Origin of the sequence: Nocardiopsis sp. CNS-639 (assembly GCF_000381685.1) — a bacterium.
Taxonomy (GTDB): domain Bacteria; phylum Actinomycetota; class Actinomycetes; order Streptosporangiales; family Streptosporangiaceae; genus Nocardiopsis; species Nocardiopsis dassonvillei.
In genome coordinates this window covers 114,650-229,992 of sequence record NZ_KB906861.1, presented here as the reverse complement: position 1 = coordinate 229,992, position 115,343 = coordinate 114,650, and the positions used below count along the sequence as shown (strand labels likewise).

The window sequence follows — 115,343 nt, the reverse complement described above, 5'->3', positions numbered from 1 at the left end:
GAGCCCTGCTGGAGCGCTTCGACCTCGTCGAGGCCGCCGACCGCCGCGCCGACGGTTACTCCGGCGGGATGCGCCGCCGCCTGGACCTGGCCGTCAGCCTCATCCAGGAGCCCGGCGTCCTGTTCCTGGACGAGCCCACCACCGGGCTGGACCCCCGCAGCCGCCTCCAGGTCTGGGAGTCGGTGCGCGCCCTGACCGCCTCCGGAACGACCGTGCTGCTCACCACCCAGTACCTGGAGGAGGCCGACCAGCTCGCCGACGCCGTCGCCGTCATCGACCACGGCCGCGTCATCGCCGAGGGCACCCCCGACTCCCTCAAGTCTCAGGTGGGCGGCGACCGCCTCGACGTGGTCGTGCGCGACCCCGCCGACCTGGACGCCGCCGCGCGGCTCCTGGGCGCGGCCGTGTCCGCGCGGGCCAGCGTGCACCGCGACGAGCAGCGCGTCAGCGTTCCGGCCGAGGACCGCATGGAGGCGCTGACCCGGGCCGTGCGCGCCCTGGACGGCTCCGGCCTGCGGGTGGAGGACGTCGGCGTCCGCCGCCCGAGCCTGGACGAGGTCTTCCTCGGCCTGACCGGAACGACCGCCGCCGGCCACGACGGCGCCTGCCAAGCCCCTCAGGAGGCGTCCCGATGACCGCCGCCACCGCCCCCTCGGCCGCCCCGCGCCCGCTGACCCACGGGAGCCTGCCCCCGCGCCGGCTCACCCGGGCCCAGCGCCTGCGCAAGGCGGGGGCCGACACCCTGGTGCTGACCCGCCGCAACTTCCGGCACATGGTCCGCGACCCCTTCGAACCGGCCATCGCGATCACCATGCCGGTGGTGGTGGTGCTCCTGTTCGGCTACGTGTTCGGTGACGTGATGGCGCCCCCGGGCACGGAGAACTACCGCGAGTTCCTGGTCCCGGCGATGCTGGCGATGGTCATGCTCTACGGCATCGGCGGCACCGCCTCCGGGATCGCCCGCGACACCGCCCGCGACGTGATGAGCCGCTTCCGGTCCATGCCCATGTCCCCCGCGGCCCTGCTCGGCGCCCGCGCCCTGGCGGACATGGCGCGCGCCTGCCTGGAGGTGGCCCTGCTGCTCCTGGTCGGGGTCGCGATGGGCTGGCGCGCCGGGGAGGGGCTCTCCGGAGCCCTGGCCGCCGTCGGCGTGCTGCTGCTCTTCAGGCTGGCCCTGGTGTGGCTCGGGGTGCTGCTGGGTCTGGTGCTGCCCACGGCCGACTCCGTGAGCATGATCGTCTACCCGCTGACGTTCCCGCTCAGCATGCTCTCGACGAGTTTCATCCCGTCCGAGGCCATGCCCTCCTGGCTGGCCCCGGTCGCCGAGTGGAACCCGCTGTCGGCGGTGGTCACCGCCACCCGCGACCTGTTCGGCAACCCGTCCCTGCCCTCGGACGCCTGGCCCGCGGAGAACGCGCTGCTCGTGGCCGTGGCCCTGCCGGTGGCCGTCATGCTCCTGGTCACCCCGCTGGCCGTGCGCCGCTTCCGGCGGCTCAGCCGCTGACCCGAACGGCCCGGCCCGGCCGCGAGCCCGGCCCCGGCCCGGTGGCCCGGACGCTCCGACCGGACGCTCCAAACCCACCCGGCCGACACTCGGCCCCGGCCCGATGGCCCGGCACCCACGGCCCCGGGCGGCTCCCACGGAGGCGGAGCCGCCCGCAAGGCGCACACGACACACGGCCCCGCCCCCTCACCCGCGAGCCCGGCCCCGCACCGCGGTCCCCTCCCCGTAACCCGTCTCCCGCAGAGGAACGACCGACATGACCGCGACCGCCGCCCCTCCGGAGCGGACCGCCCAGCGCCCCGGCCCCCGCTGGTGGCAGCGCCCCTGGATCCTGCCCCTGGCCCTGTTCAGCGCGACCTTCCTGGTCTACGCCCTACCGCCCTACCTCGGCCTGGACCCCGCCCAGGCGCGCGTGGGCGTCCCCGAGGAGGTCGCCTGGTACTACCCGGTGCTGGTCACCCACGTCTTCGGCGGCTCCCTGCTGACGCTGCTGGTGATCCTCCAGGTATGGCCGTGGCTGCGCGCCCGCCACCCGGCCGTCCACCGCTGGAGCGGCCGTGTCTACGTCCTGGCCGGAATCCCGCTCGTGGGCGTCCCCGGCCTGCTCATCGCCCCGCTCAGCCACTTCGGCACCAGCGTCCAGATCAGCAACGTCATCTGGGCCCTCCTGTGGCTGTCCTTCACCGTCATCGGGTACCGGATGGCGCGTCGGCGCCGCTTCGCCCCGCACCGCGAGTGGATGCTGCGCAGCTTCGCCCTCGTCTACGGCATCGCGTTCAGCCGGGTGCTCACCGTCGTGCTGGTCATGGCGCACCTGCCCCGGCTGGAGAGCGATTACGGCGGCGACGCCGAGGCGCTGGGGCTGGCCATCGCCCCGGCCAACGCCTTCCTGTCCTGGATCGTGCCGCTGCTGCTGGTGGAGTGGTGGCTCAAGTACCGCCGCCCGCGCGGACGGCGCCCGCGCGCCGCGGCCTGAACCCTCCACAGGGGCCCTTCCCCGCGACCCGACCGCGGGAAGGGCCCCTTCCGTGTGTCCGCCTCCGACGGCCCCGGCGCCTCCCCGTGCCCGCGGCGTGTGCGACCGGTCCAGGCCCGCGACCGGCCCAGGCCCGCGCCCCGCTCGGCCGCGCCCGGGCGGTGTGCGCGGCCCCGGGCGTCCGCGTTCGGCACCGTCCCCGCGTGGGACTGGAGGGACGTGTGAGTCTGTCTCTGCCGTCCCTTCAGGCACCTGCGTCACACCACAGAGCCAGCGGAAACGGCACCGGTGACCTACACCACCCCCGGCCCGTATCCGGAGAAAACCGCCCGGACCTGCATCTTTTGCCCGCGTTTCGGTTAGGGGATAATCCGATGATCATTGCGGCACACACGTTCGTTAGGGTAGCCTCACTTAAGAGGCGCAGATGTACTCGTCCCCCGAAGGTCACTGCACTCACACGACCCCCGGACATGACGACATCGTGCGACGAAGGGCAGGTACAGCGGTGACACCAGACCCGCTCGACGCGTTCCGCGACGCCTGCGCGCCGCTGAAGTTCGCGCCCCTGCCCGACCTGCTCTCCTTCGAGGAGCTCTCCGCCGTTCCCCGCGGCCGCGTGCACTGGCACCAGGCGGGCGCCATGGCCGAGGACGGCTGGCTGCCGGTCCTGTACGACCGCCTCCGCAGCGAGCACGGCCCCGGCCACCGCCTCCCCGCCGCCACGAACTTCCTGCGGGTGACCCTGCGCGAGCCCATCTTCCTGGTCTCGGCCTCGCTGTACCTGACCGGGCGCGCCCCGCTGCTGAGCCCGGACACCCTCTACCTGCCCTGGGACTCCGGGCTGGCGCGCTTCGGCACACCCGCCTCGGTCGGCACGCGGACCGCGGTCCTGCCGGACGATCCCGCCGTCGGCCACCCCGACACCGTGGTCGCCGAGGACGAGGACGCCCAGCTGCGGATGGCCGCCGAGGCCCTGTTCGCCACGTTCGAGCCGATCATCGACGCCCTGCACGGGCACACGCGCTCGGGCAAGCGCACGCTGTGGGGCTGGGTGCTCGACACCCTGCACTTCTACATGCTCAACCCGGCCCGCTACCTGGGCCGCGATCCCCGACAGGCCTGGGAGCTGGCCACCCGCCTGGGCGACGCGGTGGTCGCGGCGGGCGCGGTGACCCGCAGGCGTCCGCGCCTGTTCCCGTTCGCCCCCGACCACCCCCGCGGGACCTGGGCGGTGCGGGGCACCTGCTGCTTCGACTACAAGGGCGACCCGGAGCACGGGTACTGCACCACGTGCCCGCTCAAGTGCGACGGCGAGCGCCAGCAGGACCTGTCGGAGTGGCTGCGCGACCCGGCGCTGGCCCCCTGAGCCCCTCCCCCGGCGCCGCCGGTCAGCTGACCGGCACCTCCACCGGTTCGCCGAAGAACGGGGAGAAGACCACCGTCTCGGGGTCCACGTCGCCCTCCACCGTGATGACCCCCGAGACGCTCTGCCCGGGGGCGAGCGTGCGCGCACCGATCTCGTCGGCGTCCATGCCGACGGCCTCGGAGGTGCTGTGCTGGCCGCCCCGGGCGTCCACGACCCGGAAGTAGAGCGGGTTGACCTCGATGTCCTCCTGGCCGGTGTTCGTCACCGACACGTCCACGCTGGTGTAGTCGCCCTCGGTGTAGAGCGGCCCGGGGTCGAAGTCGGCGGGTGAGGCGGTGAGCTCGACCCGGGGCCCGGCCGCCTCGCCGCCCTCCTGCCGGGACTCGGTCTCCTGCGCCGGGGGCTGCCTGTGGGCCGCCGCGAACAGGGCGACGGTCGTGCACCCGGCGATGACGAACATCAGCAGCAGCAGGACCCCGCAGCCGATGCCGAGGATCTTCCCCCACGGGGTGGGGCTGGTCTCCGGCGGCCCGTAGCCGCCCTGGGGCGGGTAGCCCTGGCCCGCGCCGGGCCCCGGCCCGTAACCGTAGGCCTGCCCGTAACCGCCGGTCCGCCCCGGCGCGTACCCCGGCCCCTGACCCGAGGGGTAGCCGCCCGCCGCGGCGTAGCCCGGCCCCTGACCGGAGCTGAAGTCGCCCGGAGGCCCGCCGGGGGGCTGACCGCCCGCGCCGGGCGCGGGCCCGTCCGACTCCCCGTATCCGGGGGCGTAGCCCGCGTGTTCGTATCCTGCCTGGCCGGGACCGTTGGGCCCCTCGGAGAGCTCACCGGTCACCGGTTCGGGCGGCGCGCCCGTCGGGTGCCCGCCCGGGGGGACGTCTCCGGGGGCGCGCCCGGCCGGGGGTTCCCCGTAGGCGTGGGCTCCCGTCGGGGGAGGGCTCTCGTGACGGCCGCGCGGGGACTGGTCCTCCCCGGGCGGCGCGAGCGGGTCCCGGGGACCTCCGTCGGCTCCGGCAGGAGGCGGCGCGTCCTGGGGGCCGTGCGGGGACCCGTCTTCTCCGCCTCTCGCGGGCTGGTCCTCCCCGGGCGGCGTCTCCCGGTGGGGGAAGCGGTGCGGCGGCTCCCCCGGCGGCTGCGGCCCGCCCTCGATCGGGTCACCGGCGTCGCCGGGACGCCACTCCTCCGGCGGACGGTGGTTCACCGGGTCCGGGCGCTGTCCCGACTGCTCCGGCGGCACACCCTCGGACTCCCGATCGGACACTGAGAACACCCCTCATGTCAGCGCGGTCCACCCGCCGGCTCACCGCCGTCGGGCGCCTCACGCCTGCACGGTAACCGCGGGGGCGGGCCCGCGCGGGGAGGTCACGGGGCGTTTTCGGTAAGGCCCGGGCAAAGGGCGCACGACAGGGGCCGTGGAGCCCGGTCACCGCACTCGGCGGCGACAGGCCGACCGGCGGTCAGCGCGCTTGCCCGGTCCGCTCCCGCCGGTCCGCCCTGGCCAGCCGGGCGCGCACGGCGAGCACGAACACCGGCACGGTGAACACGGCCGCGAACAGGTTGAGGCCGCCGAAGCCCGCCTGGGCCAGCACCACACCCGACAGGGCGCCCGCCGCCGCGCCGCCCAGGTTCATCACCAGGTCGCTCACACCCTGCACGCGGGGGCGCACGTCCGCCGCCAGGGACTCCGCCAGCAGCGCCGTCCCGGACACCAGCCCGAACGACCACCCCAGCCCCAGCAGCACCAGACCGACCGTCACCCTGGCCTCGTCGTGCCCGGCCGTGCCCGCCACCACCGCGGCGGCGACCAGGATCCCCTGACCGGCCAGCAGCACGGGCACCCGCCCGAACCGGTCGGTGAGCCATCCCACCACCGGCGACAGGGCGTACATGCCGGCGATGTGCAGGGAGATCGTCAGGCCGATCACGGTCAGCGCCGCGCCGTGGTGCGACATGTGCACCGGCGTCATGGTCATGACCGCGACCATCACGGTGTGGCTGGCCACGATGCCGACCACCGCGAGCAGCGCCCCCGGGCTGGCCGCGACCACCCGCAGCGCCCCGGCCACGGACAGCCGGGCTCCGGAGGGGGCCGCGCCGCCGGAGGGGCGGTTCGCGGTGGCCGCGCGCAGCGGGTCCGGGCGCAGCAGGGCGAGGATCAGCAGTCCGCCCAGGACGAACCCGGTGGTGGTGAACAGCACCGGGCCCAGCAGGGCGGGCAGGCCGAACAGGTCGGCCACGCGCGCGCCGGGGCCGGTGAGGTTGGGGCCCGCCACCGAACCGACGGTGGTCGCCCAGACCACGATCGACAGGTCCCGGCCGCGGCTGCGCTCGGAGGCCAGGTCGGCGGCGGCGTGCCGCGCCTGGAGGTTGGTGGCGGTCCCGGCGCCGACCAGGACCATGCCGACGAGGAAGAGCGCGAACGCCTCCAGCACCGTGGCGGCGATGACGACGGTGCCGCCGAGCGCGCCGAGCATCCAGCCCAGCGCGAGGCCGGGTCGGCGGCCGCGCCGGGCTGCCAGCGAGGCCAGGGGCAGGGCGAACACCGCGGCGCCCAGGGTGATCATGGTGGTGGCCATGCCGGACCAGGTGTCGGAGCCGGTGAGTTCGAGGGCGATGAGCGCGCCCACCGCGATCATCGCGCCCATGCCCACGCCCCCGACCACCTGGGCGAGCATGAGGACCAGGACGGTACGCCGCTGGAGCCGGGCCCGTTCGGACTCGGTGAGGGCGTCCCCTGGCTGAGCGGTGTGTGTCGACACGCGTGCGTCCTCTGTTTGGTCCTACTAACGGAGGAATCCTAGTCAGAAGCGTGTTATGTCTGCCATGTCATAAACACCGCTCCTGGCGGACGCCGCTCAGTGACGTCCGTAGCGCCACCGCAGGTAGTCGTGCTCACGCTCGACGTAGCGCATCTCCGAGTACAGGGTGTGCGGGTCGCGCGCGCTGATGACGACACCGCCCGCGGGGATCACCGGCCAGCACGCGAACGCCCAGAAACAGCGGGTGTAGGGACCCCACAGGACCACCCACGCACCCTGCTTCTGCCACTCGATGTGTTCGGCGATCCGGCGCTGTTCCTGCTCCCCAGTCCTGTCCATGCCGATGGAGGACATACCCGGCACGGGCGGGGGTGATCAGGCCGGAACCGGCCACGGCACCAGTGACCTGCGACCCTTGCCGAACACGGGATTCGGTCCCCCGCTTCGGAGGTTTCGGCCGCACGAAAGCGGGTCCGGGAACCGCGCGGGCGCCGCACCGCCGCCCCGGAGGCCCGTACCGCCTGCGAGGACACCCCCGTACGGAGACGGTGCCCGCCCCGACGCGGGGGGCGTCGGCGCGGGCACCGTGGGAGTCCGGCGGGCGGGGCCGGGTCCGGCGCTCCGGGTGGGGAGAACCGGGTTCGGTCGGCCCGGGTTCAGCGCCCGGAGACCAGCGCGCTGCCCGGCACCGGCTCGGCCGGGTCCTCGCCCAGGGAGATGATCCTGTTGTCGCGGTCCACGTGCACGATGTGCTGGACGTGCTCGGCACGCTCGGCCTCGGTGAGCTGGGCGTAGGAGATGATGATGACCAGGTCGCCCGGGCTGACCAGCCGGGCGGCGGCGCCGTTGATGCCGATGACGCCGGTACCGCGTTCGCCGGTGATCGCGTAGGTGACCAGCCGGGCGCCGTTGTCGATGTCGACGATGTGGACCTGCTCGCCGTCGACGATGTCGGCGGCGTCCATCAGGTCGGCGTCGATCGTGACCGACCCGACGTAGTGCAGGTCGGCCTGCGTGACCGTGGCGCGGTGGATCTTGCCGTTGATGAGGGTGCGCAGCACTGCTCAAGCCTCGTTTCAGGTGTCTTGCGAACTACAGGCCCAGGGGTCCCGTGTCCCTCCATGATGACCCCCTCCGGGTGCCGCTCCGGCCACCGGGGTCCGCCATCGCGTCCAACATCGCCCGCGACCGGGGTGTTCCGCGTGTGGCGTGCGCCACCCGGGCGCCTTCCTCCGTCCGCACGCCCCCGATCCCCCTTCGCTGACGGGGAGGCGTCTGCGGCGTTCCCGCTCGCAGGCCGGGGTCCCTGGGGCACAATGGGACCGCGCGTGCCCGGACCTCCCTGAGCCCCCGGGCGGTTGCCGCGCGCGGCGCCCCGCCCCCGTGCCGGGGAGGCCGCGGACGGTGTCGGGACGAGGGGTTGGTAGCGGTGGACCACAACGGCGGTCGGCCCGCGGCGGACCCGGTGCGCCGGGCCACCATGCGCGACGTCGCGGCCCTGTCCGGAGTGAGCGTCAAGACGGTCTCGCGCGTGGTCAACGACGTCTCCACCGTCTCCGAGGAGCTGCGCGACCGTGTCATGCGGGCCGTCGCGCAGCTGGACTTCCGGCCGAACCTGGCCGCCTCCAGCCTGCGCCGCACCGACGGCGCCACCCGCCAGATCGCCCTGCTGCTGGAGAACGTGGCCAACCCCTTCTCCGCCACGCTGAGCCGGGCGGTGGAGAACGTGGCCCGCGAGCACGGCACCCTGGTCCTGTCCGGGAGCCTGGACGAGGATCCCCGACGCGAGCTGGAGCTGGTGCGGGCGGCCACCCTGCACCGGGTGGACGGCATCCTGCTGGTCCCGGCCGCGCCCGACCACGCCTACCTGCACCGCGAGATCCGCACCGGCACCCCGGTGGTGTTCGCCGACCGCCCGCCGCGCGGCCTGGACGCCGACGCGGTCATGGCCGCCAACGCCGAGGGGGCCCGCGAGGCGGTGCTGCACCTGGCCGACCACGGGCACACCGAGATCGCCTTCCTGGGCCACGAGCGCGGCGTCAGCACGGCGGGCGAGCGCCTGGCCGGCTACCGGACCGCCCTGGACGAGCGGGGCCTGCCCGAGCGCCCCGGGCGCGTGGTGTGCGGCCTGGGCGGCTCCGCCGCGGCGGCGCGGGCGACCGGTGCGCTGCTGGACTCCGCGCACCCGCCCACGGCCCTGTTCACCGCCCAGAACCTGGTGACCATCGGCGCCATCCAGGCCCTCCAGGAACGCGGCCTGCACGAGCGCGTCGCGGTGGTGGGCTTCGACGACTTCCCCATGGCCGACCTGCTCACGCCCCGGGTGACCGTGATCGCCCAGGACGTGATGGGCATCGGCGCCCTGGCGGTGCGGCGGCTCTTCGCGCGCATCGCGGGCGACGACGGCCCGCCCCGCGAGGAGCGGGTGCCCACCGCGCTCGTCGTGCGCGGGTCCGGGGAGATCCCCCCGCCGGGCCCGCGTTGACGGCCCTCCCGGGCCCGTGCCCAGGCCCGGGAGGAGCGGACCCGGACGTGCCCGGCGCGGCGACCGGACGGGGCCGTCGGGGGCGAGGCCACCGCAGGCCGGAACCCCGGGCACACCGGCGGCGGTCCCGGTCGGCGCGCTAGGTGAGCGAGGAGTAGGCCACCACTCCGCGCCGCACCAGGTCACCGGCCTTGCGCGCGGTGGTGCGCACCTCGGCGTCGCCGCTGGCCCCGGCGATCTGGCCGAGCATGTCCACAAGCATCTTGGCGGTGCGCACGAAGTCACCGGCGGGCATGTCGGCCTGGCGCAGGATGGCGTCCAGCCGGTCGCCGCCCGCCCACCGGTGGGCCGTCCACACGAAGCCCAGGTCGGGCTGGCGCAGGAACGACACCCGGTGCCGGGACTCGACCTCGGACAGCTCGCCCCACAGGCGCACCATCTCCGCGAGCGTCTCGTCCACCCGCCCGCCGGGCAGGCGCGGGTAGGCGTCGTCGCCCCGGCGCGCCTCGTAGACCAGAGAGGCGGCGCAGGCGGCCAGCTCGACCGGGGTCAGCCCCTTCCACAGGCCGCGGCGCAGGCACTCGGCCACGAGCAGGTCCAGTTCGGAGTAGACCTTGGCCAGCCGCGACCCGTCGTCGGAGACGCTGTCCTCCTCCAGGTACCCCAGGTCGTCCAGCACCCCGCACACGCGGTCGAAGGTGCGGGAGATGACGTGCGAGCGCCCCTCCACCCGGCGGCGCAGGCCGTCGGTCTCCCGGCGCAGGCGGAAGTAGCGTTCGGCCCAGCGGGCGTGGTCCTCGCGGTCGGCGCACCCGTGGCAGGGGTGCTGGCGCATCTCCCCGCGCAGGCGCAGCACCTCGGAGTCCTCCCCCGCGTCGCGCGAGCCCCGCTCGTAGACGGGGTCGGTGCCGCGCTCCTTGAGCTTGTTGCGCAGCGTGGAGGCCAGGTCCTGGCGCGAGCGCGGCGACTTGGCCGAGAACGACTTGGGCACGCGGATGCGCCCGGAGGGGTGTACCGGCACGGTGAAGTCGCTGGCGTTGACCCGCTTGACCTGCTTGTCCACGGTGAGCACCAGGGGCGCGGGCAGGTCGTGGCGCAGCCCCGGGTCCAGCACGACCGCGTGTCCGGAGTAGCGGCCCGAGGGGATGCGGATGATGTCGCCGGTGCGCAGCTTCTCCAGGCTCTCCAGGGCCTCGTCGCGGCGCCGGGCCGAACGGTTCTTGGAGAGCATGGACTCGCGGTCGCTCAGGGCGCGGCGCAGCGCGGCGTACTCCATGAAGTCGCCCAGGTGGCACTCGGCCGCCTGGGCGTAGCCCTCCAGTGCCTCCTCGCTCTTGCGCAGCTGTTTGACCAGGCCCACGACGGCGCGGTCGGCCTGGAACTGGGCGAAGGACGCCTCCAGCATGTTGCGGCTGCGCTGGCGGCCGACCTGGCCGACCAGGTTCACCGCCATGTTGTAGGAGGGCTGGAAGCTGGAGTTGAGGGGGTAGGTGCGGGTGCCCGCGAGGCTGGCCACCGACTCGGGGTCGGTCCCGGCCTGCCACACGACCACCGCGTGGCCCTCCACGTCGATGCCGCGCCGCCCGGCGCGTCCGGTGAGCTGCGTGTACTCGCCGGGGGTGAGCTGGGCGTGGGTCTCGCCGTTCCACTTGTCGAGTTTTTCGATGACCACCGTGCGCGCGGGCATGTTGATGCCCAGGGCCAGGGTCTCGGTGGCGAACACCGCGCGGATGAGGCCGCGCGAGAACAGGTGCTCGACGATCTCCTTGAAGGTGGGCAGCATCCCGGCGTGGTGGGAGGAGATGCCCGCCTCCAGGGCGCGCAGCCACTGCTCGAAGCCGAGCACGGCCAGGTCGGCGGGCGGGATGTCGGCGCACCGCGTCTCGGCGTACTCGCGGATCTCGTCGGCCTCCTCCGGGGTGGTGAGCACCAGCCCGGCCGCCAGGCACTGGCGGACGGCGTCGTCGCACCCCGCCCGGCTGAAGATGAAGGTGATCGCGGGCAGCAGGCCGTCGTCGTCCAGCTCCTCGATGATGGTGGGCCGCGAGGGCGGCGCGAACCGCGAGCGCGGCCGCACGTTGCCGCGGGCCCGCGACTGCGGGTGGCGGCGCCGGTTGGCCAGCTGGGTGACGCGCGAGTCCTCCTCGGCGAAACGGGTCAGCCGGGGGTTGATCCGCAGCTTCTGCCCGCCGACCTCGATCTCGCGGGGCTGCCAGCCCTGGCGGCGGCGCTCGCGCCTGCGCTTCTTGGCGCGCCCGGTGGAGCCCTCCCGCTCCTCCCCGTCCCCGGACCCGGGGTCGGCGTCCTCCTCCATGCCCACGAACAGGTCGTGGACGCGGTTGCCGACCATCACGTGCTGCCACAGCGGCACGGGCCGCTTCTCGTCCACGATGACGGTGGTGTCGCCGCGCACCTGCTGGAGCCACTCGCCGAACTCCTCGGCGTTGCTGACGGTGGCCGAGAGGGCGACCATGCGCACCGACTCGGGCAGGTGGATGATCACCTCCTCCCAGACCGCGCCGCGGAAGCGGTCGGCGAGGTAGTGCACCTCGTCCATCACCACGTAGGCCAGTCCACCGAGGGTGGACGAGCCCTCGTAGAGCATGTTGCGCAGCACCTCGGTGGTCATGACCACCACGGGCGCCTCGCCGTTGACGCTGTTGTCACCGGTCAGCAGGCCGACCTGGTCGGCGCCGTAGCGCTTGACGAGGTCGTTGTACTTCTGGTTGGACAGCGCCTTGATGGGCGTGGTGTAGAAGCACTTGGTGCCCTCGCCCAGGGCCAGGTGTACGGCGAACTCGCCGACCACGGTCTTGCCGGAGCCGGTCGGCGCGGCCACCAGCACCCCGTGGCCGTTCTCCAGCGCCTTGCAGGCCCGGATCTGGAAGGGGTCGAACTCGAACCCGTAGAGGCCCTGGAAGGCCTCGATTGCGGCGCTGGAGGACCCCTGGCGCCGACGGAAGGCGGCGTACCGCTCAGCGTGACTACTCATATGGCCTCCAGCCTATGAGGTCAGCTCCAACATCTCGACCGCTTTGGGGGCCACCTCGCAGACCAGTGGCGGTTCCCCGACGCGTTCGCCGTCCGCGTAGGCGACGCCCGCCGCGCCGCGGATGGTGACGGTGCGCCCGCGTTCGACCACCACCTCGTCGAGGCCGGTGTGGCTGCCGTTGAAGACGCGGGGGAACACGCTCAGGAATCGGCCGATCGGGGCCTGGCGGACGAAGACCACGTCGAGGAGGCCGTCGTCGGGGACGGCGTCGGGGCACACGTGCATGCCGCCGCCGTAGGCGCTGGTGTTGCCGACCGCGACGAGCATCCCGGGTTCGGCGATGCGGCGCCCGTCCACCTCGATGTCGTAGTCGATGGGCTGGAAGGAGCGCAGCTCGGCCAGGATTCCGGCCACGTACCCCGCGCGGCCGATCCGGTGGCGGAACCCGTTGACGCGCTCGTTGACCCGGGCGTCGAAGCCGCAGGCCAGGACGCTGAGGAAGTAGCGCTGCGTGCCGTCGGCCAGGGTCAGGCGCACGGCGTCCGCGGGGCGGGTGCGCCCCCGCAGGACCGCCTCGGCCACGTCCCCGGCCGACCCTCTCGGGCGGCCGAAGGCGCGGGCGATGTCGTTGCCGGTCCCGGTGGGGACCACCGCCAGGGGGACCCCGGTGCCCACCACCGCCTGCAGGGCCTGGTGGACGAGCCCGTCCCCGCCCACGGCCACGAGCGCGTCGGGCCGGTCGGAGGCGGCCAGGCGGGCCATGCGGCGGCTGTCGGCGGCCGAGCGGCCGGTGTAGACGTGCACTCTGGCTCCCGCCTCGCGCAGCGCCTCCTTGAGGCGTACCGCGACGACGGCCGCGCGGCGCCGCCCGGAGTTGGGGTTGACCAGGAGGGCGATGTGTGGGGGCATGGGAGTCCTAGCGGGAACGGGGGCGCGGGGTGCGCCGGAGCGCGCCGTGCCCGGTGCGCTCGTCTCCCGTCGGCCACGGGGGCGGGAACGGCGCACGGCGGTGTGGCTACGGGCTTCCCGGACCGGACCGCGGGCCCGGCCGGGGTACCTGATGGGTCACACTACCCACACCGGCCCCGCCGCCGCACCAGCCGGCCACCAGGTTTCTGACGGCCCCGTGCGGCGCCCCGCCGCTCCCGCCGAAGGCCCCGGATTTCGGTCATGCCGGATCGCGCACCCGCGCACCCCGGAGGAAGGGCCCGCCCCCGGGCCCGCGAGACGGCCTCAGCTCCCGGCGGTGTGGGGCCGCGCGGCGCCGTACTCCTCGGCGGTCATGATCCTGCCCTCCAGCGTCGGCTGCGCGACCGGCTGCTGGGGCTGGGGCTGGGGCTGCGCGGCGGCCCGCTCCGGCTCGGCGGGCCGCGCGCCGTCGGCGTCGTCGTGCATGCCCTTGGTCTCGGCCTTGAGGATGCGGGCACTGCGGCCCAGGGAGCGCGCCAGGTCCGGGAGCTTCTTGGCTCCGAACAGCAGTAGCGCGATGACCAGGAGGATCAGGATCTCACGTGCCCCGAAACCCATCGTTCTCACTTCCTTCTTCCGCGGCGTGCCCCGTGGCACGGCCTCCTCGGCTCGGGTGCCCGGTCCTCCGGGTCCACGGCCGCTCAACACAACGATGAACCACGCGTGCGGCGTTTGTCATCCGGGGGGCTGGAAACGGTACCCCATACCGGGCTCGGTGATGAGGAACCGCGGCGCCTTGGGATCGGGTTCGAGCTTCTTGCGCAACTGGGAGACGTACAGGCGCAGGTAACCGGTGTCGGTGACGTGCTCGGACCCCCACACGTCCGCCAGCAGCCTCTGGCGTGTGACGAGCTTCCCGGCGTGGCGCATGAGGATCTCCAGGATGCGCCACTCGGTGGGGGTCAGCCGCACGCCCTCCGCGCCCGAACCGCCCTCGCGGGTCACGGTCCTGGCCGACAGGTCCACGGTCAGCTCCCCCAGCCCGACGAGCGGTTCGGCGTCGCCGCCCGCGCCGCGGCGGGTCAGGGCCCGCACCCGCGCCAGGAACTCGTCGATGGCGAAGGGCTTGGTGACGTAGTCGTCGGCGCCCGCGTCGAGCGCCTGGACCTTGTCCACGGAGTCGGTGCGCCCGGAGACGACGAGGATCGGGGCGCTGGTCCAGCCGCGCAGCCCCCCGATGACCTCCACCCCGTCCAGGTGCGGCATGCCCAGGTCGATCACGTACAGGTCCGGGCGCTGGTCGACGGCGGCGTTGAGGGCGTCGGCGCCGTTGGTGGCGACCACGATGTCGTATCCGCGGGCGCGCAGGGTCACCCTGAGGGCGCGCAGGATCTGCGGGTCGTCGTCGGCGACGAGGATCTTCACGCGTCCTCCCCCGGGGCGGGGCGCTCGGCCAGGGGCAGGGAGATGACCATGGTCAGCCCGCCTCCGGGGGTGTCCTCGGCGGTGAGCCGCCCGCCCATCCCCTCCACGAACCCCCGGGACAGCGCCAGCCCCAGGCCCAGGCCCGTGGTGTTGTCGGTGTCGCCCAGCCTCTGGAAGGGGACGAAGAGCTGGTCGAGGCGGTCCGGGGAGACGCCCGGACCGTGGTCGATCACCCGGATCTGGGCGGCTGCGCCGAAGGCGCTGGTGGCCACGCGGGCCCGGCGCCCCGGCGGGGAGAAGCGCACGGCGTTGGCCAGGAGGTTGACGATGGCCCGCTGGAGCAGTCCGGCGTCGGCGCGCACGGCTGGCAGGTCGGGGTCCAGTTCCAGGTCCACGTCGGCCGGGCCCAGGCCCAGCTCGTCCAGGGCGGGCAGGATCACCTCGTCCACGTCGGTGTCGTGGGCGGAGACCGCCAGCACGCCCGCCTGGAGCCTGCTGACGTCCAGCAGGTCGGTGACCAGGGCGGTGAGCGTGGCCAGGCTCTCCTCGGCCGTGGCGAGCAGTTCGTCGCGGTCGCCGGGCGACCAGTCCACCCCGGACAGGCGCAGGCTGCTGACCGCGGTGGTCACGGCGGCCAGCGGACGGCGCAGGTCGTGGCTGACCGCGGAGAGCAGGGCGCTCCTGACCTGGTCGTTCTCGGCGAGCGGGCCCACCTCGCTGGCGGTGGCGCGCAGGTCCTGGTGTTCGAGGGCCGCGTCGATCTGGGTGGCGATCACCTCCAGGAGCCGCCGCTCGGAGGCGCCGAGGTCGGCGCCGTGGAGTTCGAGGCTGGCGCGCTCGCCCACGGCCACGACCGTGGGTTCGGCGCCGGGCGGGGCCTCGCCCGCGGAGCTGAGGACCGCACCGTCCGAGCACAGCCGCACCGCGTCCAGGGCGAAGGCCTCGCGGGTGCGGCCGACCAGGGCCCTGAGGGCGTCCTGGCCGCGCAGGACGCTGCCCGCGACGGTGGCGAGCAGCTCGAACTCGGCCCCGGCCCGCTGGGCGGCGCGGGTGCGGCGCGCGGCCTGGTCGACGACGTAGCTGACCAGGACCGCGTTGAGGGCGTACAGGAGCAGGGCGCCCAGGTGCACGGGGTGGTCGATCCTGATCTGCAGCACCGGTTCGATGAACAGCAGGTCCAGCGTCACGGCCGACATCACGGCGGTGTAGAGCGCGGGCCAGATGCCGCCGACCAGCGCCACGACCACCACCAGCAGCTGGTAGGTCAGCACGTCCGCGACCAGCGCCTCCGGGCTGCGCTCGGCCGCCAGCATCCAGGTCAGGAGCGGTCCCGCCACGAGCGAGAGCGCGAACCCGGCCAGGCGGCGCCGCAGGCTGAGCGCCCCGCCCAGGCGCGGCAGGGCCAGCCCCCTGGCGGCCGCGGCGTGGTTGACCATGTGCACGTCGATGGGGCCCGACTCGCGGATGACGGTCGCACCGACCCCGGGCCCGGTGAGCGCGGTGAGGAGGCGGCCGCGGCGGCTGATGCCGATGACCAGCTGCGTGGCGTTGACCGCGCGGGCGAACTCCACCAGCGAGCGGGGGATGTCGTCGCCGACCACCTGGTGGAAGGTTCCCCCCAGCCGCTCGGTCAGGACGCGCTGGGCGGCGAGCGCCTCGGGACGGGCGTCGCGCAGGCCCTCCTGGCCGCTGACGTGCAGGGCCAGGAGTTCGCCGCTGCCCGAACGGGCGGCGATGCGCGCGCCCCGGCGCAGCAGCGTCTCCCCCTCGGGGCCGCCGGTGAGGGCGACCACGACGCGCTCGCGCGCCTCCCAGGTGCTGTCGATGCGGTGTTCGGCCCGGTAGTCCATCAGCGCGCTGTCGACCTCGTCGGCCAGCCAGAGCAGGGCCAGTTCGCGCAGCGCGGTGAGGTTACCCAGGCGGAAGTAGTTCGACAGGGCGGCGTCGATGCGCTCGGCCGGGTAGACCCGGCCCGCCGCGAGCCGGTCGCGCAGGGCCTGGGGCGCGAGGTCGACCAGCTCGATCTGGTCGGCCGCGCGCAGCACCCGGTCCGGGACGGTCTCGCGCTGGGGCGCCCCGGTGATGCGCTGGACCACGTCGTTGAGGGACTCGATGTGCTGGATGTTGACGGTGGTGATGACGTCCACGCCCGCGGCGCACAGCCGCGCCACGTCCTCCCAGCGCTTGCCGTGGCGCGCGCCGGGGGCGTTGGTGTGGGCGAACTCGTCGACCAGGGCGACCTGCGGCCGCCTGGCCAGGACGGCGTCCAGATCCATCTCCGTCAGGCCCACGCCCCGGTGGGAGACCGCCGTGCGGGGGACGGTCTCCATCCCGTCGAGCAGGGCGGCGACCGCCTCGCGTCCGTGTGTCTCCACGATGGCGACCACCACGTCGCGGCCCTCGTCGCGCAGGCGCCTGCCCTCCTCCAGCATGGTGTGGGTCTTGCCCACTCCCGGGGCCGCCCCGAGGAAGACCCGCAGCCGTCCCCGCCCCATCAGCTTCCCCACCGGTCGAGCGCGATGTTCAACTCCAGGACGTTGACCCTCTCCTCGCCGAGGAAGCCCAGGTCCCGGCCTTCGATACTACGCCCGACCAGGGCCCGCAGCTCCCCCTCGGGAAGGCCGCGCGCCTCGGCCACCCGCGGCACCTGGAACAGGGCGTACTCGGGGCTGATGTGGGGGTCCAGACCCGAGGCGGACGCGGTCAGGGCGTCCACCGGGACGCGGTCGGGATCCACTCCCTCGAAGGCGGCGACCGCCTCCCGGCGCTCCTCGACCGCCGCGACGAGCTCGGGGTTCTCCGGGCCCAGGTTGCCGCCGCCGGAGGCCCCGGCGTCGTGGCCGTCCCCGGCGGCCGAGGGCCGGGACTGGAACCACTCGGGCAGGGGACGGCCGTCGGCGCCGGTGAAGGACTGGCCGATCAGCGCGGACCCCACGACCGTCCCGTCCGGCGCGCGCAGCAGCGAGCCGTCGGCGCGGGCGGGCATGAGGGTCTGGGCCAGGAGCGTGACAGCCAGCGGGTAGGCCAGGCCGAGCACGAGGGTCAGGACCAGCACCGCACGGAGGGCGGCGCCGAACTGGCGCAGGATGGCGCGTGTGGAGCTCATGGTGGGTGTTGCCTCCCGTGGGAGCGCGTCAGAATCCGGGGAGGAGGCTGACGACGCGGTCGATCAGTGCGATGCCGGCGAAGGGGGCGACCACGCCGCCCAGGCCGTAGAGGAGCAGGTTGCGGCTCAGGACGCGGGACGCGCTCAGCGGCCGGTGGCGCACGCCGCGCAGGGCGAGCGGGATCAGGACGACGATGACGAGCGCGTTGAACACGACCGCGGACATGATGGCCGAGGCCGGAGAACCCAGCCCCATGACGTTGAGCGCGGCCAGGCCGGGGAAGGCGCCCGCGAACAGCGCGGGGATGACGGCGAAGTACTTGGCGACGTCGTTGGCGATGGAGAAGGTGGTCAGGGCGCCGCGGGTCATGAGCAGCTGCTTGCCGATCCGCACGACGTCGATGAGCTTGGTCGGGTCCGAGTCCAGGTCGACCATGTTCCCGGCCTCCTTGGCGGCGGAGGTACCGGTGTTCATCGCCACGCCCACGTCCGCCTGGGCCAGGGCCGGGGCGTCGTTGGTGCCGTCGCCGGTCATCGCGACGAGGGCGCCGCCCTCCTGCTCGCGGCGGATGAGGGCGAGCTTGTCCTCGGGGGCGGCCTCGGCGAGGAAGTCGTCCACCCCGGCCTCTGCGGCGATCGCCCGGGCCGTCAGCGGGTTGTCGCCGGTGACCATGACGGTGCGGATGCCCATCGCCCTGAGTTCGGCGAACCGTTCGGCGATGCCCTCCTTGACCACGTCCTTGAGGTGGACCACCCCGAGGACGCGGGCCCCTCCCCCGGGTTCGCGCACGGCGACGGCCAACGGGGTGCCCCCGCCCTGCGAGACGTCGGCGACCAGCGCCTCCAGGTCGGTGCGCACCACGGCGCCGACCGGACCCTCCTCATCGACCCACGCGGTGACCGCCGAGGCGGCCCCCTTGCGGATGCGGGTGCCGTCGGGCAGGTCAAGGCCGCTCATCCGCGTCTGGGCGGTGAAGGGCACGACCTCGCCCCGGACCGCCGGGCCGACGTCGGCCCCCCGCGCGGCGGCCAGCTCCACGACGGAGGTTCCCTCGGGCGTGGGGTCGGCCAGGGAGGACAGGGCGGCGGCGCGGACCAGGTCCGCCTCGGGCACGCCCTCCAGGGGCAGGAACGCGCTCGCCCTGCGGTTGCCGTGGGTGATGGTGCCGGTCTTGTCGAGCAGCAGGGTGCTCACGTCCCCGGCGGCCTCCACCGCCCGGCCGGACACGGCCAGGACGTTGCGGCGCACGAGCCGGTCCATTCCGGCGATGCCCACGGCCGAGAGCAGGGCGCCGATGGTGGTGGGGATGAGGCACACCAGGAGGGCGACCAGGACGGGCACACTCACCGGCGCGCCGACGTGGGCGGCGATCGGGCTCAGGGTGAGAGCGACGACCACGAAGACGACCGACAGGCTCGCCAGCAGGATGTTGAGCGCGATCTCGTTGGGGGTGCGCTGGCGCGAGGCGCCCTCGACCAGGGAGATCATCCGGTCCACGAAGGTCTCCCCCGGCCGGGAGGTGACGCGCACCACGATCCGGTCCGAGAGCACCCGGGTGCCGCCGGTCACGGCGCTGCGGTCGCCGCCGGACTCGCGGACCACGGGGGCCGACTCGCCGGTGATCGCCGACTCGTCCACCGAGGCGATACCCCAGACGACGTCGCCGTCGCCGGGGACGAGTTCACCGGCCGAGACCACCACGACGTCGCCGAGGGCCAGCTCGGAGGAGGCGACCGGGTCCGTCACCGCGTGCTCGGCGGAGGGGCCGGCCGCGGGGTCGTAGTCGCGGACCCGGTTGGCCGTGGTGCTGGTGCGCGTGCGGCGCAGGCTGTCGGCCTGGGCCTTGCCACGCCCCTCGGCCACCGACTCGGCCACGTTCGCGAACAGGACCGTCAGCCACAGCCAGACGGCGATGGCGGCGGTGAACCCGGCCGGGACCGGGGAGCCGCCGGAGGGCTCGGGGCCGCCGAGGAAGGGCTCGGCGACCGCCAGGACGGTGGTGAGCGCCGCACCCGCCTCGACGACGAACATGACGGGGTTGTGCCGCATCGACCCGGGGTCGAGCTTGCGCAGCGCGCCGGGCAGGGCCGCGGCGAGCTGACGGGGGCCGAAGGCCCGCCGGGCGTTCCTCGTGGCGGGACCGTCGTCGGTCGGCCGGTCGGTGTCGGGGGCGTGCGTTGTCAGGGACACGGTGCTCACAGTCCTTCCGCCAGGGGGCCCAGCGCGAGAACGGGGAAGTAGGTCAGGGCGGTCACCAGGACGGTGACGCCCACGAGCAGGCCGACGAACTGCGGCCGGTGGGTGGGCAGGGTCCCCGGTGTGGCGGGCACCCTGTCCTGGGCGGCGAGGGAACCCGCCAGGGCCAGGACGAACACGACCGGCACGAACCGGCCCAACAGCATGGCCACGCCCAGGGCGGTGTTGAACCAGGGGGTGTCGGCGGTCAGCCCCGCGAAGGCGGAGCCGTTGTTGTTGGAGGCCGACGTGAACGCGTACAGCACCTCCGAGAGCCCGTGCGGGCCGGTGTTGAGGAGGGAGGTGGCCACGACGTCGGCGCGCACGGCGGGGACGGCGAAGCTCAGCGCCGTACCGGCCAGCACCAGGGTCGGGGTGACCAGGATGTACAGGCTGGCGAGCTTGATCTCCCGCGGCCCGAGCTTCTTGCCCAGGTACTCGGGGGTGCGCCCGACCAGCAGGCCGCCGACGAACACCGCCAGGACGGCCAGCACGAGCATCCCGTACAGGCCCGAGCCCACACCGCCCGGCGCGACCTCGCCGAGCATCATGTTGACCATGGGCATCATGCCGCCCAGCGCGGTGTAGGAGTCGAACATCGAGTTCACCGCGCCGGTCGAGGTCAGCGTGCTCGCCGAACCGAACAGGGTGGAGGCGTACACGCCGAACCGCTGCTCCTTGCCCTCCCAGGCGCCCCCGGCCGCCTCGGGCGCCGTGCCCGCGCCGTGGGCCTCCAGGAGGGTGAGCGCGGTCAGGGAGGCGGTGAACAGGACGGCCATGGCGGCGAGGATCGCGTAGCCCTGCCGGTGGCTGCCCACCATCCGCCCGAAGGCGCGCGGAAGGGAGAACGGGATGATCAGCATGAGCAGGACCTGGAACAGGCTGGTCCAGGGCGCCGGGTTCTCGAAGGGGTGCGCCGAGTTGGCGTTGAAGAACCCGCCGCCGTTCGTGCCCAGGATCTTGATGGCCTCCTGGGAGGCGACCGGGCCGCCGGGGACGGTCTGGGTGGCGCCGGTGAGGGTGGTGGCCTCGGTGAAGCCGTTGAGGTTCTGCACCACGCCGCCCGCGACGAGCACCAGTGCGGCCAGCAGGGAGACGGGGAGCAGGATGCGCAGCGTGCCGCGGGTCAGGTCCACCCAGAAGTTGCCGATCGTGCCCGAGCGGCGGCGGGCGAAGCCGCGGACAAGTGCGACGGCGACGGCGATCCCCGTGCTCGCCGACACGAAGTTCTGGACGGCGAGCCCGGCGAACTGGACGGTGTAGCCCAGGGTCATCTCCGGCGAGTAGGACTGCCAGTTGGTGTTGGTCACGAACGAGGCGGCCGTGTTGAAGGCCAGCCCCTCGGGGACCGGCGGCAGGCCCAGCGCGTGGGGCAGGACGTGTTGGAGGCGCTGGAGCAGGTAGAGCAGGACCAGGCCCACCGCCGAGAAGGCGAGCACGGCGCGCAGGTAGGCGGGCCAGGACTGCTCGGAGCGGGGGTCCACGCCGACCAGTCGGTAGAACCCGCGCTCGACCCGCAGGTCCTCGGGCGAGGTGAAGACCCGGGCCGTGTAGTCGCCCACGGGGCGGTACAGCAGGGCCAGGATCAGGGCGAGGGCGACGACGGGCAGGGCCGCGAGGAGCACCGTCATCAGAACCACTCCGGTCTGACGAGGGCGCACACGAGGTAGGCGATCGCGGCCACCGCGAGCGCGGCGGCCAGGAGGTCGAGGACGATCACAGCTTCTCGACCCCCCGGCCGATCACGCCCACGAGCGCGAACACGGCGAGGGCGCCGAGGAGGTAGACGGCGTCGAGCACGGTGGAACTCCAGGGAAGGCGGGGACGGGTGCGTCCTCCAGGGCGGAGGACGCGGGTCCCGAAGGACCCCGAACCCATGCAAGCCCCCGCGAAAGCGGACGGAGCGCGTCCTAACGGTTTCCATGCGGGCGGGGCGCGAACGCTAACGGAGTCCCTACGCCTCGGTGTCCCGGGGTGGTGAATGCCGGGGCGGGGTGGGTCGGGAGAGGCGGGGTGGGGTGGGTCGGGAGAGGCGGGGTGGGGTGGAGTGCGGCGGGATGGACCGGAGCGGATCGGATCAGGAGGAGGCCGGGACGGGATAGGTCGGGGTGGGTCGGGAGGGGATGGGCCGGAGCGGATCGGGGCGGGATAGGTCGGGGTGTGTCGGTGACGCCCGGGTTTTCCGGAGGTGGCTGGGTTTTCCACAGGTGGGGGTTGGGGGTGTCCCGGGGTGGGGTGGAGATGGTTTCCTGGAAATAGGGGGGATCCCACCCTCGGAGGTTTTGGCATGCACTTAAACACTCCACATCCCGAACCCCACACCCTACGCTCAATGGGAATAATGAATTGAGGGGTAGGGAGGGGCCGCCCGCAGGTCTCTCCCCTACGCCGTTCTTGTCGGGGGTTGTTGGCGGCAACGAAAGCGCGCCAGCTGCCGCGAAAGGGTGCGGACGGCGGAAAGCGGCCGGGGCCGGTGAGGGTTAGGCATCCGACGAACAGCGGCACCAAAGGCGGGAGCGACCACCGGAGGGCGACCAACGCCCGGGGTGTAGGGGTGGTCGGGCTCTGCTGCGTCGGCACCAATGGCAAGCGGACCCTCCGGCCTCGGGCAACGACCCCGGCCCCTGCAGTTGGGGTGGGCACCGGCATCACCAATGCCAGCCGTCATTCTGGGTTCGCATTTTCGGACACCTTTTGAGCCCGCCTTAAATGTGGACACCCAACGAGGATCAAGATCCAGAAAGAAAGGCTTCATATTCGCACTGTGAATAGTGGAGAAATGGCTAACGCTGGCCTATAATAAGAAGTATGGAGATGATGATCGCAGCGCCCAAGGCGGCCCCCGGGGAGTGTTCCCCGGCCGTGGCCGCGCTGGCCGGTGCGCGCGAGATCATCCACCAAGCGTTGAATACCGAGGTGCCGCCCGGGGCCGATGAGGCCGCCGCTGAGGAGATCGCGGCGCTGTGGGCCCAGCTGGAGAAGATCCGCTACCAGGCGTTGACGCGGATGGCGCGTTTGTACGCGCGCGGTGAGGTCGCCCGCTACAGCGGTTACTCCACCCTGGACAAGTGGATCACCCACCGCTGCAAAGTCCCCACCGCCCAGGCCAAGGACCTGGCCCGTCTGGCCCAGCACGTGCACGAAGAAACACTGCCCGCCACTGCCCAAGCAGTAGCCGAGGGCAGGGTGGTGTTGGGTGAGGCGGTCGCGATCGCCAAGGCCACCGACAAGGCCGTCCAGACCCGCGACGCTGAGCATTTCCCTGACCAGGCGCAGTACCGGCACGGGTTCGAAACGGCCCTGGTAGCAGCCAAGCAGGAGCGGCCTGCCTTGTCGGTCAACCACCTCCAGTCGGTGGCCCGCCAGGTCGCCTACCGTTTGGACCCCCACCGCCTGGACCGCGACCACGAGGCCGCCCACGCCGCCCGCGGCCTGACGGTCCACGACACGTTCCAGGGCAGCTACCAACTCCAGGCCTGGGGCGGGTCTGGGGATGCGTTGATCGTGCGCGCGGCCATCGACACCTTCACCACCCCACCCGGAGAAGGTGACACCCGGCCCCGGTCCCAGCGCGAGCACGACGCGCTCATCGCCGCGCTGCGTTTCGCCACCACCCACACCGGATGCACTAACACTCCGGCCCCGTTGGCGCAGATCCGCATCGTCGTGCCTGTACAGACCTACCTGGACGCTCAGGGACAGGAAAGGCCCGCGCTGGATGAGCACGGTCGGGTGATTCCGGTCGGGCTGGTCCACGAACTGGCCGCCGACTCTGAGGTGGTGCGGATGCTCACCGCCCCACCCACCGGCCAGGTCCTGGACGTGGGCCACAGCCGCCGCCTGGCCTCAACCCGCCAACGCACCGCCGCCTTCCACGGACACACCACCTGCGCCCACCCGGGCGGATGCGAAGTACCGGTGGCGTTGTGCCAAGCCGACCACGTCACCTCCTTCTCCCGAGGAGGGCGCACGGTGGTGGCCAACCTGCAACCGTTGTGCGGGCCGCACAACCGGGCCAAATACCAACGCGAACTGCGCACACACCGACAGCGAGAACGGCATCATCCGCCCGACAGGATTCCGGTTCCACCGCCCCGGGAATGACCCCCGGCCGTGCCGGTCCCCGGCATGCCCGCGCCCGACAGGTAGCCCGTGCTCCGCGCCCACCGTGGTCACTGCCACCGTCGCCCACCCCCACCCCAGGGGCCAGGACCGCTGCCCAAGGCCGGAGGACCCGCTCGCCTTTGGTGCCAACGCAGCAAACCTCACCACCCCCGAGGGCCAACCGTTGGACACTCTCCCAGGCCACTTCGCGGCAGCTGACGCCGCTGCCTCCGGTCACTACCCGCAACCGGGTCGTTGATCGGAGCCCCCAGACACCCGCCGCCGTCGCTGCCAACGCAGCAGAGGCCGATCAGCCTCCGACCTCAGGCGTTGGTCACCCTCCCACGCCACTTCGCGGCAGCTGACGCCGCCGCCACCGGCCACCACCCGCAGGTGGAGCGTTAAACGGAGCCCCCAAACACCCGCCGCCTTCGCTGCCAACGCAGCAAACCCCCACCGCCCCCGAAGGCCAACCGTTGGTCACCTTCCCGCACCACTTCGCGGCAGCTGGTGCCACCGCCGGAGCGAGCAACCACGCGCGAACAACAAGCGTTGACCGCCCGCCTCATTCCCGCGATCGCCTCGGGGCGTTCCCCTCAGCGACCTAGTAACCGTTCTCCTCGCACCAGTCCGCGATCAGCGACACCGCCTCCTGCGGCTGGTCGTAGTTGTCGTTGTAGATCTGGAGCACCTCCTCGTCGATCGCGGGCGCCGCCGCCACCGCCATCAGGGCAAGCCGCTCCCCGCTCTCCGCGATCTGGACGGCGCCGTCCTCCCGGGCCTGGGCCGCTTCGACGGCTCTGCCGCAGACGTCAGCCGTGGCGTCCTCCTCGGAACCGGCCGCGGCGGACGCGGAGGGCGAAGGAGAAGAGGAAGGAGACGGGGACGGCGTCACCGCCTCCACAGCCGAGGGAGACGAGGGAGAGGAAGGATCGGCGCCGTCGTCAGCGCCTCCGTCGGCACCCGCGCACGCCGTCACTGCCGCGAGCAGGAGGACCGCGGTAAGGAATCGCACCATCACGCACCTTCGGGGTCGGGAGAACCGCCCGGGCACGGCTCACCGAGTGCCGTGACCGTGCGCGTCGGGTCGGCCACAGGGTGGGGACAAGGTTAGGCCCGCCCCACCGTCGGCGCGCCCCCTGGCCGGTTCCGGCCAAGGGATACCGCAGCGAAGCGGGGGGCGGGGGAGGCGGGGCAACGCTGCGGCGAGGTGGCGCTACCGCGGAGCAGCCGTGTTGCGGCCCGCCCCAAACGACATCGGCCGGGCCACACCGCTCAGTCCTGCCACGGACCTGCCACAGCCCGACCACGGCGTGACCCACCGTGGACCTGCGGGGCCCACCGGTCTCACCGGCGCCATCACCGGGCACCGTTCGCACGCTCCCGGCCACACTGCGCACGGGCGAGTTTGCGGACGCCCCCAAAGCCCTCCCCCGGAATCCGGCCCCGCCCAACGCGGAACCGGCGCGCACCGCGTCCGCGTTGGGCGGGCGACACCAGCGCACCGGCCATCCGCGCGCCGGGGCGCACACGACGCCTCCCGGAAGGAAACCATGGTCTTCAAACGCCTGCTCGCCGCCTTCGGTGACGACGGACCCACCGTCGACACCGTCCTGCCGCACCCCCACACCCGCCCCGGGGACCTGTTGGAGGGCAGCGTCGAGCTCACGGGCGGCGGAAGCCGTACCGAGATCGCCGAGATCGTCCTCGTACTGGTCGCCCGGACCGAGGACGAGGAGGGGGAGGCCACCGGCGGCGCGGAGTGCACCCGCGTCCCCGTGGCGGCGGGCGTGATCCTGGACGCCGGGGAGCACCTGTCGATCCCCTTCAGCCACCCCGTCCCCTGGCAGGCGCCCGTCACCGAGGCCGGGGGCTCGCCGCTGCCCGGCGTCCTGGCGGGGCTGCGCACCGAGGTGATCGTCGACGGGGACGCGGACAAGGGCGATCTCGACCACGTCCACATCCACCCGCTGCCGGTCCAGGACCGCGTGCTGGAGGCGATGCTGCGGCTGGGGGCCGTGTTCGCCGGAGTGCGGGTGGAGGGCTGGCCGGCGCCCGGGCCCCACGAGGAGGCCGGATTCCTCCAGACCCTGGTGTTCCACCCCGCCGAGCAGCACGCGCACGAGGTGGGCGAGGTGGAGGTCCTCTTCGCCGCCGACCCGGCGGGCGTCGGGGTGGGCTTCGTCTTCGACCGCCACGCCGAGGGGTTCTCGGAGGGCGGCGCCCCCAGCTGGTTCCGGGCCGAGCACTCCGAGGCCGACCACACCGACTGGACGCGGGCGGTGGACGAGTGGATCGGGCAGGCGCTGTACCGGCGCCGCGGGTTCTCCGGGCACGAGGGGGAGTACGGGGAGCAGGAGGGCGGCGGCATGCTCGGCGCCGTCGGCGGGGTCGCGCTCGGTGTCGCGGGCGGCCTCGCGGCGGGCTACGTGGCGGCCGAGGTCGTGGACGAGATCGGCGACGCGTTCGAGGGCGAGGAGGAGCCCGAGGAGGTGGAAGAGGAGGAGTAGCAACCGGAGAGGGACCGGAGGAGGGGCGGACCTTCGGGGCGCAAGCCGCCGGGCGGGACACCGCTTCGAGGCCTGGTCCGACTCCGGCCGGGTGCCCCCACTCCGCGCCCGTCCCACTCCGCGCGCCGGGCGCCGCCAGCACGGCGGCGCCCGGCGCGCTGGCGGGCGTTCCTACTCGGAGGCCCCCGCGTCGCCCTGCTCGGCCTCCTCGCGCTGGCGGCGGTGGTACTCCTCCATCGCCTTGGGGGTGTTCAGCGGCGAGGGGACCCAGGCCACCTCGGTGTCGACCTCGCCGCGCTGGATGCGGCGCTCCTCCTCGGTGAGGTACTCCTCGGGGATGTCGAACTCGCCGTCACGGGCGCCCAGGACGAAGGCCTCCCACTCGGCGGGGGTGAAGAACAGGGTGCCCTTCTCGGGGGACTTGCCGTCGCGCACCGCGCGGAAGCCGTCGTCGAAGGTGGCGACCTCGACCACGGCCTCGGACTCCTCCTTGGACAGGGAGGACCGCATCCAGACCGCGTCGGTGGTGTCGTGCCACTTCTCGTTGCCCATGGCCTCGGGCGGGAGCTCCCGCTCGGTCCCGGTCCGCTCGCTCATCGCACTTCCTCTTCCCAGCAACCGGCGTCGGCCGGGGTGCCCGGGCCGACAGGACAGGCCGCGGCCTGTCCCACCGCCCGACCCTAGCGTGTGCCGGAGGGGCTCAGGAGCGCCTTCCGCTCTCCTCGCCCACGTCGGGACCGTCGAGCGGCGAGGGGGTCTCGTCCAGCTCGGAGGGCGTCTCGTCGAGTTCGGAGATCTGGTCGTCGTCCAGGTCGGCGTAGGGGTCGTCGCGCTTCTTGCGCCGGTCGTTGAGGAAGGCGAACAGCTCGGCCACCTCGAAGAGGACGACGAGCGGAACGGCCAGCGCGAGCATGGAGATCGGCTCGGCCGGGGTGATGACGGCCGCGATCACGAACACCGTGAAGATGATGACGCGGCGCCACTTGGCGATGGCCGCGTGCGGCAGGATCCCGATGATGTTGAGCAGCGCCACCAGCAGCGGCAGCACGAAGCCCAGGCCGAACATGCCCATCATGATGAGCATGTAGTTGAGGTACTCGCTGATGGTGAGGAAGGGATCGGCGTCCTCGGGCAGGAACCCGAAGAGCATCGTCAGCGCGTACGAGGTGATGAAGTACGCCAGGGTCGCGCCCGCCGCGAACAGGACCGCGGCCAGGGGCGCGAAGATGTAGGCGTAGCGCTTCTCGCGCCCGTGCAGGGCGGGGGCGACGAAGGCCCACAGCTGGTACAGCCAGAACGGCGCGGAGACGAGCGCGCCGACGAAGATCCAGACCTTGAAGGCGACGAAGAAGGCGTCGAAGGGCCCGGTGACGATGAGGGAGCAGTCGTCGGGACCGGTCACCTGGGACACGGGCAGGGAGCAGTAGGGCTCCACCAGGAAGGCCCACACCCAGTCGTAGACCAGGAAGCCGACCACCGTGCCCAGGGCGAGGGCGATCATCGCCTTCGCCAGGCGGTTGCGCAGCTCGCGCAGGTGGTCCATGAGCGGCATCCGGGCCTCGGGGTTGGTGGCCCGGCTTCGTGCCCTCATCGTGCGGTCACTCTCTCGTCGTCTGCTCCGGCCCCGTACCGCTCGGCGTCGGGGCCCTGGACTCCGGGGCGGGGCGGAGCCCGCGGGCGCGTCGCTCCACGGCCTCCGGGAGGCTAGTTGCCGTAGGTGCGGTGCGTGGTCTCACCGGACTCGTCGACGATGCGCTGGCCGGGAGGCAGCTGCGGGTAGCCCTGCTGCTGGGGCTGCTGCGGCTGCTGGTAGCCCTGCTGCTGGTAGCCCTGCTGGGGCTGGCCCGGCGCGTTCTGCTGGGGGGCCTGCTGCTGGTGGGTCTGGGGGCGGGTGTCCGCGTTGTCCTCGGACTCGTTGTTGTCGTCGTCGACCAGGCCCTTGCTCTCGGCCTTGAGGATGCGCGCGCTGCGCCCCAGGGAACGGGCGAGGTCCGGAAGCTTCTTGGCTCCGAAGAGCAGGATCGCCAGGACGATGAGGATGGCGATGGTAGGTCCGTTGAACGGTCCCATGGTTCTACCTCTCTGTGGGGCGCGACCAAGCGCTTTCGATGGTACGCGCATTCGGTCGCGGGGCCATCACGGCCCCGCGACGCCGCGGCCGACGCGCTCACGCAGGTCAGCGTTGCTCGCCCGGTACTCGTCCGACGCCCGTGCCACCGCCAGGGACAGCACCCCCGCCGCGCGGCGTGCGCGCAGCACCAGGGCGCCGATGGCGACGAGTCCGGCCGCGACCACACCGAACAGGACAGCGAGGACTATCACGTTGCAACCTTATCCTTTCCGGACCGACCTGTCCCTTGCCCCGGGGTGAACGTCTGGGCCTCACTCGGACGACGAAGTGGTCTCGACCGGTCTCGCGGAGGTTTGGGGCGTCCGGTAGTGCTCCAGCGCACGGCGGGCCTCGGCCCGGGCCTCCTCGGCAAGAGCCACAGGAGACACCACGCGCCCCTGCTGCCCCAGACGCAGCGCCAGCCGCACCACCCAGGCCGGAGCGGGGGTGCGCAGGGTGGCGCGGACCCCTCCCCCGGGCAGCTCGGTCACCGACTCGCACACGTAGTCCTCGGTCACCCAGCGGGCCGCGGGCTCCAGGTCCAGGACGACCAGGGCGTCGCGCTCCGAGCGCTGGAGGACGCCCCCGGACAGGTCGCGGCGGCCCACCCCCGCGGGCACCTCGGCGGCGAAGGGCAGCACCGTCAGTTCCAGGACCCGGTCCAGGCGGAACAGGCGCACGTCCCGGCGCAGGTGGCAGTAGCCCTCCAGGAAGGGGTAGCCGTCCTGGACCACCAGCCCCATGGGGTCCACGTCGCGCTCGGTGACCTGGTCCAGGTAACCCGACAGGTAGCGCAGGTGCAGGCGCTGGCCCGCCTCCAGCGCGTCGGCGCAGCGGCGCTGGGTCTGGGCGACCTGTTCGTCGCCCTCCACGCGCACCTGGACCGAGTCGGCCAGCGAGCCCACGGCGGCCCCCGCGGCGGCGCGCAGCTTCTCGCCCACCCGCTTGAGGGCGCCGGTCTCCAGGCCCTCGGTCTCGGGCAGCGCCTCCAGCAGGGACAGCCCCACGACCAGGCTGGCCGCCTCGTCGGCGGTCAGGCGCAGCGGCTGGGCGAGGGTGTCGGCGTTGGCGATGATGATCTCGCCGGTCTCCCTGGCCGCGTCGAGGTCGACGTCGATGAGGTCGCCGGGGGTGTAGCCGGGCAGGCCGCACATCCACAGCAGGCTGAGGTCGGCGACCACCTGCTTCTCGCTGAGCCCGAAGTGGCGGGCCACCTCGGGCACGCGCACGTCGCGGCCCAGGGCGTAGGGGACGAGCATCAGCAGGCGGCGCAGCTGGTCGGCGGAGCGGGGACCGCGGGCGGGGGCTTCGGTCTCCTCCACCGTGCCGGGACCGTCCGCGGCCTCGGCGGCGGGGGCGGTCTCGGCGGTGGCCGCCAGGTGCGCGGCCATGGCCTCACAGGCGCCCGCGGGTTCGACGACGACCGCGTTGGAACCGAAGTAGGCCACGCGCCGCACCAGGTCGGGGGTGTCGGTGTAGGGCAGGGTGAGCGTGTCCCAGCCGACGCCGGAGCTGTCGCGCTCGCCGGGCACCACGCGCAGGGCGCTGCGGCGCAGGGCGTGCGAGGAGTCGGTGCGCACCCGCAGGACGGCGGTGCGCTCGGACTCGGCGCTGTGGCCCGCGACCACCGACCGCAGGTCCACGCCCTCGGGGACGACGACGTCGGGGCCGCCGCGCAGGATGGTCACCTCGCCGCGGATGCGGCCCAGGCGGAAGACGCGGCGGGCGTCGCGCAGGCGGTCGTGGCCGACCACGTACCAGTGTCCGCGCAGGTTGACGATGCCCCAGGGTTCGATCTCGCGGGTCTCGGCCTCGGTCTGGCCGGGCTTGCGGTAGGCGAAGGAGACGGGGCGCCGGTCGCGCACGGCCTGCCAGACCGGGCCGAAGGAGGGCTCGTCGGTGCGCATGGCGGGCGTGAGTCCGGGGGCGGCCTCGCTGTCGACCGGGACCCCGGCGGAGCGCAGCTTGAACAGGGCGTTGGCGGCGGCCTCGCCGAGGGAGGCGTGCCGCCAGGCACGGGCGGCCAGGCCCAGGACGAGGGCCTCGTCGGGCAGGAGTTCGATCTCGGGCAGCTCGTAGTCGGAGCGGGAGATGCGGTAGCCCTCCTCGCCGCTGATGGCGTCGCCGGTGCCCACCTGGATGGGGATGCCGCTGTCGCGAAGTTCGCGCTTGTCGCGCTCGAACATGCGCTTGAAGGCGGACTCGGTCTCGGCCTCGGCGTAGCCGTGCACCGTCTTCCTGATCTCCTGAGCGGTCAGGTGGCGGCGCGTGGACAACAGACAGATGACCAGGTTCAGCTGTCGTTCCGTCTTCCTGCGCGACATCGTCCGCACCCTTCTCGCCCGTGGTGGATGGACCGGCGGCGGCTGACGCTGGCGCGTCGCCCGGGCACCGGTTCAGCAACGACGGTACCGTGCCTTGCATGATCCGGTGGCGCCGTGGTGAAGTCCGTCAGATCCTCCCCTCCTGGCCGGGGGTCGTGCTGTGCGCGGTGGCGCTGGAGCCCCCGGCCGAAGCAGATCGCAGAGGCCGCGGGGCCGCGGGAGCGGGCGGAGGGGTGACGTGCCGCGCGCTGGCCTACACCGACCTGGTGGGCGCGCCCGAGGCGGGCGACACCGTGCTGCTCAACACCGGCGCCCTGGACCTGGGGCTGGGGACGGGCGGGTACGCGCTGGTGGTGGCCGTGCCCGACCGGCTGCCCCCCGACCCCCGCGGGCCCGGCCACCTGGTCAAGGCCCGTTACACGCCGTTGCAGGCCACCGTGCTGGGCGCCGACGAGCAGGGCTCGCCCCACCACGAGGTGCTGCGCTCGGCCGAGGGCGTGGAGGGCATGCCGGTGGTGGTGGCCGACCTGCACTCGGCGCTGCCCGCCGTGGTGGCGGGGGTGCGCGCGCACCGGCCGGGGGCGCGGATCGTCCACGTGATGCTGGACGGGGGCGCGCTGCCCGCGGCGTTCTCGCGGCTGGTGGGCGCGCTGCGCGAGGAGGGGCTGCTGGCGGGGTGCGTGACCACGGGGCAGTCCTTCGGCGGCGACCTGGAGGCGGTGACCGTGCATTCGGGGCTGCTGGCGGCCCGGCACGTGCTGGGCGCGGACGTGGCGGTGGTGTGCCAGGGGCCGGGCAACCTGGGCACCGGGACGCCGTGGGGGTTCTCGGGAGTCTCGTGCGGTGAGGCGGTGAACGCGGCGGCGGTGCTGGGCGGGCGTCCGGTGGCGTCGCTGCGGGTGAGCGAGGCCGACGCGCGCGAGCGGCACCGGGGGGTGTCGCACCACAGCCTGACCGCCTACGGGCGGGTGGCGCTGGCGCGGGCGGAGGTGGTGGTGCCGCTGCTGCCGGGGGTGTTCGGCGAGCGCGTGCGCGTCCAGGCCGGGGCTCTGGGCGAACGGCACACCCTGGTGGAGGTGGGTGTGGACGGACTGGAGGAGGCGGTGCGGACGCTTCCGGTGAAGGTGTCGACGATGGGCCGGGGCCTGGAGGAGGACCGCGCGGCCTTCCTGAGCGCCGCGGCGGCGGGCCGCCACGCGGCCGCGCTGCTGTAGGCGCGGGCCAGGGGCGGCGCGGGCGGGTTGTCCACAGGCTCCGGAACGGTCTGGTCCGAGCTGGGACCGGACTCCTACCCTGGTTAAAGGGGGCGCTCGCGCCCCGCCCGCCTCGTGCTGCCCGGCCTTCGACAGATCCGGCCCGACCCGGCCCAACGCGCCGGGCTCCGGGGCCTCGCCGCGCCCCTCCGAAGCGCCGGGTTCCGCACCCCCGGCTTCCGCGCCTCCCGCCCCGGGTCACGGGTTACGGGTTACGGGTTACAGTGCGTCCCGCCCCGAACTCCGGCTTCCGGGCCTCCCGCCTCAGGCGCCGGGTCCCGGCGCGCCCCGCCCCCAGCCGCGGGCTCCAGGCTCCGGGTTACGGGCACCGCGCCTCCTCCGAACTCCGGGCTCCTGGTTCCGGCACGTCCCGCCCCGGGTTATGGGCTCCGGGCTCCGGCGCGCCCCGCCCCCAGCCGCGGGCTCCAGGCTTCAGGTCCCGGGCTCCGGCGCGTCCCACCCAGAACCGCGGGCTCCGAGGCACGGCGGGCCCCACCCCAAGTCACGGGTTCCCGGCCTCCCCGCTCCTCAGCGCTGGTCGGCCGGACCGGGGTCGCCCGCCATGATCCCGGGCGCGAGGTCCGTACCGTCCCCCGCCTGCGCCTCCGGGGCCTGGGGCTCCGGCCCCCGCGTGTCGGGAACCCGTGCCTGCGGCGCCTGCGCCTCCGGGACGCGCCCCTCGAAAACCCGCCGCTCGGGTCCCCGGGCCTCCGGAACCTCCGCCCCGGCCTCCCCGGCCGCACCCGAAGTCCCCGACGCGTCCGGTGCCCCCGACACGTCCGCCCCGGAAGCCCCCTCCTCCGGGGCCGGGGTCCGCGACCGCGCGTCCCCCTCCCCCATCCCCGGGACGCCGGGCTCCGCGGCCCGTGCCTCCGGCGCGGTCCGGGCCGCGGGCACGACCCTGTTCGGTCCGCTCGGCGCCTGTCCGGGCAGGGGCGCCCGCCGGGTGCCCTCCAGCATGTGCTGGGAGGGGGCCTCGAAGAAGGTCCCGGGCCGGAACATCGCCAACGAGGTCGGCCGGGCGCGCACCCCCTCGTCCACCCGCAGCACCTCGGGCACGAACACGGCCCCGTCCCCGCAGGTGATCCCCCACTCCCGCCCCCGGCCGGTCGCGACCACCTGCCCGGGCGCCCCGCCGGCGACCCCGCCCACCAGGCGTCCCGAGCACAGCGTGATCCGGGCGCTGCCGAACATCGCGAACGCCCCCGGGTAGGGCTCGGCCAGCGCGCGCACCATCCGGTCCACGTCGCTTCCGGAGGCGGTGAGGTCGAGGTGGCCGTCGCTGGGGCGCCGGCGCGGCCACACCGACGCGTGGCCGCTCTGCGGCCGCCGGGGCGCGGTTCCCTCCAGCAGGTCCTCCATGTGGCGCACGAGCAGTTCCGCCTGGAGGAGCCCCACGCGTTCGTACAGACCGGCGGCGGTGGCGTCGGGGGCCACGTCGAACCAGGCCTGGTCGACGATGTCGCCGCTGTGCTCCTCCCCTTCGATGTGGAAGAGGGTCACGGCGCTGGAGCGCATGTCGCGCAGGATCGTCCACGGGATGGGCGCCCGGCCCCGGCCGACGGGCAGCGGCGCCGGGTGCAGCCCGACCCCGCCCAGGGCCAGGGAGGACAGGACCTCCTCCGGGACGGCTCCCGACCAGCCCGCGACGACCATCAGGTCGATGCCGTGGGCGGTGAGGGCCTCGCGCACCTCGCCCGAGTCGAGGGCGGCGCGCAGGTGCGGCAGACCGAGCCGGTCGGCGAGGGCCCCGTAGTCGTGGTAGCCGGAGCAGTGGGCCAACTCGGCGGGGTGGGACACCACCAGACCGGGCGGGAAGCCTCGGGCGCACAGCTCCTCCAGCGCCGGAACACCGAGGCCCAGCCCGGAGGCGTAGCAGTAGCGCCGACGGTCTGACATGAGCTTCCCCCTCGCCCGTCCACCGATGGATTCGACTCTACGCACCAGTCGGGGAAGGGCAGTGGAACGCGGTACCCGGGCGTGTCCGCCCAGGTGACACCGGGCCGGGCACGCGGACGCCCCCGCGGGTTCCCTCCCCGCGGGGGCGTCCGGTGTCGGCTGTCCGGGTGTACGCGCCCGGCTGCGCCGGGGACCGCTCCCCGGCCCCGGGCGTGCACGGGGCCGCGCCGGGAGGGCTACTCCCCGCCCTCCTCGGGCGCGGGGGACTCCTCCGGTGCGGCCTCCTCGCCGCCGGCGCCCTCTCCCTCGGCGGGCTCGGGGGCCGGGGGGTTGTCGTAGGCGCCCAGGATGTCGATGACGAAGACCAGCGTCCCGGCGGGGGCTCCCCCGGACTCCTCCTCGGTCTCGCCGTAGGCCATGTCGCCGGGCACGACCAGCATCAGGCGGCTGCCGACCGGCTGGCCGACGATGCCCTCGTCCCAGCCCTCGATGACCGCGCCCGCGCCGATCGTGGTGTCGAAGGGGTCGCCGCCGCGGCTCCAGGTGGAGTCGAACACCGGGTGTTCGCCGTTGTCGTCGGCCTCCCAGCGCACACCGCTGTACTGGACGATGACCTGCTGGCCCTCCTCGACCTCGGCGCCGTCGCCCTCGATGAGCGGGACGACCTCCAGGTTCTCGGGGGGATCGGTGTCGGGGACCTCGATGGTGGGCTCGCTGTGGCCCTCCTGGGTCACCGTGGGCAGGCCGTCGCCGCCGTCGGTGACCTGCTCGCCCTCCACGACCGAACCCTTGTTGAAGCGGTCCATCAGGTCGATGACCAGGACGCTCGCGCCCTCCTGGACGGGCTGTCCCGACATCTCGGCCTGCTGGCGCTCCTGCTCGGTCAGGGGCGGGAAGACGTACACGGCCCGGCTGCCGACCGGCTGGCTGACCAGCACGTCGCTGATCTCCGCGGGCATCTGCTCCATGCGGATCAGGTCCGGGGCGCCGGTCTCGTAGCTGGACTGCCCCTCGACGGGCGCGCCCTCGCCGGGGCCGGTCCACTGGAACTGGACGACGTTGGCGATCAGGAGGTCGTCGGCGCGCACCAGCTCGTTCTCGCCCGGGCCCTCGTCGACGACGCCCGAGAGCTGCTCGGTCGGGGGCTCCTCGTCGGGGAAGGCGACCTCCGGTTCCTCACCGACCTCGCCGGTGACTTCGGGAAGCCGCGGGTCGAGCTGATCCTCCCCCATACGCATGAAGGCGGGAGTACGCCACTCTTCGGGGATGTTTCCGCAGCTTGAGACCGCCAGGGCGATCGCGGTCAGCGGCACCGCGAGGGCGGCAGCACGTCGGTGCATGGGTCACAACCTCTGATTTCCGGCTTGGGACAGAGTCACACTACCGAAAAGAAGGGCCGTAACCATCCCCTGGAACGCCACGAACGCCGGAGCCCCGCCGCGGACGGTCTTCGACCGCCGGACGGGGCTCCGGGAGCAGGGGACCGGAAGTCCTACATACCGGCGATGAGCTTCTCCACCCGCTCGTCCACCGACTTGAAGGGGTCCTTGCACAGCACCGTGCGCTGGGCCTGGTCGTTGAGCTTGAGGTGCACCCAGTCCACCGTGAAGTCGCGGCGCTGCTCCTGGGCGCGCCGGATGAACTCGCCGCGCAGCCGGGCTCGCGTGGTCTGCGGCGGCACCGACTTGGCCTCGAAGATCTTGAGGTCGCCGACCACCCGTTCCATCTGGCCGCGGCTCTGGAGCAGGTAGAACAGTCCCCGGTCGCGGTGGATGTCGTGGTAGGTCAGGTCGAGCTGGGCCACCCGCGGCGAGGACAGGGACAGGTCGTGCTTGTCGCGGTAGCGCTCCAGCAGCAGGTACTTGGCCACCCAGTCGATCTCGCGGGAGACGGTCTCCAGGTTCTGGGTCTCGACCGCCTCCAGGGTGCGCTGCCACAGCTCCAGGACGCGTTTGCCGGTGGCGTCGGTGCCGTGCCGGTCGACGTAGCTCTGCACCTTGTCCAGGTACTCGCGCTGGATCTCCAGCGCGCTGGCCTCGCGCCCGTTGGCCAGGCGCACCTTGCGGCGGCCGGTCATGTCGTGGCTGACCTCGCGGATGGCCCGGATCGGGTTCTCCAGCGTGTAGTCGCGCATGACCACCCCGGCCTCGATCATGCGCAGCACCAGGTCGGTGGAGCCCAGCTTGAGCAGGGTGGTGGTCTCGCTCATGTTGGAGTCGCCGACGATGACGTGCAGGCGCCGGAAGCGCTCGGCGTCCGCGTGCGGCTCGTCGCGGGTGTTGATGATGGGGCGCGAGCGGGTGGTGGCCGAGGAGACGCCCTCCCAGATGTGCTCGGCGCGCTGGCTGACGCAGAACAGGGCGCCGCGGGGGGTCTGGAGCACCTTTCCGGCGCCGCAGATGATCTGGCGGGTGACCAGGAAGGGGATGAGCACGTCGGCCAGGCGTCCGAACTCGCCGTGCCGTCCCACGAGGTAGTTCTCGTGGCAGCCGTAGGAGTTGCCCGCCGAGTCGGTGTTGTTCTTGAACAGGTAGATGTCCCCGGCGATGCCCTCCTCGTGCAGGCGCTGCTCGGCGTCGACCTGCAGCCCCTCCAGGATGCGCTCGCCGGCCTTGTCGTGGGCCACCAGGTCCACGAGACTGTCGCACTCGGGGGTGGCGTACTCGGGGTGGCTGCCCACGTCCAGGTACAGGCGGGCGCCGTTGCGCAGGAACACGTTGCTGCTGCGCCCCCAGGAGACCACCCTGCGGAAGAGGTAGCGGGCGACCTCGTCCGGGGACAGGCGGCGCTGTCCACGGAAGGTGCACGTGACCCCGTACTCGTTCTCCAGCCCGAAGATCCGTCGTTCCACGCGGCCTCACCAACTTCCCGTCACCGGGGTGTGGACGACGGGGCCGCGCCGTCCACACCCGCCCGGCCGGTGCGGCGCCTCGGGAGCGCCGCACCGTGAATCATCGTTTCCAGGTCACTCGTCGGTCCCGCCCGTGGTGGTGCTTCCGGTGGTTCCGGTGCTTGCGGTGCCGCCTCCGGCCGCCCTGCCCTCCGCGATGAGGTCGGTCAGGCGCTGGCCGTGGATGCGGCGGAACTTGCGGTGCTCCCTGGAGCGCTCCAGGACCGCGACCTCCAGGTTGGCGGCCTCCAGCTCGCGCTCCTCGCCGTTCTCCCTGGCCAGGGCGTGGGTGGCCGCGTTGAGGGCGGCGCTGAGGGGGGCGTCGGCGGCGAAGCGGTCCTTGAGCACGCCGGACACGTGCTCGGAGGAGCCTCCCACGGCCACGAAGCCCTGCTCGTCCACGATGGAGCCGTCGAAGGTGATGCGGTAGATCTCGTCGTCGGCCGCGGTGTCGCCGACCTCGGCGACGACGATCTCCACCTCCCAGGGCTTGAGGCTCTCGCTGAACACGGTGCCCAGGGTCTGGGCGTAGATGTTGGCGAGCTGGCGCCCGCTGACGTCGCGGCGGTCGTACTGGTACCCGCGCACGTCGGCGAAGCGCACGCCCATCAGGCGCAGGTTCTCGAACTCGGGGTAGCGGCCGACGGCGGCGAAGCCGATCCGGTCGTAGAGTTCGCTGATCTTGTGCAGGGTGCGGGACATGTTGTCCGCCACCAGGAGGATCCCGCCCTCGTACTGCAGGACGACGGCGCTGCGGCCGCGCGCGATGCCCTTGCGCGCGTAGTCCGCCTTGTCCTTCATCTGCTGTTCGGGGGCGACGTAGAACGGCATCGACACCGCGGATCGTTTCCTTACCTAGTCGGGAGATGTCTGGTGTGGGACGGGGCCGGTTCAGCCCAGCGTGGCCGTGGGGCCGTCGGGGTCGGCCGCGCGTCCCTGGACCACCTCGGTCGCCAGGCGGGCCACCTCCTCGGCGGGCAGACGGCGGTGGCCGTCCTCGGTGACGACGTCGACGAGGGGGAAGATCTTGCGGTGCAGGTCGGGGCCGCCGGTTGCGGAGTCGTCGTCGGCGGCGTCGTAGAGGGCCTCCAGCGCGACCCTGGCGGCGCCGGTCTGGTCGAGGTCCTCGCGGTAGAGCTTCTTGATCGCGCCCCTGGCGAAGACCGATCCGGAGCCGATGGAGTGGTAGCGCTGCTCCTCGTAGCGGCCGCCGGTGGCGTCGTAGCTGAACACGCGGCCCTGTCCGGTGTTCTCGTCGTAGCCGACCAGCAGCGGGACGACGACGAAGCCCTGCATGGCCAGACCGAGGTTGCCGCGCACCATCTGCGCGAGCTTGTTGGCCTTACCTTCGAGGGAGAGCGAGCGGCCCTCCATCTTCTCGTAGTGCTCCAGCTCGACCTGGTAGAGGCGGGCCAGCTCGATGCCGAACCCCGCCGAACCCGCGAAGGCGACCGCGGAGAACTCGTCGGAGCGGTAGACCTTCTCCACGTCGCGGCTGGCGATGACGTTGCCCTGCGTGGCCCTGCGGTCGCCCGCGATCAGCACGCCGCCGGGGAAGGTCAGCGCGACGATGGTCGTGGCGTCGGGGGTGAGGTGCTCGGTCCCGCCGCCCGGGGGCAGCTTGTGTCCGGGCAGCATCTCGGGGCGGACCGAACTGAGAAACTCGGTGAAGGACGAGGTTCCCGCACTCATGAAAGCGGCGGGCAACCGTCCGCCCTCGAACCCTTCGAACACGCGACTCCCTCCACGCGCGCCCCACCCCGTCATGGGGGCGGGTGGGGCGCCTGTTGTCCTTGTTGTCTGCGGTGGCTGTGCGCCGACCGTTGGAACTGACCCTAGTCCTGTGCGCGGCGGGGCTGGCGGCGCTGGAGTGCGCTGTCAGCGAACCGCCGCGGGGCGGCTACTGGCCGCCCTTCTGCACGAACTGTCGGACGAAGTCCTCGGCGTTGCTCTCCAGCACGTCGTCGATCTCGTCGAGGATGTCGTCGACGTCCTCGTCCAGTTGGTCCTTGCGCTCCTGAACGTCCGCCGAGGCCTCGGTCTCCTCGACCTCCTCGTCGCGGCGCGAGGCGTGCTTCTGGCCGCCCGTGTCCTTCGTCGCCATAGCCTGTTACCTCCCGTTCGGGCTCCCCGTTCGGGGCTCTTGCCCTTATCTTGGCCCAACACCGGGCGCCTCAACCCCCTTCCCGGGGCCCGATACTCGCTAGTTACCTCGGATCGTCCCATGTGCGCGCGCACGTGCTCGTACGCGTGTGCGCCGCGTCCCGGGCGTGTCACGGCGGACGCCGCACGGGGTCGGCGGGGCCGCCGGGCCCGCGCCCCCTCCGGCCCGGAGCGGAGCGGATCGGTCGGCGCGGAGGGCGCGGCAGAACCCGCTCCCGCCCTCCACCCGCCCCCGGGATCCCGCGCCGAGCCGCCCGAGAAGGGCCGCCACAGGTACGGCTGTTCGCTCCGCGCACGGGAGTTACCCGCGGGTCACCGCCCTGACCTTCGGGGTTACTCCTACGTGTCCGCGCGGTCACTAATGGCACTCGGTTCCGATGGCCGCATCCGGCCACGAGACACCCCTTGCCAACACCGCGTTTCCATGTTGTGGAAGCGATACGACAGAGAAGCACAAGGTCAGACACACCATCACCATGCGCCACATATTGCAATTCATAAGATCATCCGACGACCCAATTATCCCTTGAAAGGCGGACCCCCGCATCCGCCCTTCCACTATCCAGGTTGCGCACTTATGGTGTGGGTTCGCTTACCGAGTGTCTTGGCGACATGGTTCTCGGTAGGCGCATCGTGGGGCCGGGCCCCCTGCACGGCCCCACCGGAGTCCGACGTCCCCGCCGGCGGGCGTCGGGCCCCGGACCCCCGTCAATTCCCCGAGGAGAGTAGGGATCTATGCGACCCTCCCCCGCTATCTCCGCTATCGGCACCGGCGCACTCGCGTTCGGTCTGGCGTTCTCCGTGACGCCGGGCGCCAGTGCGGCGACCGTACCGGCCGAGCCAGCGAGCGAGGCCCAGACGATGATGGAAGCGCTGCAGAGAGACCTCGGCCTCACCCCGCTCGGGGCCGAGGAGCTGCTCTCGGCGCAGGAAGAGGCGATCGAGACCGACGCCGAGGCCACCGAGGCCGCGGGAGCGTCCTACGGCGGCTCCCTGTTCGACACCGAGACCCTCCAGCTCACCGTGCTGGTGACCGACGCCTCGGCCGTCGAGGCGGTGGAGGCCACCGGCGCCGAGGCCACCGTGGTCTCACACGGCGCAGAGGGCCTGGCCGAGGTGGTCGACGCGCTCGACGAGACCGGCGGCCGGGAAGGGGTCGTCGGCTGGTACCCGGACGTGGAGAGCGACACCGTCGTGGTCCAGGTCGCCGAGGGCGCCAGCGCCGACGGCCTCATCGAGGCCGCGGGCGTGGACCCCTCCGCCGTCCGGGTGGAGGAGACCAGTGAGACTCCGCGCCTGTACGCCGACATCGTCGGCGGCGAGGCGTACTACATGGGCGGCGGACGCTGCTCGGTCGGGTTCGCCGTGACCGACGGCTCCGGCGCGGGCGGCTTCGTGACGGCGGGCCACTGCGGCACCGTCGGCACCGGCGCCGAGAGCTCCGACGGCAGCGGCTCCGGAACCTTCCAGGAGTCCGTCTTCCCGGGCAGCGACGGCGCCTTCGTCGCGGCCACCTCCAACTGGAACGTGACCAACCTGGTCAGCCGGTACGACTCCGGCAGCCCCCAGGCGGTGTCGGGTTCCAGCCAGGTCCCGGAGGGCTCGGCGGTGTGCCGCTCCGGCTCCACCACCGGCTGGCACTGCGGGACCGTCGAGGCCCGCGGCCAGACGGTGAGCTACCCGGAGGGCACGGTCCAGGACCTGACCCGGACGGACGTGTGCGCCGAGCCCGGTGACTCCGGCGGCTCGTTCATCGCCGGTTCGCAGGCCCAGGGCGTCACCTCCGGCGGCTCGGGCAACTGCACCTCCGGCGGCACGACCTACTACCAGGAGGTCACTCCCCTGCTGAGCAGCTGGGGGCTGTCCCTGGTGACCGGTTAGCGCTCCGGTAGCGCCCACGGCGCCCCCGTCCACGGCAGTGGACGGGGGCGCCTTTTCTCGTGAAGGCACCTCTCGTGAAGGCACCTCCCGTGGGGGCACCTCTCATGGGGCACCTCGTATTCGTGCGCGCGCGTCCACGGCCGCCCTTTCCCGGATTCGCGAGTCCTTGGGGAGTGCCGCACGAGCGCGGACCCGCCCTTCTCCGGGGGCACGCGCGAGGGCCCTCACACCATCGCGGCGGCGCGGCGCGGACGCCACTCCGGGGGCACGCGCGGGAGCCTCAGGCGTCCCGCAAGCCCCTTGCGTGTCCGGGTCCGGCCACGGGCACGTCCACCCTCCACCGGGGCCACACCTGCCCGAAAGGCTCCCGAGGGCCACCCCTGACCTTTGGAGTTACACCCCTGTAGCCGTGGTGTTACGGATGGCACCCGGTACCGGTGTCCGCATCCGGCCACGAAGCGGCTCTTGACATGACGACTCCGCTTCACTCCGTCACCGGACGAACGCGAGGATCACAAGGTCGCACGCAGAGCGACTACGCGTAGCCATCGCGAAACGAAGGGTCATGGGACAATCCCTCATCCTTCTGAATGAATACACACCACACGGGTCTTTGCAGCGTCAAAGTGTGCACTTATGTTGGTGATCGTTTACCGGACGTCTCGGTGAATTTCGGGAATCGGATCAACTTCGATCCCCGAAAGGGGCTTTTCGCTCCTACAGGAACGCGAAGCCCTGAATCCCCCGTCTATCCCCCTTGGAGAGTAGGGACCCCCATGAGACCCTCCAGCATCATCTCCGCCGTGGGCACAGGAGCCCTGGCCTTCGGCATGGCACTGGCCATGGCCCCCGGAGCCCTCGCGGCGCCGGCCCCCGTCCCCCAGACCCCCGTCGCCGACGACAGCGCCGCCAGCATGACCGAGGCGCTCAAGCGCGACCTCGACCTCACCTCGGCCGAGGCCGAGGAGCTGCTCACGGCTCAGGAAGCCGCCATCGAGACCGACGCCGAGGCCACCGAGGCCGCGGGCGAGGCCTACGGCGGCTCACTGTTCGACACCGAGACCCTCGAACTCACCGTGCTGGTCACCGACGCCTCCGCCGTCGAGGCGGTCGAGGCCACCGGAGCCCAGGCCACCGTCGTCTCCCACGGCACCGAGGGCCTGACCGAGGTCGTGGAGGACCTCAACGGCGCCGAGGTTCCCGAGAGCGTCCTCGGCTGGTACCCGGACGTGGAGAGCGACACCGTCGTGGTCGAGGTGCTGGAGGGCTCCGACGCCGACGTCGCCGCCCTGCTCGCCGACGCCGGTGTGGACTCCTCCTCGGTCCGGGTGGAGGAGGCCGAGGAGGCCCCGCAGGTCTACGCCGACATCATCGGCGGCCTCGCCTACTACATCAACGGCAGCAGCCGCTGCTCCGTCGGCTTCGCCGCGACCAACAGCGCCGGTCAGCCCGGGTTCGTCACGGCGGGCCACTGCGGCAGCGTGGGCTCCAGTGTCAGCATCGGCAACGGCACCGGCACCTTCCAGAACTCGGTCTTCCCCGGCAATGACGCCGCCTTCGTCCGCGGTACCTCCAACTTCACCCTGACCAACCTGGTCTCGCGCTACAACTCCGGCGGCTACCAGTCGGTGACCGGTACCAGCCAGGCCCCGGCTGGCTCGGCCGTGTGCCGCTCCGGCTCCACCACCGGCTGGCACTGCGGCACCATCCAGGCCCGCAACCAGACCGTGCGCTACCCGCAGGGCACCGTCTACTCGCTCACCCGTACCAACGTGTGCGCCGAGCCCGGTGACTCCGGCGGTTCGTTCATCTCCGGCTCGCAGGCCCAGGGCGTCACCTCCGGCGGCTCCGGCAACTGCTCCGTCGGCGGCACGACCTACTACCAGGAGGTCACCCCGATGATCAACTCCTGGGGCGTCAGCATCCGCACCAGCTGACACACCCTCCAGCACGTCCCCCGTCCGCGCGCAGGCGCGGGCGGGGGACGCCCGTGTCCGGCGGCCACGGGCGGCCGGAAACCGTGGGGGCTCGCGCGGACGGCGGGCGCGAGCCGGCTGGAGGCGCGACCGGGCACGGTCCCGGCCGGGACTTCAGGGGGCGCGGTGGACGACGCGGCCGTCGAGCACCGTCATCCACGCGTCCACCTCGCGCAGCCGCTCGGCGGGCAGGGACTCCACGTCGCGGTCCAGCACCACCAGGTCGGCCAGGTGTCCGGGGCGCAGCGCCCCCAGACGGTCCTCCACGCCCAGCGCGTGCGCGGCGTCCAGGGTGTGGGCGCGCAGGGCCTCGTGCAGGGTGACGGCCTGCTCGACGCCGATCTCCCGGCCCTCGCGGGTGGTGCGGCACACCGCGTTGGCCACGGTGTCCATCGGGCGCAGGCTGGAGACGAAGGAGTCGCTGGAGAGCACCGGGCGCAGCCCCAGGTCCAGTTCCTCGCGCATGGGCTGGAGCCGGTGGGCCCGCTCCCCCAGGCGGCGCAGGAAGTCACCGCCGCTGTCGTACAGGAAGTTGGGCTGGTTGACGGGGATGACGCCGTAGTCGGTGAAGCGCTTGGCCTGCTCCGGGGTGGGGTAACCGCAGTGCTCCACGCGCGGGCGCGGGTCGGGGCCCGACACCCGCGCGGCCGAGGCGATGGCGGCCAGGGTGTTGTCCATGGCCGCGTCGCCCTGGGTGTGGACGGCCACCTGCCAGCCCTCCGCGGCGGCCCGCGTGACCAGGTCCACGAGCTGGTCGGGGTGGTGGTAGAGGCTTCCCGCGAACTCGCCGTGCTCGCCGTAGGGGACGCTGAACTTGGCGGTGCCGCCCAGCAGGGTGCCGTCGGAGTAGAACTTCATGCCGGTCAGCCGCAGCCAGTCGTCGCCGAAGGGGCTGGCCAGCCCGGCGGAGGTGAGCGCGTCCAGCTGGTGGGACAGCGGCATGCCGAACGTGCGCAGCGGCAGGGTCCCGGCCGCGCGGGCGGCCCGGTACACGCGCAGCTCGCGTGCCGAGACCTGCGGGTCGCACACGGTGGTGACCCCGGCCGACAGGTAGGGGTCGGCCGCGGCGGCCAACCAGCCCAGGAGCTGTTCGGCGGGCAGGTCGGTGTGGAAGTTGGGGCCGTGGCAGCCGATGTCCACGGCCAGGGGCAGCAGCAGCTCCATGGCCGAGTCCAGGACCATGCCCGTCAGGCGCCCGCCCTCGTCGCGCACGAAGGAGCCGCCCGCCGGGTCGGGGACGTCCTCGCCGATACCGCTCCAGGCCAGGGCGGCGGAGTTGACCACGGCTTGGTGGCCCGAGACGTGGTAGACGATGACCGGGTGCTCCCCGGTGGCCCCGTCCAGGTCGCGGCGGGTGGGCCGCCCTCCCGGGAACTTGGCGTCGTCCATGTGGAAGGCGCGGATCCACTGGCCGGGCGGGGTGCGCTCGGCCTCGGCCCCGATGACGGCGACCAGGTCGGCGGCGCTGCCCACCCGGGGGTACCCGGCGTCGACGGCGGCCAGCGACTCGGCGGTGGAGAGCAGGTGGTTGTGCGGGTCGATGAACCCGGGCAGGACGGTCCGTCCGCCCGCGTCCACCTCCACCGCGCCCGGGCCCGCGGCGGCGCGGGCGGCCTCGGTGTCCCCGGCCAGGCGGACCCGGCCCTCGCGCACGGCCACGGCGCGGGCCCGGGGGTTGGCGTCGTCCATGGTCAGGACGTTGGCGTTGTGGATGAGCAGACCGGACACGGGTGGGATTCCTCCTCGGTGGGCTGGCGCCGGGCCGGTCGGCCCGGCGACGGTGCGGGGGGACGCGCGGCGCCCGGAGGGGCCGCGCGGCGGTCGGGTCACCGCTCGCGGGCGCGGCGGCCCGGGCCGCGGCGGTGCGGGCCGCGGGGCCCGCGGTCACAGGGGCGTGAGGTCGCTTCCCCCGGCCCCCCGCGGGCACGAAACGGGGGCCTCAGGCGGTGGCGAGGTCGCTGTCGCGGTGGCGCGGCGCCCGGGTCAGGCACAGGATGCTCACCACGGCCATGGCCATGAGCAGGCCCGCCACCGGCAGGATGCTGCCGGTGGCGGCGAGCAGAGCGGTGCACACGATCGGCGACAGGCCGCCGAAGATCGCCCCCGCGACCTGGTAGGCGATGGAGATGCTGGTGTAGCGGGTGCGCGGCGGGAACATCTGGGCGAGCACGCGGGCGATGGGCCCGTAGACCGCGGCCATGGCCAGGCGCATCACGCACAGCACCACGAAGATCAGCACGGTGCTGCCGGTCTCCAGCACCAGGAACTGGGGAAGCGCCAGCACGATGACGCCGACCAGTCCGATCGTGACGACGCGGACGGTACCGAAGCGGTCGCCCAGCCAGGACACGCCCAGGGTCGCGACGAGTTCGACGAACGCGGCCAGGCTCAGGCCGCTGAGGATGACCTGCTCGCTGATGCCGACCTCGGTGACGCCGTAGGCCTGGAGGAAGGTGGTGACGACGTAGTAGCCGCCGACGGCCACCGGCAGGACGCCGATGCCCAGCAGCAGCGGGCGCCAGGAACCGCGCACGGCCTCGCGCAGCGGCAGCTCCCGCGGCTGGTCGGTGTCCTCGCGCATGGCCTCGAAGACCGGCGACTCCTCCACCTTCAGGCGGATGAACAGGCCCACCAGGACCAGCAGGACCGAGGCGAGGAAGGGCAGGCGCCAGCCCCAGGTGTGGAGCAGCTCGGCGTCCCAGGCGGCGATGAGCCCGAACGAGCCCGTGGCCAGCAGCGCACCGGCCGGGTTGCCGAGCTGGGCGAAGGAGCCGTAGAAGGTCTTGCGGTCCTCGGGGGCGTGCTCGACCGCCATCAGGACGGCGCCGCCCCACTCCCCGCCCACGGCGATGCCCTGGACGAAGCGCAGCAGGACCAGCAGCGCCGGGGCGAGGAACCCCGCCTGCTCGTAGGTGGGCAGCAGACCCACGCAGAACGTGGCCGTGCCCATCATCAACAGGGTGATGACCAGCGCGGACTTGCGGCCCAGGCGGTCGCCGAAGTGGCCGAAGACCAGGCCGCCCAGCGGTCGGGCGAAGAAGCCCACCGAGAAGGTGGCGAAGGAGGCCATCAGGCCGATCACCGGGTCGGTGCCGGACGGGAAGAACAGTGTGCCGAACACCAGGCTGGCGGCCGTGGCGTAGACGTAGAAGTCGAACCACTCGATGGTGGTGCCGACGAAGGCCGCCACGGCCGCACGCGCGGGGTGCGAGGACGTGGGGGCGGTCCGCTCTGACATGTGTACTCCGTTGCGCGTTCGGTGCGGCCCCGGGCCGGGTCGGCCGGTCGGCGGGCGCCACCGCAGGCGGGGCCCGCCCGCGGTCGGCGGCCTTCGCCGCCGACACGTCGCGGACGGGCCCCACCGCGGGTCACGACCGATGGTTCGGGTGTTGTTGTGACCGTAGACACTCCCCGGCCATCCGCGCTGGGACGGTGTGCACCGCGCCAGCTGTTACACATGTGCACAGTGCACAACCCGCGAGGCAGGAGGTAGGGGCGTTGGCGATCACGGTCCGCGACATCACGGCCGACCCGGACCTGGAGGTGCGGGCGGCGGCGGGCCACTCCGGCCTGGACCGGGCGATCCGCTGGGCGCACGTGATCGAGCTGCACGACCCGGTGCGCTGGCTGCGCGGCGGGGAGCTGGTGCTCACGGTCGGGCTGGGGCTGGGCGCCGACGAGCGGGCGCGCCGCGCCTACGTGCGCCGGCTGCACGGGGCCGGGTGCGTCGGCCTGGGGTTGGCCGTGGACGTGTGGCGGCGCGAGGTCCCGCCCGAGGTTCTGGAGGAGGGCGACGCCCTGGGCCTGCCGATCCTGCGTGTGGAGGGCGAGACCCCCTTCGTCGCGGTGGTGGAGGCGGTGGCCGACCACTACGCGGCCGAGCGCACGCGCGAACAGCACCGGGTGCTCACCGCGCAGGACGCGATGGCGCGCGCGTCGCTGCGTTCAGGCCCGGCCGGGGTGATGGGCGAGCTGTCCTCGGCCACCTCGGGGGCGTCGCTGCTGTTGGACCGCAACGGGATGACGAGCGCGGCCGTGCCCGACACCGAACCCCCCTGGCACGCGCTGGTGCGCTCGGCCCTGGCGGGGCGCCCGCGCGGGATGACGGTGCTGGCCGACGGGGAGGCGAGCGTCCTCCTCCAGACGCTGGGGCCCACCGGCCGGACCCTGGGCTGGCTGGCTCTGCGCTGCACGTCCCCGGTGACGCCGCACGTGCGCATGCTGGCCAACCACGCGGCCTCACTGCTGGCGGTGGACCTGCTGCACTCGCGCGATGCCCGGAGGACGTTGTACCGCGAACGCGCCCCGGTCCTGCTCGCCGCGGTGACGGGGCGGCCCCGGGCGCCCCTGCCCCTGCCCGTCCCGCCCTGGGAGGTGGTGTGCCTGCGGACCCCCTCGCCCGACCGGCTGCTGGACCACGCGGCGGACGCGCTGACCGACGTGCTCGGCGACACCGGTGCCGCGCGCGACAGCGCTCTGTGCGCCCTGGAGGACGTTCTGGTGGCCGTCCTGCCCGACAGCGGGGGCGCGCCCCGCCCGGGCAGGCGCCTGTTCGAGGCGCTGTCCGCCCCGGACGGGGGCCCGGTCGCGGCCGGGGCCTGCACCGCCCGGGGACCCGAGGACCTGTCCTCGGCCGTGGACCGGGCGCGCCAGGCCGCGACGGAGGGGTACCGGCACGTGGACGAGACCGACGCCTGGGCGCTGCTGCGCTCGGCGGTCCCGGCCGAGGGGGCGCGAGCCTTCGACCAGGCGGTCCTGGGCAGGCTGCGCGCCCACGACGTCCGCAACGGCACGGAACTGGCGCACACCCTGCGCCACTACCTGGACAACAGCGCCCAGGTGGAGGCGACCGCCCGGGACCTGGGCGTGCACCGCAACACCCTGCGTTCGCGGCTGCGCGCCGCCGAGCGGGTGATGGGACGCCGCCTGGACGAGCCCCGCACCCGCCTGGAGCTGTGGACCGCCCTGAGCCTGGAGCCCGTCCGCTGCCACGACGGCACCTGGCACACCTGAGACGCCCCTGCGACGGCCGCGGACGCGGGCGGGCGTCCGCCCCGGGGGGGCGGACGCCCGCCGGTCAGCGGCCTCCGGTGAGCACCGCCACCAGGTCGGCCGCCGTCGGGGAGGCGTCCAGCAGCTTCCCCACGTGTTCCTTGGTGCCCCGGCGCGGCTCCAGGGTCGGCACCCGCTGGAGCGAGTCGTAGCCCGGCAGGTCGAAGATCACCGAGTCCCAGGAGGCGGCGGCCACCTCGTCGGCGTACTTGGCCAGGCAGCGCCCGCGGAAGTAGGCTCGGGTGTCCTCCGGCGGCTCGGTGACCGCCCGGTCCACCTGGGCCTCCTCCAGCAGGCGCTTCATGCGCCCGCGCGCCACCAGCCGGTTGTAGATGCCCTTGTCCGCCCGCACGTCGGAGTACTGCAGGTCCACCAGTTGCAGGCGCGGGTGCGACCACTCCAGGGAGTCACGGGAGCGGTAGCCCTCCAGCACCTTGAGCTTGGCCACCCAGTCCAGCTCGTCGGCCAGGCTCATCGGGTCGGCGCCCAGCCGGTTGAGCACCGACTCCCAGCGGTCCAGGACGTCGGCGGTGTCGGGGTCCACGTCGGTGCCGAAGCGGTCCTCCACGTACTTGCGGGCCTGGTCCAGGTACTCGCGCTGGAGTTCCAGCGCGGTCATCCGCCGCCCGTCGCGCAGCCGCACCCGGTGGGTGAGGCCGGGGTCGTGCGAGACCTCCCGCAGGTCGGCCACCGGGGTCTCCAGGGACAGGTCCGCGCTCAGGAACCCGTCCTCGATCATCGACAGCACCAGCGCCGTCGTCCCCAGCTTGAGGTAGGTGGAGATCTCGCTCATGTTGGCGTCGCCGATGATGACGTGCAGCCGCCGGTACTGGTCGGGGTCGGCGTGCGGCTCGTCCCTGGTGTTGATGATGGGGCGCTTGAGGGTGGTCTCCAGCCCCACCTCGACCTCGAAGAAGTCGGCGCGCTGGGAGATCTGGAACCCGCTGCCCTGCCCGTCGGAGCCGATGCCGACCTTGCCCGCCCCGCACACCACCTGGCGGGAGACGAAGAACGGGATCAGGTGCCGGACGATGTCGCCGAACGGCGTCGACCGGTGCATCAGGTAGTTCTCGTGGCAGCCGTAGGAGGCGCCCTTGTTGTCGGTGTTGTTCTTGTACAGCTGGATCGGCTCGATGCCCGGGGTGGCGCCCGCCCGCGCGGCGGCGTCGGCCATCACCCGCTCCCCCGCCTTGTCCCACAGCACCGCGTCACGCGGGTTGGTGACCTCGGGCGCCGAGTACTCGGGGTGGGCGTGGTCCACGTACAGGCGGGCGCCGTTGGTGAGGATGACGTTGGCCAGGCCCAGGTCCTCGTCGGTGAGCTGCGTGGGATCGGCGACCTCACGCGCCAGGTCGAAGCCGCGCGCGTCGCGCAGGGGGTTCTCCTCCTCGAAGTCCCAGCGGGCGCGCCGCGCCCGGGCCGCCGAGGCGGCCAGATAGGCGTTGACCACCTGGGTGGAGGTGACCATCGCGTTGGCCCCGGGGTTGCCTGGTACGGAGATCCCGTACTCGGTCTCGATACCCATAATCCGCCGCACACTCATGGTGAGAGGTTATCCACCGAGGCGTGGTCTTGAACGCTTCCGCGCCAATTGTGGCCCAAGTGCCGTGTTCTGGGGCGTTGAGCGGTACCGCGGCGTGCCGTTCCCTCGCAGGTCACGACGCAGAAGGCCCCACACCCGGTCGGCGCCGATTCGCTCCCGCCGGGCGGGGGCGGCGTCCCGGTCAGCGGGACGCGGAGCCGGGGGCCGCCGCCCCCCGGCGGCCGCTCACCCGATGTGTCCGGAGCGCCTGGCCCGTGCCGCGCCCCACCCGGCCAGGGCGGCGCCGAGGAGCGTCATCGCCGCGTAGCAGGCGAGCCACACCGCGAAGCCTCCGGGTACCTGGTGGAGGATGCCCGCCTCACCGTGGTCGACCAGCAGCCGGATCCCTCCCTGCGCCCCCAGGACCAGCATCACCAGGCCCGCGACCAGACACGCCACATACGCCATCGTTACGTCCTTCCTCTGGCCCGCGCGGAGCCGGGACCGGGGCCTCCGACGCGCTCCTCTTTGTGGTTCGATCGAACCATAACACGGTCTTGGTACGATCGCACCACGAAAATGCGCCCGCCGTGGCACGCGACCGAAGGAGACCCACCATGCCCCGACAGGTGGACCACGACCTGCGCCGCCGCCAGATCGCCCAGGCGGTGTGGCGCCTGGCCACCCGGGGCGGGCTCGAACACGTCACCCTGCGCCAGGTCGCCGCGGAGGCCCGGGTCTCCGCGCGCCTGCTGCAGTACTACTTCGGCACCCGCGACCGCCTGCTGCTGGGCGCGCTGGAGATCCTCAACGCCGACGCCGAGCGGCGGGCCGCGCAACGCCTGGCCGAGCTGGGCGAGGCCCCCGGCATGCGCGCGCTCGTGCGCGGGGTGCTGTGGGAGCTGCTCCCGCTGGACGAGGAGCGCCGCAACCGGCACCTGGTCTACGCCGCCTACTTCATCCCCTTCGTCACCGACCCCGCGCTGACGGCCGCGGCCCGCGACGCGCCCCGCGCCCTGGAGGACCTCGTGGCCGGTCTGCTCGACCGGGGCCGGCAGTCCGGTGAGGTGCCGCCGGAGGTCGACGTCGGGGCCGAGAGCGCGTTCCTGGTGGCGGGGGCCACGGGCCTGCAGACCAGCGTCCTGCTCGGTCGGCACAGCCCCGAGCAGGCCGTGGAGCTGATCGAGCACCAGCTCGACGGCGTGTTCGCGCCCGCACCCGGCTGAGAAAGCACGCGCAACCGACCGGGCGCGGCCGACCGGTCGGGCGTTCAGCGGTCGGGTGAGGTCGAGTCGGCCGCGCCCGACCAACCAGCGCGGGGACCCAAAGCACCATCGCCCCGCCGTCACGGGGCCCGGAGGCGACCGGCACGGGAAGGGGCCGACCGGTAGTCCGGTCGGCCCCTCCAGGCGCTCTCAGAGTGCGTCTACACAGGTACTGGTCGGCACCAGGGCAGCGGTACAGCGCGTCCGGGCGGGCCGCGCGGTGTTACGCCGCGGGGGACATCGTCACCTGGGTGACGGTGCGCCCGTTGGCCTGGTCGATCCTGGCCTTCCAGGAGTCCAGCACCACCTCTTCCCCCGGCTCCTGGGGGATGTGGCCCAGCACCGCGATGACCAGCCCGGCGACGGTGACGTAGTCCCCTTCGGGCAGGTCGTCCAGATGAATGTCGATGTCGGGCAGGTCGTGCACGGGATAGGTCCCGGGCAGGGTGAAGGACCCGTCGGCGTTGCGGGTCACGGTGCGTATGTCGGAATCGGTCTCGTCGTAGATCTCCCCGACGATCTCCTCCAGCAGGTCCTCCAGGCTCACGATGCCGTCGACACCACCGACCTCGTTGATGACCACGCCCAACTGCTGGTGTTCGGCGATCATGCGGCGCAGGGCCAACGACACCACCAGGGAATCGGGCAGGAGCAGCGGTTCGCGGGCCAGTTCTCCGGCGTCGGCCCCACCGCGCACCAGGTCGGACCAGTGCACGACACCGACCACGTCGTCCAGGTCGTCGTCGTTGACCACGGGTGCCCGGGAGTGCCCGTGTTCGGCGAGCATCTGCGCCGCCTGGGCCGCGGGCGTGCGGGCGGGGATGGTGAACACCTCACCACGGGGAACGACGACCTGGCGCAGGCGCCGGTCGTCGATCTCGAAGGCTCCGGAGATGATGGTGCGCTGCTCCCGGGTCATGCCCCGCTGGGTGGCGAGCATGTCGCGCAGCTCCTCCTCGCTGACCTCCTCCTTGGCCGCGGAGGGGTCACCGCCCGTCAGGCGCACCACGAGGTTGGTGGAGACGCTCAACAGCCACACCACGGGGCGGGAGAGCATGGCGAGCAGGTCCAACGGTCGGGAGACCAGCACCGCCCACGTCTCGGCCCGCTGCATGGCGATGCGCTTGGGCGCCAGCTCTCCGAAGACCAGCGTGACGAAGGACAGGAGCACGGTCACCAGGACGATCGCCACCGGGCTGGCGGCCGAGCCCAGGAAGCCCAGGGGTTCGATGAGGGGCTGCGCCAGGGACACGGCCGCGGTGGCCGAGGCCAGGAAGCCCGCGAGGGTGATGCCGATCTGGATGGTGGCCAGGAAACGGTTGGGATCCCGTGCCAGGCGAGCCACCGCCCGGCCGCCGGGACCCCGTGCCGCCAACTGTTTGATCTGCCCCTCCCGGAGGGTGATCAGGGCGATCTCGCTCCCCGCGAACAGGGCGTTGACAAGAACGAGGACAAGGACGAGGCCGAGTTGAACCCCGTAGCTTTCCATAACTGCTGTCGTCTCCGATGCTGTAGTGCTCTGGCACGGAACCCGTTCGGGCCGTGGCACCAGAGCCTCTCACAACCCCGCCCGGGAACCGCCCTCGACTGCCGGCCGGATTCGAACGGGCGTCGGCAAGGGCACTCCTCGGCCCGCTCCGCCTCCGGGAGAGTGTCATCACCCTGCCATCACGGGGACCGGAAACGACCGGCACGGGAAGGGGCCGACCGGTGGTCCGGTCGGCCCCTCAGAGCGCTCTCGCAGCCGTGTTCCTACAGGTACTGGCCGGTGTTGGGCACCGTGTCGATGCTCCGCCCGGAGTCCGCGCCCTTCTTGCCCGTGACCAGGGTCCGGATGTAGACGATGCGCTCGCCCTTCTTACCGGAGATGCGCGCCCAGTCGTCGGGGTTGGTGGTGTTGGGCAGGTCCTCGTTCTCGCTGAACTCGTCGACGCAGGCCTGCATCAGGTGCGAGACCCGGATGCCCTTGGACTGCTGGTCGATGAAGTCCTTGATGGCCATCTTCTTGGCCCGGGAGACGATGTTCTCGATCATCGCGCCGGAGTTGAAGTCCTTGAAGTACAGGACCTCCTTGTCACCGTTGGCGTAGGTGACCTCCAGGAAGCGGTTCTCCTCGCCCTCGGTGTACATGCGCTCCACGACCCGCTGGATCATGGCGTCCACCGTGGCCCTGGCCGAACCGCCGTGCTCGACGAGGTCCTCGTCGTGCAGCGGCAGGTCAGTGGTGATGTACTTGCCGAAGATGTCGCGGGCCGCCTCGGCGTCGGGCCGCTCGATCTTGATCTTGACGTCCAGGCGGCCGGGCCGCAGGATCGCCGGGTCGATCATGTCCTCGCGGTTGGAGGCGCCGATGACGATGACGTTCTCCAGGCCCTCCACACCGTCGATCTCGCTCAGGAGCTGGGGCACGATCGTGTTCTCCACGTCGGAGGACACGCCCGAGCCTCGGGTGCGGAAGATCGAGTCCATCTCGTCGAAGAAGACGATGACCGGGGTGCCCTCGGAGGCCTTCTCCCGTGCGCGTTGGAAGACCAGGCGGATGTGCCGCTCGGTCTCTCCCACGTACTTGTTGAGCAGCTCGGGGCCCTTGATGTTGAGGAAGAAGCTCTTGCCGACGTCGCGGCCGGTGCGCTCGGCGACCTGCTTGGCCAGCGAGTTGGCGACCGCCTTGGCGATGAGCGTCTTACCGCACCCGGGAGGGCCGTAGAGCAGCACGCCCTTGGGCGGGCGCAGCTTGTGCTCGTAGAAGAGCTCCTTGTACAGGTAGGGCAGCTCGACCGCGTCGCGGATCATCTCGATCTGCCCGGAGAGGCCGCCGATGTCGGTGTAGGCGATGTCGGGGACCTCTTCGAGGATGAGCTCCTCGACCTCGGACTTGGGGATGCGCTCGTAGACGTAGCCCGAGCGCGGCTCCAGCAGCAGCGAGTCGCCGGGGCGGATCGCCTCGTCGCGCAGCGGCTCGGCCAGGCGGACGATCCGCTCCTCGTCGTGGTGGGAGATCACCAGGGCGCGCTCGCCGTCCTCAAGGATCTCCTTGAGCATGACGACCTCGCCGACGGTCTCGAAGGACTCCACCTCGACGACGTTGAAGGCCTCGTTGAGCATGACCTCCTGGCCGGGGCGCAGGTTGTCCAGGTCCACCGAGGGACTGACGTTGACCCGCATCTTGCGGCCGTTGGTGAAGATCTCGACGGTCTCGTCCTCGCGCGAACCGAGGTAGACGCCGAAGCCCGACGGCGGCTGGGCCAGCCGGTCGACCTCCTCCTTGAGCGCCACGATCTGCTCGCGCGCCTCCTTCAAAGTGGAGACGAGCCGTTCGTTCTGGCCGTTGGCGGCGGCGAGGTTGGCCTGTGCCTCCCTCAGCCGCTCCTCCAGCAGGCGTACATGCCGGGGCGAATCGGCGAGCTTGCGCCGAACAACGCTGAGTTCCTTTTCCATGTAGGAGACCTGGGCCGTGAGTTCTTCGACTTCACGGTCCCGGTCGCTCTGACGCTCGTCGTCGCGCTCAGCCACGTCCGCCACCTCCCTATGAGGAACTACATCGGAGCCTACCTACCCTCGCCCTATTCCTAACCTCCCAAGGCCACAGAGTGTCGTAGGCCTCATTTCCAGGTCTTGCGTCAGCACAGGTCAGAGTGCTACTGGACGACCCGACGTAATGAGAACGTAACCTCTGGGTCCGGCCACGGGCAAGGAGTCCGCCCCTCCGGGCGATCCCTCCCCGCCCATGTCAGCGGACCCGCCCGCACACGCCGGAGCCCGCCCGGGCGGGTCCCCGTGGGGACCGCGCCGAGGACGCACGGTGAGGAGCGGTGTGCGTCCCGCGCGGGCGGGCTCAGTCGGCGGGCTCGGGTGAGGGGCCGGGAGTTCAGCCGCGGGCGCCGTCCTCCGGGGCCTGAGGGTCGACAGTGCCCTCCGGGGCCTGCGGGCCGGAGGCGTCGGCCCCTCCACCGGACTCCTCGGCGCCCCGGGGCGCCTCGGGGACCGCCGCGTCGGTGGCCAGCGCCCGGACCTCCTCGGCCGGGGTCGCCTCCCGCGCTCCGTCCGCGCGCCGGTCCTGCTCGCGCGCGGCGGTGAAGTCCTTGCCGTAGGCGCCCTTGGCCGGACGGCGGCGGCGCTCGGGGGCCTCGGCCCCGTCGGCCAGGCGGCGCGCGACCACCAGAAAACCGGTGTGCCCGATCATGCGGTGGTCGGGGCGCACCGCCAGACCCTCCACGTGCCAGGTGCGCAGCATGGTCTCCCACGAGCGCGGCTCGTAGAAGCGGGGGTCCTCGCGCAGCTGCTCCACGACGCGCGAGAGCTGGGTGGTGGTGGCGACGTAGCAGCACACCAGCCCGCCCGGGATGAGGGCGTCGGCGACCGCGTCCAGGCACTCCCAGGGCGCGAGCATGTCCAGGAAGACGCGGTCGACGTCGGTCTCGTCCAGCTCCTCCACCAGGTCGCCGACGGTGAGCTTCCAGGCCGGGTGCGGACCGCCGTGGAACCTCTCCACGTTCTTGCGGGCGATCTCGGCGAAGTCGGCGCGGCGCTCGTAGGAGTGCACCATGCCGCTCTCACCGACCGCGCGCAGCAGCCAGTTGGACATGGCCCCCGAGCCCGCCCCGGCCTCCACCACGCGCGCGCCGGGGAAGATGTCGGCCTCCACGAGCACCTGGGCGGCGTCCTTGGGGTAGACGATGGTCGCGCCCCGCTTCATCGACAGCGTGTAGTCGATCAGCAGGGGGCGCAGCGCCACGTAGGCCGTGCCGGTGTTGGAGCGCACCACACTGCCCTCGGGCTGTCCGATGAGGTCGTCGTGGTCGACCTTGCCCTTGTGGGAGTGGAAGGCGGCGCCCTCTCGCAGGGTGATGGTGTGCATGCGACCCTTGGGGTCGGTCAACTGCACGGTGTCGCCGTCGGTGAAGGGGCCGCGGCGGCCATGGATACCGGTCAACGTCGCTCTCGTCTTCCCACGTCGCTATTGGTTGGCAGGGCGATCGCCCAGGGTATCGGCCCCCCGGTACCGCGGCGAACGGGCACGGGGCGCCCCCGCGTGCGAAATCCCCGCTCCCAGGGCAGTATTCAGCCTGTCGGGCCCTGACCGAGCCCGACCACCACACGAGGACCACGGGAGAAGACAACCCATGTCACAGCTGACCACGGGGCTGGGAATCGACATCGGCGGCAGCGGGATCAAGGGCGCGCCGGTCGACCTGACCACCGGCGAGTTCCTCAAGGAGCGGATGAAGGTCCTCACCCCCGACCGCTCCGACCCCGAGGCGGTGGCCGAGATCGTGCACGGGATCGCCGAGCACTTCCCCGAGGCGGCGGGAATGCCCCTGGGCGTGACCTTCCCGGGCGTGGTGCAGGGGGGCGTGGTGCGCACCGCGGCCAACCTGGACAAGAGCTGGATCGACACCGACGCGCGGTCGCTGTTCGCCGAGGCCACCGGCCGCCCGGTGCGCGTGCTCAACGACGCCGACGCCGCCGCCGTGGCCGAGGCCCGCTACGGTGCGGCCAAGGACGTGCCGGGGGTGGTGCTGATGACCACCCTGGGAACGGGGATCGGCACCGCCCTGGTGGTGGACGGGCGCCTGGTGCCCAACACCGAGTTCGGACACCTGGAGATCGACGGCCACGACGCCGAGACCCGGGCCTCCTCGGGCGCCAAGGAACGCGAGGAGCTGTCCTACCGCGAGTGGGCGACCAAGCGGCTCCAGCGCTACTACCGGGTCGTGGAGGACCTGCTGTGGCCGGACCTGATCGTGGTCGGCGGCGGGGTCAGCCGCAAGGCGGAGAAGTTCCTGCCTCTGCTGGACATCCGCACGCCCGTCGTGGCCGCGTCACTGCTCAACACGGCCGGGATCGTCGGCGCCGCCCTGGCCGCCGCCGAGTCCGAGACCGGCTGAGGCGGCCCGGGCCACCCGGCCCTGGGGGTGCGGGCGCAGCCCCCTGACCACCTTGTCCACGTCCCCCCTGGGCCCGTACACGGCCACGGCGCCCCCGGTGCCGAAACGCACGGGTGCGGGGACGTCGCGTCCCCGGCGCCGGGGGCGTGGACGCCGGTGCGCGGCGGGGGTGCCGCTGTCGGAGGCCTCCGCGCGGTCGGGGTTCACCGACCAGAGCCATCTGACGCGGTGGTTCGGCCGCTCCTACGGGATCACGCCGGGGGCGTTCCGCGCGGCGGACCGCGCCCGCTCAGCCCTCGCCGACGGACAGGGACAGGGCGACCACGATCCGCCGCGCGGCGGTGGAGGTGTGCGCGACCGGTGAGATGGGCACGCCCGCCAACGCCGTGGGCAGCCCGTCCTGGAGCGGCCAGCGCATCCACCACCACAGGTCACCGCGGTGGGGCCGCAGCAGGGCGCGGTGGGGCCGGGTGCTGGGACCGGCGTCCACCGCCCCGCACAACCCGTCCTCACGGGCCTCCACCCCGCGTGAGCGCAGCTCGGCGGCCAGCCCGCGCAGGGCGAGGTTCGTCAGCTCCACGCGGTCCACCGGCCCGGCCGTACCCGGGGCACACCTCAGGCTCGGACTCCCCGTCGGCGGGGTCTCAACGGTCAACGGGACTCCCCTCCCCTTCCCAGACGCCTTCTGGGACCAACGACCCTTGCACTCTGCCGTATCCGGAGGGAAAACCGCCGGTCCTATGCGGATCACGCATACGTACTTCTTTCTTACACATAGCCACCAGCGGCGCCCGGATTCCCTAACCTAAGCTCATGTCCCAACCAGACGGCGTTCTTCCACCGGACCTGTGGACACGCCCCCGCATGGCGGGTGCCCTGGCCACCTGTGACATGGCGACGGTCATCGAGGGCGTGCGCGCGGCGCACGGCTGGTCCCAGGGCGACCTCGCCCGCGCGATCGACTACTCCCAGAGCTGGGTCTCGCGCGTGGTCAACGGCCAGCAGTCGCTGACCATCAGCCAGGTACACGACCTCGCCCGACGCCTGGGCATCCCGCTGCACATGCTGCGTTTCGGCGGCACCGCGCCCCAGGCCCGTCCCGCAGAGAAGGGGGTGGACACCACGAGGCGCCGCGACTTCGGACGCGCGGTGGCCGCGGGAGCCCTGCTCACCGCCACCACCGTCACCACCGGTGCGGCTCCGGCCCCGGTGGCGTCGGACCCGTGTCCCGACACCGTCAACGAGACGACCGCGCCCTCCCTGCGCGCCATCACCGGGGGCCAGCGCCGCATGGACGCCACCTCCCCCTCCCGCCACCTGCTGCCCAGCGCTGTAGCGCACGTGCATCTGGCCGAGCACATGCGTGGGCAAGCGCACGGGACGCCCTTCCACGGCGAGTTGAGCGCCGCGGCCAGCGAGGCCTCCGGCTTCGCCGCCTGGCTGCACGCGGACCGGGGGGACATGGGATCGGCCAGGGCGTACTACCGCACCGCCGTGACGCGCGCGCGCCAGGCGGACATGCGCCTGCTCGACGTGTACATGCTGGGCTCCCTGGCGGCCTTCGAGACCGACACCGCCGAGGACCACCACCTGGGTCTGGGACTGGTCCAGGAGGCCGAACACGTCCTGGGCCCCGCCGCCCACCCCACCGCGCGCGCCTGGCTGGCGTGCGTGGGGGCGCTCGCGCACGCCGGGAACGGGGACGGCGCCGCGGCCGCGCGCGCCCTGGGCCGGGCGGAGCGGGAGGTGGCCCGCTCCGCCAACACCGACCCGCCATGGCCGTGGGTGTTCGCCTTCGACGAGACCAAGGTCGCCGGTTACCGCGCCCGGGTGGGCGTGCGGCTGCGCCAGCCGCACGACGCCCGGCGGGCCTTCGCCGAGGCGTTCGCCCCCAACGGGGGCAACCCCAAGCAGTCCGCGGTCCTCCAGGTGGAACTGGCCTCGGCGCACGCCGACGCGGGGGACGTGGACGAGGCCTTCCGCCTGGTCCACGAGGCGCTGAACACGGGCGTGCGCTACGAGTCCGAGCGGATCATCGGCCGGGTCCGGGCCTTTCGCCGCCGCTACTCGGGAACGCGGGCGCGCTGCGTGGCCGCCCTGGACGACCGGCTCCTGTCCCTGGTGAGGGGCGTCGCCGCCCAGGGGTAGGAAAACCGCGAAGCGATCATCTGGGAGGTCCCGTGATCCACATCGGAGTCACCGGTCACCGCGACCTGGCCCCCGACGTGCGACGCACCGTCACCGCGCTGCTCACCGCCCACCTGGAGCCCTACGGCTGCGAGATGGTGGGCCTGTCCTGCCTGGCCGACGGCGCCGACGCCGTCTTCGCCGAGGCCGTCGTCGCCGCCGGAGCCCCGCTGGAGGCGGTCATCCCCGCCTCCGGCTACCGCCAGGCGCTGCCCGAGGAGCACCACCCCGTCTACGACCGCCTCCTGCGACAGGCCGTCCTCGTGCACACGCTGCCCCGCACCGAGTCCACTCCCGAGGCTCACCTGGAGGCCGGAAGGCTGCTCGTGCGGCGCTGCGACCAGCTCGTGGCCGTCTGGGACGGCCAGCCCGCGCGCGGCCCCGGCGGCACCGCCGACGTGGTGGCCTACGCGCGCTCGCTCTTTCGCCCGGTCTCGGTGCTGTGGCCCGAGGGCGCCCGCCGCTGATCCCCGGTCAGGCGCCGGCCAACCGCGCCGCGCAACCCCCAGCCGCGCCGCGAAGGAGAAGATCGGCACCCTCCCACCGCCCAGCGTCCACCACCCGCGCCGCGCGCCCCGCAGCGAAGGAGAAAAGCGGCCCCACCGACACCGTCCGGCCCGGGGGCCGGTTCAGCGCCCGCCCGAGACCACCGCGTTGACGTCCGCGGCCCTGAGCACCCCGCGCACCCCACCGGCCTCGTCCACCACCACGTACTCCGGCAGCGGATGACCCGTCAGCGCCAGCAGCAACTCCTCGCCCTCCAGACCCACCGGCACCAGAGAATGCTCGGTCACCGCACGGGACACGCTCGACACCGGCACCCACGCCCGGCGCTGCGGCTCGATCGCCCCGGCCGCCGCCGGGTGCACCACCGCCGTGGGAGCGCCCCGGGCGTCGGTCACCACGACCTCCACCGCCTCCGCCTCCCGGGCCCGGCGCTCCGCCTCGGCCAGCGGAGTGTCGGCCGACACCGTCACCGAGGACCGGGCCAGGTCCCGGGCCCGCAGACGCGGAATGCGCTCCCGCACCCGTGCGGAGCGCAGCGCGTCGGAAGCGCCCATCCACATGAAACCGCCCAGGACGAAGCCCCACACCACGCTCCACGGGCTGAGCCGTCCGCCCGCCCACCACGTGATCAGGAACGGCAGCGCCACCACCAGCAGCGCCAGCACCCGACCGCCCCAGGCCGCGGCCACACTCCCCGCGAAGGGCCTGCCCGTCGCCTTCCACACCCCGGCGCGCAGCAGCCGCCCGCCGTCCAGCGGAAGCCCCGGCAGCAGGTTGAACGCGCCCACCAGCAGGTTGGCGATCCACAACTGGAACAGCAGCTCACCCACCACGGTGCGCGGCTCGGTGAACAGGTACAGACCGAACCCGCCCGCCGCCAGCAGCAGGGAGAACAGCGGACCGGCGAACGCGATCCAGAACTCACGCCCCGGCGTGGGCGCCTCGCGCTCGATCTCGGAGACCCCGCCCAGTACGTACAGCACGATGCGCCGGACCGGCAGGCCGTACATGCGCGCGACCACCGCGTGCGCCAGCTCGTGCACCAGCACGGAGGCGTAGAGCAGCACGGCGAAGACGAAGGCCAGCAGGTAGGCGGGCGGCCCCAGCGCCAAGCGGCCCTGGACGACGCCGCCGTAGACCAGGGTGATCAGAGCCGCGACGATCAGCCACGAGGAGGTTACGTACACGGGGATGCCGAAGGGGCGGCCGATCAGTAACCCCGGTCTGGCGGAACGCTCGCGGGGTCTGGGCGCGGATGGGTCACTACCGGTCGTCACACCCCCAGCCTACGGCCCGCCCGCCCCGACCCCGCGGCGCCCACGACCCGGCTCCGCACCGCACCGCCCGCCCGGTTGTCCACAGGCCCGATCCGCCCGTGGTGCTACGCCGGGCCGCCGGTGTTTCCTGAATACAGGGGGCCCACGGGGCCGGTCGGCACCGTGCTGCCCGGATTCGGGACCGCCGCCCGCGCCCGTCCCCCACGGGCCGCTTCTCCACAGACCGCTCTCTCCACGAGCCGCTTCTCCACGGGCCGCTTGTCCACAGGCCGCCCTCTCCCCTCGCGGCCTGTCGCGACCTTCTCATAGGCTCGATCCATGACCACCGCGCTCCTCCCGTCCGCCCTCTCCCCCTCCCGGGCCTCCGACTTCCTCCAGTGCCCGCTGCTGTTCCGCTTCCGCACCATCGACCGCCTCCCCGAGGCGCCCAGCGCGGCTGCCCTGCGCGGCACCCTCGTCCACGCCTGCCTGGAGCGCCTGTACGAGCTGCCCGCCGAGTCGCGCAACCCGCGCAACGCCGTCGGCCTCGTCGAGCCCCAGTGGAAGAAGCTGCGCGAGAAGAAGCCCGAGCTGGACGAGCTGTTCGCCGACGACACCGAGCGCGACACCTGGCTGGAGTCCGCCCGCGACCTGGTCCGCCGCTACTTCGACCTGGAGAACCCCACCACCCTGGAGCCCCGCGACCGCGAGATGCGCCTGGAGGTGTCCCTGCCCACCGGCCTGCGGCTGCGCGGCTACGTGGACCGCATCGACGCCACCCCCTCCGGCCAGATCCGGATCGTGGACTACAAGACCGGCAAGTCCCCCGCGCCCCGGTTCGAGGACAAGGCCCGCTTCCAGATCTTCTTCTACGCGGTCATGATCTGGCGCGACCTCGGCGTCGTCCCCACCCGCCTCCAACTCGTCTACCTGGGCGGTGACGGCGCGGTGCGCTGGTACGACCCCACCGAGGACGAACTCCGGGCCGCGGAGTCCGAGATCGCCGACATCTGGGCGCGAATCGAGGCGGCAGGACGCGCCGGGGTGTGGGAGCCCCGCAAGAGCAAGCTCTGCGGCTGGTGCGAGCACCAGGCGCTGTGCCCGGAGTTCGGCGGCACCCCGCCGCCCCTGCCCGCACCGACGGACCGCCCACGCGGGTGACCCGCCCGCACGCCGACCGCGCGCGTGACCCGGCCGGGCACCGGCAGGACGCGGGCCCGGCCCCGCACCGGGGGCGACCCCGCCCCACCCGCGCGCCCGCAGTCCGCTGACACGGGTGACCCCGGCCTCGGACCCGCGCACCGCCCGGGATACGGCACAATTCCCCCTGTGCCCGTCTCAGTACTGCTGGTCGACGACCAGCCCCTCGTCCGCGCCGGCTTCCGCATGATCCTGGAGTCCGCCCCGCACCTGTCCGTCGTGGGCGAGGCCTCCGACGGCCGCGAGGCGGTCCGGGCGACCCGCGGCCTGCTGCCCGACGTCGTCCTCATGGACGTGCGCATGCCCGGTATGGACGGGATCGAGGCCACCCGGCAGATCGTGTCGTGGGCACGGCCCCTGGGACACCGGGTACGGGTCCTGGCACTGACCACCTTCGACCTGGACGAGTACGCCGTCGAGGTGCTGCGCGCGGGCGCCTCCGGGTTCCTGCTCAAGGACGCGCCGCCCGCCGAACTCGTCTCGGCCGTGGAGGTGGTCGCGGACGGGGCGGCGGCCATCTCCCCCGCGGTGCTCAACCGCCTGCTCGACCGCTTCGCCCCGCTCCTGCCCTCCTCCTCCCCCGGCACCGAACCCGCCGAGGACACCCTGACCGCCCGCGAGCACGAGGTCCTGCGCCTGCTCGCACGCGGGTGGTCCAACGCCGAGATCGCCGCCCACCTGGTCCTGGGCGAGACCACCGTCAAGTCCCACGTCGGCAACATCCTCACCAAACTGGAACTGCGCGACCGGGTCCAGGCGGTGGTCTACGCCTACGAGCACGGACTGGTCCGCCCCGGTGAGCGCGACCACGGCTCCGGACCCGGCTCCGGCTGACACCCGCGACCCGCGTCCCGGGAGGACCTGGCCACCAGGTCCCGCGGACCCCGCCCGCGACACACGCACCGGGCCACCAGGTTCACCGATCCGCGCGGACACACGGCCCCGGCACGCGAACCCCCGCCCCGCAAAGGCTCCGGCCCGGCCCCGGGCCCCCCGGACACGGGCCCCGGGCGCGGCACCGGGGACCCCGGCGCGTCGCTGTGGACGGGCCCCCGGCCTTGACAGGATGATCCGGTGATCGAACTCACCGGCCACGAGCCCCGTTCCGGGCGAACCCCACCCTCCGGGACCGCGTCCCCTCATGGGTTGTCCACAGCACGCCGGTCACCACGGGTACAGGCGGGGAGGAGACGGAGACAGGAATGCCAAGCAAGCGGGAGCGACCCGTGCCCCCGAGCGAGGACCGCCTGCTCAGCAGGATGCGGGACTGGCGGGAGGCGCACGAGCGGGAGCTGACCCCGGACGGCTTCGACGAGACCGAGGACGTCAACCTCCCCGACGCCCGCGCCATCGACCTGGTGCTGCGGGTGGGCGAGCTGATGCTCGCCAGCGGAGAGGGCACGGAGGCCGTCAGCGAGGCGATGCTCAGCCTCTCGGTCGCCTTCGACCTGCCCCGCTCGGAGGTCTCGGTCACCTTCACCACCATCACCCTGTCCACCCACCCGGGGGGCGAACACCCCCCGATCACCGGCGAACGGGTGGTGCGCCGCCGCACCCTGGACTACTTCCGCGTCAACGAACTGCACACCCTGGTGCAGCAGTGCGCGCTCGGCCTGCTGGAACTGGAGGACGCCGCCGCCCGCCTGACCCAGATCAGGCGGGCCCGCATGCCCTATCCCAACTGGCTCATCGCGGTCGGGTTCGGCCTCATCGCCTCCAGCGCGAGCCTCATGGTGGGCGGCGGCCTGATCGTGGCGACCGCGGCCTTCCTGGCCACCGTCATGGGCGACCGCACGTCGGTGTTCCTGGCCAAGCGGGGCGTCGCGGAGTTCTACCAGATGGCGGGCGCCGCGGTGGTGGCCGCCACGATCGGCGTGGCGCTGCTGTGGGCCAGCACCACGCTGGACCTCGGCCTCCAGGCCGGGGCGATCATCACCGGCAACATCATGGCCCTGCTGCCCGGACGCCCGCTGGTCTCCAGCCTCCAGGACGGCATCAGCGGCACCTACGTGTCGGCGGCGGCGCGCCTGCTGGAGACCTTCTTCATCCTGGGCGCGATCGTGTCCGGCGTGGGCGCGGTCGCCTACACCGCCCAGCGCCTGGGCGTGAACATCAACCTGGAGGACCTCCCCTCCGCGGGAACCTCGATGGAGATCCCCGTACTGATCGGCGCGGCGGGGATCGCGGTGGCCTTCGCGATCTCGCTCGCCGTACCGCCCCGGATGCTGCCGATGATCGGCGTGCTCGGCGTGATGATCTGGGTGATCTACGCGAGCATGCGCGACCTGCTGCACGTGCCCGCGGTGGTGGGCACGGTCGCGGGCGCGGTCGCGGTGGGCGTGGTGGGCCACTGGCTGGCGCGGCGCACGCGCAGACCGGTGCTGCCCTACCTGGTCCCGTCGATCGCCCCGTTGCTGCCCGGCAGCATCCTGTACCGGGGCCTGATCGAGATCACGCAGGGCGACCCCTCCGCCGGGCTGCTCAGCCTCGCGGAGGCGGTCACGGTGGGCCTGGCGCTGGGCGCGGGGGTCAACCTCGGCGGCGAGCTGGTCAGGGCCTTCCAGCACGGCGGACTGGCCGGCGCGGGGATGCGCAGCCGCCCGGCGGCGCGCCGGACACGCGGCGGGTACTGAGTTCCTCGTGACCGAGGCCGGACAGGGCAGAACCATTGCTGGCCTGGGGGTGTCTCACTTTCCGAGAGCGGACGACAGCGGCGGGGCGAACACATCCGTGTTAAACCGCGACAAGCATGTGATGTGAACCACTACTCTTGGCGTCAGCTCAACGACGAGCACCTCTGGACCGAAAGGCCTGTCCCATGTGCAGCCACGAACCTGCCTGCCCGTCCTTCGAGGACACCGACCGCGAGGCGGCCCGGGTCGTCTCCAGCCACCCCGAGCAGGGCTGGAGCCTGCTCTGCAACGGCGTCGTCCTCTTCGACGACACCGGTGAGCTGCTCCCCGACGGGGCGGTCGTCGCCCCGCACCGGCCCCGCGTCGCCGCCTGACGCCCGGCCGCGCCCGCACACCGCGGCCGCGAGGCCGACGTACCCCGCCCGGCAAGCACCCCCGGGCGGTGAGGTGTCCCCCGACGGCCCCCGGTGACCGCACGATCGCCGGGGCCCGTCCCCGGCCTCACTCCCGGACCGCGTCGGGCCACCCCTCCGGCAGCACGTCCTGGCCGCCCATCGCCTCGCTCAGCCGACGCCGGAAGTCGGCGTGCACTCCGGGCCCCCACACCAGTCCGCTCGGCGTGCGCAGCGCCTGTTCCATGACGGCCCGCAGCGCCGCCGGGCGCGCCTCCCCCTCGGCCACCGGCAGCGCCAGCAGGGCGTGCATCTGGGTGACCACGGCGAACAGCTCCCCCGCCAGCGCGGGCGCGCTCGCGGTCGCCGCGGCCTCCTCCAGGTAGGGGTCCCACCACGCCTCCCCGGTCCCGCCGTCCCCGTCATCCTCGGGCGCGGCGAAGCCCCTGCGCAGCCGCCGGCGCACCTCCCCCGCGGTATCCGGGTCCCGGTCCCCCAGGCCCAGCCGCCAGACCCGCTCGGCCGTACCGGGGTCCCCGCGCAGGGCCAGCAACCCCGCCAGGAGTTCCACGGCGGCGGCGAAGGTGCCCGGCGCGGCCCCCGGCTCCTCGGCGTCCTCGGAGGCCGCGTCCGGGTCCACGATGGCGCCGACGTCGGCGATGGCGTGCTCCAGGTGGGTGGCGGCGCGCAGCAGGCGCAGGCCGGGGTCGTCGGCGACCGACAGGCCGCGTTCGACCGCGGCCGCGGCGGCGCCCGGCAGCCCCCGCCCCAGCAGGCGTTCGGCCAGGTCGCGGGAGGCGTCCACGACGGTGGCCGCGTGCAGGCGGCCGAGCGAACCGGGATCGGACGGCAGGGCCAGCGCCGCCTCCCAGTGCTCCTCGGCCCCGTCGGTGTCGCCGCGCCCCTCGGCGGAGCGGGCCAGCCCGTAGTGCGCCACGGCCGTGTAGTCGGCCCCGCCCAGGTCGAGCAGGCGGCGCCAGACGCGGTCGGCCTCGGCGTGGTCGCCGTCCTGTTCGAGGGAGAGCGCCAGGTGGTAGGCGGCGCGCGGAGCGTAGCGCGGGTCGCCGGTGGCCAGGGCGCGGCGGGCGGCCTCACGGGCGGCGGCCAGGTCTCCCCGCTGGTCCTCGACCACGGCCAGGCCGAGCAGGGCGCGGGCCTGCACCCGCGGGTGGGGGTTGGCGGCCACCGCCTGCTGGTAGAGCTTGGCCGCGCGTTTGAGGTGGCCGCTCCCGGCGAGGTCCTGGGCCTGGTCGCACAGTTCGGCGGCGCCCTGCCCGGTCGGCGCCTGCGCCTCGTCCGTGTCCCGGGGATCGGTGGCCGGGGGCGGGTCGGCGGGGCCAGAGCGCGCGGAAGGTCCGGACGTCGTGGTCATGCTCTCCGCTTTCCATGGGGGTGGCGGGGTGGCGGTCCGCGTGGTGGGAACGCGATCCGTGTCGCCGCAACTCTAACGCCTGCGGCGGCCGGGGACCGGGGACCCGCGCCGCGACCGGTGGGCACGTCCCGCTCTTCACCCCTCCCCCGCCGAGGGCAGAGAACAAAACGGACTTTTACGACGTAGATCTCTAAAGGGGCAACAGGGAAGGGGCGCCGGTCCTCGGACCGGCGCCCCTTCCCGCGGCCCGGGCCGCCCTACAGCTCGAAGGCCTCCGGCGGCGGGCAGGAGCAGACCAGGTTGCGGTCACCGTAGGCCTGGTCGATCCGGCCGACCGGCGGCCAGTACTTGTCCGTGCGCAGCGACGCCAGCGGGTAGGCCGCCTCGGCGCGCGTGTAGCCGTGCGACCACTCGTCCGCGGTCACCGCCTCTGCGGTGTGCGGGGCGTTGCGCAGCGGGTTGTCCTGCGCGTCCCACTCTCCCGAGGCCACCTTGTCGATCTCGCCGCGGATCGCGACCATCGCCTCCACGAAGCGGTCCAGCTCGGCGAGGTTCTCGCTCTCGGTCGGCTCCACCATCAGGGTGCCGTTGACCGGGAACGACATCGTCGGCGCGTGGAAGCCGTAGTCCATGAGCCGCTTGGCGAGGTCCTCGTTGCTGATGCCGCTGGCCTTCTGGAGCGGGCGGATGTCCACGACGCACTCGTGCGCCACCAGACCGCCCGCACCGGTGTAGAGCACCGGGAAGTAGGGCTCCAGCCGCTTGGCCAGGTAGTTCGCCGACAGCACCGCGACCTCGGTGGCCGAGCGCAGCCCCTCCTCGCCCATCATGCGCACGTAGGCCCAGGAGATGGGCAGGATGCCCGCCGAGCCGAACGGGGCCGCCGAGACCGGTCCGACCCCCGTGTGCGGGCCCGCCTCGGGCTGGCCCGGGTGGTTGGGCAGGAAACCGGCCAGGTGCGAGCGGACCGCGACCGGACCCACGCCCGGACCACCGCCGCCGTGCGGGATGCAGAAGGTCTTGTGCAGGTTGAGGTGGCTGACGTCGGCCCCGAACTCGCCCGGCTTGGCCCAGCCCAGCAGCGCGTTGAGGTTGGCGCCGTCCACGTACACCTGGCCGCCCGCCTCGTGGACCAGTCGGCACACCTCGGTGACGGTGTCCTCGTACACGCCGTGCGTGGACGGGTAGGTGATCATGATGGCGGCCAGGTCGTCGGCGTGCTTGTCGGTCTTGGCGCGCAGGTCCTCCAGGTCGACGTTGCCGTTGTCGTCGCAGGCCACCACGGCCACGCGCATACCGGCCATCACGGCGCTGGCGGCGTTGGTGCCGTGCGCGGAGCTGGGGATCAGGCACACGTCGCGGTGGGCCTCGCCGCGCGAGCGGTGGTAGCCGCGGATGGCCAGCAGCCCGGCGAACTCGCCCTGGGACCCGGCGTTGGGCTGGAGGGACACCGCGTCGTAGCCGGTGACCTCGGCCAGCCAGGACTCCAGCTGGCGGATCAGGGTCACGCTCCCGGCGGCCTGGTCCAGCGGCGCCAGCGGGTGCAGCCCGGCGAACTCGGGCCAGGTGACGGGCTCCATCTCCGCCGTGGCGTTGAGCTTCATGGTGCACGAGCCCAGCGGGATCATCGTGCGGTCCAGGGCCAGGTCGCGGTCGGAGAGGCGGCGCATGTAGCGCAGCAGCGAGGTCTCGCTGCGGTGGGTGCCGAACACCGGGTGGGTGAGGTAGTCCACCTGGCGGGCCAGCTCGGCGGGCAGGCGGTCGGCGTCCTCGTCCACGCTCAGGCGCACGCGCGAGGAGCCGCGCTCGGCCTCGCCGAAGGCCGCCAGGACCTTCTCCAGGTCGGCCTCGGTGGTGGTCTCGTCCACGCTCACGCCGACCGTGTACTCGTCCGCGGTCAGCAGGTTGTACCCGGCCTCCAGGGCGGACTCCACGACCCGGGCGGCGCTGGGCACGCGCACGCGCAGGGTGTCGAAGTAGGCCCGGTGCAGGACCTCGAAGCCGCGCTCGGCGAGGGCGTCGGCCAGGGCGGCGGTGCGGGTGTGCACCTGGCGGGCGATCGCGCGCAGGCCGTCGGGGCCGTGGTAGACGGCGTACATCCCGGCCATGACGGCGAGCAGGACCTGCGCGGTGCAGATGTTGCTGGTGGCCTTCTCGCGGCGGATGTGCTGCTCGCGGGTCTGGAGCGCCAGCCGGTAGGCGGGCTTGCCCGCGTTGTCCACCGAGACGCCGACCAGGCGGCCGGGCAGCTGGCGGCGCAGCTTCTCGCCCACGGACATGTAACCGGCGTGCGGGCCGCCGAAGCCGAGCGGGACGCCGAAGCGCTGTGTGGAGCCGACGGCGATGTCGGCGCCCAGGTCGCCGGGGCTGCGCAGCAGCGTCAGGGCCAGGATGTCGGCGGCCACCACCGCGAGGGCGCCGCGTTCGTGGGCCTGGGCGATGACCCGGCCCGGGTCGCGCACGGCGCCGCTGGAGGCCGGGTACTGCACCAGGACGCCGAAGGCGTCGCCCTCGGGCAGGCCCTGCGACAGGTCGGCGACCACGACCTCGATGCCGAGGGGTTCGGCGCGGGTGCGCAGCACGTGCAGGGTCTGGGGGAAGACGTCGGCGTCGACGACGAAGACGTCGGCCTTGCTCTTGGAGGCGCGGCGGGCCAGGGTCATGGCCTCGGCGGCGGCGGTGGCCTCGTCGAGCAGGGAGGAGCCCGAGACGGGCAGGCCGGTCAGGTCCGAGACCATGGTCTGGAAGTTGAGCAGGGCCTCCAGGCGGCCCTGGGAGATCTCGGGCTGGTAGGGCGTGTAGGCCGTGTACCAGGCGGGGTTCTCCATGATGTTGCGCAGGATGACCGGAGGGGTGAGGGTTCCGTAGTAGCCCTGGCCGATCAGCGAGGTGCGCACCTGGTTGCGGGAGGCCAGGTCGCGCAGCTCGGCCAGGGCCTCGGCCTCGCTCAGCGCCGGGGGCAGGTCCAGCGGCGCGCTGCTCCCGGGGCCGGTGAGGATGGACTCGGGCACGGCGTCGGCCATGAGCTCGGCGGTGGAGCCGTAGCCGACCGCCTTGAGCATCTCCTGGACCTCGGCGGGCGTGGGGCCGATGTGGCGGTCGGCGAACACCCGGGCGGGCGCGCCGGGGGTGTGCACGGGCTGGTCTGGCACGGAGACCTCCTGGTGACAGGGCCGAGTCGGGTCGGCGGTGTTCCTCACGGTCTCCCCCTCTGTCACCGGGCACGACGGCGCCCAGGCTTCAGAGCGGCCTCCTCCACGCGGTCCATGGTGCCTGAGAGGTTACTGGGGAGTATTGCCCCGTCGGCGCCCCGTTGCGGGGTCTCTCTCGCGCGGTGTCGACAGCCAGCTGACGATCTGTACGTGTGTACAAGCAGGGTGAATGTCGGTTTTCATCCCTGTTGTGACTACGACCGTACTCGATGGTCGCCCCGGGCAGCTCTTCCGGGCAGGCGTTTCGCCCACATCACACCCAGAACCTGGAGGTTCGTCCAAGTAGCCGTGGCTCCAAAGCACCCGCGCCCCCGGCCGACGCACGGCCGCCCCGGGAGTGCGGGCGGCGCCTGTCGGTCTCAGCCGGTGCGGCGCTCCCGGCGACGCCTGGCCAGCTCGTCCACGGGCTGGGGCGCGGCGGCGGGCAGGTCGGCCCGCTCCTCCGCGGGCACCACACCCAGGGCCTCCTCCACCTCGCGCCAGACGTTGCCCAGCGCCAGGCCGAACATGCCCTGCCCGCGCTGCATGAGGTCCACGACCTCCTCCGGGGAGGTGCACTCGTAGACGCTGACGCCGTCGCTCATGAGGGTGATGCGGGCCAGGTCGGGGGCGGGACGACCGCGCAGGTGGTCGACCGCGGTGCGGATCTGCTGGAGGGATATCCCGGTGTCCAGGAGCCGTTTGGCGACCTTGAGCAACAGGATGTCGGGGAGGCTGTACAGGGGGGCGTTGTGGGCTCCGGTGAGCACGCTCGGCTCCACCAGGCCGGTCCTGGCCCAGTAGTCGAGCTGGCGGTAGCTGATCCCGGCGGCCGTACACGCCGCGGGGCCCCGATACCCGACGTCCATAGGCAGCGCCACCAAGTCTTCTTCGCACAGTAGGCCCTGCTGCCCCGCTAGCCGCAGCGCGGACCGCCTGTCATGGGGATCCCGCTTGCCGCTCGCTACCGCCACGCCGACCTCCGGCTTCTCGTCCCACGGCGGTCTCGACAGGGGATGTCCACTCAGGGAACGGGTGCGCCGTGGGTTCCACTGCACTGAAGGTAGGACGGCCGACCGGCAGCGTCAATGACACCGCGCGGCGCGTCGCCAAGTGCGCGCGGCGCCGGTGTGCCGGGGCCTCCCCGTTGGCGCCCGACGCGCACCCGGGGGTTTCGGCCCTGATCATTACGACCACTTCCGTTACCCAATCTATCACCGGCTCCGCGGGCGAAGCCGCAGGTCGGGGCGTGTCCTCCCCGGCACGCGACACCGCAGCGGCACAGGACCCGCGCCTGGGCGCGGGCCCCGGGGGAGTGCACGTGCGTCACCGGACTACTCCGTGCGCCTGCCGAAGTCCTCGGGCGAGATGTTGTCCAGGAACTCCCGGAACGCCTCGACCTGGTCCTCCTGCTCGTCCGGGATGGGCATCCCGGCCTCGTCGATCACGTCCTCGTGCGCGTAGATGGGCGTGCCCGTCCGTAACGCCAGGGCGATCGAGTCGGAGGGGCGCGCGCTCACCTCCACGCCGTTGCTGAAGACCAGCTGGGCGTAGAAGATGCCGTCGCTGAGGCCGGTGATGTTCACCGTCTTGAGCCCGGTGTCCAGGGCGTCGAGGACGTCCCGGAACAGGTCGTGGGTGAGCGGTCTGGCCGGTGCGACGCCCTGTTGGGCCAGCGCGATCGCGGTGGCCTCCACGCCGCCGATCCAGATAGGCAGGTAGCGGTCACCTTCGGATTCCTTGAGCAGGACAATCGGCTGGTTCGAGGGCATCTCAACACGGACGCCGACGACCTCCATGTGCTTCACAGCGTCTCCGTCCCACGAGTCGTGATGCCGGATGGGCGCTCGTCCCTGCTCCCGCTGTGGATCAGGACCCGAGGGCGAAATCGGCACCCTTCGTTACAAAGTTCTCCGGCGGCGGGGGGCCGCAAACCTCATCGGCCCACCCGCCGCTCCCGCGGTCGTCCCCGCGCCGGTCAGCGGCGCGGTTTGGTCAGCAGGACCATCCGGAACTTGCCGATCTGGATCTCGTCGCCTCCGCCGAGCTGGGCCTCGTCGACCGGCTCGCGGTTGACGTAGGTGCCGTTGAGGCTGCCCACGTCGCGGACTCCGAACCCGTCGCCGCGGCGGAAGAACTCCACGTGGCGCCGGGAGACGGTGACGTCGTCCAGGAAGATGTCGCTGTTGGGGTGGCGGCCGGCGGTGGTCACGTCACTGTCCAGCAGGAAACGGCTCCCGGCGTTGGGGCCGCGCCTGACCACCAGCAGAGCCGTGCCCGGCGGCAGAGCGTCGGGGTTGGCGGGGTCGTCGCCGCCCAGCTCGTCGCCGGACTCCTCCTCTTCCAGGGCCTGTATGCCCGAGAGGGAGATGGTGGACGTGACGTCTCCGCCGGAGTCCCTGCCAGTGCCGGGTCGGGGGCCCTGCTGTTCGGCTCTGCGGATCGGAGTTCCGCAGTGGGAGCAGAAACGGGCATCATCCGCAACGGCGTGACCGCACTGCGTGCAGTAAACGCTCGACATAGGTCGGCTCGGCCTCCTACCGCACGGGGCGGTGCTTGATTGGGCTGATCGGTGGCACGTACCGGGCGTCGGGCGGGCACGCGGCCCGCACGCCGTCCGGTACGCGGTGAGACGGCCCGCTGTCGCGGCAGCGGTGCGCCTCACACGGTCGGTCGCTAGGTCTCATCCCCCGTGTCGCACTCCTTGTCACCACCGGCGAGGGTGTCCGCCGTTGCCGGGATACCCGGTCCGATAGGCGACGCGGCGCTTCGGGGAACACTCGACTTTAAACCATATCCCTGTCCAGGAAGGGTTTTGCTCCTCCCCCGCCCACTGTGGACGACCCGTCGAAAACGGATCGCCGAGCGGTGTGCCCGCCGTCGCGGAGGGTGTCCGGCGACGGCGGCGGGCCGGATCGGGGCAACACGCCTGTCCTGGTGCTGATGCCGTGTCGGCGGGTTTGGTTCTCCACGGATCCCCCTGGATTCGCACCGACTTCACCGGACCGCCACGACCTGCCTGTATGCCCATTTTAACCCGCGGGGTCACGCACGGTAGGGACCGCGCCCGCGTACCGGGCGTGACAACGCGGGTACGCGCCGCGCGGGCGCGGACGGACGACCCGTCCGCGCCCGCGCGACCCGCCTCAGCCCTCGGCCCGTTCCACGACGGCCGCCCACTCGTCCAGCAGACGGTGTGCGGTGTCGGAGTTGGGACCTTCGGCCCAAAGATGGGTGACGGCCTCCGCGGTGTCGGGCAGGACCAGGGCCCAGCTCCCGTCCGGCTCGATCACCCGGACGCCGTCGGTGGTGTCGAGTTCTCGGCCGCCAGCCGCCTCCACGACGGCGCGCATCACGCTCCCCTTGACAGCCCACGGGGTGGGCACCGAACGGCGCAGCAGGTGCGCCTGGGGGATCGTGCGGTCGATCTGGCTCAGCGAGCGGCGGGTCCTGGCCACCAGCGCCAGCAGCCGCACGAAGGCGGCGATGGCGTCGGTGGTGGGGCTGAACCGCGGCACGATGAACCCGCCGCGGCCGTCGCCCGCGAAGATGACGTCGTCCTGGGCCTGGACCGCCTTGGTCAGCTCGTCGGTGGCCGTGGCCGTCCAGTGGACCTTGACCCCGTGCGAGGCGGCCACGGTCTCGGCGACGCGGGTGGTGGTGACGGGCAGGGCCACCGTCCCGGTCCCGTACTCGGCGCAGACCAGCTCCAGGACGACCAGCAGGGCCCGGTCGCTGTGCACCAGGGCGCCGTTCTCGTCCACGATGGACAGCCGTTCGGCCACGGGGTCGAAGCGCACGCCGAAGTCGGCTCCCGATCCCGAGACCAGCTCGCCCAGCCGCCCCAGGTCGCGGTTCTGCTTGGCGACGGTGTCGGTGGGCGAGGATTCGTCCAGCCGGTTGTTGACGGTGAGCACGTCCACGCCGATCCGGCCCAGCAGGGAGGGCAGGATGAGCGAGCCGCTGCCCCCGGCGCAGTCCACCACGACCTTGAGTTCGGCCTCGGCGACGCCGGAGGTGTCCACCTTGCGCAGCAGCTCGTGGGAGTAGCTCTCCACGTTGCGCGACGGGAAGGTCAGCTCGCCGATCTCGCCGGGGAAGGCCCGGCGGTACTCGGCGCGGGAGAAGACCCGGTCGAGCTTGCGCTGGGCGCCGGGCGACAGGTCGGCGCCGTCGCCGTCCAGGAACAGGATGTCGACCGACTCGGGGTCCCCCGGGGTGGTGCGCACCGTGATGCCGCCGCTGACGCCGCTCTGGGAGGTGTGGAAGCGTGCCACCGGCAGCGGCACCACCTCCAGGTCGCGCACCTCGATGGCGGCCGCGGTGAGCGCGCTGATGATCGCGCGCTTGAGCGTACGGGCGGCGCGCGAGACGTCACGCGAGGTGGTGACGATCGCGCCCTTCTTCAGGGTGGTGGCGTAGGCGTTGGCCAGGCGCACCGCCAGTTCCGGGGTGATCTCGACGTTGATCAGGCCGGACACGCCCCGGGGGCCGAACAGCGAGCGCTGCCCGCGCGACTCCCAGATGACGTTGGTGCTGACCACCGCACCGGCCTCGATGGTCTTGAACGGGTAGACCTTGACGTCGTTGTGCAGGTAGGCCTCGGACTCGACGACGCAGTCCTCGCCCACGACCGCGCCCTCCTCGATCCGGGCGGCCGCCATGACGTCGGTGTTCTTGCCGATGACGGCGCCGCGCAGGTTGGCGCCGCGGCCGATGAACACGTTGTCGTGCAGGACCGTGCGGTGGGCGAAGGCCTCCGAGCGCACGACGGTGTTGCTGCCGACCACGGTGAACTCGCGCAACTCGGCGCCCGCCTCGACCTTGGCGTAGTCGCCGATGTAGAGCGGGCCCTTGAGGACGGCCTCGGGGTGGACCTCGGCGCCCTCGCCGACCCACACCCCCGGGGAGACCTCGAAGCCGTCGATGTCCACGTCCACCTTGCCCGAGAGCACGTCGGCCTGGGCGCTGAGGTAGCTCTCGTGGGTGCCCACGTCCTCCCAGTAGCCGTCGGCGATGTAGCCGTAGAGGGGCTCGCCCTCCTCCAGCAGCTGGGGGAAGACGTCACCGGACCAGTCGACGACCTCGCCCTCGGCGACGCGTTCGAGGACCTCCGGCTCCATGATGTAGATGCCGGTGTTGACGGTGTCGGAGAAGACCTGGCCCCAGGTGGGCTTCTCCAGGAAGCGCTGGACGCGTCCCTGCTCGTCGACGATGATGATGCCGAACTCCAGCGGGTTCTCCACCCGCTTGAGGCCGATGGTGACCTTGGCGCCGCTCTCGCGGTGGAAGCGGACCATGTCGGTCAGGTCGATGTCGGTGAGGGCGTCACCGGAGATGACGATGAAGGGCTCGCCGCGCAGGTGCTCCTCGGCGTTCTTGACGCTGCCCGCCGTGCCGAGCGGCACCTCCTCGGCGACGTAGCTGAGCTTCATGCCCAGCTCCTCGCCGTCGCCGAAGTAGTTGCGGATGAGGGTGGCCAGGAACTGCACGGTGACCACGGTCTCGGTGAAGCCGTGCTTGCGCAGCAGGCGCAGCACGTGCTCCATGATGGGTTTGTTGACCACCGGCAGAAGCGGTTTGGGCTGGTTGGCCGTCATGGGGCGCAGGCGGGTTCCCTCACCGCCCGCCATCACGACGGCCTTCATCGGAGGCGTGGTGGCCTCCGGGGTGGTGTCTGCGGCCTGGCTCATCGCCGGTACCTCCGTACCGCTGGGCCGCCGGTGCGCGCCGCGTGGGGATGGTGTTCGGAGCGCACGCCGTTGCGGGCGGCGGGACATGTTCTCATGCGGAGACGACACTCCCTCTCGATCCGACAGGACTCGTGGTGAGCCGGTCCGCGTGCGGATCAGGGGCCGGTCCGTCCCTGGTCCGGGCGGATCGGTCGGTCCGCGCCCTCGGCGGCCGCGCCGGGGTCGCCGTCAGCGGTCGCCGGTGCGGCTGGACCGGGTCGGTCCTGGGCGTGACCGCGCACGGGGTCGCTGTCGCCCACGGCCCTGGGGCCGCCGGTGCGATCAGCGCCTTCGTCGCGGCGGGTCTGGGCCATCAGGCGCAGTCCCTGTACGGCGTAGAGCAGTCCGGCCCACCAGTACAGAGCAGTTCCCCAGAGCGCGAAGGCCCAACCTATAATTCTCGCCACATCTGCGGCGATCGTGGCGTAACCAGCGAGGAACAGCAGCGGGAACGAGTACAGCAGGCACAGCGTGGCGGCCTTGCCCGCGAAGTTGACCGGCAGGGGTCCGTAGCCGAAGTGGCGCAGGAGCGGCAGGGCTCCCAGGATGAGGACGTCGCGCAGCACGAGGATGCCCATGAGCCACCAGGGCACGATGCCGCGGATGACCAGGCCGAGCAGGGCGGCGAAGATGTAGAGCCGGTCCGCGAGGGGGTCGAGCACGGTTCCCAGGCGCGAGGTCTGGTTCCAGGCGCGGGCGATCTTGCCGTCGAGCCAGTCGCTCAGGCCCGCCAGGGCCAGCACGAGCAGGGCCCACCAGTCGGCCTGGGGCACCAGCACGAGCCACAGGAACAGGGGCACGCCCAACAGCCGGAGCATGCTCAGTAGGTTGGGAACCGTCCAGACGCGGTCACTGACCGCCGGGCTGACCACATCGCCCCCCGCCGTGTGTCTGCCTTCTTGCGCGGATCGCCCCATGGCGCCAACGATAACGGGCGGGAGGGTCGTTTCCCGCCATCGTGGGTCCACCGGCCCTGGTCGGAGGACGGCCGCACCCCGATCGTACCGTGTACGCTTTGCGGCCTTCCCGGACGCGGCCCCTCACCACCGTCCAACGCGGGGCGGCCCGGCGGGGTTCCCGGTCCGCTGCTCCGGTCCCGGCCCCACCGGTCCACCCGGGGTCGCGCGGTGACGGGCTCACAGCTCCAGGATGCGCTCGGCCTCCCTGCGGCCCGAGAGCAGGGCGCCGTGCACGGTGGCCGTGTGCTCGGTCTCGGTCGCCTCTCCCCCGAAGAACAGCCGTTCGCCGACCGGCTCACCCAACGCCACCCTGTCCTCGTCCCCCGACCCCACGGCGGTGAAGGAGAAGCTGCCCCGGGCGAACGGGTCGTCCATCCAGTGGGTGAGGTGGTGGCCGACGGGTTCGGGCACCTTGCGGAACAGGCCGCGCAGCGAGTCCAGCGCGTGCCCGACCACGTCGGCCTCGTCCTTCTCCTCCAGGAACCGGGCCGCATTGCCGCCGTTGCGGCAGACCAGGATCGGCGCCCCCATGACCCGCTGTCCCGCGTACCAGTGGAACCAGGTTCCCTCCTCGGTCCCCAGGTGCACCAGGACCTCGGCGTCGCCCCAGAAGACCTCCTCGAAGCGCAGGAACAGCTTCTCCAGGCGGCCGCTGCCCAGGCGCCGGACGGCTCCGGCCTTGTCCTCGGGCAGAGCCGGGTCGAAGTCGACCCCTCCGGCCTTGAGCACGCCCAGGGGCAGCGTCACCAGGACCCGGTCGGCGGTCAGGGTCTCCTCCCCGTCGGGCGTGTCCACGCGGACGCCCGCGCCGTCCCCGTCGTGGAAGACCGACCGCACCACGTGCTCCAGGCGCACGTCCAGCCCCCGGGCCAGGTGGTCGGTGACCTGGGCCATGCCGTCCGGGAAGACGACGTCGTCGCCGCTGAACTCGTGCAGGGCCGCCACCGCGGTGAAGGCGACCTCGTCGGCGTCGGCGCCGTGGTCGCCCTCCACGAGGCGGTGCACGATCTCGTTGGCGTCGCGGGCCCTGGCCCGCACCAGGTTGGCGTCGTAGAGGGCCTGCTTGATGCCCTCCTCCATCGACTCCTGAGGTGTGGCCCCGACGTTGTCCCAGTACATGTGCTCGTGCAGGAGGTTGACGTCCTCCATGTTGCGGCGGTGGCGGTCGAAGAGCAGCCTGCGGCCCTTGGGGTCGTAGGCGGTCTCGGTGGAGCGGTTGAACACGGTCGTGCGGACGCCGATCTCGCGGACCAGACGCGCGAAGGGGTTGTTCTCCTCACCGCGTATCCAGGAGGCGCCCACGTCCAGGGTGGCCGACGTGCCGTCCCACTCGCGCAGGGAGTGGACGCGCCCGCCCAGGCGGTCGCGGGCCTCCACGACGGTGACGCGCTCACCCTCCTCGGCGAGCCGGTCGGCGGCGGCCAGACCGGCGACGCCCGCGCCCACCACGATGGTGTGCCCGCGCCCGGGTGAGGCCTCGCGCCCGCGCGGCGGGGACGCCGTCTCCCGCTCCCTCTCCTCGTCCCCGCCCTCGGTGGTCTCCTCGCTGACGTCCCCCGGCTCAGTCATGTACCTCCCCCTCCGTGTGGGCGCGCGACAGCGGTGCGCACGCGTCGTCCCCGGACCGTGTGTCCGGGGACGACTCCGGCCCTGGCCGGGCCCGGCCGTGCGGCCGGGTCAGGCGTTGGCGGGCGGCTCCCCCTCGTCGTCCTCCAGCTCGACCCGCTCGCGGCGGCGCTGGCCCTGGACGTGCTCGTCGCGGGTCACGTCGCGCTTGCGGACGTGGACCTCCTCGACGGGGACCTGCTCCTTGGAGACGACCGGGCGCTCCTCGTAGAGCGTGAAGGTCTCCTCGTCCTCGCCCATCTCCCGGGGCTCGCGCACCGCGGAGGGGTCGTCCACCGGGCGGCGCTCGACCTGGAGCTCGTCGTGGTGCAGCGGGACCGTCTCGTCGAACTGCTCGGTCTCGACGTACTTGTGCATGCGGGCGTGCCCGGCCTCACGCCGCTCCACGCCGATGTCCACGCGCTCCTCCGAACGCGTCATCGAGATGTCGTCGCGCTCGTCCGCCCTCGCCCGGTCGCGGTCGCGCATACCGGCGTCGCGGTCGCGCATGGCGGCGTCGCCGGCCATGCCCCCCGCCGCTCCTCCGGCGGCGCCCCCGGCCACGTCCTCCCGGCCGGTGGTCTGCGGCCCGGGGCCGCGGCCCATCGCGGTCTCCTCACCCCGCATCGGGGGGCCGCCGTGCTGCGCGTAGTACTGGCGGACCGTCTGCTCCTCCTCGGGAGAGATGTGCCGGTCGGCGTCGATGTGCGGGGCGTCCTTGACGACGGACTTGTCGTAGGGGACCCGGATGTCCTCCTCCACGGGCTGGGAGCCCTGGAGCGGGACGAGGGTCTCGTGCCTGCCGAACAGGCCGGTGTGCACGGACACCCAGCTCGGCTGGTCGGTGTTGTCGTCGAGGTAGACCTGGTTGATCTTGCCGACGTTGTGGCCCTCCCGATCGAGGACGTGGTGCCCGATCAGGTCTGCGGGTGTGCGATCGCGTGCCACGATGTCCCCCTAGTGGTTCGCGTGGTCGAGGGGCGGGTGCCCCAACGCTGTCCGCCCACCCCCTACCCGCCGTGAGCCGCGCGGACTAACGGCTCACCCAAGCCGCTACCGAGTCCGGGGCGAGTGTTGGCGCTCCCTTTGCCCCGGGCGGCCGCGCGTTGACGGAGTCGGGAGGCTCGGCCCCTCGGGTCAAGCCTCCTTGGTGTCGGCGGTGGCCTCGGCTGGGGCCGTCGCGGAGGGACGGGACGCGGAGGGGGCGTCCGGGTCGCGGAGGTCGGGCAGGGGACCGGCCAGGTAGGCCTCCAGGAGGGGCCGCGAGGGGAGCCGGTCCGCCAGCGCCCAGGCGAGCATGCGGTGCAGGCCGTCCAGGTGGGTCACCGCGTCCGTGCGTTCGAACCGCTCGTAGAAGGGGTGGTCGAGGGCGCGCGAACTCAGGAACAGCGGCGCGTGGGCCGCGCCTGTGTGCCAGTCCAGCTTGCCCCAGCACACCGGGTTGCTGGCGGGGTACTCCCGGCGCCAGTCGGTGAGCGTGCCCAGGGTCTCGGCGACAGTCGCCCCGGCCGGGGGGACGAGTTCGCGCTCCCCGTACTCACCCGTGTGCCAGGGCAGGAGCACGGACAGGACGTCCTCGCGGTCCAGGGCGACCCGGTGCCACGTCCCGCCGAGCTGGCGGGTGGCCAGGGTCAGAGCGCTCTCGGCGTACGTGTTGGTGGCACGGGAGACCTCGTCCTCCAACGGGTGGGTGGCGCGGAAGCGCCGGAGGACGGTGTCGGGGGTGACGGGTTCGAGGATCTGCACGGGTTCGGTCCTCAGGTCGGTCCGCCGGGTGGCGGGCGGTCACGGGGGCGACGGTCGTGGAGGTTGAGCGGTCGCGGAGGTTGGGCGGTCATGGGGGGCGGCGGTCACGGGGGTCCAGGAACCACGGCGGCGACGGCGGTCCTGCGACGCGGGGGCCTCCGCGGCCCGTGATCGCGGCGGTTACCGCTGCCCGAAGGATAGACGGCCACAGCGCGTCGGGAAAGGGAACGCGCACTCCGCCACCACCCTTCGCATACGCCTCGACACGCAGGGATAGGATACGGGGGTCCCACCGCTCCCGACGTCGCCCCGAGGTCCTCGTCCATGCGCACCGCAGTCACCCTCGCCGCCGCCGTCGCGGCCCTGCTCCTGGCCTCCCCCACCGCCGCCGCGTCCGCCCCGCCGAACGGCCTGGATGCGGTCGTGCTCCTGTCCGCCGACCGGCTCGACACCGCTCCGCTGGTGGCCGCGGCCAAGTGGCACACCGGCGACCCCGTCGAGGCCCCCGAGCGCGAGGCGCGGGTCCTGGCCGCCGCCGAGCGGCGGGCCTCCGAACTCGGCGCGGACCCGGCGTCCGCCGTCGCGGTCACGCGCGACCAGATGGAGGCCAACAAGGTGGTCCAGCGCGGCCTGCACGCCCAGTGGTACGCACAGGCCGACCGGCGGCCCGAGCACGCGCCGGACCTGGCCGGGGTGCGCGCCGAACTGGACCGGATCACCCCCGCGCTGGTGGAGGCGCTGGCCGCCGCCGAGGAGGAGCGCACCGCCCCCGGCTGCGCGGCGCGGCTCGCGCGGAACACGGACGAGGCCGCGGCCGCGCGCGGACTCGACCGGTTGGCCTCGGCCGCCCTGGCCGGCTCGCTGGAGTCGGTCTGCGTCTGAGCCGGTGACCCGGGACCGCGCACGGGGGGCACGGGCGGGGCCGGACACCTCCGGGGCGGGCGGTGCCGGGCCCCAGGGTGCGGCGGCGTCAGCGGACGGTCCGGAGGTTGGAAGGCGTGGGACGGACGGCGCGAGCAGACGGCCCGGACGCCGGGAGACATGGGGCGGGCGGGTCACCGCTCCGAGCGGAGCGGCGCCGTCGAGGGCTTCTCTCGGCCGACCCCTCGTCCTGGGGGCTGGGGGTTCGTGGGCGGAGACGCCGTACCGGCGGACCGGCCGCCGCGTTCCGCGGCCCGGGGGGAGGATCTGTCGGGAGCGTCCGCTAGAACGGGAACCCCTGCCCCCGGCACCAGTGTTCCCGACAGGAGAGGCCGCCATGAGTCACAGCCCCGGACGCCCCGAGGACCTGCCCCGCCCGGAGGTGCTGTGGACCCGCGCCGGGGCGCTGGCCGCGCTGATGGCGGGGGTGGAGGACGACCTCGGGATCCTCTCCCTGGAGGACGGGGTACTGCGCTACCACGACGGCGGCAGCAGCGACTGGTACCTGGCCTGGTGCGGCGGTGACGGCCGGGCCGTGATCGTCGGCTACGACCGCGACACCAGCGACAGCACGGACAACGGCAAGCGCCCCGTCGACCTGTTCGCCGAGGCGCCCGCCTGGCTGCCCTGGGAGTGGATCGCGGCCCACGAGGCGCGCACGAACGTCGGGTTCGCCTACTGGTGGGACGGGCGGGCGTGGGCGCGCGGCCCCTACCCCGACGACTGGGAGGGCGACGGGCTGCGCCTGGACCGGTACGCGTCGGTGGAGGCGGCCGTGGACGCGATCGTCGGACTGCTCTTCGAGGGGTTCGCTCCCGAGGACGAGCACGGGGAGGCGCTGCTTCCGGAGCCGGGCGCCGCCCTCATGCGGCGCGCGCGGGAGGGCACGGTGGACGCGGACTCGCTCGCGGCGGTGCTGAGCGTCCTCGACACCCAGTACACGGACGAGGACGACGAATACGAGGCCCCCGGGTGGGACGCCGGGGCCGCACTGGCGGCGGCCGAGCGGCTCGGACTGACCCCGGGGTCGCGCCGCCCCTTCCTCCCCCTCGGCGAGGCCGTGCCCGAACGCCCCGCGCGCCCGGTCATCAGTGAGAGGACGCGGTCGCTGCTGCTGTGGGACGCGCTCCGCCGGGAGCCGGAACGGGACCGGCCCCCGGTCCCCGAGACCGGCGAGCTTCTCCGGGTCCTGGAGCGGGTACGCGCGCTGAGCCTGGCCGAGGGCGGCGAGGCCGTCGTGGAGTACACCTTCGCGGGGAACGGAGGGTCCTCGACGCGTCCGGCGAGGAGTTCAAGGACTACGACACGGACCTGATGGACCGCCTCGACGCCCTGCGCGCGGCCGAGGACGTCCGGGGGCGCGGCCGGTGGCTGTACCTGCGGCTGGCCGTGTCGGAGGAGGGGTACGACGCCCGGCGCCGCTACGACCGCTGGCCGGAGGATGCTCACGAACACCTCGTCGGCTACCTGCCGGAGACGGCGTACCGGCTGAACGGGGAGGGCGCCCTGCGGGCTCCGGAGTGGCGGCCCGCGTGGGCGGAACTGGTGGAGGACGAGACCCTCGTGCGTCCGCCCGCCCCGGCGCCGTCCGAACGGCCGAGCCGCCCGGTGGCCGTCCTGGACGAGGAGGGGCAGCGTGAGCTGCTGGGGAGGATCGCGGGGTTCCTGCCGCGGCCGGAGGGCTGGCGGGAGGCCGTGCTGGACGCCCGGTTCCTGGTGGGCTACGAACGGCTGCGGGTGAGCGTGGTCCTGGAGGACGGGACCGTGCGCGAGGGGCGCGGACACTACCGGCTCCCCGACCTGGTGCGGAATCTGCGGGCGGGCATGTACCGCCCGGGCCGGGGCGCCTGGTTCGGCCTCCGGTACACCGTGGGCCCGGACGGAAGCCGGGTGGAGGCCGACCACGACTCCGAGCCCGCCTTCGACATGGCCCCGCTGGACTTCGACTACGCCCTGGACCAGGCGTACTACCCGCGTTCGAGGGAGCACGTCCCCGCCTGGCTGGCGGAGCGCCTGGCCGCCGCGCGCGGCTGAGTGCCGGGCGGGGCCGGGCGCTCCGGGGCGGGCGACGCCGGGGCCCCAGGGGGTCGGGCCCCGGCGTCACGCGTGGTCAGGGCGCGTTCCGGCCGTGGTCGGGGTGTGGTCGGGGTGTGGTCAGCAGGTCTGGTCGCTGCTGCTTTGGAAGGTGACGTTGCGGACGGTCAGGTTCACCGAGCACGGGTTCTCGACCAGCGAGGTGTTGGCCAGCGTCAGGTTCTGGAACGTGACGTTCGAGGTGTTGGCGAACTCCGAGCGTGCCGCGATCCGGACGCTGCCCGGACCGGCGATCGTACCCCCGGAGAAGGTGACGTTGTGGCAGTTCTCGACCAGCACCGCGTTGTTGCCGGTCTGGGCGATGTCCACGCGGTCGATGACCGCGCCGCCGCTCTCGGAGACGCAGAAGACCCCCCGGCCGCCGCCGCGGGCCCGGACCTCGCCGACCCGGATGTTGGTCGGGTAGTCGCTGCCGATCCGCCCGTTGCGGTTGGCCATGCGGAAGGCCGCGTAACCGGTCCCGGCTCCGGCGCCCTCGGCGTCGACCCGGTCGATCACGGCGTTGACGGTGTTGTTGAGCAGCAGGCCCGAGGCGCCGACGTTCCTGGCGGTGACCGTGCCGATGTCCAGGCCGTCCACGCTGTAGGTCTCCACGCCGTGGTCGCTGGCTCCGGAGACGTGGACGTCGTCGATGGTGATGTCGCGCGTGGTGCGGTCGGCGTCGCTGCCCCGGCTGTCGATGCGCATGCCCATGCCGCTGGACAGGCGCAGGTCGATCTGACCGAAGTGCACGTTCTGCGAGCCGCGCACGAAGACGCCGAAGTACGGCGAGCCGGTCACGGACAGATGGGGGACGGAGACGTTCTGGGCGCTGCGGATCCGGACGGCGGCGTGGTCGGCGCCCACCGATCCGGACACGTGGATGGTGCCGCAGACCTCCAGCGAGGTGTGGCTGGGCAGGTCGAGCGAGGTGTTGGCGGGCATGGAACCGGAGCCGCGCACCACCACGCTCTGCTGGGAGGTGCGGCCGGAGTCGAGGCTGCCGACGGCCGCGCGCATGGCGGCGAGCATGTCGCCGCCGGTGTAGACGGTGCTGCCGCCGTTGCGGGCGGTCCAGGTGGAGCCGTTCTGCACCGCTTCGGCGTGGTGGGAGCCGCTGCCGCAGTCGCCGTCTCCCCCACCGCCGGTGTCGTCCACGCGGACCAGGTCCCAGACCTGGTTGGCGCCGCCGAGGGAGTCGTACTGCGACAGGCGGTCGCCCGGGGTGGTGCTCCACTCCCAGACCTCCAGGGCCTTGCCGCTGAGGCGGTTGATCAGCTGGACGCCGCCGCCGGTGTCCACGGGGCGCCACTGCTGGTTGGCGTTGCCGAGGTCGGTGAACTGGCGGATCTCGGCGCCGTTGGCGGTGGAGTGCTCCCAGACGTCGACGGCCTTACCGCTGTGGCGGTTGACCAGGCGGTAGTAGCCGTCGCCGGAGGGGACGAAGCGGAACTGCTGCCAGGGGCGGTCGGTGCGCTCCCACTGGATGATCCGCGCGCCGTCCTGGGTTCCGGCGCTCTCGACGTCGGCGACCAGGCCGCTGTGCTGGTTGCGCAGGACGTAGTAGGCGCCGGTGTCGATGTCGGCGGCCCGGGCGGGGGTGGTGGCGGCGGCGGAGAGGCCGCTCGCGCAGAGGACGACGGCCAGGGCGGAGTACAGGAGCCGCCGCAGACGTGATCCGGGCGAGAGGGGTCCGCGCGAGGGCGGGGAGGACGGCGGCGCGGTCCGGGGCGCGCCGGGGGGAACCGGGGGGTCGATGGGCACTGCTGCTCCTCTGTGCGAACTCCGGACGGCGGTGTCCGGAAGGAGTGGGGGGTGGGGAGCGCTCCCATTGCACCGGAAGCTAACACGAAAAACGTTTTTACGGTAGCCGTGCGACTACGGTCGGGAAGGGACCGGGTTCCGGAGGGCGGAGGGGCGGGGAACCCGCGCGGTCTTCTGCGCGCACCAGACGACCTGTACTGAAACGAGGTCTGGGAGAAGCCGTGCATCACGAAGCCCCGGAAGCGGGAGCGCTGCCGGGGCTCGACGCTGCGGGGATCCGGGAGGGGCGGAGCGTCTGGAGGTGACGGGGGTGGTGTCTGCCGCCTTCAGCGAGGAGACGAAGGGGTGCCACTCGGCGGAGCCGAAGGCCAGGTGCCCGGCTCCGTCGCCCGCCCGGACTCCGGACGCGGTTCCAGCCCTCCAGTTCCCGAGCGCACCCCGGAACCCGGCCCTGAAAGCAGGCTCGCGGCGCTGCGCCACCACAGCTGGACGGTCTGGTCCGGCCAGCACACCCACCAGTACTGGGCCGCGCACACCGGTCGCATGCGGCTGGTCCGCGCCGACACCCCGGAGGAGCTGATCCGCTCGGTCGCCGCCGTCACGACAGCACCGGGCATCTCCCCTTCCGTGGGCTCCACCGGAATCCCCGACCCTCAGCGGTGCCGCGACCGGCAGGCTTTCTTCCGCAACGGGCAGGAACCACCATGGAGAGAACAGGCTGACGTGATGGAGTGGAAACCGTGAACGAGGACGAGAGCAACGAACCAGCCGTCTCCGAGGAAGAGATTCAAGCCCTGCTCCACGCACTCGCCGCCGCAGATATCAAGCGGCTCGTGCGCGCGTCTCGTGAGGGCGACGGGGACGAAGTGGAGCAGATACGGAGAAGGTACGTGGGCGGGTAGGCCGAAGATGGCCACAAGCCCTACGGGGCAGGGCTTCCGTGTTAGCTTCGAGGCCCGAGGAACGTTCCTGAGAGGTCCGGACGGAGAGCCATGGAACTGGAACTGCTCGCCAAGGACGACAAGTCAGCCGACAGGGGCTGCCCCTCCGTCTACATCAGCGACACGGGTGACTTCGTCGTCCAGGGTGCTGGCCTCGACGACGCCGACTTCGCGAAGCTGGCCAACCCCCTGCCCGGCGAGACCGCGGTCCGCATCTCCCCCGAGATCGTCCTCGCCGCCGTCGAGCGTTACCAGCGGAGGGGGGCGTGACCCCTGAGGACGGTGGGTCCCGGCCCGTCAGCGAGGAGGAGTTCGACCGCTTCTTCGAGGACTGCCGCTACACGGCCTTCCGGTTGGAGACCCTCCAGGTCTACGACGTCGGCTACGAACAAGAAGCTTTTCGTCGCTTCCTGGACGACGGAGCAGTCATCACCACCAAATCCGACGGTGACTGGGCCCGCATCGTCGGCAGCGGGCGACGGTTCCGCCGTGTCCACGTCGTCGTCGAACCTCTGACGGACTACCTGCGGTTCGAGTGTGCATGGGGCTACCGCTCCAACGTCAAGGCGGGCGAGGACGTCAACATCCTGCCCGTGCGCGAGGATTCCTGGCCCGAGGGCGTCCCCCGGTCCGACTACTGGCTGTTCGACTCCGAGCGGCTGGTGAGGATGAACTACACGCCCGACGGCACCATGCTCGCCCCCGAACTGGTAACCGATCCCGAGCAGATCGTGCGGGCCAACGCGGTACGTGACCTGGCCCTGCACCTGTCCATCCCTTTCTCCGAGTACGAGAAGCGTTTCGACGCTGACATGCGATCCCTGTGACAGACACCGAAAACCACCGGACCACCAATGCCGTGTACGGCAGCCCTTCGGCAATGGTGCAGGCGGGTGTCGTGCACGGCGACGTCCACATCGTCTCCGGGCCCGCCAGGTCCGCCGCCGTGCCGCGCCAGCTACCGCTGGCGGTCACCGGCTTCGTGGACCGCTCAGCTCACCTGCGACAGCTGGACGCGCTGGCAGCCGAGGCGCAGACGGGTGTCCCGGTCGCGGTGCTGGCCGGACCTCCGGGCGTTGGCAAAACCGCTCTGGCCATTCACTGGGCACACCGGACGCGAGACATCTTCCCCGACGGAGCTCTGTACGCCAGTGTGCACGGGCACGCTCCCGGCCCGCGTGCCGAGGCCTCACAAGCACTCGACGCGATCCTGCGGGCCCTCGGTGTTCCTCCTGAGCGCATCCCCCTGGATCTGGATGGCCGCTCGGCCCTCTACCGCTCCGAGGTCGATGGCAAGCGTCTCCTGGTCGTCATCGACGACGTGCTCAACCCAGGACAGGTCCGTCCCCTGCTGCCCGCCTCGCCCGGCTGCATGGTCGTGGTGACCAGCCGGAACGCGCTGCCCGGTCTTGTGGCACGCGACGGGGCCCGGCGCCTGACCCTGGACGTTCTGCCGGTGGCTGACTCAGTGGCCCTGCTACGGAGTACGGTCGGTCCCCGCGTGGACTCCGAGCCGCGTGCGGCCCACGAACTGGCCGAGCACTGCGCCCGCCTCCCGCTGGCCCTGCGTGTGGCGGCCGAGCGGCTGCTCGACCGGCCGGACGCGGCGCTGAGCGACCTCGTACGCGAACTGGCCGCCGAGGATTCACGTCTGGACGCCCTCGCCGAGGAGGACGAGTTGAGTGACCTGCGCGCCGTGATGACGGCTTCCTATCGGGCCCTGGACGACGGCACCGCCCGTTTCTTCCGGCGTCTGGGCCTGCACCCGGGACCGGAGTTCTCCTGCGGGGCCGCCGCCGCGCTCACCGGCAACCCGCAGGCGGAGGCCCGAAGGCTCCTGGATCGCCTGAACCGCGCGAACCTCGTGGAGCGCCCGCGCGAGGAGCGCTACCGGCTGCACGACCTGGTTCGTCTGTACGCGGTCGAGCGGGTCCGCGCCGAGGAGGGACCGGAGGCGGCGGGCGAGGCCGTCGGACGGGTGGCCCGGTGGTACACGCACGCCGCCGCCCGGGCCCAACGCGTGGAACACCCCAACTTCCCCGTCGTACCGGGCGACGGGCAGCCCGAAGAAATGCCCGAGTTCGGCTCCGTCCAGGACGCGCTGAACTGGTTCGAGACCGAACGCGCGAACCTCGTGGCCGTGGTGCGAGCCGCCCTGGACCACGGCCACCACGACACCTCCTGGCGGCTGCCAGCGAGCGTGTACGGGCTGTTCGAGCTGCACCGGCACTGGCACGAGTGGCGCGACCTGCACGCGGTCGGCCTCCAGGCGGCCGAGAACGGGGGCAACGCCTTCGGACTCGCGCGCAACCACCTGGGCATGGGCGACGCCCAGTGGCTGCTGGACGATCTCGACGCGGCCGTGCGGCACTACGAGTCCGCCCTGGAGGCCAACCGGGAGGCCGGGAACCCGTGGGTGGAGGGGTTCGCGCTGCGTCAACTGGGAGTGGTGGCCTGGCAGCGCGGCGAGCGCGACGGAACCGCTGTCGAACAGGTCAAGCGGGCCATCGCGGTCTTCCGTGAGTCGGGCGAGCGGCGCGGGGCGGCGATGGGGCTGCTGAGCCTGGCCGACTTCGGGGTGGACCTCGGCCGTTGGGACGAGGCCCTCGACCACAGCCGTGCGGCGATCGAGGCCTTCGAGGCCGTCAATGCCGACTGGAGCGTGGCCTGGGCGCGCTGCACGCTGGGCCGGAGCCTCACCGGATCGGGCCGGGCCGGGGAAGCCGTGACCGAGTACCGGCAGGCCCTGCGCGTCTTCGAGGAGCGCGACGACCGGGACAGCCGAGCGGTCGCCCTGCTGGGTCTGGGCGATGCCCGCGCCGAACTGGGCGACGCCACCGCGGCCCGGGAGGCGTGGAACGCGGCCCTGGAGTACCTGCGCGACCACGACGACCCGCGCGCGGACGAGGTGGAGGCACGCCTGGGCCGCCTGGCCGCCGACGGCTGAGGACCACGCGCGGGGAGGCCACGCCGATGCCCGGCAGGGCGGTCCGGTCCGGGGCGGACGTCTCCGTCCGGGGCCGGGCCGCCGGGTCAGCGCTCCACGTGGGCCGCGAGGTTGGCCAGGGACGAGGCCAGGGCCTCCTCATGGACGGCGTGGTCGATGCCCCGGGGCACGTCGGCGGCCTCGACGGTGACCAGGGTGCCCTCCGGGTCCGCGGTGAGTGTCCAGGTCATCGTCATCGTCCCGGCGAAGTCGGGGTCCGGGGACTCGAAGTCGATCCGCTGCACGACCCGCTCCCCGGGCACCAGCTCGGCGAAGGCGACCTCGGTGACGTCCTCCGTCGCCGAGGTCTTGCCGTGCCCCGCCCCCGGGTCGAGGTAGGTCAGCACCATGCGGAACCCGCCCCCGGGCCACGGCTCGAAGCGGTCGATCCGGCCGGTCATGCCCTCCGGCGGCAGCCAGGCCGCGAGGGCGTCCGGTTCGGTCATCGCCGCGTAGACCGCCGCCGCGGAGGCGCGGACGGTCCTGCTCCCCCGGTCGGTACGCGGTGATCTCGATGCCATGGTCGCCCTCCTCGAACACTGCTGTGCGTGTACGCGGGCAACCTAGCCGACACCGCCGACAGACCGGGCGCGCCCCGCGCGGTCACACCGTGCCCGGCATCCGACGCTTGGGGCGCGCCGGTGGCGGCCGCCCACCGGAGCCCCCCGCCTCCGGCCCCGCTCCCGGTCCCGCCGGGGGGTGCGGACCGGGCACCGGGCGCGGCGGCTCATCCCAGGCGCGACCGGCCGACCGGCGGGTGTCAGAGGGGGCGGCGGCCCTGGACCGAGTAGATCGCGCAGGAGCTGGCCCGGAAGGACGGGTCCGCCAGGAGCGCGCGCACCTCGGCGAGCCGCTCGTCGGTCATCCCCTCGTCCACGAAGGCGTCGCGCAGGTGGCGGGTGTGGTGCGCGATCAGGTGCACGCCGGGGGAGTCGGCGTTCCACAGCTCCAGCCGGGGCCGGGGGTCGATGTCCACCAGACCCGCGCTGCGCATCGCCTCGGCGGCGTTGCGCCCCCAGGCCGGGTCGGCTCCGGCGCGGATCATCAGCCTGGTCTTGGCCTCCTGGAACTCCTCGTAGAGCTTCTGGGACTCGGCGTCGGGCATGAGGAGCGCTGGGCCGTAGGTGATGTCGAACTCGTCGAGCTGGAGCACGCCGCCGGGCTTGAGCGCGCGCACCAGGCGGTCCAGGACCGCGATCCGCTCCGGGATGTGCAGCAGCACCAGCCGGGAGTGGATGAGGTCGAAGGCGGCCTCGGGCAGCGGGTCGTGGACCACGTCGTGGCGGACGACCTCCAGGCCCTCGGCGGCGGGGATGCGTTCGGGCTTGATGTCGGTGGCCAGCACGCTCCCGCCCGGGGCGACCCGGTCGGCCAGCCAGAGCGCGACGCTGCCGCCCCCGGCGCCCACCTCCAGGCAGTGCCACCCCGGCCCGACACCGGTCTGCTCCAGGCGTTCGGTGGTCATGGGGTCGTAGGCGGCGGCCAGGAAGCGGTGCTGGTCGAAGGCGTGCTCGCTGTGGTTGTCGAAGACGTAGCGCTGGTCCTCGGCGGAGTCGGTCACGGGTGTCTCCTTCGGCGTCGGTCGGGTCGTCGGGGCCGGGCGGGTCAGTCGGGTCAGTCGGGGCGTCAGGGCCGGTCGGGTCCCCCCGATCGGTCGGACCGTCGGGGCCGGTCCGTCCGGTCGGGCTACGGGGCCCGACGGGGTCGGACCGCCGTCCGCCGCCGCCCGGCTCGGCGGACGGTGCGCGCCGACGGCCTCGGCGGCGACGCGGGTGAGGGTGGCCGTGCACACCTTCCCGGTCGGGCCGAGCGGCAGTTCGGGCAGCACGACCACGTGTTCGGGCAGCGAGCGGACGTCCAGGCCGCGTTCGTCGCGCAGGAAGGCGATGAGCTCGCCCGGGGAGGGTGCGGCGGCCCCCTCGGCGGGGGACACGCAGGCGCACATGCGCTCGCCCAGGTCGGGGTCGGGGACGGGCACGCAGTGGGCCTCCGCGAGGGCGGGGTGGGCGCCGAGTTCGCGCTCCACCTCGGCCGGGAAGATGTTGACGCCGCCCCGGATCACGGTCCGGCGCAGGCGGTCCACCACCCGCAGCGCGCCGTCGGGGTCCAGGCGGCCCAGGTCGCCGGTGCGCACCCACCCGCCCGGGGCCCGCCGCTCGGCGTCCAGTTCGGGCGCGGCGACGCGGCACAGCGGTGTCATCGGGCCCAGGGCCCAGATCTCTCCGGTCTCCCCCCGCGGAACCGGGCGTCCCCGCGGGTCGCGGATGCTCACCTCGGCCACGTCGGGGGCGGGATGCCCGGCCAGGCCCGGCTCCCACGCCTTGGGGCGGCGGGCGGTGTGGCAGTTGACCCCGTCGGTGGAACCGTAGACGTTGATCACGGGCCTCCCGAAGCGGGCGGCGCAGGCGTCGCGGACCTCCCGGTGCAGCGGGGCGCCGCTGGCCACCACCGCGCGCAGGGACGAGGTGTCGGCCCGCTCGGGCAGCGCGGCGATCCGCCGCAGCATGGTGGGCACGCCTATCAGGTGGGTGGGGCGGTGCCGCTCGATCGCGCGCAGCGCGGCGGCCGGGTCGAAGCGGGGCAGGACCACCAGGGTCGCGCCGAGCCCGGCCAGGGTCACCGGCACCCCGCAGGAGCCGAAGGAGGAGGCCAGCGACACCAGGACCAGGTTGCGCATGGGGCCGGGTCCGGTGTGCAGCGCCGCCACGTAGTTGGCCCGGCCGCCCGCCATGGCGTTGTGGCTGTAGGCGACCATGCCGGGTTCGCCCTCCGAGCCGGAGGAGACCAGGACACGGGCCGGGGACTCGGGGTCGGGCCGGGCGGGACGCCAGTCCCGGACCGTCCCGGCGTCGGGCCGGTCCAGGCTGCGCGTCCCGGGCCGGGCCGGACCGAACGCCCACGTCCGGCGCAGGGTCGGCGGCGGGTCCGCGCGGCGGATCCGTTCGGCCCGCTCCGGGGTGGTGACGAGGTCCGCGGCACGGGAGCGGGCCAGCAGACTGCGCACGTCGGCCGGGGAGCGGCCGTCGGGGACGGGCAGCGCGACCGCGCCGACGGCGGCGACGGCGAGTTCGGCCACGACGGCCTCGCGCCCGTTGGGCAGCAGGACGCCGACGACGTCGCGCTCCCCCGTCCCCCCGGCGGCCAGCGCGGCGGCGGCGCGGCGCACGGCGGCGTCCAGCCCGGCGTAGTCGAGTGTGCCGCGGTCGTCGATGACGGCGTCGCGTCCGGGGTGGGCGAGCGCGTGCTCGTGGAAGAGGGAGTACAGGTCCCGGCCCGGGCACCAGCCGCGCGCGGTCCACCGCGCGCGCAGGGCGGCCGGGACCAGGTCGCGCAGTTCCAGGCCGTGGGACGAGGTCCAGGTCATCGGTTCTCCGCAGGCGTGTGAGTGGCCACGGCGCCGCCCGAAGACGTTGACGGTGTGGCGTGTGGGATCTCTTGGCCGGTGAACCCGCCGCTGGTGCCGCCGGTGCCACGGCGGGCGCCGACGGTGACACCGTAGGCAGGATCGTTCCGGACGGGCGCGCCCCGGCGTGCGGCAGCGTCACGTAGCCGCGTCTCGGCGCTCGGGGCGTCGGCGGCGGGTGCGAAACTCCACGGGGCCCGGACGCAGGACGCGCCGCCGACCGTGTCGAAGGCCGCCGCGAACGCCGGTGCGGCGGCCATCGCCGCCAGGTCCTCCACGAGGACGGGGCCGCTCCGTTCCCTGGGCGCGGTGCCGTCTCGTGGTCCGTTCCCGGTGCGGTCCCACCGCTCGGACACAGCGTCGTTCCGCTCGCCGGACTCGGTACCGCCCCGCCGCCCGGGCTCAGGGGCACCCCGTTCCCCGGGAACGGGGCCGCTCCGCTCCCCCTCTTCGGTCGCGGTGCCGCGTCCGGCGCGGCGCAGCAGCCGGGCCGCGTCCGACAGGGCGGTCCGGGCGCGGACCCCGGCGCCGGTGCGGGCGCGCAGCAGCAGCGCGGCCACCGCCCCTTCGGCAGCGAGGATTCCGCCGAGCACGTCGGTGAGGGTGAGCAGGGACGGCGCGGGCTCCTGCCCGGGTCCGGCCAGGAGGTCGGCCACCCCGCCGTGCGCCTGGACCAGGTAGTCGGTGGCCAGCACGCCGGGTCCGGGGGCCCGGCCGCCCCACCCGTCGGCGTGCACGTGGACCAGGCCGGGGGCGGGGTCGGCGAGGTCGTCGGGGCCCAGGCCGAACCCCTCGGCACGGCCGGGCGGCCAGTTGTAGAGCAGGACGTCGGCCGTGGCGGCCAGGTCGCGGGCGGTCCGGCGCCCGGCTTCGGTCTTGAGGTCGGCCTCGACCGCGCCCTTGCCCCGGTTCAGGGCCAGGAACCGGGCGGAGCGGTCACCCGCCATCGGCGCCACCCCGCGCATGGGGTCGCCGCCCGGGGGCTCGATCCGCACGACCTCGGCGCCGAGCATGGCGAGCAGCAGCCCGGCGAGCGGACCCTGCACGCGGTTGGTGGCCTCCACCACCCGCAGTCCGGCCAGGGGCGCGGCGGCGTCGGGGCCGAGCGGTGCCAGCGGGGCGGCCGGGGCACCGGTGGCGTCCCGCGCGCGCAACCGCCACTCCGAGGCCGGGTCGGGCTCCTCGGCCTTCCGGGCGTCGCGGATGAGGGCCAGGCTCATGCCCGTGTCGCGGGCGGCCAGGCGGACCCGGGCGAGGTCCACGGCCGCGATCGCGGCGGGGAGTTCGGGCGGCAGCGGGCACACCGCGGTGGCGAAGCGGCGCTGGAAGGGCGGCCACCCGGCGGCGATCGCGGACGGGGCGGCGCCCAGGTCGGTCCAGAACCGCAGCCAGACCTCGGCGTCCAGGGTCTCGATCTCGAAGCGCGCTCCGTCAACGGAGCGGAACGGCGGGGCGGTTCCGGCACTGGGCATCACTTCTGCCCCACCGGACACAGACGCACCACGACCGTCATCGGTATCCGCGCCGGGCGCGGACGAGCCCGTGCCAGCCTCGGAAGCGTTCCGACCGGTGTCGGCCTCACCGGTCACCGGCGCTCCGGCACCGGGCGACGCTCCCGCCCCACTGGTCACCGGCACTTCAGCACTGTGCGTCACTCCAGGCACACCAGATATGGGCGCACCACGGCCACCACTGGAGCTGGGCATCACTTCTGCCCCACCGGTCACCGGCGCTCCGGTACCGGACGTCACTCCTGTCCCACCGGAAAGAGTCGGGCCCGCCGAAGCTCTCTGGCCGGGGGCCGTGGCCGCGGCGACGTAGGGCCCCGCCGCGAGCAGGGCGGCCTGGGCCGCGGAGACCGACGCCGACAGCGCCGGCCCGCCGCGCGCCAGGGCCAGCGCGCAGGCCGCCACCGCCTGCGCGGCCAGCACCCCCGCGCACACCGACGCGTAGTCCACGCCCAGGAACCGGGGCGCTCCGCGGGCCCGGCCGTGCAGGTGCGCCAGCCCGCAGGCGGCCTGGACGTCGCGCTCCCCCGCCAGGGGCGCGACGACCGGCCCGGACCAGCCGATGGCGCAGCCGACCGGTACCGGCAGCACCCGGGTTCCCCCTCCGCCGGATCCGTCCCCGCCCGGGCCCGCGTCGGAACCGCTCCCGGCCGGACCCCACTCACCGGGGACGGCCACCAGGCCGATCCACCCGGCCGGTGCCTGCGGGGGCAGGGGCCCCTCGACCCGGGAGACCGCGCAGCCGAGCGCCTCCAGGCGCGCCGCAGCGATCCGCAGCGCGACCGAGTCGCCCACCGCCCGCGCGGCGGCCCCGGCCAGCGGGAGCACGGCCGCGCCCACCTGTGCGGCGGTCACGTCCACTTCCCCGTTCCGCAGGTGTCGGGGCGCAGGCCCAGCTGGTCGCGCAGCACGGAGCGGCGGACCTTGCCGGTACCGGTACGCGGCAGCTCGTCCCAGGTCAGCACCACCGGGTCGGCGAGTTCGGGCAGGTCGGCGACGGCGCCGCGCCAGGCCACGGTGTCCAGACCCCCGCTCTCGGTGGCCACCACCGGCACCGGGGGCCCGTCCGGAACGCTCAGGACGACGCACTCCAGCACCTCGGGCAGGCGGTCGTCCACGACGTCCTCCACCTCCAGGCAGCCGCCCTCGCGCAGGGCGTCCACCTCGCGGTCCACCAACCGCAGCGCACCGGTGCGGCTGAGGACGCCGATGTCGCCGGTGTTCCACCACGCGCCCACCAGCTTGGACCGCCACCGGCCCTCCTCGCCGACGTAGCCCAGGCACAGGGCCTCGGTGCGGCAGAAGACCAGACCGGGCGTACCGGCCGGGACGGGGCGCATGGTGCGCGGATCGACCGTGCGCAGCTTGGTGCGGGTGGGGATGGGACGGCCCAGGTGGCGGGTGGTCGGGTGGCGCTCGTTCGCCGCGGCCAGTGCCCGCCGGGTGAGGAACCGGAAGGTCAGCGGCCCGGTCTCGCTCTGGCCCCAGCCCTGCATCCACACCGGGCGACGGTGGCCGGTGGCGCCCAGGAAGGCGCGCACGGTCGGCGGGTGCACGGCGTCGAAGGTGCTGACGTAGAGACGCACCCGGTCGAACGGGGCGTCCCGCCGCTCCGCCTGGTTCTGCCAGCGCGCGAAGACCGCGGGCGCGGCCTCCAGGGTGGTGGGCCGGTGCCGCTCCAGCAGCGGCCCGGCCTCGGCCCAGGAGGCGCCGGTGACGACGGACAGCGCGGCCGGGGACAGCCACAGCACGCTGGCGGTCCAGGCGAGCGCGCGCCCGTGCGCGAAGGAGTACGCGCCCGTCACCGTGTCGTCGCGGCGGCTGCTCAGCACGGGCCAGCGGTGCGCCTCGAACCCGGCCAGGCGGCGCATGATCGTGCGGGTGGAGTGCGGGACCAGCTTGGGCACGCCCGTGGTGCCGGAGGTGTGCATGATCGCCAGGGGGGCGTCCAGGTGCGGCCTGCGCGGCGGCGGGGCGTCGGTGCCGCGCACGTCGTCCAGGTGCAGGACGCTCCCTGCCGGGCCCCCTCCCCCGACGGGAACCCCGTCCCCGACCGGCATTCCGTTTCCGCCCGGACCCGTGGCCCCCGCCGGGCCGTCGACGACCAGGGTGCGGGTCGCGTGCACGGCGGGGTCGGCCCCCGCCTCCCGGGACGCCGCGAGCAGGGCGGCGTCAGTGACCAGCAGCGCCGGGTCCAGCCGCTTGAGCAGGACCTCCAGCGCGTCCGGTTCCAGGTGTGCCGACAGCGAGGCGGGCACCGCGCCCAGTCGGGCGGCGGCGCAGTTGAGCAGTACGTAGTCCCAGTGGTTGCGCTTGGCGATCGCCACGCGGTCGCCGGGCCGCACACCGGCCGCGGCGAGCCACCCGGCCGCCTCGCGCACCAGTTCGGCCACCCGGGGCACGTCCAGCTCGGCGCCCAGGCCGGGGGCGATGTCCAGCGGCCTGCTCAGGTGCACGGCGGTCGTGGAGCCGCGCGCGACCAGGTCGTCGAAGAGGGTGCCCAGGTGCAGGGGCTTGGTGAACAGCGTCATCGTCGTCGGTCCTCACTGGGGGCGGGAACGGGGGTCGGGGCCGTCGAGGCGAGGAAGGCCAGGACCCGCGCGACGGCCGTGGCCGCGGAGGAGACCGCGCCCTCGCTGCACGGACGCAGCGAGATCCAGTCCCCGGCGTAGTCCACGGCCGCGGGCGGGCGGACGGCGAAGGCGGAGCGCTCGCGCAGGGCGCGCGGCCCCGCGGCGGGCAGGCCGTGGCGGAAGCGGTGCACGCGGACGGCCTCGACGCGTCGGGACAGGCCGGGCAGCAGGAGTTCGGCGCGCGCGGTGAGCCGCTCCGCCACTACCGCGTCGGAGGCGTCGAGGAGTTCGGCGGCGCCGCGCGGGGAGGCGACCAGGGAGACCAGGCCCCGTCCGGGCGGTACCCGGCCCGAATGCTTGTTGTGGTCGGCGGTGACCACGTTGAGCAGCGGGTCCTCCAGGGCGGGCACCAGGGTGGCGAAGCCGCCGCGCGCGCCGGCCGGTTCCATCGGGCGGTCCAGGACCAGGGAGACGCGGAGCATGGGCGCGTACTCGCAGGCCTCCAGGTAGGCGCGCTCGACGGCGGACGCGCCGGGGTGGAGTACGGCCGCGACCGGGGCGGGCACGGCCAGCACGGCCGCGCGGGCGGTGACGGTGCCAGCCGGGGACTCCAGCCTGACCCCGTCGGGGCCCGCGGACACACCGGTCACCGGATGGCCGGTGACCACGTCGAGCCGGTCGGCCAGGACCCGCGCGAGGGTGTCCATGCCGTCGCGGTAGGTGCGCCAGCGGGCGCTGCTGCCCGCGGAGACCAGGTGCGCGGCGAAGGGGGCGGCGGCCGTGTGCTCGGGGTCCCAGCCGAAGAACCCGGCGGCCAGGGCGCCGAGCAGCCGGTAGCGCAGCTCCGGATGGTAGGGGCGGAGCAGTTCGGCGAGGGTGCGCGCGCCCAGCGGGGAGCGCTCGGGGTGTTCGGGGTCCAGGCCGAGGCGGGCCAGCTGGATCTGGAGGCGCAGCAGGTCGGCCCGCGCGCGGGGGGACAGCCCGGCGCCGGTGAGCAGGCCCAGGGGGCGGCCCACGTGCGGTCGGGCCCGGCCCTCGCGCCAGGACGCCAGGGCGCCGCGGATGCGGGGCACCGCGCCGCGGTCGGCGTCCAGGCCGACCTCGCGGATCAGCCGCCAGGTGGCCGGGTAGGCCTTGGCCGGGGGCAGCATCTCCGCGCCGGTGTCGATGAGGCAGCCGTGCTCGCGCAGGGTGCGCATGCGTCCGCCCACGGCCTCGTCGGCCTCCAGGACGCGGACCGAGCGGCCCGCGCGGGCCAGCGCGTGCGCGGTGGCCAGTCCGGCGGGGCCCGCTCCGACCACGGCGACGTCGAGCCCCTGGCTCATACGGCGCCTCCCAGGAGCACGGGGGCCAGCAGGTGGGCGCCGATGAGCAGGACCACGGTGACCCGGTGGGTGTGGATGGCCAGGCGGCGGGCGCGCAGGATGTCGCCCCGGACGAACCCGATGAACAGCTGGGCCACCCGCATCAGGAAGACGGGGGCCAGGACGAGCGGGAACCACCACGGGGAGATCCCGGCCAGGGTGGAGCCGCTGATGAGCAGGCTCTCGGCCGCGGTCGCCGCGATGATGAAGGCGGTGTTGAGGCGCCTGGGCACCAGAGCGGCCACGGTGATCCGCCCGGCGGCGCGGTCGCCCGCGGCGTCGTTGGTGTTGGAGTACAGGCCGAAGAGCATCGGGCCGAAGCCGAACAGCAGGGCCTGCACCACGACGAAGCCGTTCAGCTCCCCGGTGAGCAGACCGTAGGGCACCAGGACCCAGCCCACGCCCAGACCGATGAGGAAGACCTCCTGGAAGCCCCGGTAGCTGATCTTGAGGCCCCAGGAGTACTGGACCGAGGCGACCACGCACAGGGCGGCCAGGGCCACCGCCCAGGCGGGCCGGTGCGGGGCGACCAGGACGACCAGGCCCCAGAGCAGGGCGCTCGCCGCGGTCGCCGCCCAGGCGAAGCGCAGGGCCTGCGGTTCGGTGAGCGTCCCGGCGACGAGGGGTTTGCGGGCCAACCGGCGGCGGGCCGCGTCCGAGCCGTAGTTGGCCGCGTCGCTGCCGTCGCGGTAGCCGGTGACGTCGTCGAAGGCGACCATGGCGGCCACCACGGCCACCTCGGCGAGCAGGATGAGCAGGAGCAGCCCCAGCGTGCCCGGCTCCCAGCGCAGCGCGGGCGCGAGCATGGCCAGTACCAGGGGCAGGCCGATGTAGTAGTCGTAGATGTCGAGCTTGGCCAGCCGCGCGTAGGCGGCCAGGGTGCCCCGGGGCGGTGCGGCTGCGGGCGCCGGTCCGGCGGGGGGCGCGGCGGTGTGGTCGGTCATCTTGCTCTTCCAGAATGGTCGGCGAACGCGCACACGGTGTCGGCGATGTGCTCCACCTGGGCGTCGTCCAGGTGCGGGTACAGCGGCAGGGAGATGTTGCGCCGGGCCGCCGACTCCGCGTTGGGCCAGCGGGCCCCGGCCCGGGCGTACGGGGCGAACGCGGGCTGGGCGGGCAGGGCGCGCGGGTAGTACACGTGGGTGTCGATCCCGTGCGCGGACAGGTGGACGCGCAGGTCGTCGCGCTCCTCGGCCAGGAGCGTGTAGACGTAGTGGCAGCGCCCGTCGCCGCCCGTGGGCGGCGCCGTGATCCCGGCTCCGGCCAGTTGCGCGAACCGGCTGGAGTAGTAGGTGGAGATCTCGGCCCGGCGGGCGAGCCGGTCCTCCAGCCCGCCCAGCCGGTGCAGCTGGAACTCGGCCATCACCTCGTCGAATCGGCTGTTGAGGCCGATCCGGTGGTGCAGGAAGCGGTGCGTGCCGTCCTGGCCGTGGTTGCGCAGCATCCGCACGCGCACGGCGAGTTCGGCGTCCGCGGTGACCACCACGCCGCCCTCGCCGGGCATGCCGAAGGTCTTGACCTGGACGAAGGAGTAGACCCCCGCGTCGCCCCACAGTCCGGCGGGGCGGCCGCCGAGGGTTCCGCCCTGGGCCAGCGCGGAGTCCTCGACCAGGCGCAGCCCGTACTGGTCGGCCAGGTCCCGGAACCGGGGCATGGCGGCCATCATCGAGAACACGTGCGCGGGCATGACCGCGCGGGTGCGCGCGGTGAGGGCGGTCTCGGCGGCGTCCGGGTCCAGGGTCAGGGAGACCGGGTCGATGTCGGCGAAGACCGGGCGCGCGCCGCGTTCGACGACGGTGCTGGCCAGCGGCGCGCAGCCGAAGGCCGGTACCACCACCTCGTCGCCGGGGCCGATCTCCATGGCGGCCAGGACCAGGGTGAGCGCGGAGGTGCCGCTGGAGCAGGCGACGACGTCGGCGGCGGCGAGGCGGTCGCGCAGTTGGCGTTCGAGGCGGGCGGTGCGCTCGCCGAGGATGAACTTCTGCGCGCCGCCGGTGCCGGTCGCGTGGACGGCCTCCAGCAGGGCGTCGCGGTCGGCGTCGAACAGGTCGGGGGCGAAGAAGGGGATGCGGTGTCCGGTCGCCGTGGTCATCCGTGCCTCCGAACGCAGAAGTCCTCGATCTCCTCGCAGACCCGGTCCGCCTGGGCGTCGGTCAGGTCGGGGTAGAGCGGTAGGGCCACCGCCCCCTCGCAGGCCGCCTCGGCGCGCGGGAAGTCGCCGGGCGCGTGTCCCAGGTGGGTGAAGCAGGGCTGCAGGTGCAGCGGGATCGGGTAGTAGGTCTCGGTGCCGATCCCGGCCTCGGCCAGGTGGGCGACCAGGGCGTCGCGGTCGTCGGCCTCGACGAGGTGGACGTAGACGACCCGGTTGCCGCCGGGGTGGGGCGGGACGGCGCCGGGCACGGCGCGTATCCCGGGCAGGTCGCGCAGGCGGGCGTCGTAGCGCGCGGACAGATCGGCGCGGCGGGCGATGTCGGCGTCGAGGCGGGAGAGCTTGGCCAGCAGCACGGCGGCCTGGATGTCGTCCATCTTGCTGTTGCAGCCCGCGACGACCGTCGGGTTGGCGATGCCGGGGAAGTCGTCCAGGGTGCGTCCGGAGCGGCCGTGGTGGCGCAGCGCCCGCGCGGTCTCGGCGACGGCGTCGTCGTCGGTGAGCAGCGCGCCCGCGTCGCCGATGGCGCCGAGGGTCTTGGAGGGGAAGAAGGACAGCACGCCGCCGGTGCCCAGCAGCCCGGCGTGCACGCCGCGCAGCCGCATGCCGATGGCCTCGGCGCTGTCCTCCAGCACGGTCAGGCCGCGGCGCCGGGCGACCTCGCGCACGCCCTCCATGTCGGCCAGGCGGTCGAACAGGTGGACCGGCATGACCATCCGGGTGCGGGAGGTGGCCACCGCGTCCACCGAGGCGGGGTCGATGCCGTACCCGTGCTCCTCGATGTCGGCGAAGACCGGGACGCCTCCGGCGAGGACGACGGAGCTGGCGGTGGCGACGAAGGAGTAGGCGGGGACGATCACCTCGTCGCCGGGGCGCAGCCCGGCGGCGCGCAGCAGGATGACGAGGGCGTCGGTTCCGGAGTTGACGCCGACCACGTGCCGGGCGCCGGTCCAGCGGGCCAGGGCGTCCTCGAACTCGGCGACCATGGCTCCGTGCGAGAACTTGCCCCGGTCCATGACCCGGAGGCAGTTGTCCCGGATGTGCGGCCACAGTTCCGCGAAGCTCCGGGACTGGTCGAAGAAGGGGACGGGGAGGCGTGTTCTGCCGGGGGGCGCCGCCTCGGGGGGTTCGAGCGTTCTCTTCAACTTCTCCACGTTTCTACGCTGCGGGAGGGGGGCGATCGGCGGCCGGAGCGGCGGGCCCCGGCCGGGTCGGGGGCTCAGCCGCCGAGGAGGGGGATGTCGTTGCGGCCGAGGTGGTAGTCGCGGACCGCGTCGACCAGTTCGGAGGCGGAGAGCGTGCCGCTGCCGTCGGTGTCGAGTTCGTCGAAGACGCGGTCGGAGTCCCGCGCACTGACGCCGACGGCGTCGAGCCACTGGCGCATCTCGCTCCGGCTGATCTCGCCGTCGCCGTCGGTGTCGAGCACGTCCATGGTGGCCTGGAGCGTCGGCCGGACGATCTCGGAGAAGCCGTCCTCGCTGCCGACCATCTCGCGCCCGGCGACCTCCATGAACTGGTCGCGGTTCATCCGGTCGGTGCCCGCGGCCGCCGCCAGGCGGTCGAACATGCCCAGGTAGGCGGCCTTGAGCGCGTCGCCCCGGGCGGTGTCCTCGGCGCCGAGCCGCGAGACGATGCCGTCGGCCTCGGCCGCGAGGTCCGAGCGCTCGATCACCCCGTTGCCGTCGACGTCCCAGAGGCGGAAACGCTCCTCCAGGCGGCTGGCGGTCTTGGTGGCGGTCGTCATGGGTTTTCCCTCACTTCTTCCGCGAAACAACAGAAGCACGACGTCATACCTGTATTCAAAAAGGGCACCCGAAACCGGACTCCGACCGTTTTCCACGCGGAATAAAGCCCTTCCCGAGCGTCTCGGGAAAGACGGAACGGGAGGGCCGGTGCACTTCGCTTTCCCGCGTTCTCGCACCGCGGAGGGGAGAGGGGCGGGAAATGGTCCCGGCCGCAGCGGTCGGCCGCGGCCGGGACGAGGGGGTTCAGCTCCCGAGGAGGGGGATGTCGTTGCGGCCGAGGTGGTAGTCGCGGACCGCGTCGACCAGCTCGGAGGTGGACAGCTTGCCGCTGCCGTCGGCGTCGAGGTCAGCGAAGGCCCGGTCGGCGTCGGCGCCCTGGAGACCGATGGCGGCGAACCACTTCTGCATCTCGGTCGGGCTGATCTCACCGTCACCGTCGACGTCGAGCACGTTGACGATGGCCTGGATGGTCGGCTGGACGACCGAGGCGAAGCCGGCGTCGCCCTTGCTGATGATCTCCTGCTCGGCGGCCTGGACGAACTGCTCCCGGCTCATCTCCTGGGTGCCGGCGGCGGAGGCCAGGTGGTCGAACATCGCCAGGTAGGCGCTCTTGAGCTCGTTGCCCTGGGCGGTGCCCTCGGCCCCCAGGCGCGAGACGATGTCGTTCGCCTCGGTCTCGAAGTCCGAGCGCTCGATGGTCCCGTTGCCGTTGGAGTCCCAGAGGCGGAAGCGCTCTTCGAGGCGGCTGTTGGCCTTGGTTGCGGTCGTCATTTATTTCCCTCTCAGTTCCCATGAAAAAACAGACGTACGATGCTCTCTCCGAGCACAGGAAAGGACTCTCCGACCGAGCCCGGCCGGACCCTCCCCACACCCAGAAGATTAGCCTGTGAGCGTGTCCCACAAAAGGGATTCAGAAGAATCCATGGGGGTAATTGATTTTTTATATCGGACATCTTTCAGCAAATGCCAGATTCTTCGGAAACCGTTGCGGCGGCAGGGTCGGCGCCGACCGGCTCCCCCTGCCGGAACACCAGGGTCTCCCCCGCGGCCAGCCCCAGGTCCCGGCCGGTCGGCAGCGGGTCGGCGTGGATGAGCACGTTGTAGTGGTTGGGCATGTGGCAGGCGTCGAAGCCGAGCACCGTCCCCACCCGGCGCGGGCCGATCCACACCTCGTCGCCCCGGTCCACCACCCCGGCGCCGGTGATCTCGGCGAACCCGAGGAAGCCCACCCGGTCGATCCGGGCCCCCGCAACGGTCTCGGTGTGGTCGGTGGCGACCAGCTCGTGCACCTCCCCCGCGCGCACGCACCGGCTGGCGTGGGGTTCGAGCCGCATACCCCGCTCGCTCCTGCGGTGCACCAGGACCTTGACCAGCGTCGCGGTGACGTCCCGTTTGGGACCGTCCTCACGGGGGTTCATCGCGCCTCCTCCCTCGTCGGCTCCGCGGCCTCCGCCAGGCGGTAGGCGTCCCCGACCAGCCGCAGCGCGGACGGCCCTCCCGGGTCCTCGACCACGCCGCCGCGCACCCGCCGCTCGAACTCGGCGAGCACGCCCACGTACTCGTGCCACAGGGAGTCCTTGAACCCGGGGTGGCCCTCCAGCATGTCCGCCGTGAGCACCGCCCCGTCGGCGGTGCGCGCCTCGACGTCCTTGCGCTCGCCGGGGTGGGACCAGTCGAGCAGGACGCGTGCGCGCGCCCCCGCGGCGCGCAGCACGACCTCGGCCCGGCGGTCGGTGCCCGCGGCGTCGCGAGTGACGTGCGCCGACTCGGCCTCGGCCGGGCCGAGCAGCCACTCCACCAGGTCGAAGGCGTTGGGTCCGTTGTCGGCCACGCACCCGCCGCCGCAGCGGGCCGGGTCCAGGTACCAGGTGTCGGTGCCGGCGTGCTCCTCGATCCGCTCCAGGTAGCGCACGGTCAGCTCCTCCACCCGCCGTCCGTCCAGGTCCCGGCGCAGTCGCGCGAGCGCGGAGTTGTACCGGCGGTGGAAGGCGGTGAACAGCACCGTGTCCCGGTCGCGGGCGAGCCCGGCCAGCGCCTCCCCCTGGACGGCGTCCAGCGCGAGCGGCTTCTCCACGCACACGGCCACCCCGCGCCGCAGCGCGTCGGCGCAGATGGGGGCGTGGGCGTCGTTGGGCGCGGTGACCACCAGCGCGTCCAGTCCGGTCTCGTCGAGCATCCGGACGTGGTCGGTGTAGCCCCGCGCCCCGACCGGGTGGGCGGCGAGCACGCCGGGATCGCGGTCGCACACCGCCACCAGGTCCAGGCCGGGCGCGGTGCGCAGGGCCTCCAGGTAGAAGCGGGAGATCACGCCCAGGCCGACCAGCCCGGTGCGCAGCGGGGCGCTCATCGCGTCTCCTCCCGCATCGCCTCGAAGGGCAGGCCGGTCCGGTCGGCCAGCTCCGCCAGCTCGGCGTACAGCTCCGCCTCCAGCGGCACGCCCGCCAGGCGCAGTTCCCGCGCCCGGTGGTACTCGTGCCAGCCGGGGTAGCGCACCGGCGCGTCCGGATCGGTGGGCGGACAGGCCAGCAGCGCGCCGAACAGCTCCCGCGCGTCGTCGGCGGCACCCTGCCGCAGGGCGTCGGGCGCGATCGCGGCCACGAAGAAGCCGATGTCGTCGTCGCGTCCGCTCGGGCCCCCGTCCCCGTCCAGGGCGTCGGGGTGGGGACCCGTCCCGGCCCCCGGGACCAGTGCGGAGAGCACCTCGACCATGAGTCCGAGGCCGAAGCCCTTGTAGCGTCCCGCGTCGCCGCCCAGCCACATCAGGTGCGCGCGCCCGGCGTCGAAGGCGGCGGGGTCGGTGACGGGCGCGCCGGTGTCGTCGCACAGCAGGCCCTCGGGCAGGGTGAGTCCCTCGCGGGCGGCCTGGCGGATCCGGCCGGTGGGCGCGGCCGTGGTGCTCATGTCGAGCAGGAACGGGGGGTGCTCCCCGGCCGGGGCGGCGACGCTGAGCGGGTTGGTGCCCAGCATCGCGACCGCGCCGCCGGGCGGGCGGGCGATGCGCTGGCGTCCGCAGTTGCTGGCCACCAGGCCCACCATGCCGCGTTCGGCCGCGCGCAGCGCGTGGTACCCCGCGCAGCCCAGGTGGGTGGCGCCGCGCACGGACACCAGCCCGATGCCGTGGCGCGCGGCGCGCTCGGCGGCCAGGTCCATGGCCTCGCTCGCCGCCCACAGGCCCAGGGCACGCCGGGAGTCCCAGAGCATGGCGGCGCCGAGGTCGGCGAGGACGCGCGGCTCCGCGGCGGGGTCGGCCCTGCCCTCGTCGAGGAGCGGCAGGTAGAGGCGGGTCAGGTTGGCCAGACCGTGTGAACGCGGCCCGGCGAGGTCGCCGTGGCACAGCGCGCGCGCCGCCTCGGCCGCCCGGTCGTGGGGCAGGCCGCGGTCGGCGAACACCCCGGCGGCGAACGCGACCAGGTCGTCGTGGCGTACCCGCACGGCCTCGCGTTCCGGTGGGGCCTGGGTGGGGGCCGCGGTGGTCACCGGGCCTCCCGGGCGGGGGTGTGGTGTGCGCGCATGTCCTCGTCGCCTTCCTCGTCGGTGGTGTGGGGCTCTTGGGTCTCGTGTGGGGCATCGGGGTTCGGGGCCCGACGCGGGGTCTGGTCGGTGAAGGCGGCCAGGACGCGGGCCACCGCGTCGGCGAACCCGTCGAGTTCGTCGGCGCGCGCGAACTCGCCGTCGGCGTGCGCGTTGTTGGCGGCCAGGTCACCGGGGCCCAGCACGGCGGTGCGGGCTCCGGCGACCCCGGACATCCAGATCGCGTCGCAGGTGAAGGCGGGTTCGTCCGCGGGCCACGGGGCGATTCCGGCGCGGCGCAGCAGGGCGGGCCCCCAGGGGTCGCGGTCGTCCAGCGCGGGCAGGCCGCGCTTGGTCCACTCCAGGCGGGTGAGGGCGCGGGCGTCGGCGGCGGTGCGGGCGAACAGCGCGGTGTCGGCGAACTCCTTGGTGAAGGCGTCCAGTCCCGCGTCGAGCGCGTCGGTCAGGGCGCGTTCCAGGGCGCGCCCGGCGGCGGCGTCGCCGTAGGCGAGGTTGAGTAGCAGCGACCCGCTGCCGTAGACCCTGTTGTGCAGGGTGCCGGTGTGCAGTCCGGCCAGGCACACCGCGCCGGAGCGGGCGTGCGCGTCCAGGGCGCGGCCCAGGTGCCGGGCCAGGTGGCCCAGGAGGACGGAGGCGTTGTGCCCGGTGTGCGGGCGGTCGTCGATGGCGTCGTCCCCGCGGACCGAGATCCGGGCGGTCATCGCCGCGGTGCTGCGCGTCAGGAACCGCATCCCGGTGGGTTCGCAGAAGATGTTGAGGCGGCCGGTGTGGCCGCGTTCGACCAGCGGCCGGGTGCCGAGGGTGCCCATGGCGCCACCCTCCTCCCCGGCCACGGCCTGGACGAGCACCGCGACGTCGCGGCCGATGGCCGGGTCGCGCTCGCGGGCGGCCCGCACCCCGGCCAGCAGCGCCACCGCCGGGCCCTTGGCGTCGATGGCGCCGCGCCCGTGGAAGCGTTCGCCGTCGAAGCCGACCGGCTGCCGACCGGCGACCGTGTCCAGGTGCACGTTGAACATCACGGTGCGCTCGGCGGGCAGGTCGGGGCCCAGCCGCAGCACGAGGCTGGGCTGGCAGTCGAGGAAGCCGGGGCGGGTCAGGGCCTCGCGGACCGGGGCCGGGACGTCCGGTCGGTCCATGTCGGCGGGCTGGGCCGGGGCGTGGTGCACGACGTCGAACCCGGCTCCGGCGGCGGCGCGGGCGTAGAGGAGCTGGGCCTCGCGCAGGAGCGGCGGGGGCCCGTCGGGGCCGGTCTCCAGCGGGCCCGCGGTGGGCAGTTCGAGCAGCCGCAGCAGCAGGTCGTGGTCGGCGGGGGTGAGCGCGGCGGTCACCGGACCCCCTCGGTGCGGCGGAGGCCGTCGGCGGCGGCCCCGGTCGCGGCGTGACGGTCCGCGTCCCCGCCACGGCGGAGGTCGTCCCCGCCATGGTGGTCCGCGCCCCCGGCGGGGCCGCCTCCGGTGTGCCAGGTGCGGGCCAGGAGGTCCTCCAGCGCGCGCCCGTAGGCGACGAAGGCGGGCCGGTCGCCGCGGCCGGGGTCGGCGCCCGAGACCCGCAGGTGCGGGCGCAGGTGCAGGTGCGGCTCGATGGACAGCGTTCCGGCGTATCCGTGCGCGGCCAGCAGCCGCAGGCACTCGGCGGTTCCGGCCTCCCCCCGGCCGGGCGGGACGTAGTCGACCCCGCCGTCGGGCGCGGTGACGGCGTCCTTGACGTGCACGTGCGCCACGTGGTCGAGGAGCTCGCGCAGCATCTCCGGGGCGCGGTAGCCGTGGGCGACGCCGTTGCCGGTGTCGAACAGCAGCCGCAGGGCCGGGCTGTCCACCTCGGCCAGCAGTTCCAGGGCGCGGTCGGCGCGGTCCCCCGCCCAGCCCGCGCAGTTCTCGTGCACGAGCACCAGGCCCGCGTCCTCGGCGCGGCGGGCCAGTTCGCGCATGCGGACGCGGACGCGCCGCCCCCACTCGGCCTCGGGGAGCCCGTCGCGGGGGTAGGACATGACCCTGACCAGCCGGGTGCCCAGCACCGCGCAACGCCGGGCCAGGACGTCCAGTTCGGCCAGGTCGGGGGCGAAGTCCCCGGTGGCGGGCCTGGACCAGTCGGCGATGCGGGAGGCGACGGCGACCACGTCGGTCCCGGCCTCGCGGATCCGTCCGGCGGCGCGGTCGAAGGCCCGCTCGTCCAGGGCGGCCAGCGCGGTCCCGTCCACGGTGCGCAGTTCCAGGCGGTTCCAGCCGAGTTCGGCGAGGGCGGCGAGCTGTCCGTCGAGGTCGGGCGCCGCCTCGTCGCCGATCCCGGCGAGCGGCGGAGCGGTGTGTTCAGGCGCCGACGGCACTGCCCACCTCCTGCCTGCGGCCGTGGGCCGCGCACAGCCCCTTGGCCTCGGTGAGCAGCCGGACCGCCTCGACCTGGACCGGGAGCGTGCCGAGGCCGCGGAAGGAGCGGGCGTAGCGGGCGTAGGCGGCGCGGAGGAAGGCGGGGAGGGCGTCGTCGGCGAAGACCGAGTGGGAGGCCCGGTGCCCGGTGGCGTCCACCGACAGCTGGGCGGTGTGGTCGGCCGCGCTGCACGGGTAGTGGCCGGTGAGCACGGCGCGGTCGAACTCCAGCGTGATGCGGCGCTCGCGGACGGGGGAGGTCAGGTCCGAGTCGATCCGGCTGCGCACCCCGCCGTGGTGCGCCAGGTCGAGGCGGGCGCGGCCCAGTCCGGGCAGCCGGGACTGCTCGGTGACCATGTCCTCCAGGGAGGCCGCGGTGACGTCCGCTCCCCCGGCCAGGCTGATCACCACGGCCAGCGCGTGCGGGACCTCCACGTCGAAGGCGGTGGGGTGGCCCGGCGCCTGCGCGGTGCGGGTGAAGCGGGGCTTGTTCTGCACGACCGTGACGGCGCGCAGGTCGCCGAAGACGCGGCCCCGCACCGCGGCGCGCAGCCGCCGCGTGAGCGCGCTGTCCAGCCACTGGGTGGTGACGGTCAGGTCCAGGCCCCAGCGCCGCCGCAGCCGGGCGACGGCGGCCAGGTCCACCAGGTCCAGGGCCAGCGGCTTCTCCACGACGACCATGCGGTAGCCGAGGCGGGCCAGGTGCTCCAGCGGACCGGAGCGCAGGTGCGGCGGCGTGCACAGGTGGACCACGGTGCGCGAGGGCGGCGCGCAGCGGGCCGCCTCCTCCAGGGAGTCGGCGGTGAGGACCCCCTCGACGGGGCCCCGGAACGGGTCGAACCCCACCACCGGCCCCGCGGCGAACAGGGCGGGGGCCTGTGCCCGCGCCTTGGCCAGCGACGGCAGGTGCAGCCCTTCTCCCGATCTGCCCAGACCGACGATGAGGGTGTGCAGCATAACGTACGGGCACCTTTCCCTTCTGCTTTCACGGCGGTGCGCTGCCCGATCCCGGTACGCAGCGGCCACACGCTTCCCCCACCACACTCGGACATCGCGCCGAAAGCGTCAAAGCGGAGAACTGGTTCCTGGGTCCGAAAACTCGGAAACGGACATGTTTCCACCCGTAGAGCAAGAAGGAAATGCGTATTTTCGTGGTGTTTTCTCCCCTGCGGGCGCACCTCCGCCGGAGCGCCGCGCGGTCCCGCGACCGCCGGGCGGAGGACGCGGGACCGGTCGGGGTCAGGCCACCGAGAAGCTGAACAGCCCGCTGGGCGGAGCGTGCCAGCCGTGGTTCGGCGAGACCAGGACCGACGGCCCGAAGCAGGTCGTGCCGGCGTGCATGCGCACGTCCGCGTCGGTGAGGTTGACCAGCACGTGCGCGGTCTCGGGGAGCCGCTGGCAGGTGCCCGCCGGGGGTTCGGGGTAGCGGCGCAGCTCCTCGAACTCGGTCGTGAAGACCACGACCTCACCGGTCGCGGCGTGGGCCGGAGCGGCACCCGCCACGGATCCGCCCACCGCGAACGCGAGTGCCGCCGCGGCGGACACGAGAGCCCTCATTCCGATTGCCTCCATTTTCGTTCCGCACTTTTTCCGAAGGATCGGCCCGCACATATCACCGATACGGCGAAGCCGACCCGGACATCCTGTCCCTTCGTCACCACAAAGGCCAGAGCCGGTGTGACTCAGCGGAGTATTTCGGGCAGCCGCTACCCGGATCCGAACCGGAGGGAAAGCACCGGGGAAAGAAAAATACAGAAAAGAATGCTTTCCATGCCTTCGCTGATGTATGAACCGATCGCACCTTAGGTGGCGTTATCGCCGGAAAGGTGCGCTCTCCGTGAGGGAGGGGCCCGAAACATGCGGGTTTTCCGGGGCGTGCAGGGAACGCAAGGGGCTGAGGAGGCTCCTGTGACGACCCCTCCCGCGTGGAGCCGGCGGCCCGGACACTCCCCCGCACCGCACCGGGCTCAGCGGGCCGCGCATCCGCCGGGAGGGAGGAAGTCCCGGTTTCCTGCGCGCACAAAAAAGCCCGCCCCGAGGGGCGGGCCGCCGTGTCCGACGGGCGCTCAGACCTTGCGGTACCTGGGCACCCAGGCGCCGTCCCGGACCTCGTAGTCGCCGAAGAGCGCCGGGGCCTCCTCCTGGAGGGTCCGACCGATGAGGTCGAACAGCAGGCGGATCTCCTCCTCCGCGCCGGGGGCGGTGCGCGCCTCCAGGGTGTGGCGCAGGGTGCGCACGTTGGCGGTCCACACCAGGCCGGTGGCCACGCCCTCGGGGGCGAAGCGGCGCATGAAGGAGGTCTTGTGCTTCTTCTCCGCGAACTTGACGCCCTCGTCGTCCAGACCGAAGTGGTCGGCCATCCAGAGCTGGAACTCCTCCATCTGGCGGAGCATCGCGGTGGCGCGCTCCATCAGCTCGGGGTCGTCCTCGGCCCAGTCGGGGAACCAGAACGGCAGGTCGGACAGGCGCACGAAGCGCAGGGACTCCTGGGAGACGGCCACGCCCGGACGGTGACGGATCAGCTCGTGGGTGAGCACCCGCGAGACGTTGTGCAGGACGAAGCTGAAGCTGATGTGCTCCAGGACGGAGCCGTGCATGCTGGCCAGGATGTTGCCGAGGTAGGCGTCCTGGTCGGTGCGCACCCGGGTCACGTTGGGGTTCAGGCCCGGCTCCCATGAGCGGTAGCACAGCCGCCCGGCGAACTCGGCGAGGTTCTGGGGGTCGTTGAGGTGGGCGTCGAGCTCACCGCGGTCGAACCGCTCCAGCCACGCCTCCCCGCCGACCTCCTTGAGGTAGTCGGCGATGGCGTCGTAGTCCACCTGCGGACGCGCCACCAGACGGACCTGCGGCTCGACCCTCTTCACAGCATGCCTCCCGTTCGTGTTCCCGGCTCCCCGTGCGCACGCCTGAGCACCGCGGCCGACGGACGGCGCGGGGCGCGGAGGGCGTGACGGGGGCGGGGGCTGACCAGCCCTCCCCGAGGGTACACGGGGTCGGCGGGGGTCGGCCGGTGACAGGGTGCGGGCCGGGTGCCCGCCGGGTCCTCCCGGTCAGGCACCCGGCCCGCGATCGGTGCTGTGCGTGCTTCCTGGTCGTGCGGTCCTGTCGTGGAGAGGAGGGGCAACCCGCTAGAAGCCGTAGAAGTAGCCGGGGGCCACGAAGAGCCCGACGACGATGGCGATGATGCCCCACAGGAGCTGCCCGCGCAGCACCCCGAGAACACCGGCGACGATGAGAATGATTCCGAGGATTGTCAGTAGAATACCCATACACAACCACTGTCCCGTAACGGGTTGATCAAACTTTTCGGTTGGATGTGATTTGGGAAAGGCGTCTTGGTGCAGGTGAGCGCCCTCGCACCGGATATCGCCGCACTCCTCGGAACGCCCCCGCGACCCTTCGCGCACGCCCTGCGCGCGGGGGTCCGCGGCCCCGGGGACGCTCCCCGGGGCGCCGCCGCGGCCCTCAGCCGCGGGCCAGGCGCAGGGCCCGCGCCACGATGCCCTCGCCGACCGTCGCGGTGAGGATCGACTCGGGGTGGAACTGGACCGCGTACCACCGCGCGGCGGGGTCCTCCACGGCCATGACGACGGGTTCCTCGCCCGCCCCGCCCTCCAGTACGGCGGTGACCTCGAAGTGCTTGACCAGCTCGGGGAGGGTGTAGGTGGAGTGGTAGCGGGCGGCCGGGAAGGCGTCCGCCTCTCCCAGGCCGGTGAGGAGCCGCCCGCCGTGGACCCGCACGCGGCCGGGCTTGCCGTGCACCGGCTCGTCCAGGGTGCGCAGTTCTCCCCCGGCGTGCTCCACCATCCCCTGGAGCCCCAGGCACACCCCGAACACCGGCAGGTTGCGGGCGGCGAGCGCGTCCAGCAGGGCCGACATCCCGAAGTCCTCGGGCAGGCCGGGGCCGGGCGAGAGCACGACCAGGTCGGGGGCGAGCCGGTCGAGCAGGGAGGGGTCGAACCCGTAGCGGACCGTGGTCACCTCGGCCCCGTGGCGGCGCACGTAGTCGGCGAGGGTGTTGACGAAGGAGTCCTCGTGGTCGACCAGGAGCACCCGCATGCCCTCCCCCGGGAGTTCGGCGGACCCGGCCTCGGTCCCGCCGTCCTCCTGCGCCGGGGAGTCCTCCCGCTCGCCCAGGGCGAGGGTCTCCAGCAGTGCGCGCGCCTTGAGGAAGGTCTCGCGCTCCTCGGCCTCGGGGTCGGAGTCGTAGAGCAGGGTGGCGCCCGCGCGCACGGCGGCCACGCCGTCGCGGATGTGCGCGGTGCGCAGGGTCAGGCCGGTGTTCATGGAGCCGTCGAAGTTGAGCACGCCGACGGCGCCGCCGTACCAGCGCCGGGGGCTGGTCTCGTGCTGCTCGATGAACCGCATCGCCCAGGTCTTGGGCGCGCCGGTGACGGTGACCGCCCACATGTGGGTGAGGAAGGCGTCCAGGGCGTCGAAGTCGCGGCGCAGGGTGCCCTCGATGTGGTCGACGGTGTGGATCAGGCGCGAGTACATCTCGATCTGGCGGCGGCCGATCACGCGGACGCTGCCCGGTTCGCACACGCGCGACTTGTCGTTGCGGTCCACGTCCGTGCACATGGTGAGCTCGGACTTCTCCTTGACCGAGGAGAGCAGTTCCTGGATGTTCTCGGCGTCGCCCAGGGCGTCCTCGCCGCGGCGGATGGTGCCCGAGATGGGACAGGTCTCCACGCGCTGTCCGGTGCCGGGCTCGCCGGTGACGCGGACGTACATCTCCGGGGAGGCGCCGACCAGGTACTCGCCCTCGCCGAGGTTGAAGAAGAACTCGTAGGGGGCGGGGTTGCGCTCGCGCAGCAGCTCGTAGAAGCGGGCGGGCGAGGAGCAGCGGGCGTAGGTGCGGTGCCCCGGGACGACCTCGAACAGGTCGCCGCGCCGGAACTTCTCCTTGGCCTCGGCCACGACGCGGGCGTAGGAGCCGGGTTCGGGGCCCTCGGGCACCTCGGCGGCGACCACGGGCGGGGTGGGTTCGGTCTCGCGCGGCAGGCCGCGCGTGGTGGCCTCGGCACGGTCGCCGTCGGCGGGGACGGTGAAGTCGTAGGTGTAGCGCACGCAGGTCTCGCGCTTGCGGTCGCGGACGATGACGGCGTCGGGCAGGTGCAGGACCAGGTCGCGGTCGCCGGGGTCGCGGGCGATGTGCTGCTCGATGGGCTCGAACTGGAAGGCCAGGTCGTAGCCGAAGGCGCCGTACAGGCCCAGGTTGGCGTCCTCGGGGCTGCGCAGGGCGGCCATGACGGCGCGCAGCGCGGTGAAGACGCTGGGGCGGCGGCTGCGCTCCTCCTCGGTGAAGAACTCCCCCGGGTCGGGTTCGGGGACGGTGACGGCGACGCTGCCGTGTTGGAGATCGGCCAGGGTGCTGTCGGGGTCGGGGAGGCCGACGGAGTACAGGGCTCCGGCCAGGACGGGCAGCAGGACGCGGCCGCGGGCGTTGAGGGCGGTGGCGGTGACGCGGCGCCCGCGCGTGGTGATCTCCAGGCACGGGTCGACGTAGCCCAGGTGCCAGCGGTCGTACCGGCCCGGGTACTCCATGCCGGAGGAGAGCACTCCGCCGCGGCGCAGCTCGACCGAGCGGACGAGCTCGGTGAGGATCTCGGGATCGCAGGGGGTGGCGCTGCGGTGGACGGTGACGCCGCCCTCGGTGAGGTACGTGCTGGTCTGTGCGTCGCTGGGGTTCACGGCCGGTCCTTTTGGCTGCGCGGTCGGATGGGCCGCACCGTCCGGGGCCGTGGAACACGAAACGACCGCCGGTCCGGGGCGGTCGCTGCATGGGTATGCGAACTCGGAGCACCGCCTAGGGGCGGCGCCACCACTGAGCCTGGGTGTTCGTCTGTCGCATGGACACGAGTGTAGCGGGTGCGGTGTGCGCTGGGGAGGCCGACGCGGAGGTTTTCCGGCCGCGACGTGCGGGGGACTCGCCCGGAGTAGGGGGCGGGGACGTGCGGCGGCGCGTCGAGGGGGATGACGCGAAAGCGCTCTCGCGCGGGCGCGCGGCGCTGTGCTAGGGTGCGTAGCCCATTGTCGCTTTTTGGATTCGCTCAGAAAAAATCCAATATACGGAGTATAGCAAGCCGATGGAGTTCTGTCAAACCGGCGCCGACGGGGGCGCCTCGTCGGCCCTGACCGCGGAACAGGCCAGGATCAGCGCGATGTACGAGCGCCTGGACGCCCTGCGCGCCCACACCTCCGAACAGCTCGCCTCCGCCCACCTCCAGGAACGCGGGGGGTACGCGGCCCTCGTGGAGCGCGAGACCCGCTCCTACGAACAGGCGCGCCGCCGCGCCCAGCTGGGGGCGGTCGAGGAGGGCCTGTGCTTCGGCCGCGTCGACCTCTCCCATGAGGGTGACGGACCCGAGACCCGGTACGTGGGCCGGATCGGGCTGCGCGACGCCGAGTACGAGACCATCCTGGTGGACTGGCGGGCGCCGGCCGCACGCCCCTTCTACGCCGCCACGCCCGGGGACCCGCACGGGGTCACCCGCCGCCGCCACCTGCGGGTGCGCCGCCGCAGGGTGCTCGGGCTCGACGACGAGGTGTTCGACCCCGACGGGCTGAGCGAGACCGACCGCCGCCAGCTGGTCGGGGAGGCCGCGCTCCTGGCGTCGCTGCGCCGGGGCCGGACCGGGCGGATGGGCGACATCGTGGCCACCATCCAGGCCGAACAGGACCGCGTCATCCGCGCCCGGCTGGCCGGGGTGCTGGTGGTCCAGGGCGGGCCCGGCACCGGCAAGACCGTGGCGGCGCTGCACCGCGCCGCCTACCTGCTCTACACCCACCGCGCCGTGCTGGAGCGGCGCGGGGTGCTGGTGGTGGGTCCCAACCCGGCGTTCCTGCGCTACGTGGGCGACGTGCTGCCCTCCCTCGGGGAGACCGACGCGGTGATGCGCACGGTCGGGGAGCTGTTCCCGGGGGTGGCGGCCACCCGCCGCGACGCGCACGACGCGGCGGCGGTGAAGGGCTGCCTGGCGATGGCCGACCTGCTGCACGCGGCCGTGGCCGACCGCCAGCGCACGCCGCTGGAGGCGTTCGGCGGCGCGGACCTGGTCGTGGAGACCGACGTGGGCGCGCTCCGCGTGCCGGGGGCGCTGTGCGAACGGGTGCTGCGGACCGCGCGGGGACTGCGCCTGCCGCACAACACCGCGCGCAAGTACGCGGTCGGGTCCCTGCTCACGGAGCTGGCCCGGGCCGAGTCGCGCCTGCTCGGGCGGCCCGCGGACGAGGAGGACCTGGAGTTCGCGGGCGCGCGGCTGTGGTCGGAGGACCCGGTGCGGGAGGCTCTGGAGGCCCTGTGGCCGCACCTGACCCCGCAGCGGCTGCTGCGGGAGCTGTTCGCCGACCCGGCCGCGCTGGAGCGGGTGGGCGCGCGGGCCGGGTTCGGCGGGGACGCGTGCGCGCTCCTGGCGCGCTCGGCCGGGAAGCCGTGGACCGTGGAGGACGTGCCTCTGCTGGACGAGGCCGCGGATCTGCTCGGGCAGGACGACGGCGCCGCGCGGGCGCGCGAGCGCCGCGAGGACGCCGAGCGGGCCGAGGAGGAGCGGTACGCGCAGGGGGTGCTGGAGTTCACCGGCCTGTTCGAGGACAGGATGATGGACGCGGCGGCGCTGGCTGCGCGCCACCGGGACGCCGGGGCCGCGCGCACCACCGCGGACCGGGCGGGCGCGGACCGGGAGTGGACGTACGGGCACGTGATCGTGGACGAGGCCCAGGAGCTGTCGCCGATGGCCTGGCGCACGGTGATGCGGCGCGTGCCGACCCGGTCGTTGACCGTGGTGGGGGACGTGGCGCAGACCGGCAGCGCGGCGGGGGCGCGTTCGTGGCCGGAGGCGCTGGAACCCTACGCTCCCGGCAAGGTGCACGTGGAGCGGCTGCGGGTGAACTACCGGACGCCGGAGCCGATCATGGCGGTGGCCGCCGACGTGCTGCGAGTGGCCGCTCCGGGCGAGGAGGTGCCGGAGTCGGTGCGCGAGGAGGGCGACCCGCCGCGCGCGGTGCGGCTGGCGTCGCTGGCGGAGCTGCCCGCGCTGGTGGCCGAGGAGACGGCCGCGATCGGTGAGGGCCGGGTCGCGGTGGTCACCGCGGACCGGCACGCGGACGCGGTGGCGGCGGCGCTGCCGGGGGCCGCGCGGCCGGGGACGGCGGCCCCGGGGCGGGTGCGCGACCCCCTGGAGGAGGCGGTGGTGGTGCTGACCGCGACCGAGTCCAAGGGGCTGGAGTTCGACGCGGTGGTGGTCGTGGAACCGGGGGCGGTGCTGGCGCAGCCGCGCGGCGGCAACGACCTGTACGTGGCGGTCACCCGGGCCACGCGGCGGCTGGCGGTGGCCCACACCGGGGAGCTGCCTCGGGTGCTGGGACGCCTGGCCGGGGCCGCCCGGGGGTGAGACAGGGCGGTCCGCACCCGGCGGGTACGCCGGGACGGAATCGCGCACGGTAGCGGGCACACCGCGACGGACCCGCGCACAGTAGCGGGCACACCGGGACGGGCATGCTCACGGTGGCGGGTACACGGGGCCCGGCCGGTGGGGCGGGTTCCGGTGTCGCCGGTCAGTTGGTCGGTCGGTCAGAGGGGCCACCAGGAGGCGCCGGTGATCGCGGCGCCCAGCAGTCCGAACAGGTCCACGGTGCCCAGGCCGAA

94 protein-coding genes, 1 pseudogene and 1 riboswitch (2 of these 96 running past the window's edge) are annotated in these 115,343 nt (G+C 73.3%); of the genes and pseudogenes, 28 read left to right on the top strand and 67 right to left on the bottom strand.

The annotated features are described in order from the left end of the window. From G011_RS0114930 to G011_RS0114915, 4 genes are all read left to right on the top strand, one after another. Positions 1–635: the 3' portion of an ATP-binding cassette domain-containing protein gene (locus G011_RS0114930; RefSeq protein WP_019609183.1), read on the top strand. Its footprint begins 358 nt before the window's first position; only the last 635 of its 993 coding nucleotides appear in the window; the start codon falls outside the window, past its left edge; the stop codon is at positions 633–635. Beyond that, positions 632–1,504 carry an ABC transporter permease gene (locus G011_RS0114925; RefSeq protein WP_019609182.1) on the top strand — a complete coding sequence of 291 codons (873 nt, stop codon included), beginning with the start codon at positions 632–634 and terminating at the stop codon, positions 1,502–1,504. Before G011_RS0114930 ends, G011_RS0114925 begins: the two co-directional genes overlap by 4 nt. Positions 1,505–1,760: 256 nt before the next feature. Then, positions 1,761–2,480: a DUF2306 domain-containing protein gene (locus G011_RS0114920; protein WP_019609181.1), complete on the top strand. Its 720-nt coding sequence runs from the start codon at positions 1,761–1,763 to the stop codon at positions 2,478–2,480. Positions 2,481–2,988: 508 nt separating this feature from the next. Then, the gene (locus G011_RS0114915) at positions 2,989–3,849 is read left to right on the top strand and encodes a (2Fe-2S)-binding protein (RefSeq protein WP_013152559.1); all 861 of its coding nucleotides are present in this window, start codon (positions 2,989–2,991) and stop codon (positions 3,847–3,849) included. 22 nt (positions 3,850–3,871) lie between these two features. On the opposite strand, the gene G011_RS0114910 is transcribed toward G011_RS0114915, so the two are convergent. From G011_RS0114910 to panD, 4 genes are all read right to left on the bottom strand, one after another. Further along, on the bottom strand, positions 3,872–4,681 hold the full coding sequence (locus tag G011_RS0114910) for a DUF4352 domain-containing protein (RefSeq protein WP_019609180.1): 810 nt from the start codon (positions 4,679–4,681) through the stop codon (positions 3,872–3,874). Between the two features lie 622 nt (positions 4,682–5,303). Continuing rightward, on the bottom strand, positions 5,304–6,605 hold the full coding sequence (locus G011_RS0114900) for an MFS transporter (RefSeq protein ID WP_019609178.1): 1,302 nt from the start codon (positions 6,603–6,605) through the stop codon (positions 5,304–5,306). A gap of 96 nt (positions 6,606–6,701) precedes the next feature. After that, positions 6,702–6,959, bottom strand: coding sequence for a hypothetical protein (locus G011_RS0114895; protein WP_013152556.1), 258 nt, complete (start codon positions 6,957–6,959; stop codon positions 6,702–6,704). 302 nt (positions 6,960–7,261) lie between these two features. Beyond that, positions 7,262–7,666, bottom strand: coding sequence for an aspartate 1-decarboxylase (panD, locus tag G011_RS0114890; RefSeq protein ID WP_013152555.1), 405 nt, complete (start codon positions 7,664–7,666; stop codon positions 7,262–7,264). A 419-nt stretch (positions 7,667–8,085) separates the two neighbouring features. Here panD and G011_RS0114885 point away from each other — a divergent pair, with 419 nt between their 5' ends. Next, positions 8,086–9,090, top strand: coding sequence for a LacI family DNA-binding transcriptional regulator (locus tag G011_RS0114885; protein WP_051104371.1), 1,005 nt, complete (start codon positions 8,086–8,088; stop codon positions 9,088–9,090). 139 nt (positions 9,091–9,229) lie between these two features. On the opposite strand, the gene G011_RS0114880 is transcribed toward G011_RS0114885, so the two are convergent. From G011_RS0114880 to G011_RS31775, 10 genes are all read right to left on the bottom strand, one after another. Continuing rightward, positions 9,230–12,082: an RNA helicase gene (locus G011_RS0114880; protein WP_019609176.1), complete on the bottom strand. Its 2,853-nt coding sequence runs from the start codon at positions 12,080–12,082 to the stop codon at positions 9,230–9,232. 12 nt (positions 12,083–12,094) lie between these two features. Then, entirely contained in the window at positions 12,095–12,991 is an 897-nt protein-coding gene (locus G011_RS0114875) for a diacylglycerol kinase family protein (protein WP_019609175.1), read from the bottom strand. 324 nt (positions 12,992–13,315) lie between these two features. Then, positions 13,316–13,609: a Sec-independent protein translocase subunit TatA gene (gene tatA / locus G011_RS0114870; protein WP_019609174.1), complete on the bottom strand. Its 294-nt coding sequence runs from the start codon at positions 13,607–13,609 to the stop codon at positions 13,316–13,318. Positions 13,610–13,726: 117 nt separating this feature from the next. Then, a complete protein-coding gene (locus G011_RS0114865; protein WP_019609173.1) occupies positions 13,727–14,416 on the bottom strand; it encodes a response regulator in 690 nt (229 codons plus the stop codon). Continuing rightward, positions 14,413–16,911, bottom strand: coding sequence for an ATP-binding protein (locus G011_RS0114860; RefSeq protein ID WP_019609172.1), 2,499 nt, complete (start codon positions 16,909–16,911; stop codon positions 14,413–14,415). Before G011_RS0114860 ends, G011_RS0114865 begins: the two co-directional genes overlap by 4 nt. Next, on the bottom strand, positions 16,911–17,522 hold the full coding sequence (gene kdpC, locus G011_RS0114855; protein ID WP_019609171.1) for a potassium-transporting ATPase subunit KdpC: 612 nt from the start codon (positions 17,520–17,522) through the stop codon (positions 16,911–16,913). The genes G011_RS0114860 and kdpC overlap by 1 nt, the downstream gene beginning before the upstream one ends. A gap of 28 nt (positions 17,523–17,550) precedes the next feature. Continuing rightward, a complete protein-coding gene (gene kdpB, locus G011_RS0114850; protein WP_019609170.1) occupies positions 17,551–19,722 on the bottom strand; it encodes a potassium-transporting ATPase subunit KdpB in 2,172 nt (723 codons plus the stop codon). Next, positions 19,719–21,389 (bottom strand): potassium-transporting ATPase subunit KdpA, encoded by a 1,671-nt coding sequence (gene kdpA, locus G011_RS0114845; protein ID WP_019609169.1) that lies wholly within the window; start codon positions 21,387–21,389, stop codon positions 19,719–19,721. Before kdpA ends, kdpB begins: the two co-directional genes overlap by 4 nt. Then, positions 21,389–21,478, bottom strand: a complete 90-nt coding sequence (locus G011_RS31160; RefSeq protein WP_017564843.1) for a potassium-transporting ATPase subunit F — start codon at positions 21,476–21,478, stop codon at positions 21,389–21,391. The genes kdpA and G011_RS31160 overlap by 1 nt, the downstream gene beginning before the upstream one ends. Next, positions 21,475–21,636: a hypothetical protein gene (locus G011_RS31775; RefSeq protein ID WP_155979779.1), complete on the bottom strand. Its 162-nt coding sequence runs from the start codon at positions 21,634–21,636 to the stop codon at positions 21,475–21,477. The genes G011_RS31160 and G011_RS31775 overlap by 4 nt, the downstream gene beginning before the upstream one ends. 939 nt (positions 21,637–22,575) lie before the next feature. On the opposite strand from G011_RS31775, the gene G011_RS0114830 reads away from it, so the two are divergent. After that, positions 22,576–23,862 carry an HNH endonuclease signature motif containing protein gene (locus G011_RS0114830; protein ID WP_026338318.1) on the top strand — a complete coding sequence of 429 codons (1,287 nt, stop codon included), beginning with the start codon at positions 22,576–22,578 and terminating at the stop codon, positions 23,860–23,862. A 604-nt stretch (positions 23,863–24,466) separates the two neighbouring features. Here the strand turns inward: G011_RS0114830 and G011_RS0114825 are convergent. Next, positions 24,467–24,880 carry a hypothetical protein gene (locus tag G011_RS0114825; protein ID WP_019609167.1) on the bottom strand — a complete coding sequence of 138 codons (414 nt, stop codon included), beginning with the start codon at positions 24,878–24,880 and terminating at the stop codon, positions 24,467–24,469. A 535-nt stretch (positions 24,881–25,415) separates the two neighbouring features. Between G011_RS0114825 and G011_RS0114820 the strand changes: the two genes are divergently transcribed. Then, a complete protein-coding gene (locus G011_RS0114820; protein WP_019609166.1) occupies positions 25,416–26,372 on the top strand; it encodes a sporulation protein in 957 nt (318 codons plus the stop codon). A 171-nt stretch (positions 26,373–26,543) separates the two neighbouring features. Here the strand turns inward: G011_RS0114820 and G011_RS0114815 are convergent, their stop codons facing one another. From G011_RS0114815 to G011_RS0114795, 5 genes are all read right to left on the bottom strand, one after another. Continuing rightward, positions 26,544–26,969, bottom strand: coding sequence for a DUF397 domain-containing protein (locus G011_RS0114815; protein WP_019609165.1), 426 nt, complete (start codon positions 26,967–26,969; stop codon positions 26,544–26,546). A 103-nt stretch (positions 26,970–27,072) separates the two neighbouring features. Continuing rightward, the gene (tatC, locus tag G011_RS0114810; protein ID WP_019609164.1) at positions 27,073–27,924 is read right to left on the bottom strand and encodes a twin-arginine translocase subunit TatC; all 852 of its coding nucleotides are present in this window, start codon (positions 27,922–27,924) and stop codon (positions 27,073–27,075) included. 152 nt (positions 27,925–28,076) lie between these two features. Beyond that, complete coding sequence (gene tatA / locus G011_RS0114805) at positions 28,077–28,442, bottom strand: Sec-independent protein translocase subunit TatA (protein WP_019609163.1); 366 nt, start codon at positions 28,440–28,442, stop codon at positions 28,077–28,079. Between the two features lie 66 nt (positions 28,443–28,508). Next, the gene (locus G011_RS0114800; protein ID WP_019609162.1) at positions 28,509–28,694 is read right to left on the bottom strand and encodes a hypothetical protein; all 186 of its coding nucleotides are present in this window, start codon (positions 28,692–28,694) and stop codon (positions 28,509–28,511) included. A gap of 60 nt (positions 28,695–28,754) precedes the next feature. Continuing rightward, entirely contained in the window at positions 28,755–30,806 is a 2,052-nt protein-coding gene (locus G011_RS0114795) for a YafY family protein (protein WP_019609161.1), read from the bottom strand. Between the two features lie 98 nt (positions 30,807–30,904). On the opposite strand from G011_RS0114795, the gene G011_RS0114790 reads away from it, so the two are divergent. Then, the gene (locus G011_RS0114790; RefSeq protein WP_026338317.1) at positions 30,905–32,020 is read left to right on the top strand and encodes a DUF3866 family protein; all 1,116 of its coding nucleotides are present in this window, start codon (positions 30,905–30,907) and stop codon (positions 32,018–32,020) included. A gap of 948 nt (positions 32,021–32,968) precedes the next feature. Here the strand turns inward: G011_RS0114790 and G011_RS0114785 are convergent. From G011_RS0114785 to G011_RS0114760, 6 genes and pseudogenes are all read right to left on the bottom strand, one after another. Further along, positions 32,969–33,958 (bottom strand): annotated as a pseudogene (locus G011_RS0114785) (methionyl-tRNA formyltransferase); the annotation flags it as partial. 236 nt (positions 33,959–34,194) lie between these two features. Further along, positions 34,195–35,298, bottom strand: a complete 1,104-nt coding sequence (locus tag G011_RS0114780; RefSeq protein WP_026338316.1) for an FKBP-type peptidyl-prolyl cis-trans isomerase — start codon at positions 35,296–35,298, stop codon at positions 34,195–34,197. A 152-nt stretch (positions 35,299–35,450) separates the two neighbouring features. Next, on the bottom strand, positions 35,451–36,809 hold the full coding sequence (pafA, locus tag G011_RS0114775; RefSeq protein ID WP_019609157.1) for a Pup--protein ligase: 1,359 nt from the start codon (positions 36,807–36,809) through the stop codon (positions 35,451–35,453). Positions 36,810–36,923: 114 nt separating this feature from the next. After that, positions 36,924–37,685: a proteasome subunit alpha gene (prcA, locus tag G011_RS0114770; protein ID WP_019609156.1), complete on the bottom strand. Its 762-nt coding sequence runs from the start codon at positions 37,683–37,685 to the stop codon at positions 36,924–36,926. 54 nt (positions 37,686–37,739) lie between these two features. Next, positions 37,740–38,582, bottom strand: a complete 843-nt coding sequence (prcB, locus tag G011_RS0114765; RefSeq protein ID WP_019609155.1) for a proteasome subunit beta — start codon at positions 38,580–38,582, stop codon at positions 37,740–37,742. A 166-nt stretch (positions 38,583–38,748) separates the two neighbouring features. Next, the gene (locus G011_RS0114760) at positions 38,749–38,952 is read right to left on the bottom strand and encodes a ubiquitin-like protein Pup (RefSeq protein ID WP_013152531.1); all 204 of its coding nucleotides are present in this window, start codon (positions 38,950–38,952) and stop codon (positions 38,749–38,751) included. 794 nt (positions 38,953–39,746) lie between these two features. Here G011_RS0114760 and G011_RS0114755 point away from each other — a divergent pair. Further along, positions 39,747–40,892: a S1 family peptidase gene (locus G011_RS0114755; RefSeq protein ID WP_026338315.1), complete on the top strand. Its 1,146-nt coding sequence runs from the start codon at positions 39,747–39,749 to the stop codon at positions 40,890–40,892. Between the two features lie 776 nt (positions 40,893–41,668). Then, positions 41,669–42,829, top strand: coding sequence for a S1 family peptidase (locus G011_RS0114750; RefSeq protein WP_019609153.1), 1,161 nt, complete (start codon positions 41,669–41,671; stop codon positions 42,827–42,829). Positions 42,830–42,982: 153 nt separating this feature from the next. On the opposite strand, the gene G011_RS0114745 is transcribed toward G011_RS0114750, so the two are convergent. After that, positions 42,983–44,596, bottom strand: coding sequence for an amidohydrolase (locus G011_RS0114745; protein ID WP_019609152.1), 1,614 nt, complete (start codon positions 44,594–44,596; stop codon positions 42,983–42,985). A gap of 211 nt (positions 44,597–44,807) precedes the next feature. Continuing rightward, entirely contained in the window at positions 44,808–46,106 is a 1,299-nt protein-coding gene (locus G011_RS0114740; protein WP_019609151.1) for an MFS transporter, read from the bottom strand. A 260-nt stretch (positions 46,107–46,366) separates the two neighbouring features. Here G011_RS0114740 and G011_RS0114735 point away from each other — a divergent pair, with 260 nt between their 5' ends. Further along, entirely contained in the window at positions 46,367–47,881 is a 1,515-nt protein-coding gene (locus G011_RS0114735) for a PucR family transcriptional regulator (protein ID WP_019609150.1), read from the top strand. A gap of 64 nt (positions 47,882–47,945) precedes the next feature. On the opposite strand, the gene dop is transcribed toward G011_RS0114735, so the two are convergent. Together dop and G011_RS0114725 are read right to left on the bottom strand one after the other, a co-directional pair. Further along, the gene (gene dop / locus G011_RS0114730) at positions 47,946–49,463 is read right to left on the bottom strand and encodes a depupylase/deamidase Dop (protein WP_036552713.1); all 1,518 of its coding nucleotides are present in this window, start codon (positions 49,461–49,463) and stop codon (positions 47,946–47,948) included. Positions 49,464–49,688: 225 nt separating this feature from the next. Further along, positions 49,689–49,910 carry a hypothetical protein gene (locus G011_RS0114725; RefSeq protein ID WP_019609148.1) on the bottom strand — a complete coding sequence of 74 codons (222 nt, stop codon included), beginning with the start codon at positions 49,908–49,910 and terminating at the stop codon, positions 49,689–49,691. Positions 49,911–50,059: 149 nt separating this feature from the next. Between G011_RS0114725 and G011_RS0114720 the strand changes: the two genes are divergently transcribed. Then, positions 50,060–50,668: a TetR/AcrR family transcriptional regulator gene (locus G011_RS0114720; RefSeq protein ID WP_019609147.1), complete on the top strand. Its 609-nt coding sequence runs from the start codon at positions 50,060–50,062 to the stop codon at positions 50,666–50,668. A gap of 262 nt (positions 50,669–50,930) precedes the next feature. Here G011_RS0114720 and G011_RS0114715 read toward each other — a convergent pair whose 3' ends face one another. From G011_RS0114715 to G011_RS29870, 3 genes are all read right to left on the bottom strand, one after another. Next, on the bottom strand, positions 50,931–52,196 hold the full coding sequence (locus G011_RS0114715; RefSeq protein ID WP_019609146.1) for a hemolysin family protein: 1,266 nt from the start codon (positions 52,194–52,196) through the stop codon (positions 50,931–50,933). Between the two features lie 263 nt (positions 52,197–52,459). Then, positions 52,460–54,229: a proteasome ATPase gene (gene arc, locus G011_RS0114710; RefSeq protein WP_019609145.1), complete on the bottom strand. Its 1,770-nt coding sequence runs from the start codon at positions 54,227–54,229 to the stop codon at positions 52,460–52,462. A gap of 346 nt (positions 54,230–54,575) precedes the next feature. Beyond that, positions 54,576–55,640, bottom strand: coding sequence for a tRNA (adenine-N1)-methyltransferase (locus G011_RS29870; protein ID WP_019609144.1), 1,065 nt, complete (start codon positions 55,638–55,640; stop codon positions 54,576–54,578). Between the two features lie 190 nt (positions 55,641–55,830). Between G011_RS29870 and ppgK the strand changes: the two genes are divergently transcribed. After that, positions 55,831–56,595 carry a polyphosphate--glucose phosphotransferase gene (ppgK, locus tag G011_RS0114700; RefSeq protein ID WP_019609143.1) on the top strand — a complete coding sequence of 255 codons (765 nt, stop codon included), beginning with the start codon at positions 55,831–55,833 and terminating at the stop codon, positions 56,593–56,595. Positions 56,596–56,884: 289 nt separating this feature from the next. Here ppgK and G011_RS0114690 read toward each other — a convergent pair whose 3' ends face one another. Then, positions 56,885–57,250, bottom strand: a complete 366-nt coding sequence (locus G011_RS0114690) for a hypothetical protein (RefSeq protein ID WP_013152520.1) — start codon at positions 57,248–57,250, stop codon at positions 56,885–56,887. A 209-nt stretch (positions 57,251–57,459) separates the two neighbouring features. Between G011_RS0114690 and G011_RS0114685 the strand changes: the two genes are divergently transcribed. Then, positions 57,460–58,743 carry a helix-turn-helix transcriptional regulator gene (locus tag G011_RS0114685; protein ID WP_019609141.1) on the top strand — a complete coding sequence of 428 codons (1,284 nt, stop codon included), beginning with the start codon at positions 57,460–57,462 and terminating at the stop codon, positions 58,741–58,743. 32 nt (positions 58,744–58,775) lie between these two features. Beyond that, the gene (locus tag G011_RS0114680) at positions 58,776–59,249 is read left to right on the top strand and encodes a hypothetical protein (RefSeq protein WP_019609140.1); all 474 of its coding nucleotides are present in this window, start codon (positions 58,776–58,778) and stop codon (positions 59,247–59,249) included. Between the two features lie 162 nt (positions 59,250–59,411). Here G011_RS0114680 and G011_RS0114675 read toward each other — a convergent pair whose 3' ends face one another. Then, complete coding sequence (locus G011_RS0114675; RefSeq protein WP_019609139.1) at positions 59,412–60,476, bottom strand: site-2 protease family protein; 1,065 nt, start codon at positions 60,474–60,476, stop codon at positions 59,412–59,414. Positions 60,477–60,884: 408 nt separating this feature from the next. Between G011_RS0114675 and G011_RS0114670 the strand changes: the two genes are divergently transcribed. From G011_RS0114670 to G011_RS0114655, 4 genes are all read left to right on the top strand, one after another. Then, positions 60,885–61,706 (top strand): RecB family exonuclease, encoded by an 822-nt coding sequence (locus G011_RS0114670; RefSeq protein WP_019609138.1) that lies wholly within the window; start codon positions 60,885–60,887, stop codon positions 61,704–61,706. Positions 61,707–61,874: 168 nt separating this feature from the next. Then, complete coding sequence (locus G011_RS0114665; protein ID WP_019609137.1) at positions 61,875–62,579, top strand: response regulator transcription factor; 705 nt, start codon at positions 61,875–61,877, stop codon at positions 62,577–62,579. A 368-nt stretch (positions 62,580–62,947) separates the two neighbouring features. Then, positions 62,948–64,378 carry a threonine/serine exporter ThrE family protein gene (locus G011_RS0114660; protein ID WP_231391483.1) on the top strand — a complete coding sequence of 477 codons (1,431 nt, stop codon included), beginning with the start codon at positions 62,948–62,950 and terminating at the stop codon, positions 64,376–64,378. 185 nt (positions 64,379–64,563) lie between these two features. Beyond that, positions 64,564–64,752: a DUF5999 family protein gene (locus G011_RS0114655; protein ID WP_013152513.1), complete on the top strand. Its 189-nt coding sequence runs from the start codon at positions 64,564–64,566 to the stop codon at positions 64,750–64,752. A gap of 127 nt (positions 64,753–64,879) precedes the next feature. On the opposite strand, the gene G011_RS0114650 is transcribed toward G011_RS0114655, so the two are convergent. The 10 genes from G011_RS0114650 to G011_RS0114605 all read right to left on the bottom strand — a co-directional run bounded on the left by G011_RS0114650 (position 64,880) and on the right by G011_RS0114605 (position 79,375). Then, positions 64,880–66,142, bottom strand: a complete 1,263-nt coding sequence (locus tag G011_RS0114650) for a tetratricopeptide repeat protein (RefSeq protein ID WP_019609135.1) — start codon at positions 66,140–66,142, stop codon at positions 64,880–64,882. Positions 66,143–66,399: 257 nt separating this feature from the next. Continuing rightward, entirely contained in the window at positions 66,400–69,294 is a 2,895-nt protein-coding gene (gcvP, locus tag G011_RS0114645; protein WP_026338313.1) for an aminomethyl-transferring glycine dehydrogenase, read from the bottom strand. Positions 69,295–69,392: 98 nt separating this feature from the next. Beyond that, positions 69,393–69,482: riboswitch (glycine riboswitch) on the bottom strand. A 231-nt stretch (positions 69,483–69,713) separates the two neighbouring features. Further along, entirely contained in the window at positions 69,714–70,202 is a 489-nt protein-coding gene (locus G011_RS0114640) for a MerR family transcriptional regulator (RefSeq protein WP_019609133.1), read from the bottom strand. A 465-nt stretch (positions 70,203–70,667) separates the two neighbouring features. After that, positions 70,668–71,141 (bottom strand): bifunctional nuclease family protein, encoded by a 474-nt coding sequence (locus G011_RS0114635; RefSeq protein ID WP_013152509.1) that lies wholly within the window; start codon positions 71,139–71,141, stop codon positions 70,668–70,670. A gap of 170 nt (positions 71,142–71,311) precedes the next feature. Then, on the bottom strand, positions 71,312–71,854 hold the full coding sequence (locus G011_RS0114630) for an FHA domain-containing protein (RefSeq protein WP_013152508.1): 543 nt from the start codon (positions 71,852–71,854) through the stop codon (positions 71,312–71,314). A 625-nt stretch (positions 71,855–72,479) separates the two neighbouring features. Continuing rightward, positions 72,480–74,981: a mannose-1-phosphate guanyltransferase gene (locus G011_RS0114625; RefSeq protein WP_013152507.1), complete on the bottom strand. Its 2,502-nt coding sequence runs from the start codon at positions 74,979–74,981 to the stop codon at positions 72,480–72,482. Between the two features lie 200 nt (positions 74,982–75,181). After that, a complete protein-coding gene (locus tag G011_RS0114620) occupies positions 75,182–75,937 on the bottom strand; it encodes a CDP-alcohol phosphatidyltransferase family protein (RefSeq protein WP_013152506.1) in 756 nt (251 codons plus the stop codon). Between the two features lie 264 nt (positions 75,938–76,201). Beyond that, positions 76,202–77,593: an NAD(P)/FAD-dependent oxidoreductase gene (locus tag G011_RS0114615; RefSeq protein WP_019609131.1), complete on the bottom strand. Its 1,392-nt coding sequence runs from the start codon at positions 77,591–77,593 to the stop codon at positions 76,202–76,204. Between the two features lie 108 nt (positions 77,594–77,701). Beyond that, the gene (locus G011_RS0114610; RefSeq protein ID WP_019609130.1) at positions 77,702–78,577 is read right to left on the bottom strand and encodes a PRC and DUF2382 domain-containing protein; all 876 of its coding nucleotides are present in this window, start codon (positions 78,575–78,577) and stop codon (positions 77,702–77,704) included. A gap of 189 nt (positions 78,578–78,766) precedes the next feature. Beyond that, positions 78,767–79,375, bottom strand: coding sequence for a DUF6309 family protein (locus tag G011_RS0114605; RefSeq protein ID WP_019609129.1), 609 nt, complete (start codon positions 79,373–79,375; stop codon positions 78,767–78,769). A gap of 324 nt (positions 79,376–79,699) precedes the next feature. Between G011_RS0114605 and G011_RS0114600 the strand changes: the two genes are divergently transcribed. The 3 genes from G011_RS0114600 to G011_RS0114590 all read left to right on the top strand — a co-directional run bounded on the left by G011_RS0114600 (position 79,700) and on the right by G011_RS0114590 (position 82,330). Continuing rightward, complete coding sequence (locus tag G011_RS0114600; RefSeq protein ID WP_019609128.1) at positions 79,700–80,257, top strand: chorismate mutase; 558 nt, start codon at positions 79,700–79,702, stop codon at positions 80,255–80,257. Positions 80,258–80,633: 376 nt separating this feature from the next. Beyond that, positions 80,634–81,611, top strand: a complete 978-nt coding sequence (locus G011_RS30610) for a hypothetical protein (protein ID WP_019609127.1) — start codon at positions 80,634–80,636, stop codon at positions 81,609–81,611. After that, positions 81,611–82,330: a hypothetical protein gene (locus tag G011_RS0114590; RefSeq protein ID WP_019609126.1), complete on the top strand. Its 720-nt coding sequence runs from the start codon at positions 81,611–81,613 to the stop codon at positions 82,328–82,330. Before G011_RS30610 ends, G011_RS0114590 begins: the two co-directional genes overlap by 1 nt. 120 nt (positions 82,331–82,450) lie before the next feature. Here the strand turns inward: G011_RS0114590 and G011_RS0114585 are convergent, their stop codons facing one another. Further along, complete coding sequence (locus G011_RS0114585) at positions 82,451–84,133, bottom strand: RICIN domain-containing protein (RefSeq protein WP_026338311.1); 1,683 nt, start codon at positions 84,131–84,133, stop codon at positions 82,451–82,453. A gap of 345 nt (positions 84,134–84,478) precedes the next feature. Here G011_RS0114585 and G011_RS29860 point away from each other — a divergent pair, with 345 nt between their 5' ends. The 5 genes from G011_RS29860 (at position 84,479) to G011_RS0114560 (ending at position 88,021) form a co-directional block, all read left to right on the top strand. Next, the gene (locus G011_RS29860) at positions 84,479–84,877 is read left to right on the top strand and encodes a hypothetical protein (RefSeq protein WP_019609125.1); all 399 of its coding nucleotides are present in this window, start codon (positions 84,479–84,481) and stop codon (positions 84,875–84,877) included. After that, entirely contained in the window at positions 84,874–85,035 is a 162-nt protein-coding gene (locus tag G011_RS31770) for a hypothetical protein (RefSeq protein ID WP_019609124.1), read from the top strand. The genes G011_RS29860 and G011_RS31770 overlap by 4 nt, the downstream gene beginning before the upstream one ends. A gap of 90 nt (positions 85,036–85,125) precedes the next feature. After that, complete coding sequence (locus G011_RS0114570) at positions 85,126–85,344, top strand: hypothetical protein (protein WP_019609123.1); 219 nt, start codon at positions 85,126–85,128, stop codon at positions 85,342–85,344. Further along, positions 85,341–85,901 carry a DUF6879 family protein gene (locus G011_RS0114565; protein WP_019609122.1) on the top strand — a complete coding sequence of 187 codons (561 nt, stop codon included), beginning with the start codon at positions 85,341–85,343 and terminating at the stop codon, positions 85,899–85,901. The genes G011_RS0114570 and G011_RS0114565 overlap by 4 nt, the downstream gene beginning before the upstream one ends. Before the next feature lie 53 nt (positions 85,902–85,954). Continuing rightward, the gene (locus G011_RS0114560) at positions 85,955–88,021 is read left to right on the top strand and encodes a tetratricopeptide repeat protein (protein ID WP_019609121.1); all 2,067 of its coding nucleotides are present in this window, start codon (positions 85,955–85,957) and stop codon (positions 88,019–88,021) included. An 86-nt stretch (positions 88,022–88,107) separates the two neighbouring features. On the opposite strand, the gene G011_RS0114555 is transcribed toward G011_RS0114560, so the two are convergent. The 20 genes from G011_RS0114555 to G011_RS0114460 form a co-directional block, all read right to left on the bottom strand. Continuing rightward, entirely contained in the window at positions 88,108–88,581 is a 474-nt protein-coding gene (locus G011_RS0114555) for an SRPBCC domain-containing protein (protein WP_026338309.1), read from the bottom strand. Between the two features lie 239 nt (positions 88,582–88,820). Continuing rightward, on the bottom strand, positions 88,821–91,424 hold the full coding sequence (locus tag G011_RS0114550; RefSeq protein ID WP_019609119.1) for an AMP-binding protein: 2,604 nt from the start codon (positions 91,422–91,424) through the stop codon (positions 88,821–88,823). After that, positions 91,421–93,826 carry a CoA transferase gene (locus G011_RS32495; protein ID WP_231391482.1) on the bottom strand — a complete coding sequence of 802 codons (2,406 nt, stop codon included), beginning with the start codon at positions 93,824–93,826 and terminating at the stop codon, positions 91,421–91,423. Before G011_RS32495 ends, G011_RS0114550 begins: the two co-directional genes overlap by 4 nt. Beyond that, positions 93,823–95,502 (bottom strand): class I adenylate-forming enzyme family protein, encoded by a 1,680-nt coding sequence (locus tag G011_RS0114540; RefSeq protein ID WP_019609117.1) that lies wholly within the window; start codon positions 95,500–95,502, stop codon positions 93,823–93,825. The genes G011_RS32495 and G011_RS0114540 overlap by 4 nt, the downstream gene beginning before the upstream one ends. Further along, positions 95,499–96,869 (bottom strand): NAD(P)/FAD-dependent oxidoreductase, encoded by a 1,371-nt coding sequence (locus tag G011_RS0114535; protein WP_019609116.1) that lies wholly within the window; start codon positions 96,867–96,869, stop codon positions 95,499–95,501. Before G011_RS0114535 ends, G011_RS0114540 begins: the two co-directional genes overlap by 4 nt. Next, entirely contained in the window at positions 96,866–97,852 is a 987-nt protein-coding gene (locus G011_RS0114530; protein WP_019609115.1) for a UbiA family prenyltransferase, read from the bottom strand. Before G011_RS0114530 ends, G011_RS0114535 begins: the two co-directional genes overlap by 4 nt. Next, positions 97,849–99,000 carry a DegT/DnrJ/EryC1/StrS aminotransferase family protein gene (locus G011_RS0114525; protein WP_019609114.1) on the bottom strand — a complete coding sequence of 384 codons (1,152 nt, stop codon included), beginning with the start codon at positions 98,998–99,000 and terminating at the stop codon, positions 97,849–97,851. Before G011_RS0114525 ends, G011_RS0114530 begins: the two co-directional genes overlap by 4 nt. After that, the gene (locus tag G011_RS0114520; RefSeq protein WP_019609113.1) at positions 98,997–100,202 is read right to left on the bottom strand and encodes a DegT/DnrJ/EryC1/StrS aminotransferase family protein; all 1,206 of its coding nucleotides are present in this window, start codon (positions 100,200–100,202) and stop codon (positions 98,997–98,999) included. The genes G011_RS0114525 and G011_RS0114520 overlap by 4 nt, the downstream gene beginning before the upstream one ends. Before the next feature lie 74 nt (positions 100,203–100,276). Further along, complete coding sequence (locus tag G011_RS0114515; RefSeq protein WP_019609112.1) at positions 100,277–100,801, bottom strand: EF-hand domain-containing protein; 525 nt, start codon at positions 100,799–100,801, stop codon at positions 100,277–100,279. A 244-nt stretch (positions 100,802–101,045) separates the two neighbouring features. Next, positions 101,046–101,573 (bottom strand): EF-hand domain-containing protein, encoded by a 528-nt coding sequence (locus tag G011_RS0114510; protein ID WP_019609111.1) that lies wholly within the window; start codon positions 101,571–101,573, stop codon positions 101,046–101,048. A gap of 185 nt (positions 101,574–101,758) precedes the next feature. Next, positions 101,759–102,220, bottom strand: a complete 462-nt coding sequence (locus G011_RS0114505; protein ID WP_019609110.1) for a DUF6917 domain-containing protein — start codon at positions 102,218–102,220, stop codon at positions 101,759–101,761. Further along, entirely contained in the window at positions 102,217–103,149 is a 933-nt protein-coding gene (locus tag G011_RS0114500; RefSeq protein WP_019609109.1) for a Gfo/Idh/MocA family protein, read from the bottom strand. Before G011_RS0114500 ends, G011_RS0114505 begins: the two co-directional genes overlap by 4 nt. After that, positions 103,146–104,279, bottom strand: a complete 1,134-nt coding sequence (locus tag G011_RS0114495; protein WP_019609108.1) for an Ldh family oxidoreductase — start codon at positions 104,277–104,279, stop codon at positions 103,146–103,148. Before G011_RS0114495 ends, G011_RS0114500 begins: the two co-directional genes overlap by 4 nt. Next, positions 104,276–105,661 (bottom strand): M20/M25/M40 family metallo-hydrolase, encoded by a 1,386-nt coding sequence (locus tag G011_RS0114490; protein WP_019609107.1) that lies wholly within the window; start codon positions 105,659–105,661, stop codon positions 104,276–104,278. The genes G011_RS0114495 and G011_RS0114490 overlap by 4 nt, the downstream gene beginning before the upstream one ends. After that, positions 105,658–106,656: a sugar phosphate isomerase/epimerase gene (locus G011_RS0114485; protein WP_019609106.1), complete on the bottom strand. Its 999-nt coding sequence runs from the start codon at positions 106,654–106,656 to the stop codon at positions 105,658–105,660. Before G011_RS0114485 ends, G011_RS0114490 begins: the two co-directional genes overlap by 4 nt. Next, complete coding sequence (locus tag G011_RS0114480; protein WP_019609105.1) at positions 106,640–107,653, bottom strand: oxidoreductase; 1,014 nt, start codon at positions 107,651–107,653, stop codon at positions 106,640–106,642. The genes G011_RS0114485 and G011_RS0114480 overlap by 17 nt, the downstream gene beginning before the upstream one ends. A gap of 282 nt (positions 107,654–107,935) precedes the next feature. After that, complete coding sequence (locus tag G011_RS0114475; protein ID WP_026338307.1) at positions 107,936–108,253, bottom strand: hypothetical protein; 318 nt, start codon at positions 108,251–108,253, stop codon at positions 107,936–107,938. Between the two features lie 509 nt (positions 108,254–108,762). Then, complete coding sequence (gene thyX / locus G011_RS0114470; RefSeq protein ID WP_013152480.1) at positions 108,763–109,560, bottom strand: FAD-dependent thymidylate synthase; 798 nt, start codon at positions 109,558–109,560, stop codon at positions 108,763–108,765. A gap of 264 nt (positions 109,561–109,824) precedes the next feature. Next, a complete protein-coding gene (locus G011_RS32110; protein WP_013152479.1) occupies positions 109,825–109,965 on the bottom strand; it encodes a GPGG-motif small membrane protein in 141 nt (46 codons plus the stop codon). A gap of 196 nt (positions 109,966–110,161) precedes the next feature. Then, positions 110,162–112,390: an anthranilate synthase component I gene (locus G011_RS0114460; RefSeq protein ID WP_019609103.1), complete on the bottom strand. Its 2,229-nt coding sequence runs from the start codon at positions 112,388–112,390 to the stop codon at positions 110,162–110,164. Between the two features lie 395 nt (positions 112,391–112,785). Between G011_RS0114460 and G011_RS0114455 the strand changes: the two genes are divergently transcribed. Next, positions 112,786–115,089 (top strand): ATP-binding domain-containing protein, encoded by a 2,304-nt coding sequence (locus tag G011_RS0114455; RefSeq protein WP_019609102.1) that lies wholly within the window; start codon positions 112,786–112,788, stop codon positions 115,087–115,089. Positions 115,090–115,268: 179 nt separating this feature from the next. Here G011_RS0114455 and G011_RS0114450 read toward each other — a convergent pair whose 3' ends face one another. After that, positions 115,269–115,343, bottom strand: partial view of a hypothetical protein gene (locus G011_RS0114450; protein WP_026338306.1) — the 3' portion only. The gene runs 2,862 nt beyond the window's last position; 75 of the gene's 2,937 nt are visible here — the last part of the coding sequence; its start codon lies beyond the right edge, outside the window; it ends in the stop codon at positions 115,269–115,271.

Excerpts from the sequence above, each read along its gene's own strand:
- G011_RS0114925 (WP_019609182.1), top strand. The coding sequence starts at position 632 with ATGACCGCCGCCACCGCCCCCTCGGCCGCCCCGCGCCCGCTGACCCAC.
- G011_RS0114920 (WP_019609181.1), top strand. The coding sequence starts at position 1,761 with ATGACCGCGACCGCCGCCCCTCCGGAGCGGACCGCCCAGCGCCCCGGC.
- G011_RS0114895 (WP_013152556.1), bottom strand. The coding sequence starts at position 6,959 with ATGTCCTCCATCGGCATGGACAGGACTGGGGAGCAGGAACAGCGCCGG.
- G011_RS0114885 (WP_051104371.1), top strand. The coding sequence starts at position 8,086 with ATGCGCGACGTCGCGGCCCTGTCCGGAGTGAGCGTCAAGACGGTCTCG.
- G011_RS0114880 (WP_019609176.1), bottom strand. The coding sequence starts at position 12,082 with ATGAGTAGTCACGCTGAGCGGTACGCCGCCTTCCGTCGGCGCCAGGGG.
- G011_RS0114875 (WP_019609175.1), bottom strand. The coding sequence starts at position 12,991 with ATGCCCCCACACATCGCCCTCCTGGTCAACCCCAACTCCGGGCGGCGC.
- tatA (WP_019609174.1), bottom strand. The coding sequence starts at position 13,609 with ATGGGTTTCGGGGCACGTGAGATCCTGATCCTCCTGGTCATCGCGCTA.
- G011_RS0114860 (WP_019609172.1), bottom strand. The coding sequence starts at position 16,911 with ATGGGGCGGGGACGGCTGCGGGTCTTCCTCGGGGCGGCCCCGGGAGTG.
- kdpC (WP_019609171.1), bottom strand. The coding sequence starts at position 17,522 with ATGAGCTCCACACGCGCCATCCTGCGCCAGTTCGGCGCCGCCCTCCGT.
- kdpA (WP_019609169.1), bottom strand. The coding sequence starts at position 21,389 with ATGACGGTGCTCCTCGCGGCCCTGCCCGTCGTCGCCCTCGCCCTGATC.
- G011_RS31775 (WP_155979779.1), bottom strand. The coding sequence starts at position 21,636 with ATGGGTTCGGGGTCCTTCGGGACCCGCGTCCTCCGCCCTGGAGGACGC.
- G011_RS0114830 (WP_026338318.1), top strand. The coding sequence starts at position 22,576 with ATGATCGCAGCGCCCAAGGCGGCCCCCGGGGAGTGTTCCCCGGCCGTG.
- G011_RS0114825 (WP_019609167.1), bottom strand. The coding sequence starts at position 24,880 with ATGGTGCGATTCCTTACCGCGGTCCTCCTGCTCGCGGCAGTGACGGCG.
- G011_RS0114820 (WP_019609166.1), top strand. The coding sequence starts at position 25,416 with ATGGTCTTCAAACGCCTGCTCGCCGCCTTCGGTGACGACGGACCCACC.
- G011_RS0114815 (WP_019609165.1), bottom strand. The coding sequence starts at position 26,969 with ATGAGCGAGCGGACCGGGACCGAGCGGGAGCTCCCGCCCGAGGCCATG.
- tatC (WP_019609164.1), bottom strand. The coding sequence starts at position 27,924 with ATGCCGCTCATGGACCACCTGCGCGAGCTGCGCAACCGCCTGGCGAAG.
- tatA (WP_019609163.1), bottom strand. The coding sequence starts at position 28,442 with ATGGGACCGTTCAACGGACCTACCATCGCCATCCTCATCGTCCTGGCG.
- G011_RS0114795 (WP_019609161.1), bottom strand. The coding sequence starts at position 30,806 with ATGTCGCGCAGGAAGACGGAACGACAGCTGAACCTGGTCATCTGTCTG.
- G011_RS0114790 (WP_026338317.1), top strand. The coding sequence starts at position 30,905 with ATGATCCGGTGGCGCCGTGGTGAAGTCCGTCAGATCCTCCCCTCCTGG.
- G011_RS0114780 (WP_026338316.1), bottom strand. The coding sequence starts at position 35,298 with ATGCACCGACGTGCTGCCGCCCTCGCGGTGCCGCTGACCGCGATCGCC.
- G011_RS0114760 (WP_013152531.1), bottom strand. The coding sequence starts at position 38,952 with ATGGCGACGAAGGACACGGGCGGCCAGAAGCACGCCTCGCGCCGCGAC.
- G011_RS0114755 (WP_026338315.1), top strand. The coding sequence starts at position 39,747 with ATGCGACCCTCCCCCGCTATCTCCGCTATCGGCACCGGCGCACTCGCG.
- G011_RS0114750 (WP_019609153.1), top strand. The coding sequence starts at position 41,669 with ATGAGACCCTCCAGCATCATCTCCGCCGTGGGCACAGGAGCCCTGGCC.
- G011_RS0114740 (WP_019609151.1), bottom strand. The coding sequence starts at position 46,106 with ATGTCAGAGCGGACCGCCCCCACGTCCTCGCACCCCGCGCGTGCGGCC.
- dop (WP_036552713.1), bottom strand. The coding sequence starts at position 49,463 with ATGAGTGTGCGGCGGATTATGGGTATCGAGACCGAGTACGGGATCTCC.
- G011_RS0114725 (WP_019609148.1), bottom strand. The coding sequence starts at position 49,910 with ATGGCGTATGTGGCGTGTCTGGTCGCGGGCCTGGTGATGCTGGTCCTG.
- G011_RS0114720 (WP_019609147.1), top strand. The coding sequence starts at position 50,060 with ATGCCCCGACAGGTGGACCACGACCTGCGCCGCCGCCAGATCGCCCAG.
- G011_RS0114715 (WP_019609146.1), bottom strand. The coding sequence starts at position 52,196 with ATGGAAAGCTACGGGGTTCAACTCGGCCTCGTCCTTGTCCTCGTTCTT.
- ppgK (WP_019609143.1), top strand. The coding sequence starts at position 55,831 with ATGTCACAGCTGACCACGGGGCTGGGAATCGACATCGGCGGCAGCGGG.
- G011_RS0114685 (WP_019609141.1), top strand. The coding sequence starts at position 57,460 with ATGGCGGGTGCCCTGGCCACCTGTGACATGGCGACGGTCATCGAGGGC.
- G011_RS0114670 (WP_019609138.1), top strand. The coding sequence starts at position 60,885 with ATGACCACCGCGCTCCTCCCGTCCGCCCTCTCCCCCTCCCGGGCCTCC.
- G011_RS0114660 (WP_231391483.1), top strand. The coding sequence starts at position 62,948 with ATGCCAAGCAAGCGGGAGCGACCCGTGCCCCCGAGCGAGGACCGCCTG.
- G011_RS0114655 (WP_013152513.1), top strand. The coding sequence starts at position 64,564 with ATGTGCAGCCACGAACCTGCCTGCCCGTCCTTCGAGGACACCGACCGC.
- G011_RS0114650 (WP_019609135.1), bottom strand. The coding sequence starts at position 66,142 with ATGACCACGACGTCCGGACCTTCCGCGCGCTCTGGCCCCGCCGACCCG.
- G011_RS0114640 (WP_019609133.1), bottom strand. The coding sequence starts at position 70,202 with ATGGACGTCGGGTATCGGGGCCCCGCGGCGTGTACGGCCGCCGGGATC.
- G011_RS0114630 (WP_013152508.1), bottom strand. The coding sequence starts at position 71,854 with ATGTCGAGCGTTTACTGCACGCAGTGCGGTCACGCCGTTGCGGATGAT.
- G011_RS0114625 (WP_013152507.1), bottom strand. The coding sequence starts at position 74,981 with ATGAAGGCCGTCGTGATGGCGGGCGGTGAGGGAACCCGCCTGCGCCCC.
- G011_RS0114615 (WP_019609131.1), bottom strand. The coding sequence starts at position 77,593 with ATGACTGAGCCGGGGGACGTCAGCGAGGAGACCACCGAGGGCGGGGAC.
- G011_RS0114600 (WP_019609128.1), top strand. The coding sequence starts at position 79,700 with ATGCGCACCGCAGTCACCCTCGCCGCCGCCGTCGCGGCCCTGCTCCTG.
- G011_RS30610 (WP_019609127.1), top strand. The coding sequence starts at position 80,634 with ATGAGTCACAGCCCCGGACGCCCCGAGGACCTGCCCCGCCCGGAGGTG.
- G011_RS0114590 (WP_019609126.1), top strand. The coding sequence starts at position 81,611 with ATGGACCGCCTCGACGCCCTGCGCGCGGCCGAGGACGTCCGGGGGCGC.
- G011_RS0114570 (WP_019609123.1), top strand. The coding sequence starts at position 85,126 with ATGGAACTGGAACTGCTCGCCAAGGACGACAAGTCAGCCGACAGGGGC.
- G011_RS0114560 (WP_019609121.1), top strand. The coding sequence starts at position 85,955 with ATGGTGCAGGCGGGTGTCGTGCACGGCGACGTCCACATCGTCTCCGGG.
- G011_RS0114555 (WP_026338309.1), bottom strand. The coding sequence starts at position 88,581 with ATGGCATCGAGATCACCGCGTACCGACCGGGGGAGCAGGACCGTCCGC.
- G011_RS0114550 (WP_019609119.1), bottom strand. The coding sequence starts at position 91,424 with ATGACCTGGACCTCGTCCCACGGCCTGGAACTGCGCGACCTGGTCCCG.
- G011_RS0114540 (WP_019609117.1), bottom strand. The coding sequence starts at position 95,502 with ATGACGCTGTTCACCAAGCCCCTGCACCTGGGCACCCTCTTCGACGAC.
- G011_RS0114535 (WP_019609116.1), bottom strand. The coding sequence starts at position 96,869 with ATGAGCCAGGGGCTCGACGTCGCCGTGGTCGGAGCGGGCCCCGCCGGA.
- G011_RS0114530 (WP_019609115.1), bottom strand. The coding sequence starts at position 97,852 with ATGACCGACCACACCGCCGCGCCCCCCGCCGGACCGGCGCCCGCAGCC.
- G011_RS0114525 (WP_019609114.1), bottom strand. The coding sequence starts at position 99,000 with ATGACCACGGCGACCGGACACCGCATCCCCTTCTTCGCCCCCGACCTG.
- G011_RS0114515 (WP_019609112.1), bottom strand. The coding sequence starts at position 100,801 with ATGACGACCGCCACCAAGACCGCCAGCCGCCTGGAGGAGCGTTTCCGC.
- G011_RS0114510 (WP_019609111.1), bottom strand. The coding sequence starts at position 101,573 with ATGACGACCGCAACCAAGGCCAACAGCCGCCTCGAAGAGCGCTTCCGC.
- G011_RS0114505 (WP_019609110.1), bottom strand. The coding sequence starts at position 102,220 with ATGAACCCCCGTGAGGACGGTCCCAAACGGGACGTCACCGCGACGCTG.
- G011_RS0114500 (WP_019609109.1), bottom strand. The coding sequence starts at position 103,149 with ATGAGCGCCCCGCTGCGCACCGGGCTGGTCGGCCTGGGCGTGATCTCC.
- G011_RS0114480 (WP_019609105.1), bottom strand. The coding sequence starts at position 107,653 with ATGCTGCACACCCTCATCGTCGGTCTGGGCAGATCGGGAGAAGGGCTG.
- G011_RS0114475 (WP_026338307.1), bottom strand. The coding sequence starts at position 108,253 with ATGAGGGCTCTCGTGTCCGCCGCGGCGGCACTCGCGTTCGCGGTGGGC.
- G011_RS32110 (WP_013152479.1), bottom strand. The coding sequence starts at position 109,965 with ATGGGTATTCTACTGACAATCCTCGGAATCATTCTCATCGTCGCCGGT.
- G011_RS0114455 (WP_019609102.1), top strand. The coding sequence starts at position 112,786 with ATGGAGTTCTGTCAAACCGGCGCCGACGGGGGCGCCTCGTCGGCCCTG.